77 protein-coding genes, 1 tRNA gene and 1 pseudogene are annotated in these 97,485 nt (G+C 60.6%); 26 read left to right on the forward strand and 53 right to left on the reverse strand.

Going from position 1 to position 97,485, the window contains the following annotated elements; translation table 11 throughout:
* Nucleotides 1-230: 230 nt before the first annotated feature.
* The 10 genes from DWZ22_RS08250 to DWZ22_RS08295 all read right to left on the reverse strand — a co-directional run bounded on the left by DWZ22_RS08250 (nt 231) and on the right by DWZ22_RS08295 (nt 11,813).
* The gene (locus DWZ22_RS08250) at nt 231-698 is read right to left on the reverse strand and encodes a YfcE family phosphodiesterase (protein WP_118405883.1); all 468 of its coding nucleotides are present in this window, start codon (nt 696-698) and stop codon (nt 231-233) included.
* A 94-nt stretch (nt 699-792) separates the two neighbouring features.
* Nucleotides 793-1,509 (reverse strand): LytTR family DNA-binding domain-containing protein, encoded by a 717-nt coding sequence (locus DWZ22_RS08255; RefSeq protein WP_006235156.1) that lies wholly within the window; start codon nt 1,507-1,509, stop codon nt 793-795.
* 72 nt (nt 1,510-1,581) lie between these two features.
* On the reverse strand, nt 1,582-2,925 hold the full coding sequence (locus DWZ22_RS08260; protein WP_117735423.1) for a histidine kinase: 1,344 nt from the start codon (nt 2,923-2,925) through the stop codon (nt 1,582-1,584).
* A complete protein-coding gene (locus tag DWZ22_RS08265; protein WP_117743936.1) occupies nt 2,922-4,109 on the reverse strand; it encodes a glycosyltransferase in 1,188 nt (395 codons plus the stop codon). Before DWZ22_RS08265 ends, DWZ22_RS08260 begins: the two co-directional genes overlap by 4 nt.
* A 171-nt stretch (nt 4,110-4,280) precedes the next feature.
* Complete coding sequence (locus DWZ22_RS08270) at nt 4,281-5,540, reverse strand: MFS transporter (protein WP_117794034.1); 1,260 nt, start codon at nt 5,538-5,540, stop codon at nt 4,281-4,283.
* 101 nt (nt 5,541-5,641) lie between these two features.
* Nucleotides 5,642-6,586: a zinc dependent phospholipase C family protein gene (locus DWZ22_RS08275; protein ID WP_117877545.1), complete on the reverse strand. Its 945-nt coding sequence runs from the start codon at nt 6,584-6,586 to the stop codon at nt 5,642-5,644.
* A gap of 92 nt (nt 6,587-6,678) precedes the next feature.
* Nucleotides 6,679-7,413, reverse strand: a complete 735-nt coding sequence (locus DWZ22_RS08280) for a LytTR family DNA-binding domain-containing protein (protein WP_118405884.1) — start codon at nt 7,411-7,413, stop codon at nt 6,679-6,681.
* A gap of 36 nt (nt 7,414-7,449) precedes the next feature.
* Nucleotides 7,450-8,835: a sensor histidine kinase gene (locus tag DWZ22_RS08285; RefSeq protein WP_233546478.1), complete on the reverse strand. Its 1,386-nt coding sequence runs from the start codon at nt 8,833-8,835 to the stop codon at nt 7,450-7,452.
* Nucleotides 8,836-8,952: 117 nt separating this feature from the next.
* On the reverse strand, nt 8,953-10,230 hold the full coding sequence (locus tag DWZ22_RS08290; protein ID WP_118405886.1) for an amidohydrolase family protein: 1,278 nt from the start codon (nt 10,228-10,230) through the stop codon (nt 8,953-8,955).
* Between the two features lie 131 nt (nt 10,231-10,361).
* Nucleotides 10,362-11,813, reverse strand: coding sequence for an APC family permease (locus DWZ22_RS08295; protein ID WP_118405887.1), 1,452 nt, complete (start codon nt 11,811-11,813; stop codon nt 10,362-10,364).
* A gap of 355 nt (nt 11,814-12,168) precedes the next feature.
* On the opposite strand from DWZ22_RS08295, the gene DWZ22_RS10500 reads away from it, so the two are divergent.
* A complete protein-coding gene (locus DWZ22_RS10500; protein ID WP_233541718.1) occupies nt 12,169-13,170 on the forward strand; it encodes a C39 family peptidase in 1,002 nt (333 codons plus the stop codon).
* A gap of 349 nt (nt 13,171-13,519) precedes the next feature.
* On the opposite strand, the gene arcC is transcribed toward DWZ22_RS10500, so the two are convergent.
* On the reverse strand, nt 13,520-14,482 hold the full coding sequence (gene arcC / locus DWZ22_RS08305) for a carbamate kinase (protein ID WP_117735415.1): 963 nt from the start codon (nt 14,480-14,482) through the stop codon (nt 13,520-13,522).
* Between the two features lie 605 nt (nt 14,483-15,087).
* Here arcC and DWZ22_RS08310 point away from each other — a divergent pair.
* The gene (locus DWZ22_RS08310) at nt 15,088-15,504 is read left to right on the forward strand and encodes a DUF3830 family protein (protein ID WP_118405888.1); all 417 of its coding nucleotides are present in this window, start codon (nt 15,088-15,090) and stop codon (nt 15,502-15,504) included.
* 2 nt (nt 15,505-15,506) lie between these two features.
* On the forward strand, nt 15,507-16,031 hold the full coding sequence (locus DWZ22_RS08315; protein ID WP_118405889.1) for a hypothetical protein: 525 nt from the start codon (nt 15,507-15,509) through the stop codon (nt 16,029-16,031).
* Between the two features lie 573 nt (nt 16,032-16,604).
* Here the strand turns inward: DWZ22_RS08315 and nifJ are convergent.
* From nifJ to DWZ22_RS08345, 6 genes are all read right to left on the reverse strand, one after another.
* On the reverse strand, nt 16,605-20,144 hold the full coding sequence (nifJ, locus tag DWZ22_RS08320; RefSeq protein WP_118405890.1) for a pyruvate:ferredoxin (flavodoxin) oxidoreductase: 3,540 nt from the start codon (nt 20,142-20,144) through the stop codon (nt 16,605-16,607).
* A 464-nt stretch (nt 20,145-20,608) separates the two neighbouring features.
* A complete protein-coding gene (locus DWZ22_RS08325; protein WP_117648550.1) occupies nt 20,609-21,547 on the reverse strand; it encodes an FHA domain-containing protein in 939 nt (312 codons plus the stop codon).
* A gap of 3 nt (nt 21,548-21,550) precedes the next feature.
* A complete protein-coding gene (locus tag DWZ22_RS08330) occupies nt 21,551-23,395 on the reverse strand; it encodes a hypothetical protein (protein ID WP_118405891.1) in 1,845 nt (614 codons plus the stop codon).
* A complete protein-coding gene (locus DWZ22_RS08335; protein ID WP_118405892.1) occupies nt 23,392-24,303 on the reverse strand; it encodes a hypothetical protein in 912 nt (303 codons plus the stop codon). Before DWZ22_RS08335 ends, DWZ22_RS08330 begins: the two co-directional genes overlap by 4 nt.
* A gap of 245 nt (nt 24,304-24,548) precedes the next feature.
* Nucleotides 24,549-25,145 carry a recombination mediator RecR gene (gene recR / locus DWZ22_RS08340; protein WP_089573257.1) on the reverse strand — a complete coding sequence of 199 codons (597 nt, stop codon included), beginning with the start codon at nt 25,143-25,145 and terminating at the stop codon, nt 24,549-24,551.
* Between the two features lie 13 nt (nt 25,146-25,158).
* The gene (locus DWZ22_RS08345) at nt 25,159-25,479 is read right to left on the reverse strand and encodes a YbaB/EbfC family nucleoid-associated protein (RefSeq protein ID WP_006235174.1); all 321 of its coding nucleotides are present in this window, start codon (nt 25,477-25,479) and stop codon (nt 25,159-25,161) included.
* 341 nt (nt 25,480-25,820) lie between these two features.
* Here DWZ22_RS08345 and DWZ22_RS08350 point away from each other — a divergent pair, with 341 nt between their 5' ends.
* Complete coding sequence (locus DWZ22_RS08350) at nt 25,821-26,294, forward strand: hypothetical protein (RefSeq protein WP_118405893.1); 474 nt, start codon at nt 25,821-25,823, stop codon at nt 26,292-26,294.
* A gap of 21 nt (nt 26,295-26,315) precedes the next feature.
* On the opposite strand, the gene dnaX is transcribed toward DWZ22_RS08350, so the two are convergent.
* Nucleotides 26,316-28,820, reverse strand: coding sequence for a DNA polymerase III subunit gamma/tau (dnaX, locus tag DWZ22_RS08355; protein ID WP_158573317.1), 2,505 nt, complete (start codon nt 28,818-28,820; stop codon nt 26,316-26,318).
* 115 nt (nt 28,821-28,935) lie between these two features.
* Between dnaX and DWZ22_RS08360 the strand changes: the two genes are divergently transcribed.
* Nucleotides 28,936-29,661 carry a hypothetical protein gene (locus DWZ22_RS08360; RefSeq protein WP_118405895.1) on the forward strand — a complete coding sequence of 242 codons (726 nt, stop codon included), beginning with the start codon at nt 28,936-28,938 and terminating at the stop codon, nt 29,659-29,661.
* Nucleotides 29,662-29,766: 105 nt separating this feature from the next.
* On the opposite strand, the gene DWZ22_RS08365 is transcribed toward DWZ22_RS08360, so the two are convergent.
* The 6 genes from DWZ22_RS08365 to DWZ22_RS08385 all read right to left on the reverse strand — a co-directional run bounded on the left by DWZ22_RS08365 (nt 29,767) and on the right by DWZ22_RS08385 (nt 35,602).
* Nucleotides 29,767-30,426 carry a DUF5028 domain-containing protein gene (locus tag DWZ22_RS08365; RefSeq protein ID WP_118405896.1) on the reverse strand — a complete coding sequence of 220 codons (660 nt, stop codon included), beginning with the start codon at nt 30,424-30,426 and terminating at the stop codon, nt 29,767-29,769.
* A 5-nt stretch (nt 30,427-30,431) separates the two neighbouring features.
* A complete protein-coding gene (locus DWZ22_RS08370) occupies nt 30,432-31,076 on the reverse strand; it encodes an ATP-binding cassette domain-containing protein (protein WP_117793953.1) in 645 nt (214 codons plus the stop codon).
* Complete coding sequence (locus DWZ22_RS08375; protein ID WP_147352284.1) at nt 31,073-31,870, reverse strand: hypothetical protein; 798 nt, start codon at nt 31,868-31,870, stop codon at nt 31,073-31,075. Before DWZ22_RS08375 ends, DWZ22_RS08370 begins: the two co-directional genes overlap by 4 nt.
* A gap of 38 nt (nt 31,871-31,908) precedes the next feature.
* Nucleotides 31,909-32,790 carry a hypothetical protein gene (locus DWZ22_RS08380; RefSeq protein WP_118405898.1) on the reverse strand — a complete coding sequence of 294 codons (882 nt, stop codon included), beginning with the start codon at nt 32,788-32,790 and terminating at the stop codon, nt 31,909-31,911.
* A 54-nt stretch (nt 32,791-32,844) separates the two neighbouring features.
* Nucleotides 32,845-33,357, reverse strand: coding sequence for a hypothetical protein (locus DWZ22_RS10160; RefSeq protein ID WP_147347815.1), 513 nt, complete (start codon nt 33,355-33,357; stop codon nt 32,845-32,847).
* 109 nt (nt 33,358-33,466) lie between these two features.
* The gene (locus DWZ22_RS08385; RefSeq protein ID WP_158573318.1) at nt 33,467-35,602 is read right to left on the reverse strand and encodes a LuxR C-terminal-related transcriptional regulator; all 2,136 of its coding nucleotides are present in this window, start codon (nt 35,600-35,602) and stop codon (nt 33,467-33,469) included.
* Nucleotides 35,603-36,040: 438 nt separating this feature from the next.
* Between DWZ22_RS08385 and DWZ22_RS08390 the strand changes: the two genes are divergently transcribed.
* The 6 genes from DWZ22_RS08390 (at nt 36,041) to pknB (ending at nt 46,236) form a co-directional block, all read left to right on the forward strand.
* Nucleotides 36,041-37,894, forward strand: a complete 1,854-nt coding sequence (locus tag DWZ22_RS08390) for a serine/threonine-protein kinase (protein ID WP_118405900.1) — start codon at nt 36,041-36,043, stop codon at nt 37,892-37,894.
* Nucleotides 37,891-38,901: an FhaA domain-containing protein gene (locus tag DWZ22_RS08395; protein WP_070097545.1), complete on the forward strand. Its 1,011-nt coding sequence runs from the start codon at nt 37,891-37,893 to the stop codon at nt 38,899-38,901. Before DWZ22_RS08390 ends, DWZ22_RS08395 begins: the two co-directional genes overlap by 4 nt.
* A 6-nt stretch (nt 38,902-38,907) precedes the next feature.
* Nucleotides 38,908-39,324, forward strand: a complete 417-nt coding sequence (locus tag DWZ22_RS08400) for an FHA domain-containing protein (RefSeq protein ID WP_006235180.1) — start codon at nt 38,908-38,910, stop codon at nt 39,322-39,324.
* On the forward strand, nt 39,321-41,255 hold the full coding sequence (locus tag DWZ22_RS08405; RefSeq protein ID WP_118405901.1) for a Stp1/IreP family PP2C-type Ser/Thr phosphatase: 1,935 nt from the start codon (nt 39,321-39,323) through the stop codon (nt 41,253-41,255). The genes DWZ22_RS08400 and DWZ22_RS08405 overlap by 4 nt, the downstream gene beginning before the upstream one ends.
* Before the next feature lie 16 nt (nt 41,256-41,271).
* A complete protein-coding gene (locus DWZ22_RS08410; protein ID WP_118405902.1) occupies nt 41,272-44,142 on the forward strand; it encodes an FtsW/RodA/SpoVE family cell cycle protein in 2,871 nt (956 codons plus the stop codon).
* A 132-nt stretch (nt 44,143-44,274) separates the two neighbouring features.
* Nucleotides 44,275-46,236 (forward strand): Stk1 family PASTA domain-containing Ser/Thr kinase, encoded by a 1,962-nt coding sequence (gene pknB / locus DWZ22_RS08415; RefSeq protein ID WP_118273694.1) that lies wholly within the window; start codon nt 44,275-44,277, stop codon nt 46,234-46,236.
* Between the two features lie 652 nt (nt 46,237-46,888).
* Here the strand turns inward: pknB and DWZ22_RS08425 are convergent.
* From DWZ22_RS08425 to DWZ22_RS08470, 10 genes are all read right to left on the reverse strand, one after another.
* Nucleotides 46,889-47,806, reverse strand: coding sequence for a toll/interleukin-1 receptor domain-containing protein (locus tag DWZ22_RS08425; RefSeq protein WP_118273696.1), 918 nt, complete (start codon nt 47,804-47,806; stop codon nt 46,889-46,891).
* Nucleotides 47,807-47,830: 24 nt separating this feature from the next.
* Complete coding sequence (locus tag DWZ22_RS08430; protein WP_158570750.1) at nt 47,831-49,600, reverse strand: DUF262 domain-containing protein; 1,770 nt, start codon at nt 49,598-49,600, stop codon at nt 47,831-47,833.
* A complete protein-coding gene (locus DWZ22_RS08435) occupies nt 49,600-52,428 on the reverse strand; it encodes a DNA methyltransferase (RefSeq protein ID WP_118405903.1) in 2,829 nt (942 codons plus the stop codon). Before DWZ22_RS08435 ends, DWZ22_RS08430 begins: the two co-directional genes overlap by 1 nt.
* 362 nt (nt 52,429-52,790) lie before the next feature.
* Nucleotides 52,791-52,866, reverse strand: a tRNA-Arg gene (locus DWZ22_RS08440).
* A gap of 125 nt (nt 52,867-52,991) precedes the next feature.
* A complete protein-coding gene (locus DWZ22_RS08445; RefSeq protein ID WP_117735463.1) occupies nt 52,992-53,390 on the reverse strand; it encodes a DUF956 family protein in 399 nt (132 codons plus the stop codon).
* 120 nt (nt 53,391-53,510) lie between these two features.
* The gene (locus tag DWZ22_RS08450) at nt 53,511-54,431 is read right to left on the reverse strand and encodes a PTS system mannose/fructose/sorbose family transporter subunit IID (protein WP_117735396.1); all 921 of its coding nucleotides are present in this window, start codon (nt 54,429-54,431) and stop codon (nt 53,511-53,513) included.
* Between the two features lie 16 nt (nt 54,432-54,447).
* The gene (locus DWZ22_RS08455) at nt 54,448-55,266 is read right to left on the reverse strand and encodes a PTS mannose/fructose/sorbose transporter subunit IIC (protein WP_117735395.1); all 819 of its coding nucleotides are present in this window, start codon (nt 55,264-55,266) and stop codon (nt 54,448-54,450) included.
* An 18-nt stretch (nt 55,267-55,284) separates the two neighbouring features.
* The gene (locus tag DWZ22_RS08460) at nt 55,285-56,274 is read right to left on the reverse strand and encodes a PTS sugar transporter subunit IIB (RefSeq protein WP_118405904.1); all 990 of its coding nucleotides are present in this window, start codon (nt 56,272-56,274) and stop codon (nt 55,285-55,287) included.
* 373 nt (nt 56,275-56,647) lie between these two features.
* Nucleotides 56,648-57,067 (reverse strand): hydrogenase maturation nickel metallochaperone HypA, encoded by a 420-nt coding sequence (locus DWZ22_RS08465; protein WP_118405905.1) that lies wholly within the window; start codon nt 57,065-57,067, stop codon nt 56,648-56,650.
* 89 nt (nt 57,068-57,156) lie between these two features.
* Nucleotides 57,157-59,934 (reverse strand): FAD-dependent oxidoreductase, encoded by a 2,778-nt coding sequence (locus tag DWZ22_RS08470; RefSeq protein WP_199583481.1) that lies wholly within the window; start codon nt 59,932-59,934, stop codon nt 57,157-57,159.
* Between the two features lie 188 nt (nt 59,935-60,122).
* Here DWZ22_RS08470 and DWZ22_RS08475 point away from each other — a divergent pair, with 188 nt between their 5' ends.
* The 3 genes from DWZ22_RS08475 to DWZ22_RS08485 all read left to right on the forward strand — a co-directional run bounded on the left by DWZ22_RS08475 (nt 60,123) and on the right by DWZ22_RS08485 (nt 63,596).
* The gene (locus DWZ22_RS08475; RefSeq protein ID WP_117735392.1) at nt 60,123-60,785 is read left to right on the forward strand and encodes a TetR/AcrR family transcriptional regulator; all 663 of its coding nucleotides are present in this window, start codon (nt 60,123-60,125) and stop codon (nt 60,783-60,785) included.
* Nucleotides 60,786-60,848: 63 nt separating this feature from the next.
* The gene (locus tag DWZ22_RS08480; protein ID WP_118405906.1) at nt 60,849-61,856 is read left to right on the forward strand and encodes a DUF5692 family protein; all 1,008 of its coding nucleotides are present in this window, start codon (nt 60,849-60,851) and stop codon (nt 61,854-61,856) included.
* Between the two features lie 243 nt (nt 61,857-62,099).
* Nucleotides 62,100-63,596 carry a hypothetical protein gene (locus DWZ22_RS08485; protein WP_118405907.1) on the forward strand — a complete coding sequence of 499 codons (1,497 nt, stop codon included), beginning with the start codon at nt 62,100-62,102 and terminating at the stop codon, nt 63,594-63,596.
* A 73-nt stretch (nt 63,597-63,669) separates the two neighbouring features.
* Here DWZ22_RS08485 and DWZ22_RS08490 read toward each other — a convergent pair whose 3' ends face one another.
* The 3 genes from DWZ22_RS08490 to clpB form a co-directional block, all read right to left on the reverse strand.
* Nucleotides 63,670-65,022 (reverse strand): ATP-binding protein, encoded by a 1,353-nt coding sequence (locus DWZ22_RS08490; RefSeq protein WP_118405908.1) that lies wholly within the window; start codon nt 65,020-65,022, stop codon nt 63,670-63,672.
* Between the two features lie 158 nt (nt 65,023-65,180).
* The gene (locus DWZ22_RS08495) at nt 65,181-65,375 is read right to left on the reverse strand and encodes a hypothetical protein (RefSeq protein ID WP_233546479.1); all 195 of its coding nucleotides are present in this window, start codon (nt 65,373-65,375) and stop codon (nt 65,181-65,183) included.
* A 133-nt stretch (nt 65,376-65,508) separates the two neighbouring features.
* On the reverse strand, nt 65,509-68,136 hold the full coding sequence (clpB, locus tag DWZ22_RS08500; RefSeq protein WP_118405909.1) for an ATP-dependent chaperone ClpB: 2,628 nt from the start codon (nt 68,134-68,136) through the stop codon (nt 65,509-65,511).
* A gap of 468 nt (nt 68,137-68,604) precedes the next feature.
* On the opposite strand from clpB, the gene DWZ22_RS08505 reads away from it, so the two are divergent.
* The gene (locus DWZ22_RS08505) at nt 68,605-69,273 is read left to right on the forward strand and encodes a hypothetical protein (RefSeq protein WP_118405910.1); all 669 of its coding nucleotides are present in this window, start codon (nt 68,605-68,607) and stop codon (nt 69,271-69,273) included.
* A gap of 273 nt (nt 69,274-69,546) precedes the next feature.
* On the opposite strand, the gene DWZ22_RS08510 is transcribed toward DWZ22_RS08505, so the two are convergent.
* From DWZ22_RS08510 to dnaK, 5 genes are all read right to left on the reverse strand, one after another.
* Entirely contained in the window at nt 69,547-71,847 is a 2,301-nt protein-coding gene (locus DWZ22_RS08510) for a hydratase (protein ID WP_118405911.1), read from the reverse strand.
* 332 nt (nt 71,848-72,179) lie between these two features.
* Nucleotides 72,180-72,596, reverse strand: coding sequence for a heat shock protein transcriptional repressor HspR (locus DWZ22_RS08515; RefSeq protein ID WP_118405912.1), 417 nt, complete (start codon nt 72,594-72,596; stop codon nt 72,180-72,182).
* Between the two features lie 71 nt (nt 72,597-72,667).
* On the reverse strand, nt 72,668-73,633 hold the full coding sequence (locus DWZ22_RS08520; RefSeq protein ID WP_118273226.1) for a DnaJ C-terminal domain-containing protein: 966 nt from the start codon (nt 73,631-73,633) through the stop codon (nt 72,668-72,670).
* Nucleotides 73,634-73,740: 107 nt separating this feature from the next.
* The gene (locus DWZ22_RS08525) at nt 73,741-74,583 is read right to left on the reverse strand and encodes a nucleotide exchange factor GrpE (RefSeq protein ID WP_118405913.1); all 843 of its coding nucleotides are present in this window, start codon (nt 74,581-74,583) and stop codon (nt 73,741-73,743) included.
* 2 nt (nt 74,584-74,585) lie between these two features.
* On the reverse strand, nt 74,586-76,475 hold the full coding sequence (dnaK, locus tag DWZ22_RS08530; protein ID WP_117793941.1) for a molecular chaperone DnaK: 1,890 nt from the start codon (nt 76,473-76,475) through the stop codon (nt 74,586-74,588).
* Nucleotides 76,476-76,980: 505 nt separating this feature from the next.
* Here dnaK and DWZ22_RS08535 point away from each other — a divergent pair.
* Nucleotides 76,981-77,166 carry a DUF362 domain-containing protein gene (locus tag DWZ22_RS08535; protein WP_006235216.1) on the forward strand — a complete coding sequence of 62 codons (186 nt, stop codon included), beginning with the start codon at nt 76,981-76,983 and terminating at the stop codon, nt 77,164-77,166.
* A 242-nt stretch (nt 77,167-77,408) separates the two neighbouring features.
* Here the strand turns inward: DWZ22_RS08535 and DWZ22_RS08540 are convergent, their stop codons facing one another.
* The 5 genes from DWZ22_RS08540 to DWZ22_RS08560 form a co-directional block, all read right to left on the reverse strand.
* Nucleotides 77,409-77,954 carry a transcription repressor NadR gene (locus DWZ22_RS08540; protein ID WP_117763359.1) on the reverse strand — a complete coding sequence of 182 codons (546 nt, stop codon included), beginning with the start codon at nt 77,952-77,954 and terminating at the stop codon, nt 77,409-77,411.
* The gene (nadC, locus tag DWZ22_RS08545; RefSeq protein WP_117763358.1) at nt 77,954-78,814 is read right to left on the reverse strand and encodes a carboxylating nicotinate-nucleotide diphosphorylase; all 861 of its coding nucleotides are present in this window, start codon (nt 78,812-78,814) and stop codon (nt 77,954-77,956) included. The genes DWZ22_RS08540 and nadC overlap by 1 nt, the downstream gene beginning before the upstream one ends.
* Nucleotides 78,815-78,817: 3 nt before the next feature.
* On the reverse strand, nt 78,818-80,194 hold the full coding sequence (locus DWZ22_RS08550) for an L-aspartate oxidase (RefSeq protein ID WP_233546480.1): 1,377 nt from the start codon (nt 80,192-80,194) through the stop codon (nt 78,818-78,820).
* A gap of 57 nt (nt 80,195-80,251) precedes the next feature.
* Nucleotides 80,252-81,277: a quinolinate synthase NadA gene (nadA, locus tag DWZ22_RS08555; protein WP_118405914.1), complete on the reverse strand. Its 1,026-nt coding sequence runs from the start codon at nt 81,275-81,277 to the stop codon at nt 80,252-80,254.
* Nucleotides 81,278-81,435: 158 nt separating this feature from the next.
* Nucleotides 81,436-82,011 (reverse strand): hypothetical protein, encoded by a 576-nt coding sequence (locus DWZ22_RS08560; protein ID WP_118405915.1) that lies wholly within the window; start codon nt 82,009-82,011, stop codon nt 81,436-81,438.
* Nucleotides 82,012-82,147: 136 nt separating this feature from the next.
* On the opposite strand from DWZ22_RS08560, the gene trxA reads away from it, so the two are divergent.
* The 7 genes from trxA (at nt 82,148) to hypE (ending at nt 88,873) form a co-directional block, all read left to right on the forward strand.
* Complete coding sequence (gene trxA / locus DWZ22_RS08565) at nt 82,148-82,468, forward strand: thioredoxin (RefSeq protein ID WP_117735375.1); 321 nt, start codon at nt 82,148-82,150, stop codon at nt 82,466-82,468.
* A 231-nt stretch (nt 82,469-82,699) separates the two neighbouring features.
* The gene (locus DWZ22_RS08570; RefSeq protein WP_118098164.1) at nt 82,700-82,948 is read left to right on the forward strand and encodes a hypothetical protein; all 249 of its coding nucleotides are present in this window, start codon (nt 82,700-82,702) and stop codon (nt 82,946-82,948) included.
* Between the two features lies 1 nt (nt 82,949).
* On the forward strand, nt 82,950-83,462 hold the full coding sequence (nikR, locus tag DWZ22_RS08575) for a nickel-responsive transcriptional regulator NikR (protein ID WP_233539312.1): 513 nt from the start codon (nt 82,950-82,952) through the stop codon (nt 83,460-83,462).
* 103 nt (nt 83,463-83,565) lie between these two features.
* Nucleotides 83,566-86,250: a carbamoyltransferase HypF gene (hypF, locus tag DWZ22_RS08580; RefSeq protein ID WP_118405916.1), complete on the forward strand. Its 2,685-nt coding sequence runs from the start codon at nt 83,566-83,568 to the stop codon at nt 86,248-86,250.
* A 131-nt stretch (nt 86,251-86,381) separates the two neighbouring features.
* Nucleotides 86,382-86,642, forward strand: coding sequence for a HypC/HybG/HupF family hydrogenase formation chaperone (locus DWZ22_RS08585; protein WP_055250830.1), 261 nt, complete (start codon nt 86,382-86,384; stop codon nt 86,640-86,642).
* Nucleotides 86,642-87,757 carry a hydrogenase formation protein HypD gene (gene hypD / locus DWZ22_RS08590; protein ID WP_118238424.1) on the forward strand — a complete coding sequence of 372 codons (1,116 nt, stop codon included), beginning with the start codon at nt 86,642-86,644 and terminating at the stop codon, nt 87,755-87,757. Before DWZ22_RS08585 ends, hypD begins: the two co-directional genes overlap by 1 nt.
* 81 nt (nt 87,758-87,838) lie before the next feature.
* Nucleotides 87,839-88,873, forward strand: a complete 1,035-nt coding sequence (gene hypE / locus DWZ22_RS08595) for a hydrogenase expression/formation protein HypE (protein ID WP_118238423.1) — start codon at nt 87,839-87,841, stop codon at nt 88,871-88,873.
* Between the two features lie 235 nt (nt 88,874-89,108).
* Here hypE and DWZ22_RS08600 read toward each other — a convergent pair whose 3' ends face one another.
* The 6 genes from DWZ22_RS08600 to DWZ22_RS08625 form a co-directional block, all read right to left on the reverse strand.
* On the reverse strand, nt 89,109-89,549 hold the full coding sequence (locus DWZ22_RS08600; protein WP_118405917.1) for a hypothetical protein: 441 nt from the start codon (nt 89,547-89,549) through the stop codon (nt 89,109-89,111).
* A 109-nt stretch (nt 89,550-89,658) separates the two neighbouring features.
* Nucleotides 89,659-89,925 (reverse strand): HPr family phosphocarrier protein, encoded by a 267-nt coding sequence (locus DWZ22_RS08605; protein ID WP_118238422.1) that lies wholly within the window; start codon nt 89,923-89,925, stop codon nt 89,659-89,661.
* Nucleotides 89,926-89,934: 9 nt separating this feature from the next.
* Nucleotides 89,935-91,473: a glycoside hydrolase family 1 protein gene (locus tag DWZ22_RS08610; RefSeq protein ID WP_117803551.1), complete on the reverse strand. Its 1,539-nt coding sequence runs from the start codon at nt 91,471-91,473 to the stop codon at nt 89,935-89,937.
* Nucleotides 91,474-91,545: 72 nt separating this feature from the next.
* Entirely contained in the window at nt 91,546-91,872 is a 327-nt protein-coding gene (locus DWZ22_RS08615) for a PTS lactose/cellobiose transporter subunit IIA (RefSeq protein ID WP_199569964.1), read from the reverse strand.
* A gap of 96 nt (nt 91,873-91,968) precedes the next feature.
* The gene (locus DWZ22_RS08620) at nt 91,969-93,288 is read right to left on the reverse strand and encodes a PTS sugar transporter subunit IIC (protein WP_118238421.1); all 1,320 of its coding nucleotides are present in this window, start codon (nt 93,286-93,288) and stop codon (nt 91,969-91,971) included.
* Nucleotides 93,289-93,299: 11 nt separating this feature from the next.
* Nucleotides 93,300-93,629 carry a PTS sugar transporter subunit IIB gene (locus tag DWZ22_RS08625; protein ID WP_117803548.1) on the reverse strand — a complete coding sequence of 110 codons (330 nt, stop codon included), beginning with the start codon at nt 93,627-93,629 and terminating at the stop codon, nt 93,300-93,302.
* A 302-nt stretch (nt 93,630-93,931) separates the two neighbouring features.
* Between DWZ22_RS08625 and DWZ22_RS08630 the strand changes: the two genes are divergently transcribed.
* From DWZ22_RS08630 to DWZ22_RS08640, 3 genes and pseudogenes are all read left to right on the forward strand, one after another.
* Nucleotides 93,932-95,902: a PTS sugar transporter subunit IIA gene (locus tag DWZ22_RS08630; protein ID WP_118238420.1), complete on the forward strand. Its 1,971-nt coding sequence runs from the start codon at nt 93,932-93,934 to the stop codon at nt 95,900-95,902.
* A gap of 182 nt (nt 95,903-96,084) precedes the next feature.
* Nucleotides 96,085-96,753: an HAD family hydrolase gene (locus DWZ22_RS08635; RefSeq protein ID WP_233545239.1), complete on the forward strand. Its 669-nt coding sequence runs from the start codon at nt 96,085-96,087 to the stop codon at nt 96,751-96,753.
* 402 nt (nt 96,754-97,155) lie between these two features.
* Nucleotides 97,156-97,485 (forward strand): annotated as a pseudogene (locus DWZ22_RS08640) (IS110 family transposase); the annotation flags it as partial.

Genomic DNA, 97,485 nt, shown 5'->3' on the forward strand with positions numbered 1-97,485 from the left:
ATTAAGTGCTTTCCTTTGCGTGCGGAACTCGCGACAAACTTAACCCCCGCCCTCAGCCCCGGGGACCCTCCCTGCCGTCACATTATTCAACCAGTTTTGCGGGTGTGCGCCGCTGCGCGGCTAGCCCGCGTGCTCCTCGGCGGGGTTGGTCTGATGAATCTTGTTGAACTTTGACCTTTGGCTCATAAAAAAACGGGAGATGCGATCTGCATCCCCCGTTTTTGTTGCGGTTACTCTAGGTCAATAAACTTGGTGCTTATGATTTGGCCGTCGTTGACGAGCATTCTGGCAATAGTGGGACCTCGGGTACCTCTGGGGTAGCTGGCGCTGCCCGGGTTGAGGACCAAGCAACGGCCCACTTGGGCTTCTTTGGTTACGTGGGTGTGGCCGTTGATGGCTACGTCTACGGATCCCACCGGGAGGTCTTCGCGGTAGTGGGCTACAGCGAATTTGAGGCCTTCGTAGGTAAAGAGCGCCAGGCGATCCACATCGGGGCCGTAGTCGCGGTAATAATCGTTGTTGCCCAGTACGGCCCGCACAGGGGCGATGGTGCATAGATGCTCGTAGTCCATCTCCGACGTAAGGTCGCCGGCATGGATAATCAAATCCGCACCTTTAAGCTCGTCTAAGAGCGCGGGCGAAAGATAGCCGTGGGTGTCCGAGATGATGTCGATACGCTTGGCGCTTGCACTGTTCATGGGATCCCTTCCGCAAAAACGATTTGGCAGATACATACAAAAAGGCCCCCCGGCTCCGCAGACGATAGGTCCACAGGGCCGCGGGGCCAGTGTGCTAGAGACTCAGAGCCTTCTTGAGCGGCACGACGCGGCGGCGCGAAACCGGCACGCGTTCGTCGACGCCCGTAATGCCCAGCTGGATGGCGCCCGAGGGCACCGTCTCAACGTCGGTAACGCACGCCAAGTTGACGATATAGCGGCGGTGAACACGGAAGAAGCCAAAGTCGCAGAGCTTGGCCTCAAACTGCGCCAGCGAGGTCGTCGACAAAAAGCGATCATCGACGGTATAGATGCAGGAGTAATCGTCCTTGGCCATGATAAAGCGAATGTCGTCCACGGGAATGAGCACCTTGCGGCCGCCCTTTTCCACCGGGATACGCTCGATGGTCACCTTGCTGTCCGTAACCGGCTTAGCGCGTTGCATGACCTTCTCGATCGCGCGATCCAAGCGAGCTTCCTCGACCGGCTTCATCAGATAATCGACAGCATCCACGTCGAATGCCTCGACCGCATGGTCGCTATACGCAGTCACAAACACGATCGCCGGCGGATTTTTGAGCTTATGCAGCGCCTCGGCAAGTTGCAGGCCCGAGGCACCGGGCATCGAGATATCGAGAAACACGACATCCACGCGACTTTCCATAAGCATCTCGATGGCGGAGCGGACGCTCGACGCCTCCGTGATCGTGCCGATCTTGCCCGTTTGCTCGAGCAAGAAGCGAAGCTCCGAGCGAGCCGGCGCCTCATCATCCACAATCATCGCACGCAGCATAGGGATAAAACCTTTCGTCAACTAACTACGCCGGGCATCCGTCGCATGACGTTGAGCCCGTAGCCTTTTATTTTACTCTTGAATGTCAAAGATGCTCTCTGACAAATCAAGATGAAGAAGCACTTTGGTGCCCTTGCCCGGCGCCGATTCGACACGCGTATAGGAGTGTGGCCCATAAAAGCGATGGATGCGCTCCGAAATATTGTGCATGGCCACACCGGCGCCGCCGCCCTGGGGAGAGCTGGCGTCGGGACGGGCAGAGCGCTCGTCAAACAGTCTGGCGGCGGTACCCTCATCCATGCCCACGCCGTTATCAGCAACGGCAATCAAGATTGCATCCTCGCCGTCTTGGTGAACGGTCACGTCGATCCTCAGGGCGCCGTCATCGCCCATACCATGACGCACGGCGTTCTCGACAATCGGCTGAATCACGAACGCCGGCACCAGCGTATCTTCCACGTCCTCGGACACATCGAACGTTGCAAGCACGCGGTCCTCGCCAAAGCGGGCCTTCTCAAAGGTAAGGTAGCGCTTGGTCTGTGCGACCTCGCGCGAGACCGGAATAAGCGATCCCGAGTTGTCGAGCGTGGCGCGATAGAACGATGAGAACTCACGAAGCAGTTCGCGGGCCCGCAACGGGTCGGTGCGCGTAAACGATGCAATGGTGTTCAGCGTGTTGAACAGGAAGTGCGGGTTAATCTGTGCCTGCAGCGCACGCACCTCGGCGCGCGCCGTGAGTTCCTTTTGCACCTCGAGCTCGTGGATGGCGAGCTGCGTGGACAAGATCTCGGCAAAGCCCGAGGCAAGCGCGTACTGAGTACGGTCGACGGCGCGCGGGGTCTTGTAGTAGAACTTGAGCGTGCCGACGGTACGATCGCCCACCTTGATGGGAGCGATAATGCCGGCGGGGACTTGGTTGTGCGAGCCGTCCGAACCCACGACATCCACCATACGGTTGAACGACTGCACGATGCCATGTTCGATAACGTAGCGCGTTGCAAGCGTGTGGATGGGAGAATCTGGCAATAGTTTTTCCTCAAACTCGCCCGCGCAGGCAAGCACGTTTTCCTCGTCGGTGATGGCCACCGTCATGGCGCGCGTCTCGGGCAAAATGCGCTGGCACACCAAACGCGCCGACTCCTGCGTCAGACCGCCCTTAATGTCCTCGAGCATGGCCGAGGCCACCGAGAGCGTCTCTTCGGTGTACTGCGAGCGCACCGAATCGGGATTGAGCGTCAAAAAGATAAAGATGCACAGAAAGATGCACAGCAGCGCGCAGGCAATCACCGTGGCGATCGGCTCGATGCCGGTCACCAGGGCAAAAATAAAGTACATCAGCACGCAAATGGCGCAGGCAACGGCAATGATGCGAAAGATTGATAATGAACTATCGCGCTGGGCGCGGCGGTCGATCATTCGGCCCCCTCCAGGATACTGATCAGTTGTGCGTCACGCCAAAGCCCGTCCATGATCTTTGGCCAAAAGCTCTGGAAACGCAGGTAGCTTGCAGCGTTTTGGCGCGCATAGGCCTTTGCCTCGTCGATACCATGGCGCCAGATGCGCAGGTAGCCCTCATGCTCGCGGGTAAACACGCTGCGGACCATAGCGGTCTTGCGCACGCGGTCGTCGAGCTCGCGCGAAATCCACGGGCCCGGGTAGGGCATGAGCGATGCCGCCGTAACAGGAATGAGCTCCTTTTGATGCGCGGCGAACGTCAACTTGGCCCGTTCGTAGTACCAACGGTATACATCCTGCATAAAGCGCGGTGAGCGCTTTTCGGACTCTGGAGGCAGATGACGCACGGTCCACTCGTTATCGAACCACACGTCGTAGCCAAACATGCGCATGTTAAAGAGGTAATCCAAGTCCTCGCCGCGGGTGATAAACGGATCAAAGGCCACACGCGTAAAGGCGCGGGCGTGCAGGGCCATCAGGCCGCCGCACACGTAGTTGGAGCGCGAGATGCGGGTGCCCGAGAGCGCCTTTTTCATCCAACGGTTGAACTCGATGCGCTTGGTCCACCAACGATGGCAGATGCCCGCCTTGTCCGTGGGAGCCAGCGGCGATCCGTCGCGATCGTAGAAATAGCCGCTCTTGACCAAGATCGGCAGGCCCTGACGCGTCTGCTGACCCAGCGCGTAGGTCGCGCGCTTCATAAAGTCGGCATCGATGACAGTCTCATCGTCATCCAAAAAGATAACCGCGTCATGCCCCAGCACAGCGGCACAGGCCAGCCCCATGTTGCGGATGGCGCCGTAGCCTCGCAGACTCACGCACTCGCCCGAACCCTTGGGCGCGATCTGAGCAACCCGGTCTGCGATGCGCGAGGCCTGGGTGTTGGTGACAACGGTGACCTTGAGCGTGGGATGCGCGTCGACAATCTCGTGCACGCGCAGCGACACATCGGCTGTGGCAGAAACGGGACAGACCACCAAAAGGATGATGCGCGGGATGTCGCGCACCTGTTCAAGCGAGGCCAGGCAGCGGTCGAGTTCGGGATTGTCGGCGTTGAGTCGTGTCGAATGGTCATAGGTGCCAGGGGCGTTTGCGCGAGCGTCATCGCCCGCCCAATACGTTGGAATCACGACCGTGGCGTTCATGCCTTACCCTCCCTGCAACACAAAAACGGGACGCCGCCAAACACAGGCGACGCCCCGCGACCTAGCTGACTCCATCATACCCACTTGGGCTAATCATTGTTCGAAAGTCAGAATGTTTATTGCGGATAACCCCAAAAGAGTATCGCGGCGGACGCAATTACCGGCAAGTTCCTATGCGGCCTGCTCTGCCGTTTGAGACATGCGGGACAGACGGACCAGCAGCGCAAAGCCCACCACCAGCAGCACGCCGATAGACAGGACGCCCAGCGAGGGGTTGCCGGTCAGCGAGGTGACGACCGACACCAAGAAGGTGCCCATAACACTTGCATAGCGGCCAAAGATATCAAAGAAGCCGTAGTACTCGTTGGACTTTTCCTTGGGAATAATGCGGCCAAAGTAGCTGCGGCTGAGCGCCTGCACGCCGCCCTGGAACAGGCCGACCAAAATGGCAAGCACCCAAAACTCAAAGGCGGTCTTGAGGAAGAATGCGGCAAAGAGCACGATGCCCATATAGGCGGCGACTGCCACCAAGATCATGTTGAGCGTGCCCACGCGGCCGGCGAGCTTGCCGTAGATGATGGCGGACGGGAAAGCCACAAACTGCGTGACGAGCAGCGCCAGGACCAACTGGGTCGAATCGATGCCCAAGGCCGATCCGTAGCTGGTTGCCATGGAGATGACCGTGTGCACGCCATCGATATAGAAGAAGAACGCGATCATGTAGACCAGCACGGTCTTGTTGTGGGCGATCTCGCGCATGGTGTGTCCGACCTCGGAGAACACGCCGCCCACAATGTGGCCGATGGTGTCTTCGGGCTTGCGCTCGCGACCGTATTTTTGCTTATAGGTGCGGATGAGCGGCAAGGTAAAGATGAGCCACCAGGCGCCGGTGATAATAAACGACAGGCGCGTGGCCAACATGGTGGGGACGCCAAGGGCCGGACCGCCCATAATGAGCGCCAGGCAGATGATGAACGGCACGGTGGAACCGATGTAACCCCAAGCGAAGCCCGAACTCGACACGGCGTCCATGCGCTCATCGGTGGTGACATCGGGCAACATGGCGTCGTAGAACGTCATAGACGAGTTGAGACCGATGGTGCACAGCACATAGACGGTCAAAAACGCCATGGCGGACATCGGGATAGCCTGTGCAAAGCAAAGCACGAGACCCGTCAGGAAGAAGCCCAAGAAGAACTTGATCTTGTTGCCGGCGTAATCGGCAAGCGCGCCCAGAATGGGCATGAGCATGGCGATGACCAGTGAGGCGATCGTCTGCGCATTGCCCCAGGCGACCACCAGGTCGGCCGAGGAAGCGCCGGTATTGATGGCGTTAAAGTAAATGGGCACCACCGAGGTATTGAGCAGCACGAGGGCCGAGTTTCCCACATCGTACATGACCCAGTTACGCTCGAGCTTGGTGTATTTCATGGACAGGGACCCTTCGTATTCGCCCGATATGCAGTTAATTCATCGTACCCCAATTGTCCAGAAGCACCGGTAAGGATTCGGCAAAGGGGCACGCATGGGCCTTATTCCTCGCGGTCGAACTCCTCATCGACATTGAGCACGCGACCGCTGTAGTTGACGTGACTGGTCACGGCCTCCATGTCGCCGGTCTCGATAAAACGCGCGACCGTGCACTCGTAATCGACCAGCGCGCGATCAAAGACCTCGGGGAAACTCTCATTCGAGACCTTATCGGTAAAGGGATTCTTCCATGTCAGATGGCCCAGGTTACCGGTGCGCTCGGGCAGCTCCGTCGTCACGCGATGGGCAAGGCCGTCGAGCAGCGAGTAGTCGTGCACCAAGCCCTCAACCAACGAGATCGCGCGCGTCTTTACGGAGCCGGCCGGCTCAATCGCGCGGTAAAGTCGCTGCATATTGGCAACGGCGGCACCGTACTCCCCCGCCGGAATGTCAATGCCGTACACGCGTCCGGCAACATAGCTCATCAGCACGCCGGCAACGCGATTGATACGGTCGGTGGTAACGATCTCGCCCGCCGGCGGGTAATCGTCGACCGTAGCGCCATCGCGTTTAAGCTGCAGCATCAGTACATCCAGGTCGCTTTCGATCACGGCATGGACCTGACTGCTCGAATCCTCAAGCTCTGAATCGGACTCCACGATGCCAAACTGCTGCTCATAGACAAAGGGATGGGCGTTGCGGTCGAGCACGTAATGAGACAGCAGGCCCAGCGCAAAGGCGCGACCCAAGCTGGCGTCGCGCGGCAGCAGATGCGACACGCCGTCGCGCAGGCACGCGAACTGGCGAGACATGCGCGACCGATGCATGACCTGCGCCAGCAGCGTGCAGTCGGAAACACGCGGTGTCAGAATGTGAAAGAAAAACGGGTCGGGGCCTTGGTTGCCCAAGATAAAGGCAATGCGCTCTTCATCGGACGTTATGACGCCCTGCGGAAGACGGTCGATGCTTTCCTCGCCAAACAGATGATGGGTGATAAGCGCGGGCATAATGATCCTTTCGATTTCATTCGATGCCACCCATTATGCCCACCGCGCGCCCATACCAAACCTGCGATGGTAAACGACGGCACGCAAGCCTCTTACGCAAGCCCCAGGTGCGACTTGACCTCGGCGGCACGACGACGGGACACCGGCACCGTCGAGCTCACGCGGTCGAGCCTGAGCTCCATCAACCCCGTGGAGCCAATCTCAACATTGTGCACGTCTTCCAAATTGACCAGATAGCTGCGATGAACGCGAATAAAGCCCTCGGAGCCCAAGCGACGTTCGAGCGAAGAGATCGACTCATTGATCAGGTACGTTCCCTCGGCGCAGATGGCGTTGCAAAAATCGGCGCGCGCCTCAAAGTAGCAGACGTCTGCGGCGGGAATGAACACCTTTTTGCCCCCGCGGTCCACCGTCAGACGCAAAGGCTGGCACGGAGCGTGGATAACACGACGGGCACCCAAGGCTGCCTCAATCTTGTCGAGCGCCTTTGACAAGCGGGCATCCTCGACCGGCTTGACGACGTAATCGACGGCATCGAGGTTATAGGCATCGGCCGCATACTCGGCAAATGCCGTCACAAACACCACGACCGGCGGCGTTTTTAGGTTCTGCAGCGTCTCGGCAAGCTCAATTCCCGAGCGGCCGGGCATCGTGATATCCAAAAACAGCACGTCGGGCTTGTTCGACAGAATCGACTCCACGGCCTCGGTGACATTGCCTGCCTCGGCAATCTGGCCCACACGCGCATCCTTTTCCAGCAGATAGCGTAGCTCCGCCCTAATAGGAGGCTCGTCATCAACCACCAAGATGTTCCAGCCTTCGGACATATGCGCTCCCTCTTTTTCTCTCAATCCAACCGCGTGCTACACCGTCAGCGGCGCCGGCTCATGCGGTTCGCCGTTCAACTCAACGATGACCTGCGTTCCCACGCCCTCCTGGGACTTCACGCGCATGCCGGAATCTTCTCCGTAAAAGAAATGGATGCGCTGAAGCACGTTGAAGAGCGCCAAGCCGCAACCTCGCTTGACGGAGCCGTCGGCGGTAATGCTCTCGGGCCCCTCTCGGCGATGCTGCTCAAACAGATGCGCGCAGACTTCTTCGCTCATACCGATGCCGTCATCTTCGACGCTGATCTCCAAGCCGTCATCGGTCTCGAAAGCCCTAACATGGATAGAAAGCGGCTCGGTCTCGCGCTGCGCATGCTTGATGCAGTTTTCGAGCAACGGCTGCAAGATAAACGGTGGCACCATGCAATCGCGCACCTCAAAGTCGATATCGACCGAGACGCGCAGACGGCCGTCGCCATAACGAGCCTGCATAAGATTGATATAGCGAGTGCCCTGTTCCACCTCGTGCTCGAGCGTTGTAAGGGTATCGGAATCGGACAGTGTCTGACGGTAGTAATTGGAAAAGTCGATGAGCAGCGACCTGGCCTTGTCCGGCTCGGTACGCACGAGCGACACGATGGTGCTGATGGTGTTAAACAGAAAATGAGGATCGACCTGCGATTGCAAGGCGCGCAGCTCCACACGGGCCGTGAGCTCGTCCTGGCGCTCGAGCTCAAAGCTCGCGAGCTGCGTGGAAATGAGGTCGGCAAAGCCCGAGGCAAGCGCCGTCTGGCGCATATCGATGCTGCTCAGACGGGGATAATACAGCTCGAGCGTGCCCACGCAATGCCCACGCACGGTGAGCGGTGCGACAATACCAGCGCGCAGGCGCGGAAAGTAGCCACCCGCCTCGGTCGAGGCATCGCGCGAAAACACGCTTTGCTCACCGCTGTTGATCACGTTGAGCGTAGTCCGCAGCACCACCGGGGTGCCGGCAGGGCACTTTGCCGAGTCCTCGCCCCAGCTTGCCAACACCTGTTTGCCGTCGGTAAAGCAGATGGCAGAGGCGATGGTCTCGGACAGGATGATCTTAGAGGCGCCCAGGGCCGCTTCGGGCGTAAGGCCGCGCGACGTGTAGGCGAATATTTTTGATGCGATGGCGAGCGTACGGTCGGTTGCGCTCGACGTGAGGTCGTCGGGGACCACAAAGACATATGAAAAGAAGAAGCACAGCATGACCAAGCCGGCAATGACGACAACGCCCGGGACGGGGTTGGGATTATCGGTCAAATCCCAGATAAGCAACAGGATAAGCGCCGGAACGACAAAACCGAGCAAGATGGCCTGAACCACATGCTGGGCCGTACGAAAGACCTTGGTCGAGTTGTAGCTCTTGCCTAGAATCAGCCTGTTTAAGTCCACCGTCATCCCCTTTTATCTACCGCGCCCATAGCAATAAAGAGGGCCGCAAGCGACCCTCTCCATTGCATTATGCAATCAAAAACTGTGTTTTACATCCAGCCATCGATGAACGGTAGCTTAGGCGCTGTACTTGTTACCCTCGCCGAAGGTACCGGCCTCGACAATCCAGCCGTCCTTCATAATGACGTCCATGTTGTCGGTGTTGAGCACGTGGATGTCGGCGGCGACGTCACCGTTGACGACCAGCAGGTCGGCGCACTTGCCGGCCTCGATGGAACCGGTCTCGTCCTCGATGTGGCACATCTTGGCACCGTTGAGGGTGGCACAGGTGATGGTCTCGACCGGGGTGAAGCCGATCTTGTCGACGAACTCGTACATCTCCTCGATGGAGCAGGTGCCGTACGGGGTGACGAAGGAGAAGGAGTCGGAGCCGATCGTCATGACGACGCCGCGCTTCTTGGCCTCGCGCAGGCAGTCGTAGTTGCGCTGCAGTTCCTTCTCGACCAGGGTGCCCTCGTACTTGTCGTGCAGCTCGGGGACGTAGACGGGCGGATAGGTGGCGTACCAAGTGGGCAGGAAGGCGATCGTCGGGGTGAAGAAGGTGCCCTGCTCGGCCATGAGGTCCATGGTGCGCTCATCGATATCGAAGCCGTGGATCAGCTGCTCGCAGCCAAAGCGGACGGAATCGTAGGCAGCGGCGTGGTTGTTGTAGCAGTGGCTCCACACGGGGATGCCGACCATCTTGGCCTCTTCGACCACGGCCTGAATCTCCTCGGAGCAGTAGTGCTGGTCGCGGCCGGAGTCCCAGCGCCAGATGCCGCCACCGGTAGCCCAGATCTTGATGGCATCGGGGTTCTCGCGCAGGCGACGGCGGACGGCCTTACGCAGATCCCAAGGACCGTCGACCTGATCGCCCCAGGGGTGCGATTCCTTGTTGAGCTCCTGGCTGCAGTGGTGGGAGTCGCCGTGGCCGGCAACGCGGCAGAAGCCAAGGCCGGTTGCCAGAACGCGCGGGCCCTTGAAGACGCCCTTGTCGATGCAGTCACGGATCTGGATACCAAAGCGGCCGATCTCGCAGACGGTGGTGAGGCCGTGGGTGAGGCAGTCGTAGGCCTGCTTGACGGCGACGGCCTGCTTCTCGAGGAGCGGCTGCATGACCCAGTCGGTGTCATCGTCGGTCAGGTTGCCCGAGAAGTGCAGGTGGGTGTCGATCAGGCCGGGAAGGACGGTCTTGCCGGCGGCGTCGATAACCTCAACGCCCTCGGGAAGGTCCTGCATGACACCGGCGTACTCGATCTTGCCATTGTCGTCGACGAGAACGAGGGAGTTCTCGACCGGCTCGGCACCGGTACCGTCGATGAGCTTGCCGCCAACGATTGCATACTTAGTGGACATGGTTCCTCCTTATGGATCCATATAGTGGGCGAGGCCGCGTTGGGTTAAGGCCTCACAAAACTACCCAAGTGGTGCCGGGTTCGGTGCGCAGGAGAGAGGGCCCCGCACACCCGATCCGTCCCGGCTAGGCGTTATTTTTTGCGGGAATTGGTGAAGGCCATGAGGGCCAGGCCAACAGCCAGCCAGCCGATCACGATGCTCCACTCCACCATGTTGAGGGAGGCGGGAGAGAACGGGATCACGAGCAGGCCAATGATGGTGCCGCAGGCAACGATAGCGAGGCTGATGCCAAACTTGCCGCCGGGCACCTCGTAGGGACGAGGCAGGTCGGGCTCGGTGAAGCGCATGCGCAGGCAAGCGAGGGCGACCATGCCGCAGGAGAAGATGAAGGCGAGAGCCGACACGTTGGTCAGAGGGATGAGCATGTTCTTGCCCAGGAACGGACCGACGACGGTGATGACGCCCAGAACGACGCAGGCGAGCTTGGGAGCGCCGGACTTGGGATCGACCTCGGCGAACTTCTCGGGCAGCTGGCCCTTGCGGCCCATGGCGAGCATGATGCGGCTCGTGGCGCCGTAGAAGGAGTTCATCGGGCCCATGGGCCCAAGCGTGGCGATGACGAGCATGGCCAGGTACAGGAGCATGTTGATGCCCTTGAGGCAGGCAAGCGCGGGAACCGGGCTCTTAACAAACTCATGCCAGTCGAGGATGGTGCCGAACGAGTAGATGCAGACCATGTAGAAGCCGCCGGCGGCCAGCAGAGCCAAGGAGATGATCTTGCCGAACTTGTTCCAGTTGAGGCCCTCGGCTGCTTCCTCAGCCTGCTGAGGAATGGTGTCGAAGCCGGCGTAGAAGAACGGGGTCAGAACCAGGACCGAAACGATGCCTGCGAACAGGCTGGTGCCCTCGGTAGCGGGCTTGCCGCCGCCAGCACCGGTGACCTGGGAGAACACGGGCATGGCGTTGTCCGGCGAGCCGGTGAACAGCGAGACGCCCATGGCGAGCAGCATGCCGCAGAGCAGGGCCTTGGTCAGGAAGGCCTGCAGCTTGGCGGCCGAGCTGGCACCGCGGAAGTTGAGGAAGATGACGTAGGCTGCAAAGCCGAGCGCGATCAGCGTCGGGAACAGGTAAACGTCGGCGCCCAGGATGGTGTAGAGCTTGACGGCGCGCAGCCACTCAAGGCCGGGCAGGCTGCCGAACATCTCGGACACGAGGGTCGAGATGGCGATGGCCTCCCACGGGCACAGGATGCCGTTGCCCAGGGCCAGGAGCCAGCCGGTGATGTAGCTCATCGTACGGCCAAAGCTACGATCGACATACTCGACGATGCCGCCCGAAATGGGGATAGCAGCCGTGAGCTCACCGAAAACAGCTCCGACGGGCACGAGGAAGATTGCGCCCAAGAGGAATGCAATCATAGCGGGAACGGGACCGCCGCCCACGACCATCCAGTCGCCGACCTGCAGAACCCAACCGGTACCGATGATGGCACCGAAACCGATGGTAAAGAAGTTCCAGAGCGAAAGCGTTTTCTTCATGCCGCCGTTGTCCTCGACTGCAACTTCCGCGTTCTTGTCCGCCATTGTTCCCCTCCTTTCCTTTTTGACGCCCCCTGGCGTCACCCCTTGCGCGGCCTGTTCGACCGCGCGCTTTTATTTCGTGGCTTTAAGATACGGCCTCGGCGCCACGCTGCCGCTTATGGCTCGACCGAAGGCAGAACTGCAAAACGAGCGGCGCCGTTTTTGGGACGAACGGCGGGAGACGTCATTCGTCCTGGACGCTTTCATCTTGTCTGCTTTTGGATACCTGTTGCCGTGACGCTTGGCGCGCGGCGCGGCAACGTTCATACCATTTGTCAGGCTTTTGGCGCACATACCCATGTGTCGTGCATCTTTTTATGTAGGATAGACAAGTTACACACGAGGCAAGGTGATTCGAATGGTATACGGATACAATGACGGCGACCAACGGCCACAAAGCGTGCGCCTTGCCGGCCGCACCACGCCAACGCCCAGAAGCACCTCCGACAACGGCAACCAGCAGCGCCCCCAAGAGCAGCCCGGGGCTTCTTCTCGGCAACAAAGCCGTACCGTGCAGCAGTCAGACCGCGTGAGTACGAGCACACGCCAACGCCAGACCGACATATCGCAGCCGCGCCGCTACGATCGCCGTAAGACCGACTACTACGTTAAACGCTCCTTTTCGCGACCTCAACGCGATCGCGGCAATTCCGCCCCTCACCCCGCGTCGCATACCACAAGCCACGTGCTTCCGGCCCGCCGCCTACGCCTTGCGCTTTGCTCCATTGCCGCCTGCCTCGTCTTTGTGTTTTTGGGATCCTGTATCTCCCACGGATCAGCCGGTCTTGAGCCCACTGCCGAGGACAAGCTGCTTAAAGCTCCCGTCGCGCCCGGTTACTCCTTTGCGTTCTCGACCCCACGCTCGCAATGGCAGGCCGGTACCATGCCCCACATCTACCAAATTGACCCCGCATGGTCGGAGCTGTCCTATGCCGGTGGCACTATCCGCGAAAACGCTTGCGGTCCCACTTGCCTCACCATGGTCTATATCTTTAAGACCGGCCACACCGATAAGACGCCGGTCGATATATGCGCGCTGGCCGAAGCCGGCAACTACGCCCCCACTGGTGCCACCGAGTGGTCGTTTATGACAGGCGGTGCGTGGCAGCTGGGACTCAACGGAACACAGCTCTATAACGATCGTGAATCGATTACCCAAGCACTTCACTCGGGTGCGCCCGTTATCGCCGCAGTGCGCCCCGGTACGTTTACCAACGTAGGCCACTACATCGTGCTCTACGGCATCGACAATGCCAATCAGATTGGCGTCTACGACCCCAACTCGGCCAGCCGCAGCGCCCGTCGCTGGGGCGTCGTAGAAGTCCTCAACGAAGTCGAAGCCATGTGGGCCTACTACTAGTCATTGGGCACTCATTGGGGACAGACTTAAATGAGTGGGCGTTGGGGACAGTCTTACGCACTCATTGGGGACAGACTTAAATGAGTGGTCGTTGGGGACAGTCTTACGGACGCCGGCCGAGAGCAGACGAAAAGGGCCATCCCGAACTGCTTGTACTCATTTAAGTCTGTCCCCAATGACCAGCCCCAAGCTGCCGGCAGGAAAGGACCGTCCCCAAGTGCCGGGTTTGTCCCCAATGACTAGGTGAATAGCGAAAGCCCCGCAGTCGGAGCGGACTGCAGGGCTCATGAAGAGAGGTAGTTTGTGGGCGCTTTGCCTGGCGCCCACGAGAGAGGCAACAGAGTAGAGACTACTCGTGGATGCGGGTACCGGAGAGGCCGGCCATGGTCTCAGCGGCCTTGTCCAGGGCGCCGATAATGCAGGTGCGGCCCTTGCGGGAGCGGGCGAACTTGATGGCGGCGCGGACCTTGGGCTCCATGGAACCCTTGCCGAACTGGCCCTCGTCGGCCAGGCGCTCGGCCTCGTCGGCGGTGAGGTCCTCGAGCTCCTCCTGGTCGGGCTTGCCGAAGTTGATGGCGACATGCTCGACGGCGGTCAGCAGGAACAGGACGTCGGCGTCGCAGTCCTCGGCCAGCAGCTCGCCGCCCAGGTCCTTGTCGATGACGGCGGGAACGCCCTTGTAGCAGCCCTTGTTCTCGTAGTCGCGGACGACGGGGATGCCGCCGCCACCGCAGGCGATGACGATGAACTCGTTGTCGAGCAGGTTGAGGATGGAGTCAGCCTCGACGATCTTCTTGGGATCGGGGGAGGCGACGACGCGACGCCAGCCGCGGCCGGAATCCTCGACGAAGACCTTGGAGGGGTCCTCGGCCATGAACTCCTTGGCCTGCTCCTCGGTGTAGAACGGGCCGATCGGCTTGGTCGGGTTCTTGAACGCGGGATCGTCGGGATCGCACTCGATCTGGGTGACGACGGTGGCGGCGTGCCAACGCTTGTAGCGCTTGTGCATCTCGCGGCCGATGCCCTGCTGCAGGTGGTAGCCGATGTAGCCCTGGGACATGGCGCCGCACTCGGGCAGCGGCATCTCGGGGGTGCCGATGGCGTCGTGGGCAGCGGCGAAGGCGTTCTGGATCATGCCGACCTGCGGGCCGTTGCCGTGGGTGATGATGATCTCGTTGCCCTGCTCGATAAGACCGAGGAGAGCGTGGGCGGTGTTGCTCACGGCCTCGATCTGCTCGACGGGGTTGTTGCCGAGGGCGTTGCCGCCGAGGGCGACGACAATACGATCGGGCTTGCCAAGAGGCTTAGACATTGCTGGAATCCTTTCTGTAAAAGGCCTACAACCCATTAATAACCCGTGTCCGTGCGATACGCGAGTTTATTAAGGTTTATATTCTCTTTATCGCTCATTTTATTCATTTTGAAAATAGTGGAGCGGCGAACGGTCGTTTTTACCCGCTCAGCGTAAAGAAGCCCAGCTCAGGCATATCTAAGCCATTTACGTGCAACTTTATTTAAATAGAGCAGAGATTAGAGCAGATTATGCAAACTATATCTTTGCTAAACACAAAACGGACAGCGCAATATCTTACTCGCACTATACGCGATTCTATACATAAATGAGACGAGTATGCACCCCTGCAAAAACATGGGGCTTTTCATCCAACAGAAAGGATAGTCGATCGTGCTTCACCCTGCGGTAAGCGACTGTGAACAAGTTGCGCTGTGCCCAAGCGTCCAAAAAAAATCTAAACGGGGATATTGCTTCGGCTCCCAAGGCGTGATACTTTAGCCAAGTACAGCACGGGCTGGGGCGGCAGGCATCTGTCGTGAAGTTTGGGTTCGGCGACCCCGTGGCTGTCTTCTCCTTTATCCGCCAGCGAGCCCCTTGAGCGACGGATTGAGGAGGTCCTTACTATGACAAAAATGCTCAAGATTACGCTGAATGGTGAGACGTTTCTCGCCGACATGCTCTGGGACAAAGCGCCCGAAGCATGCAGATTGTTCGAAGCGTCCTGTCCGGTCGAGTCGTGCATCTTCTCGGCAAAGATTTGCGATACCGAGGTGACCTATCCCGTATCGGGCCCCATCGCCAACTACGAGCACATCGAGAATCCCGTCTTTAACGAGCCGGCGGGTGCGGTGAGCTGGTACGGCGGCTGGTCTTCGGTCTGTATCTTCTTTGATGTTTGCGAGCCTTTTGGCACCTGCAACATGTTTGCCCGCATCTGCGAGGCCGACCGCGAGCGCTTTGCCACCGCTTGTCGCAACATTTGGGACAATCAGGGCATGTGCATCAAAAACGAAATCGTCGAGATCGAAGCGGAGGCCTAAAGATGATGAATATCGACACCCTGCTTGTACTCGACCTTGCAGAGTACACCACTTCGCTAGAAGCCCTTGCCGACCAAATGATGCTTGAGGAGCCGCGCGATATCGACTATATGCGTCGCCGCAAGCTCGACACTGGCCGCGAGTTCGCAGTATGGAACTTTACCGTCGGCTACTGCATGAACGCTGCCGACGCCCTTTCGCTCCTGCGCGCCCAGGCAGCCGAGAACGTCAACGGCGACACCGCCGACTTGGCCACCCTCAACAACAGCGCCGCGCGCCTGTGCGACTGGTTCTCGGGTGCCTTCGACGTCACCGGCAAGATGGACGACACGACCGCCATCCTCGCCCGCAGCCGCGACCTCTACGCCCAGGTCGAGACCCATGAGCAGTTTGCCGCCCTCACCCGCGCCACCGAGCGCTATCTAGTCCAGCTGCAATTTTGGGTCGATCGCCAGATTCCCTGGCCGGCCATCAGCGACCTGGTCCACGGCTACCGTCTGCGCACCGAAACCGGCGAGACAAGGTAAACCGGACTAGCAGCACCAACCACACCCCATCACGGGGCCCAAAGTAGTAATCAAGAGGCTGGAGACGCAAGCAACAGCGTCCCCAGCCTTTTTGCATGGCACCGCGCCGGCTCGATGGCTTTGAGACCTAAGCGAATCTTCGCTATCTGCCAATTTCTGTATGATTTGGGTCATTTCTAACTGCCAATTTTGTACTTATAGGGGCAATCCTATCTACCAATTTTTGTCATTTAGGAGTTTTAATGCCACCCAGTAAGATCATTGATGGGCTTTTGAACTGGCAAAACAACTCCAATAAAGCGTTGCTTGTTATCAGCTCCCCCTCTATACCCAGAGAAGCGCGTGGTTTCGCGGCAATGCCGCGAAACAGCAACCGGGACAAAAGGCCCTGCCAACCACGCCCCCCGTTCAGCCCCACAATCCGAGGACGTAGTCGTAGCAGGATCTGAGGGCTGCCCTTCGCGGACATTCCGCAGGACGAAAGAACCCCCGCCGCACGAAGTGCGCAGCGGGGGTTCTTTCATGTCCGAGGACGTCCGCGAAGGTCAGCCCTCAGATCCTGCGGTGAGAGACCTAGGCCTCGTTGTACACCGTCTTGAGCTTCAGCAGGTGCTGGTAGCGATCCATGGCGGCCTGCTCGTTCTCCTTGAAGAGCTCCTCGGCGCGCTCGGGGAAGGAACGCGTCAGCGAAGCGTAACGGGCCTCGTTCATCAGGAACTCCTGATAACCGCCCGCGGGCTCCTTGGAATCGAGCGAGAACTTCTTGCCGGCAGCAGCCTCGGGGTTGAAGCGGAAGAGGTTCCAGTAACCGCACTCGACAGCCTTCTTCATCTCGGCCTGGCAGTTCTGCATGCCGCCCTTCTTGATGGAGTGCATCTCGCAGGGGCTGTAGCCGATGATGAGGGACGGGCCGTCGTAGGCCTCGGCCTCATGGATGGCCTTGAGGGTCTGAGCCGGGTTGGCGCCCATGGCAACCTGTGCCACGTAGACGTAGCCGTAGCTCATGGCAATCTCGGCCAGAGACTTCTTCTTGGTCACCTTACCGGCAGCGGCGAACTGAGCGACCTGGCCCAGGTTCGAGGCCTTGGAGGCCTGACCACCGGTGTTGGAGTAGACCTCGGTATCGAAGACGAAGACGTTGACATTGTGGCCGGAAGCCAGGACGTGGTCCAGGCCACCGAAGCCGATGTCGTAGGCCCAGCCGTCGCCGCCGAAGATCCAGAAGGACTTCTTGGTGAGGTAAGCCTTGTCGGCGAGGATCGCCTTGGAAGCGTCGCAGCCGCACTTCTCGAGCTCGGCAACGTAGGCAACGGCAGCGGTCTTGGAAGCCTCGGCGTCGTTGACGGAGTCGATCCAAGCCTGGCCGGCGGCCTTGAGCTCGTCGGACGGACCATCGGCAGCGATGATGTCCTGGGTGGCGGCGATCAGCTTGTTCTGGACGGCCTCGTAACCGACAGCCATGCCCAGACCGTGCTCGGCATTGTCCTCGAACAGGGAGTTGTTCCACGCCGGGCCGTGACCGTCCTTGTCCTTGCAGTAAGGAGCGGTGGCAGCGGGGTTGCCCCAAATGGAGGAGCAGCCGGTGGCGTTGGAGATGAACATGCGGTCGCCGGCGACCTGGGTCACCAGACGTGCATAGGCGGTCTCGGCGCAGCCGGCGCAGGAGCCGGAGAACTCCAGGTAAGGCTGCTTAAACTGGCTGCCCTTGACGTTGGCCGCGATGAGCTCCTTCTTCTCGGAGACGTTCTCGACCATGTAGTCCCAAACGGGCTGCTGGTCCATCTCCTGCTCGGTGGGAGCCATCTCGAGGGCGCCCTTGGGGCAGACCTTGACGCAGTTGGTGCAGCCCATGCAGTCGAGCGGGGACACGGCCATGGTGAACTTCATGCCCTTGGCCTTGGGGCCCATAGCGTCGAGCGTGCGGGTAGCCTCGGGCGCGGCGGCAGCCTCGTCCTCGGTCATCGCGAACGGACGGATGGTGGCATGCGGGCACACATAGGCGCACTGGTTGCACTGGATGCACTTGGTCTCGTCCCAGTGGGGAACGACCACGGCGACGCCGCGCTTCTCGTATGCGGAGGCGCCCAGCTCAAACTGGCCGTCGGCGCAATCGACAAAGGCGGAAACGGGCAGGCTGTCGCCATCCATGCGATCGATGGGCTCGAGCAGGTTCTTGACCTGCTGAGCGATGGCGGACTTGGTCTCCTCGGAGAGCTCGACGGGAGCGGCATCCTCGGCGGTAGCCCAGTCGGCCGGAACCTCGAACTTACGGAAGGCGGTAGCGCCAGCATCGATGGCCTTATGGTTGGCGTCGACGATGGCCTGGCCCTTCTTCATGTAGGACTTGGTAGCCGCGTCCTTCATGTACTGCAGGGCGTCCTCGGCGGGCAGGACCTTGGCCAGCGCGAAGAAGGCGGACTGGAGCACCGTGTTGGTGCGCTTGCCCATACCGACCTTGGCCGCCAGGTCGATAGCGTCGATCAGGTAGACGTTGACGTTGTTGTTCGCGATGTAGCGCTTGGCCACGGCGGGCATGTGCTCGGCGAACTCCTCGTCGCTCCACTGGCAGTTGACCAGGAAGGTGCCACCCGGCTTGACGTCGCGGACCATCTTGAAGCCCTTGACGATGTAGCTGGGGTTATGGCAGGCGACAAAGTCGGCCTTGGTCACGTAGTACGGCGAACGGATCGGGGAATCACCAAAGCGCAGGTGCGAGACGGTGACGCCGCCGGTCTTCTTGGAGTCGTACTGGAAGTAGGCCTGGACGTATTTGTCGGTGTGGTCGCCGATGATCTTGATCGAGTTCTTGTTGGCGCCGACGGTACCGTCGCCACCCAGACCCCAGAACTTGCACTCGATGGTGCCGGGGGCTGCGGTGTTGGGCGCATCCTCGGCCTCAGGCAGGCTCAGGTTGGTCGCGTCGTCGACAATGCCGATGGTGAACTCGCGCTTGGGCTCGTCCTTCTTGAGCTCCTCAAAGACAGCAAATGCGGACGCGGGAGGCGTGTCCTTGCTGCCCAGGCCGTAACGGCCGCCGACGACCTTGATGCCCGTCTTGCCAGCCTCGTAGAGAGCGGAGACGACGTCCTGGTAGAGCGGCTCGCCGATGGAACCCGGCTCCTTGGTGCGGTCCATGACGGCGATCTTCTGGACGGTCTCGGGGAGAACGTCGACGAAGTGCTTGATGGAGAACGGACGGAACAGGCGAACCTTGACCAGGCCAACCTTCTCGCCGTGAGCGTTGAGGTAGTCGATGACTTCCTCGAGCACGTCGCAGAAGGAGCCCATGCAGACGACGACGCGGTCAGCATCGGGAGCGCCGTAGTAGTTGAACAGGCCGTAATCGGTGCCGAGCTTCTCGTTGATCTTCTTCATGTAGCCCTCGACGACGGCAGGGAGCTCGTCGTAGACCTTGTTGCAGGCCTCGCGGTTCTGGAAGAAGATATCGCCGTTCTCGTGGCTGCCGCGGGTGTGCGGGTGCTCAGGGTTGAGCGCGTGGTCGCGGAAAGCCTGGACGGCGTCCATGTCGCACATCTCGGCCAGATCCTTGTAGTCCCACATGGCAACCTTCTGGATCTCGTGGCTGGTGCGGAAACCGTCAAAGAAGTTAAGGAACGGGGTCTTACCCTCGATGGCGGCAAGGTGAGCCACCGGCGAGAGGTCCATGACCTCCTGGACGTTGCCCTCGGCGAGCATGGCGAAACCGGTCTGACGACAGGCCATGACGTCGGAGTGATCGCCAAAAATGTTCAGGGCGTGGGAAGCGACGCAACGCGCGGAGACGTGGAAGACGCCCGGGAGCTGCTCGCCCGCGATCTTGTACATGTTCGGGATCATCAGGAGCAGACCCTGAGAAGCCGTGTAGGTGGTGGTCAGAGCACCGGCACCCAGCGAACCGTGAACGGTACCGGCTGCACCTGCCTCGGACTCCATCTCGACGACCTTGACCGGGGTGCCGAAGATGTTCTTGCGACCCTGGGCCGCCCACTGGTCGACATGGTCGGCCATCGGGCTGGACGGCGTAATGGGATAGATTCCCGCTACCTCGGTGTACGCATACGAAACATATGCGGCCGCCTCGTTGCCGTCCATAGACTTAAACTTACGCGCCATATACCCCTCTCCTCTCATATAGGTATACAGGCCCCGGCGATCGCCGGGATGTTGGCGTGATGGGATTTTCGCTGTTGCTTCCATCATCTGGCAGGCAGACTGAGCAGCAGGTACATGGCGTGGAGAGAAGGCATGCCGAGGCGAGGGGCAGCTGATGCACCCCACAGACTCGACCGCCCGTCTTGCACATGACCGAGCGCTGCAAAGGCCGCATGCCGGATGCTCCCGGGCACGCCCCGGCGATGGGAAGCGCCCGCAACGGAAATCCGCATGCGGGTTTATTGTACCCCGCCGCCAAGCTATATTTCGTCAAATATAGGTGGGCGGTAATAGGTGGGCGGTAAAGGTTTACCTTGGGTGACCGTCAAGGGCCAAAATGGCCCCTCCATCCCCGGGCGACTGGCTCTGGCGCGCCAAGGAGTGTCCCCAAGTGCCGGCAGAAAAGGAGCGTCCCTATCTGCCGGCTAGAGGGCACCGAAGAGGATGGCGTAGGTAGTGGATTCGCCGAGCTTGAGCTCGTCGCCGGGATTGAGTTGGGCGGAACGACCGGGCTCGACCTGAATGCAGACACGCGTGGCCCCGTTTACCACCACGGTTCCGTTGGTGGACGACAAGTCCTCGACGTGCCAGATATTTTGAGCATCGCACCAGATATGGGCATGGCGGGCCGAGACATCGTCGCCGACGTCGGTAATATCGCCCTCACCAGTGGCCAGCGCGCCAATCTCAACACCCTGCTCACTCGGCTGAATCCAGCGCGGGGCACTCACGACAAAACTGTTTTGTATGCGCAGCAAGCCCAAAGGGTGCGCCGGGGCGGGTTCACGTTCGCCCGCGGTCATCGACATGCCAAGCGAACGCGGCGTGGATGTGCCTCCGCCACAGGTCGCGTGCGCGTAGTCGATGGCATAGTTCACCGAGGACCGCACATCCGCCGAACAACCGACGGCGACAAACAGCACCAGCACGGCCTCGGCGCGCTCGGCGGGCATGAGTTCCGCCGCCTGGGACAGGCGATCGAGCGCGTTGCGATAGAGATTCGTGTCCTGGTGGCACTCTTCGAGCGCACGTACCATCGGTTCACCTGCAGGACCGCACACCATATTGATTACAGCCGTGGAGTCCATGGGATTGCGCTGGCGCAGGGCCAGTTGCGACATAATACGCGCAGCCGAGGTACCGTATTCGGCAAAGTAGCGCTGCTGAAGCGTGCCGACCGGCGCGCGAACGATAAAGCGGGAAACCCAAGAGCGATCGGCGGCTCGGCTCTGCGGGCTGCGGCCGTCGGCGAGCGGACGGGACGAAAGCACCAAGCCACACAGCTCGATATGGCTCAGATGCGCCGCGCGCTTAAAGATATCAAACATGGCGCCGCATGGGGTGAGCTCAACTTGAGATGCCATAACCTAGTCCTCCTTGGTCGTAGAAATAGAATCGGACGATACTTCGACAGGTCCGCCAAAAGTGCGGGCAGCTGCGGCGCCACCAGCAAGCGGAGTCGCCATCTGGGCTTTTGTGCGTCGCGGTGCCGAAACGGGAAGTTCAAAGGCAAAGCCCATCGCAAGCAAAAACCACGTAAGTGTATAGGTTGCAATCAGAGCGGCAACAAGGCCGCCCATCACGTCGCGTTGAGAAAAAACGCTACATGCAGCCACAGCCAATACCGGAACCTCGCAGGCAGAAAGCGCAAGCACACCCTGCAGGAACCCCGAGCGCCGATCGCGCGCAAGTGCCCCCGCGGCAACGCCGGCTATGCCTGGCAGCGCCAACGCCAGTGCGGCAATAATACCCGGTAGCGACCCAGACCACACGAGCGATCCCAAAGTCGCCGTCACGCGAGCGCCCGATGCCAGCAGCGCGGCCGAAACCACGACCACAGCCCAAACCACGCCGCAGACGACCGCCGCGCCGACCATCAGCGCGCGACGAACCGCGCGGCCGGACGCATCCATGGGGCACGGCGTGAGCGGCTCGCCACGGAGCGAACGACCGACATTTTGCGCATAGTGGTCACAAAACGCCGAGAGTGCCGCCTCGACCGCCGCCGGCTCGGGACGATCTTTTTGAGAGCTGGACAGACAGGCCATCACCACGTAGAACAGCTGGGCATCGACAAACGCCAGCGCATCGCGTAGCTCCTCGGAATCCGGCTCAAGCCCCAGTTGCTGGGCCTGCTCGGCCGCGGCGAGCGCCACATCGGGCTCACGACGAAGCAGCTGAGTCAAATCGCAACCGGGCGCATGGGCACCAATGGGATAGTCGGGCCGCGTGTCCATCTTGAGACGGTAGGGGCTGGCGATGTCGCGCGTCTTTTTGCGCGAACCCGAGGCGCCCGAAGTGCTCGGCGCGGCTCCGTATGGCGCGACGCCGGCAATAAGCTCGTAAACCGTGCTTGCCGCGGCATAGACGTCGATCGCCGGCGACATACGCAAAGCGCGCAGGTCGGGAATATCGTCGGTGAGCATCTCGGGCGGGGCATAGGCAACCGTCGCGCGACGCAGCGTGGCATAGCGCTCGGTAAAGGATGCCTTGCCGCCGGTACCAGCCACGGCCGACGCAGGCTCAAGCGCCAGCGATGAGCCAAAGTCGATCAGGCACAGGTCAAAGGTGCCCTCGGCAAGCTGCCGATCAAGCGGTAGACGCGCCGTACGCACCATAATATTAGCGGGCGAGATATCGCGATGGACAAAGCCCTCACCCACCAGGCTCATACGGCAGAGCAGATCGAACAGGTCGCGGCCCAAACGCGCCGCCACAAGCGGCGACAGGCGTCCGGCATCGTCCACGGCGAGTCGCGAACGCAAGCGGGCGAGCGTCTCGCCCTCGACCCATTCCATGACAATTGCAGGCACACCGTCGACCTCGCCCCAGCCATAGAGGCGGGGAAAGCCCTTAAGGCCCGAAAGGGCACGATGGCATTCGTATTCCTCGCGAAACGCCGCCTTGAACTTGGCGACCAGCGCCTCGTGAGTAGCATCGTCGTCAAACTCATCGCGCGTCGGCAAGATGAGCTGCTTGAGCGCCACGGCCTCGCCTTGGGCGTTGACGGCACGCGTCACGCGGCCGATACCGCCACGGCGCATGGTGGCATCGTCGGCAAACAGCATCGTAAAACGACGCAGATAGGCAGGCAGTTCGTCCTGACCGAGCGCAATGGCCGGCTCAAAACCGTCGACACGCGCCAAGCGCAGGCCGACCATGGGATCGCGACCGAGCGATTGTGGTGTGGTGGATGCAAGATCGGTCATCATAGGGCAAGCGCCGCCACGTTATTGTTGAAGTTACCGAGCGCGACGTCATCATCGCCGTAATGGCCGACCCATTGACATAGGTTGGTGTAACAGCCCCACAGATTGGCGTACTGCTGATACCACTTTGACCGGGGCGAGAATGTCTGACGACCGAACTCGGCTCGAATGACAAACATCTCCCCGACCAGGCTGTCGCACGGCCTGGGATCTCCCGTAGAGTTATAGGTCGAGACCACGTCATTGGCACGAGAAACATAGCCGTCGAGCATGTTGTACTTGGTCACAAGCCAACTGTGAATGCTCTCTTCCTCAGCAGCGGAAAGGCCACCGGAGTTTGCATCGTTGTCAGTGTTGCCGCCCGTCGAGCCGCCGTTTCCAGACCCTCCGGCAGAGGAACCCGATCCTGAGCCGCCGCCCGAACTCGACGAATCCGAGCCGGAGCCAGAAGTATCCGAGCTACCGGGCTTTCCGGACTGCTGGGCGTCCTGCTCCTTCTGCTGTTCGACCTTACTCACCGTTGCCGCCACGCTATTGTTGGACAACCGATCGATGATCTTGGTGTTGGTGTTGGTGAGCACGATGGTTTTGCCATTGGCAAGCGTGACTTCGTTGTCTGGGGCCTCGGCGCCGTTCGCGTCGTCGGTGCCAAACACAATATGCGCGACCACACTTGTCCAAGCATATCCAGTCGTGGTGCCCAGGTCACTTTTGACCTCATGCCCCACGCGCGGTTCGCGTGCGGCATGCGCCTGCATCATGGACGGCACGGTCATGCCATAGACAGAAACGCCAGCTATGACCAGCACCAGCGAGCAAGACAGCAGTGCGTACGCCCGCGGCGCCAAGCCCAGTCGGCGTCGCATGCGCACCGCGGCGCCGCGCTTTGTCTGAGTGCCACCGGGCCGCATGCGTTCTCCTCCAACAAAAACACGCCGCTCGGGAGCGGCGCATTCATTCGAATCCATATTTGAGTGTATCAGCGAACCCAAAAGGTTGCGAAACGAATGGGCAAATTAAGGATGCGAATGAAAGCATCCATGCGATAAGCGGATACAAAGCATCTTTGTTGCACAACAAACTTACAGTCGCACGGGGAAATTATGGCTACCCCGTGCGTCGCGAGGATAACATACGGCAGGAGCAGGCTCGCCACCTAAATCGTGCGACGGGCCTCAATGGCGCGCCCAAGCGTAAGCTCGTCGGCATACTCCAGGTCGCCGCCCACGGGAAGGCCGCTTGCCAGACGCGACACCTCGACGCCCAGCGGCTTGATAGTGCGGGCTAGGTAGCTCGCCGTGGTCTCGCCCTCAATATTGGGGTTGGTGGCGATGATGACCTCGTGGATGTCCTCGTGGCCCAAGCGTGCCAGCAGCTCACGAATGTGCAGCTGCTCGGGGCCAATCTTGTCCATGGGACTGATCACGCCGCCCAATACGTGGTAGAGACCATGGTAGCTGCCCGTGCGCTCAATCGCCTGGACATCGCGCGGCTCGCCCACCACGCAAATGCGAGTGGTATCGCGCATCGAATCCTGGCAGATGGAGCACTCGTCGGCCGTGGCGTAGTTAAAGCAGCGGCTGCAAAAATGAACCTCCTGCTTAACCTCCAGAATGGCCTCGGCCAAGCGGCGCGCCTCCTCGGCATCGGCCTCGAGCAGGTAATAGGCGATGCGCTGAGCCGACTTGGGGCCAATGCCCGGCAGGCGACCCAGCTCATCGAGCAATTTTTGCAGGCTATGGTTGGCACTCATATATATGCGCGTCTTAGAACGGCATGCCCGGGATGTTGAGACCGCCGGTGATGGCGCCCATCTGCTTGTTGGCGAGCTCGTTGACGCCGCGAACGGCCTCGTTGACGGCAGCCATGATCATATCCTGCAGCATATCGACGTCCTCGGGATCGAGGGCATCGGGATCGATGGTGAGGTTGACGAGCTCCATCTCGCCGTTAACGGTCACCTTGACCATGCCGCCACCGGCAGAGGCGTCGACGGTCTGGGACTTGAGGTTCTCCTGCGCGGCGGCAAGCTGCTCCTGCATCTTGCGAGCCTGCTTCATCATCTGCTGCATGTTCATACCGGCCATGATGGCTCCTTTACGTGCGGCCGCGCGACAAGCTGCAAGGGCAGCCGGAGCACGGCGGGACTTTCAAACTCAAAAATCGTACCACGACGCGGGGCAAGCAAGCGGGGCGGACACGCTACCTCAGTCGATATACATGTCCTGGAGTGCAAGCCGCACCCAAAGATTATGCAAAGTTGAATAATTCGCATCTGCATAATATTGAAAGCTAAATCTTGTAGAGCCGGAATCCGACATTTAATGCGTACCACTAAATGGCTAAATGCCGAGCCACTACTCGAGGCGGCACGCATGACGGCAGGGTATAATTTGATTGTCACAGCCAGCAATTTGGAGGTACCCCCATGAATGCCCCCGACGCGCTCCAAAACATCCGCTCAAAACACCCCGTTGCATATGTGGTTCTCTATCTCTTTGTCGGCTGGGCATTACTGGTTGTCATCACCCATGCTATAGCCTTTGGAGCAGAACTGCTGATAGCCAGCTCGGACCAGCCCGTCGTCAAATGGGAAGCGACCGATGAGTGCACCGACGGAACCCGAACCATTTACTACAACAGCCCGTCCCTCTACCAAGAGTTCAAGGTCAAGATAAAAGATTCCAAGATTGTTGATGCCGAGCCAGGCTCTTTTTTGACAATCGGAGCAGTTGCCAACGACATGCAAGTCGAGTACACAGACAGTCGTGCGACGTATCGTGTCGACCTCAGCACCCTAGGACGACCGTCGCGTACCTGCCTGCTCGAATGCGAGATGCGCGGCACCACGCTACACATGTCCGAAATACAGATGCGCCCGGGCAAGGGGTTCTCTTCTTGAGCAGTATACCCGCCCACACGGTTACTCCACCGGCTTGAAGATGGTGGACTGGCCGAAGACGCTGCGGATGAGGGCTTTGGCCTCGTCCTCGGTCTGCGGGATGCTCGGGGCTGCACCCTGATGGCCGAAGGGGCTGCCGGCGCCGGGGTTGGATTCCCAAGGAACTGCGGGGGCATCGCCGCTGGCGGTAGCAGACGTCGCGGCTGCGGGGGCCGCGGGAGCCTCAGGCGCAGTGGCGGACTTGGGCGCGGACGCCGCACCCGGCACGTCGAACGGGGGCAGATCGTCCCCGCCCGTGTCGGCGGCAAAACCGCCAACCATGGCGTCGTCGTAGGGTACCTGCTCGGATTCCCACGGCGCAGACGGCACGGACGGCTGAGCCTTGGGAGCGGACGCGCGCTCGGGAGCGCGGGGCGCAGGCTCGGTCGGGAGCTTACCCGTGGCAGGAGCGCCGGCGGGGTTGTCGGAGCGTAGCCAGGGGGCTTTGCCCAGGTCAGACGACTTGGGCGCGGGCGAGGCGGGCTTGGGCGCGGGTGTCGGAGCAGCCGGTTTGGCCGCGACGGGCTTAGGCGCCGACGGGGTCGGTGCCGCTACCGGTGCTGCTTTTGGCTGCGTCGCGCTGGCGCTCGAGGATGCAGGGGCCGCCGAGGACACGGGTTGCGGGTCCGCAGATGCCGCAGCCCGTGCAGATGGAGAATGCTCCTCATGTTGAGGAGCCGGCGTGCCACCCCCACCCAGGACATAGTCGACGGTACGATGACCGAAGACCGCGCAGACCGTCGGCAGGACCACCGACTGCGTATCGGCGCGACCGAGCATCTTGATGGCAAAGGTCGAGCCCGCAGGGAACGAAACGGTGAGTTTGGAGCCGTCGTCGGCCGTGGCGCGGGCGTTGAGCAAAAGCCCTGCGTAGGAAGCCTGACGCGCCTTGACACGCTCGACAACCTCGGCCCATTTGCGCTGGAGCTCTCCGGCATCCTCGACCGCGGGGGTCTCGGCGGTGCCGGCGGCAGCAACCTGGGCGGCATTGCTGGACTGGGGCTTAGGCGCCGGAGCGGTGGCAGGCGCGGGGGCCGCAACGGGCTGAGGCGTCGGAGCCGGCGCAGACTGAGGTGCAGGCGCTGCAGGCTTGGAAGCTGACACGGGCGCAGGCTGAGCCGCCGGAGCGGCAGCACCACGGTCCCAAGGCATACCGCCCTGGCGCGCGGACGTACCAGCGGGGGCAGCGGATGCCACCGGAGCGGCAGCACGGGCGCCCGAAATGAGCGTCGGCTGCTGGGCAGCAGCGGGTACGGATGCTGCAGGCGCGGCGGCCTGAGCAGCAGCCACGCTCGCCGGTACCGCCGCATTAGCAACCATGGCCTCCAGACGTGCCACGCGCTCGGCCAATGCCTCAATCGTTAAATCAGCCTCGGGACGTGCCAGACGCGTGCAGGCAATCTCGAGCACCAGACGCACGTCGCTCGCGCCCCTCATCTCCAGTGCGGCATCGTCGAGCACTGTCAGCACACGGGCCAGGCGGTCGGCCGGATGCTCGCCAAAGGCAGCGGCCTCGGCAGCAAGCGCCTCGGCCTGTTCGGCCCCGCCCTCAAACAGCTCGGCACGGGCGCCGGCAACGCATGCCACGTACACGTCGCGCACGTGCGCCACCAGGTCGCGCGTCAGCTCCAGCAGATCGTTGCCTTCCTCGACCTGCGCGCGAATAAGCCCATACAGATCGGCGACATCACGATCGGCAATGGCGCGCGCAAACTCGCCCAGAATCTGGTCCGAAACTTCGCCCAAAAGCGAGCGGGCATCGTCCGCATGCACGGTGCCGTTGCCGAAGACGCTCAGCTGTTCCAGCGTGGAGAGCGCGTCGCGCATGCCGCCCTTGGCGTGGCGCGCCACGATAGCCAGCGCCTCATCGTCGTAATCGAAGCCCTCCCGCTCGCACACGTATGCCAGGCGATGCTCAATATCCTCGTTGCCGATGCGATGGAAATCGAAACGCTGACAGCGCGAGAGGATGGTCTCCAGAATCTTTTGCGGGTCGGTAGTGCACAGCACAAAGATCACGTGTGCCGGCGGCTCCTCGAGCGTCTTGAGCAGCGCGTTAAACGCCGCCGTCGTGAGCATGTGGACCTCGTCGATGATATAGATCTTGTACTTGCCGCGCACCGGGGCAAAGTTGACGGAGTTGATGATCTCCTCGCGCACATTGTCCACGCCCGTGCGGCTTGCGGCATCGAGCTCGTAGACGTCCGGATGGTTGCCCTCGGCGATGAGCTCGCACTCCTCGCAGGTGCCGTCGGGCATGCAGCCGCTTGCGCCCTCGGCGCGCGCCGCCTCGGCGTTGCGGCACAGTAGCGCCTTGGCAAGGATACGCGCCATGGTGGTCTTACCCGTGCCGCGCGGTCCGCAGAACAGGTACGCGTGGGACAGGCGCCCCTCGGTGATGGCGTGCTCGAGCGTCGAGACGATATGCTGCTGGCCCACCACGGAGTCGAAGGTGAGCGGGCGATACTTTCGGTACAACGATTCCATGGGTGCTCCCCCGGGTATACTGAGTCTTGTTGCCGCGACGGCCATGCGGTCGCACGGCATACTTCATTCATAATAACCCGTACGGCGAGCCCGCCGCGATAGGAGTCCAAAGAGCATGACAGACGCAGAGAGCAACCTCGTTCCCTCCGAAGCAGCCGACCAGATCGAGGTCGCGCTCGAGGAGCAGGCAGCAGCCGATGACGGCATCCTGTACCTCAACGAGTACCAGTACGAAAACGACCTCGTCACCGACTTCGCCCGTCTGGTCGCCTCGCCCAGGCGTCGCGGCTCGCTGTATGTCGCCGCGGCAATTGCCGCGCTGCTGGGCGTTGGCATGCTGGTGGCCGGCGGCAACTGGATCAAGTTTGGCGTCGTCCTGATCGTGTTCGGCGCCTTTTTGGCCTGGTGGAGCAAAAACCTGCACCACACGCTCGCCCGCGACTTTATCGATGCCGTCGAGGCCGACGAGTCCATGGGCGGCCGCTATCGCCGCGTCGCCGCCAACGAAGACGGCCTGATGGTCTGGGGCAAGAGCGGCAAGTCGCAGTTCTTCCCGTTTGAGAAGCTCGACCACGTACTCGACGGCGAGCGCATCTTTGTGGCCATGTTCGCCGACCAGGGCGTGACGATCCCCAAGGACACCTTTGTTCGCGGCGATGCCGAGCAGTTTGGCCCCTTCCTGAAGGCGCGCATCAACAAAAAGCTCCGCATCGAGACCAAGAAGAAGAAAATGAAGGCCGAGAAGGCTGCCGCCGAGGCCAAGCAGGGCGACAAGACCGACAAGCCCCAGGGCGACAAGGGCAAGCAGCGCAAGCAGAAGAAGAGCAAGAAGAGGCGCTAGGCTGGCCGACACCGAAGGTGCCTCGTCCCGCGCCCGATTCCAGGTCGGGGCGCCTGAAATCGGGCGCGCGTACTGCCGATGGACCCGTTTTGCCTAACTCTCGAGCTATTTCACTTCAAACCTTAAGAGCCTTCGCTCCGGCAGATCGGTCATCTTCATCGTGTAAGTCCCGGGAAATGCTTTCTCAAAACGGACGGTTTCGTAATCTTCGAAATAGTCGTTGGTGTTTTGCATCATAAATGGGACGAGCAACTCGTTTTCTGCCCCAACCTCCACGGCAAACGCAGCAGAGCCGCCAAGGACCGGCATGGCTTGCGTTATCAGATCGGTATTGACTACAAAATCATAGTTTGGCGCAGACTCCGGAACCAGATGCCAAACATACGCTTTGATTCCACCGTCGATATTATCCCTATTTCTGACACGCATCTTTACGGCGATAACGCACGTGATGTCGGCATCCTTCAGTCTCGTTTTCGTATCCACGGTGCCATATTTTGAATAATCGTCATGTGCTCGTTTGAGATACTCGCGCGGCGTGAGTAGTTCTGCTCCATCTATGCAAAACGAATACCCATCAGTCACCACATCCTTCGATCCCAGAAACGCTCCATCCATCGAGAGCCATTCGCCCTCCGCGTAATATTTCTCAGGAATGACTGTCCGATTCCTGTTAACGACGCTCACCCTCATGCCCGCAAGGCCGGTAGCAGCACAGCAAAAAAGCGCGAGCGCCGATCTTCTCGTCCACAGGGTCTTCTTCATCGCGCTCACGACCTTTCCCGAACTTCCACAACGGCACCGTCGCGCATGCAGTAAACCCGATCGGCCAGCTCCTCGAGCACCTCTCCGTCATGGCTAGACAGAAGAACCTCGCGACCCGTTGATGCCGCCATCGCCACAACACGCTTGAGCATTTCCACGCCTGCTTCGTCGAGGGCATTCGTTGGTTCATCGAGAACAAGCAGCTTCGGCTTTTCCATAATCGCCGCAGCTATCCCCAGACGCTGCTTCATCCCAAGCGAGTATGCTCGGAACTTCTTTTTTTCGTCTGCATCGAGCCCCACGAGCCGCAGGGCGGAGCGAATGTCTTCGTGGGTGGCAACGCCCTTGATTTGAGCTATGAGTTCCAGATTGTCGTAGCCAGACAGATAACCTAAAAAGGAAGGAGCCTCTATCAACATCCCAAGACTCGGCGGAAACGAGATATCCGCCCCAAGTCTTTGACCATCGATAATGATCTCGCCCTCGGTAGGTCTAATCAATCCGCAGACCGCTCGCATAAGCATGGTCTTGCCCGAACCGTTTATCCCCTGAAGCCCGACCACAGTCCCAGGATCAACCTCGATAGACACGTTGCGCACGACATCGTTTTTGCCCATGCGCTTCGATACGTCCCTAACGATCACACTCATATCTTGTCCCTCTTTTCGATAAGGTCGGCCCTTCGAAACCACAGTCCACCCAACGATAGGCATAACGACATAATCACGATTGAAAACAAGCCACTCGAGCCCGTCGCAATTCCTTCTTTGACGATTCCATCCCAGCGCAACAGCATCAAGGCATTTCCCAGCAGCGCCCAATGCCGCGCATATGCCGAACAGATCAGGTAGCTCATTACAACCGCAAATGAAACTGACGGCCCAAGCACAAGCCCAACCGTTGCCTGCACAAACGCAAGCGCCTCAAAAGCAAGAAAGAGGCCTGCGAAAAACGGCAGTGCACCTGCTTCGCTCGCCTTGAGAAACCACGGCGCCAAATTAGCCAGCTGAAGCGACTCGCCATGGATGACCGCGCTGAACGAGGCGCTCACCATCAAGCTCCAAATCACAACAGAGCAAACCACCACGAGCAGCGAAAATGCCGTTATCGCCGCCACTGAGATAAAACGCGAGACCCACCAAAGGGTTCTCGCCTGGCATCGGACAAGCGTTTGCAAACCAAACCCGTGCAACGATTCGGCGGGATAATCGAGTGTTGCATAGAGAATAAGCAGAATGAGAAATAGCCATCCTAGCGGAGGCACAAACATGACCCCGGGCCTAGGCTCAAACGGAGCAGATCCGGCAAACACGAGCGCAAGATTGTCCGCAAACCCCAAGGTATCCGTCCTGACCCCATACACAGAAGACAAACCGTAGGCGTACACCAGGTTCGCAACGGTCACTGCCGCAATCGCAATAAAGGTAATGATGTTCTTCTTCAAAACGGTCCTCAGGTCCGCGGTGACCAGCCTAAACAGCATCAGACCACCTCGCGTCTTTTCCACGCCCCAGAAAAAGCCAACGAAGCAAGGGTCAATAATATGATTTCCGCAAAACCGGCTCGAATGTCTGGCCAGTTATTCAGCGATTCCGACCTGATGCTGTTGAGGATATTGCAGTTAAACCCCACACAAGCCATTACGCCGAAGATCCAGCCATTTGCAAAATGCCACGCAACCATTAGCAGATACGGGACAATTATCGCTTTGACTCTGCTACGAAACAAAATTGAGAAGCCAGCTACAGCCATGGATAAAGTCCCGAGCGTGACAGCATCGAACAGCGTGTATGCGAGCACATATGACAAAGGATGCGAATAAAATAGACCGGAGAAGTAGCTATGCAGGTAAAGTCCTACGTAAGTCGACTCATCGACCCGAGGAAGATACGCAGGAAAAAGCATCGAGACGATCAGGAAATTGACGAGCAGAGGAATGGCAGTCACTGTAAACGCGGAGAGGAAAGCAGACAGCATCTTTACGTTCACGTACGCCTTTCTGGAAACGCGCGTGCATATCTGCATGTCATAACCACTCAAACGCTCGGACAGGCATGACCACGACCCGGCCAACATGGCAAGCAACGGCAGCGCATAGAAAAACACCGACGCTAACAACGGCGCGTTCGCGCTCACAACAATCCAGTTACCGAAGCTGCTTTCACGTGTTTGACCGAGATAATTTTTGGCTTGCACGCCAACGCCGTAACCAAAAGAAAGAAGGTTGTGACGTTCTTTTTCCAAATTTGCCCACGGCTCCAGCGCGGCAGCTATTGCAACTGCGACCGCAAGCAAGAGAGCAAGGATAAAAGCTGGACGTCTAATCGTTTTCGACAGTTCGTATCTTGCGAGCTTTTGGTTCATACGTCCTCCTCCCCCTTCCGACCCAGAAAGCCGGAAGGGAGCCATTTCAAACAACTATGCGGGAAGCTTGTGGAAATGCCCGACGCAGTCGGGGCTCCATACACCAATAACAGTGCCGTAGCCAGACTCCGCCCATGCAGTCAGTCGCGCCGCAGATCGCCCGTTCTCACGGACGAGGTTATACATTTCCCACTGTCCCTTGTGATTCGAACGATACGTTCCCTGAGTACAATTCATGCTGCCGCTACCACTTGTGTTATACGCACCGTCTGTATATAACCGAAGCGGATTTCCCGTATAGCCCTGGATATCCAGATAGAGCGATGAGGAATCATCCTTTTGACGGTAGCCAGTTGCACTCGTCCCGGCACATTGAAAACTAAATGCCTTATCGGCATTGTTCGTACAGGTCGTAATTCCCGTATCGGCGTTTTGAGTAATGCTGGAAACCTGAGAGGTGTCAAACTCCTCTTGTGCAAACGATGCAGCGGGAACCCCTAGGGACAGACCCGCTGCAATCGCTAAGCCGACTCCGATTCGAGCAATAGCGCTCCTTGGCTTAATCATGGCCTTCTCCAATCAAAAGCGGTTAACAATGCGTCGACGCACGGCAACCTTTGCATGAATGGAGAAAGATGTCTGTAAACACTCGCTATTGAGTTGATAATCCAGGCGTTTACACGTTATCCACCTGCGATAACAATGAAATAAGCTCCGCTTTGTTCTTGATCTTCAACTGGCGATAAGATGCGGATCGCAACGCTTGCACCGTAGATGCAGCATAACCTACGTCCTCCGCAATGGTCTTTGTCGTTGCGCCCTCTGCCGTCATCAGCAAAATTTGCGACTGAACATCAGAAAGGGAGCGCGATGTAAGCAAAGCCAGCTGGCGCACGCGAGCCGTTTCGGTGAACCCATTCGCACGGTACTCCAAGACGGCCCTCTCGTTCTCAACCGAGTGGGCGAGCGCGATGTGCGTGACGAACATGGGCACAGACCAGCAGACGACCACCGTTGCCACGACGACATTGACAGCCGAACTATGCCCCAACAGCGACGCAAAGAACAGCGGCTCGAAAACCATCAGATCCTGCGCCATGTTGAGCAAGACGGCCCAGACAGGAGCCGTCGCCCCAAAGCAAAGCATCCATACCCCAAGCATTTTGCGCTGCGGACAGCTTCGCAGCACTACATATGTGAGCAGCATCCCCGCCAGCACCACGAACCCATGAATTCGCCCCCTACTGGCCGCATAGATTGAAGCAGCGACACCTATTGACACCAATGGCACGATAGCCCGAGCACGGGCATGCACCTTAAACGGACGCAGCCCAACAGCGAGCGAAGCTGTAGACGCCACGCCGCAAAACAGGACCGGCACAGCCATCAACGGAACGCGTATGCACCTCCATGCCGAGATATAGATAAAAGACCATTCCGCAGCAGACAGTATCGCCCACATGCACGGACCTCCGAGCTCAATCGCCTCACCTGCTCTATCCAGCGCAGCTTCACGATTCGGTTTTCCACCCGCGTAGCGTAGCGACAGAAGCAGTCCGAGACCCAATGCATAGCTTGAGAGAGAAAAAGCGACAGCCCACGAAGCACCGGATCCCCAATCGCTATCCGCCATTACCAACGGGCCAGCCGCAAGGAGGATAAAAAATAATGTGAGCAGGTATCGAAACAGCCGGTGCGTTCGAGCTGATGCCAACATATCGTCAGCATGCCGCTGCGGCAGCTCAGGCCCTACAGTATCACCCTCACCCGCAAACAACGCCACGAGCTCGCGTGAGCCCGCAACTGACGCCTTCCCGTATGCTCGATGAAGCGTTGTTCGCACCGTCGATGGCTTCGTATCCGTCTCCTTGGCAATTTCCGCCGGCGTTTTCCCTTTGAGCAGCAGTCGAACAAACTGCTCTTCTCTAGGCGACAGGGCAGGGGAAAACGCCTCTGCATCGAATGGGTCAGACGCGTGGGCGATATCCGATTTGTTGTCCCGTTTTCTCCTTAGTAACATGCATACGAAGGCAGCGGCGATAGCAGACCCCATCGCAAGCAATGCAATGATCGCGGCATCGCTTGCGAAGTATGCCGCCTCAACAGCCGGAACAAGGCCAATAGGGACTGCCACGAGCACAGAACGGGCAAACACGTCGCTCTGCCCCCGACCAAAAGCGCGGGAGCAGCGAAACAGCGGGGCCACAGCCAATGCGAGATAGACCAACGGAATTAAAAGCGCAAGGCCAATTGATGCGGCCGAAACAGAGGGTATCCCCCATGGCTCGGGGACAATTCTCCATGAAACTCGACAGCAAAACAGCAGGCAAGACAGGACGGCTATTGTTTCTGTAAAAATCGCGTTCTGCAGGCGACGATTCTCTCTTTCGTCGGTCGGCGTCGCCCCCTGCGTCAAAGGAGAGCCTGCCGTGTCCCAAATAACATATGAGAGGAGCAACGCCCCAGCAAAGCACGAGACGCACGAAACGCCATGCAACAGCCAGATCGGTGCAAACACGAATGGAATAGAATCTCCGCGAGCATAGAAGGCCAAGTCAACCCACTCGGGAACCGTTGCAATAACACCAAGGAAAACACCGATAGCACCGAGATGCCTCGGCCGTCTCATTCCCCCCTTGCATAGCGCAGCACCATGAACAAACGCCGCGAGGCATGCGCCCAGGATAACGAGCCAGGTCATTGCACCTGACGCCAGGCCGATTGAAGATGAAAACCGGTGATAAGGGGTGACCGCCATTACGACAAGCGCAATGGCGCAGGCAGATGTAGCAGAACGGCGGGAAAAAAGCATATGGCCTCCATAGCGTGTCATTATATCGCTCGAGCCGCTCGTTTATCTCTGTTCCCACACCAGCCAGCATCAACGATTCAGGCGAACTCCAATCCGAGCCAGATCACGGTCCAGCTTTTGTCCGCAGCCCCCGCTCCAAAATGGGATGCGGTTTCCTTTTGAGCGCCGGTTCGGAAAGTCCGTCCCGTTCCAGGCCATTATTCTGGGATGCAGCTTCCGCAAGCTGCCCCCTTTGGAAAGCGCATCCCATTATTTGGTTGAAAACCGGTCCCCCACTTTCCGAACGAGCCGAAACGACCCGAACCGATCGGGCCACCTCATCCCCGTTTCCTCGCCATCTGCCCGAGCGTGCTACACTAGCAGCATCTATGCCACCGCGAACGGCTTGGCCCCGCGCCCGCCGCTCGCAAACGAACTTTAAACGCACGAGGGTTGGCCATGCCGCTTTTCTCGCAACATACCGCCCGGTTCTCGCCGGACGTTCCTTTGGAGGGCACCAGCTCTCGCGAGCTGCTCAAGCGGTACCAGCCGCTCGAGACGCTTGCGACCGGCGGTTTTGGCTCCATCGAGATCTGCCGCGACACGCACCTGCGCCGCCGCGTCGCCATTAAGCGCATCCCCCTTATCAACGGTTCCGGCATGCCCGCCAGCGACATCATGGATGTCCTGCGCGAGGCGCACACTGCCGCTATGCTTCAACATCCCAATATCGTGCAGGTTATCGACTTTACGCACGACACCGCCTATGCCTACCTGGTTATGGAATATGTCGATGGCATGTCGCTAGCCGAGTTTTTGCATCGCGTGGACGGCCACTCACTTACCTTCGACGAGGCCGCGGCCATTGCCGATGCCCTGGGCCAGGCGCTCACCTTCGCCCATAGTAATGGCGTACTCCACCTGGACATTAAGCCCGCCAACGTGCTCATCGACCACTCGGGCAATGTAAAGCTCACCGACTTTGGCATGGCGCGGCTGTCGTCCGCCGGTGGCTTTGGCGGCTCGCGCGGCGGCACCATCGGCTACATGCCGCCCGAGCAGCTCGATATCGAGACCGGCACGGTCGACGAACGCGCTGATGTCTTTGCCCTTGCCTGCGTTATCTATGAGGGCTTGTGCGGCAGCGCTCCCTTTATGGCGGCCACGCCCGCCGACTCGCTCGACCGTATCATCGGCGGCGCCACCTATCCCAGCGAGCTGATACCACACTTCCCCCCGGGAGCCGAGGCCACGCTCATGAGCGCGCTCTCCCCCATGCCGCAGGACCGCCCCAGCAGCATCGAGGCATTTTGCGACCAGCTCCTTGCCGGTCTGGGCAGCGTACGCGAGGGCCGTCGCAGCTTGGAGCAAATGGTTGGCGAGCTTTCGGATGACGAGCAGGAGCTCGACGATATCGAGCCGTCGTACTACGAGGACGACGCCATCGAGGTCGACCCCGCACTCGGCTGGGCGGGCACGCGCTGGAACCATGCGCGCGACTACACCATGCGCGCTATCTCGGCGCTAGCGTGCGGCACCTTTAGCTTTTTGCTGATGCAAACGGCTGGGGTCGCGGCGCTTCCCGGCCTGGTCATTGCGGCTATCGCGATCGGAGCGGCGGCCGGCCTGGCCCCCCAGATTGGCTCGGCCATCTCGGCTGTGGGCTTTTTGGTGCTCATGGCAAACGCCACCATGCAGGCGCAGGGCATCCTGTCGATGTTGCCCGTCGCGGTGATCTTTGCCGCCGCCATGTCCGGTTGGTGGATCGCCTGGGGTCGCACCGAGGCTGCCGCGAGCGCCGCACTCACCTGTGCACTCGTGCTTGGCTGTCTGACCGGCAATACCTTCCTGGCAGCTGGGGTCACCGCCGGCGTCGCGTCATTTTGGCTCGGCCCGGCAAACGCCGCCGCGGCAACGGGCATGGGCGCACTTTTTGCCCGTCTGGCCACGGTCGCGCTTTCAGCCGGAGGCGTGCTGGGGCTCGGTAACGTTGCCGCGGCGCTGGGAGACCCACTCCTTTGGGCTGCCTTTGTGCTGGTAGCGGCAACTGCCGCGGCGTCATCTGCGCTGCTCAATGCCCATGCCAAGCGTGCCGATCAGGGCTCAAACCTTGCCGCAATCGCCGCCATCGCTGTCACCGGCATCGGCTGCGCAGCGGCGTCCTGTCTTGCACACCATATGGAAATTGCCAGCCTTGCAGCCGCGGTCGTCGCCAAGGCGGCGGTTGCGGGAACCCTATCCTCTATAATCGTTGGGATATGCCTATATTTGCTCGGATACCAAAGAACCTATACGGAGAGTGATCTTTCGTGAACTTCCTGAACATCTTCGAGGACCACGTGGCCGGCATCTTCGGTGCCACCCGTGCCCCGTTCTCCTTTAAGAAGCTTGCCAAGCAGGCCGCTCGCGACATGGAGGATCAAACTCTGGTGATCAATGGTGTCAACACGGCGCCGGCACTCTATACCATCCTGATCGCCGCCGACGACGACCCCATGCTCGCCCCGTTCTACCCCGAGCTTTCGCGCGAGGTCCGCGAGTTCGTGAAGGCGCAGGCCGAAAAGCGCCGTTATGTCTTTGTCGGCGAGCCCCTCGTGCGCTTTATGATCGATCCGCAGCTGCGTGCCGGCAAGTTCTCGGTCTTTGCCGAGAACGTCGATGCCCCCACGCTCGGCCGCCTGTACGAAGAAGAGCGCGCCTATCAAAACGGTCTGGGCCAAAACAACTCCGCCGCAAGCCGTGCCGCCAGCGCCCCGCGCGCCGGCCAGCAGCAGTTTGCTGCCCCGCAGCAGCAGCGCCCCGCCGCCATGCCCCAGCAGCAGCCGACGCCTCGCGCCGCCGCTCCCGACCCGCTTGCCGTAGCAGATCCCTTCGCGCCTAGCGTCCCCGACCCCGCCGCTCCTATCCCGGTGCCGCAGACCGTCTCGCGCGACGCGCTTGCCGGCATGGGCGGAGCCGCCGCGACCGGTGCCGCCGTGGGCCTAGGCGCCGCAGCCGGCATCGCCTCCAACATGGCGAGCACTCGCGCCCCGCAGCGCCCGCTCGCCCAGCTCGTCGACGTCGTGAGCGGCGAGAGCCATAGCATCACCTCCGCACAGGTGACTATCGGTCGCGAGCGCTCAGTTTCCGATATTGCCCTGCGCGACCCCAACGTGTCGCGCCGCCACGCCCAGCTCACCTTTACGGGCTCGGATTGGTCGATCGAGGACCTCAATTCCACCAACGGCACGCTCGTCAACAACCGCCGCATTACGCGCTGCCCGCTGCGCAACGGCGATCTGCTGACGTTTGGCCTGAGCACCTTTGAATTTAGGGGATAGTCGCTTATGAACATCGATATCGTCCTTTTTGCAGGCCGCATCGTCCTGGTCGCCCTGCTCTATATCTTCCTGTTCGCCGTCATGAAGACCGGCGTGGGACTTGTGCGCGGACAGCGCCGCGACTCGGCTATCTGGACGATCGATGTGGACAAGGGCCCGCGCGGCATCCGTGGCATCCACGTAGACATGCTCGGCCCCGTCATCGTCGGTCGCTCGCCATCTTCGGACATCTGCATCAACGAACCGTTCGTCTCGGCCTCGCATGCGCGCTTTTCGCTGCAGGGCCCGGCGCTCATCATCGAGGACCTCAACTCGCTTAACGGCACGCTCGTCAACGGCCGCCAGCTTGTGGAGCCTGCAACGCTGCGCGAGGGCGACGAAGTCCAGATTGGCGATGTGGTCATGAAGGTGAACCGTCGATGATCGACGAGGAGAACAAGTCCACAACTATGACCGAGGCACCGGCTGCCGCCACAGCTGCGCCGGCCCACGCCGCTCCGGCGGGCTCCGCACCCGTGGAACCCGAGGACACCGTGTTCTCCCTGCCTCTTTCGCATGTAACGCATGATATTTCGGATCTCGCCGATAACGAGGACGAAGATAATGCCGTAGCAGCGCCCATCGGCGCACATGCTGCGGATCAGCCCACAGCGCCCGAAGCAACCCCGACGCCAGCTCACTTTGCAGAGCCCGTCGCCGCGGCAATCAACGAGAGCGCTGCGGTGTTTGCGGCACCCGAGCCCGCCGCGCCGGCGTTTCCCATAGCCCCGGCATCCGAGGTTGCGCCCGCGTCTACGCCGGCGCCCAAGGCAGGGCCATCCCCCGAGGACGGCCCTGCACCCAAGACCCCGCAGTCTGCGCCCGCAAACGAGTCCGGTGCCGTGGCTGAGCCCGCCGCCCAGTCGCAAAGCACGCCCGCGCCGTCGCACTTTGCGACGCCCGAGCCTATAGACGTCAGCCCGCAAGACGACGAGTCGACCGCCCGCGTGTCCGAGGAGCCCGACTCCCCGGACACCGGCGATTCCGAATCAAACGCCGAGACCGACACCGTCTCTCCCGGTGACACAGCCGAGATCGACGTAGCCGCCGTTGAAGCCAAGCTCAAAGACCCCGGCTCGACCATGAGCTTTGAGCCCCTGACCGAGGAGCGCATCGAGACCGACTCGACCTATGATGCCGGCACCACCACGCAACTCATGTGGGGTGCCCGCTCCGACGTTGGCTGTGTGCGCCCGCACAATGAGGATTCCTACCTGGTGCAGTCGCCGCTCTTTTGCGTATGCGACGGCATGGGCGGTCACGCCGCCGGCGAGGTAGCCTCTTCTATCGCCGTCGAGACTATTGCCAAGACGGCCCCGCAGTCCGCCGACGCAGCACGCCTGGCCGCAGCCGTCGAGGCAGCCAACGCCGCCGTAATCGAGGCGGCCCTGAACGGCCTAGGCAAGCCCGGCATGGGCTGCACAGCCACTTGCGCCTATATCGAAAACGACACGCTCGCCATCGCCCACGTGGGTGACTCTCGCGCCTACTTGCTCCACGAGGGCACGCTCATCCGCGTGACCCGCGACCACTCCTACGTGGAGGAGCTCGTGGACGCCGGCGAGATCACGGCAGACGAGGCTCGCGTCCACCCCAACCGTTCGGTCATCACCCGTGCGCTGGGCTCAGACCCCGCCATGTATGCCGACCACTTCACTCTGCATATCGAGGAAGGCGACCGCCTGATCCTGTGCTCTGACGGCCTTTCGAGCATGATTCCCGATAGCGATATCGAGAACATCGCCACGCAGTCCTCAACCGCGCAAATCTGCGTCGACAACCTAGTGGACGCGGCGCTTGCCGCCGGCGGCCACGACAACGTGACCGTAGTAGTCGTTGACCTGGTTGACGATGGCGTTATGCGCGAGGCGCAACGCGTGCGTCGCCGCAACGTCACCATCGGCGTCGTCTTAGGTCTCGTCTTGGTGCTGGCGGCTGCCATCTGGGCCTACACGGGTGTCACCGGCTCGTACTACCTGGGTACCTACCAGGGCAATGTCGCCGTCTGGCGCGGCCTGCCCGGCAAGCCACTCGGACTCAAGCTCCACTGGCTCGAAAGCGAAACCAGTATCAAGCTGTCCGACCTGCCCGAAGACACGCAAAACCGCCTCAAGGCGGGCATTCCGCAAACAAGTGTCGACGATGCGCAGGACACGATATCCAAGTACCGCCACCAGATCGACGAGGAGCAGACCCGCCAGGTGATCGACGCGCAAACGATTCGCGACAACACCGACCAGGGATCGACCTCCGAATCAGATTCCGAGAAAACCGCCGAACAGTCCGCCGAGGCCGAAGCCTCCGATAAGAATTAGAAAGGGAGTGCCGCTTATGAGTCGCCGCAACACCGAACTGCTCTTGCTCATCGCCTCGGCGTTCCCCGTCATCCTGCTGTATGCGATGTACGTCCTCACCGCGGGCGCTGCCATCTCCTTTGAGACGCTCGCCGTACCGATCGGCCTCTTCGCCGCCTTCGCCGCAGCACATATCGCCGTGCGCATCTTGGCGCCTGGCGCCGACCCCGCCATCCTGCCCATCGTATTTATACTTTCGGGCATCGGCATCACGTTCGTGACACGCCTCGCCCCCGCTCTCGCCATCTCACAGCTCATCATCCTGTTTGTCTCGGTGGCGCTCATGGTGGGAACGCTTGCACTGGTCAAAAACCTCGACGTGGTCATGCGCTACAAGTACACCTTTGGCATTATCGGCATCATTCTGCTGATGCTGCCCATCTTTATCGGCACCACGATCTCGGGCTCCAAGCTGTGGATTCGCATCGCGGGCTTTACCATCCAGCCCGGCGAGTTCGCCAAGGTCTTTATCGTGCTGTTCCTGGCCGGCTACTTGGCCGAGAACCGCGAGCTGCTCTCCATCTCCAACCGCAAGATCCTGGGCTTTAAGATCCCTCGCCTGCGACTGCTGCTGCCGCTGTTTGCCGTGTGGGGTGTGTGCCTGCTCGTCGTCGTCTTCGAACGCGACCTGGGTTCGGCCGTGCTGTTCTACACCATCTTCTTGCTGATGCTCTACGTTGCCACGGGACGATTCTCGTATGTCGTTATCGGCCTCGCGCTCTTAGCCGTTGGAGCCGTGGGCGCCTACAAGTTCCTGTCTCACGTTCAGGTACGTTTCCAGGTTTGGGTCGATCCTTTTAAGGACGCCCAGGGCCAGGGCTACCAGATCGTCCAGTCGCTCTTCTCGCTTGCCGATGGCGGTCTGGTCGGTGTTGGCATCGGCAACGGCATGGCCAACAACATCCCCGTCGTCGAGTCCGACTTTATCTTCTCGGCTATCGGCGAGGAGATGGGCCTTTTGGGCGGCGGCGCCGTGCTCATCCTGTTTATGCTCTTTGCCGTGCGTGGCCTCACCACGGCTGCCCGCGCTAAATCCGACCTCGCAGCCTTTAGTGCCACGGGCCTTACGGCCGCCATCAGCTTCCAGGCCTTCTTGATCGTTGGCGGCGTAACCCGCCTGATCCCGCTGACCGGCGTCACCCTGCCTTTTATGAGCCAGGGCGGCTCCTCGCTGCTGGCGAGCTTTATCATCGTCGCGCTTCTGCTGCGCGCCGGTGACGAGGCAACCGGACGCGAGGCAGAGCTTACCGGCACCGGCACCATGGCCGCCATCACCGATGATCAGGTCGCATCTGCCGCCGCCCCGACGGGCACGCGCTTTGCCACCTCGTCTTCCTACGGCAGTGGCAGCCATTCCGTCGGCTCGCGCATGCGCCGCCGCCTGCTCGACACGCCTGAATCCGGTGTGCTCGGCCGCGTTGCGCTCGCCAACCGTCTAACCCGTGCGGTGCTAGCCTTTACGGCGCTGTTTGCCATCCTTATCGGCAACCTCACCTATGTCCAGGTCATCAAGGCCAAGGACTATCAGGATATGCCGACCAACAACCACACCATCGCCCGCTCCAAGTACATCCAGCGCGGCTCCATCATCACGTCCGACGGCGTGACGCTGGCCGAGTCGCTGCAGCAGGAGGACGGCACCTACGTACGCTCCTACCCCAACGGCAACCTGGCAGCGCACGTGGTTGGCTACGTGAGCCAGCAGTTTGGCACCACCGCCATCGAGAGTGTCATGAACGACACGCTCACCGGCTCCAAGGATTACTCCAGCTGGAACAACGCCATCGCGTCGCTCGCGGGCCAGACCCAGCCGGGCAACACCGCCAAGCTCACCATCGACTCGCGTATCCAGACAGCTGCCGAGCAGGCACTCAAGGGCTTTAAGGGCGCTGTAGTGGTCATCGACCCGCGTACCGGCGCGGTACTCGCATGTGCCAGCTCGCCCACCTACGACAACACCAACATCGACGCCCTGCTGCAGGCGGGCGGCGGCGAGGACGGCTCCATGTACAATCGCGCCATGGACGCGCTGTACACGCCGGGCTCCACGTTTAAGGTCGTTACGCTTTCCGCGGCACTCGAGACCGGTACCGCCAGCCTTACCAGCACCTACCAGGCGCCCGGCTCCATGGACATCGGCAACGCACCGGTCATCAACTATGCCAACGAGAGCTACGGCACCATCAGCCTGCAGCAGGCCTTTGCCGTGTCCTCCAACGTCGTCTTTGGCCAGGTGGCAAACGAAGTTGGTGCAAACACGCTCGTGCAGTTTACCAACGCCTTTGGCTACGGCCAAGAGCTCGGCCAGGACCTGACCTCCACGGCCTCCATCATGGCCGACCCGTCGCTCATGACCGAGTGGGAGACCGCCTGGGCCGGCGCCGGCCAGCCTGTCGGCATGGACCACACGCCCGGCCCGCAGACCACCGTCATGCAAAACGCCGTGATTGCCGCCGCCATCGCTAACAGTGGCGTGGTCATGGACCCGTACTTTGTAGCCCAGGTACTCGCCCCAGACGGAACCGTGGTTAAGACCACGCAGTCCCGCTCGCTGGGCCAGGCTGTCAGCTCTGCCACGGCCGACCAGGTCAAGCAGGCCATGCTCGCCGTCGTCCAGTCCGGTACCGGCACCGATGCCCAGGTCCCCGGCGTCAAGGTCGCCGGCAAGACCGGCTCGGCCGAGATCGGCGGCACCAACGTCAACTCGATGTTCGTCGGCTTTGCACCTTACGATTCACCCACGGTCGCCATCTCGGTGGCCTTGGAGGATTACGACAAACACGACGTCAAGGCGGCCAAGATTGCCGGCATCGTCCTGACCGCGGCGCTCGCCGCACAGGGAGCGTGATGCCCATGATCGAATCGGACACCCGAGGCGCGCCGCGGCCGAAGAGTTAGCGGCAACGCGCCACACGGTCCCAGCGGCCACATCGTAGGTACTACACACATCGTTGAGCGAATAGTTATGTTAGGAGCAGGAATGGAACAGAGGGTCCTCGGGGGAAGATACCTCCTCAAGGATAAGGTGGGGACAGGCGGTATGGCGACCGTCTACCGTGCACAGGACCAGGTCCTCGACCGCACGGTAGCCGTCAAGATCATGCTGCCACAGTATGCTGGCGACGCAACCTTCGCCGCACGCTTTAAGCAGGAGGCCCAGGCAGCAGCCGGTCTCTCCTCCCCCTATATCGTTGGCGTCTACGATTGGGGCAAGGACGGCGACACCTATTACATCGTCATGGAGTACCTGCGCGGTACCGACCTTAAGAGCGGAATCAAGAGCCACGGTGCCCTCGACCCCAAGAAGGTCGCCCAGATCGGATCGCAGATCAGCTCTGCACTCTCGGTCGCCCACAAGCACGAGATCATCCACCGCGACATCAAGCCGCAGAACATCATGGTGCTGCCCGACGGCAACATCAAGGTCATGGACTTTGGCATCGCGCGCGCCAAGAACAGCCACCTCACGCAAGACAACAACGTGCTGGGAACCGCCCATTACGTCAGCCCCGAGCAGACTCGCGGTCAGGACCTCGGCCCCACCTCGGATATTTACTCGCTGGGCGTCGTGATGTACGAGTGCGCCACCGGCCGCGTTCCCTTTGACGGTGACGACGCTATCTCGGTCGCACTCAAGCAGGTCAACGAGCTGCCTATTCCGCCGAGCCAGATCAACTCCGGTGTCGACGCCGACCTTGAGCGCATTATCCTTAAGTGCATGGAGAAGGACCCGGCAAACCGCTTCCAGACCGCCGACGAGCTGCGTCAGGTGCTCAACAGCTACCTGTCCGGTCGTGCCGTCAACATTTCAGAGCCCACGCGCATCATCGGTGCCCCCGGTGAGCTGGGCGCCACCAAGACTCGCGAGCTTTCCGATCAGACGCGCGCCATGGTGCGTCCCGTCTCGGGCGTGAGCGGCCAGAATACCGCCCGTAGCTCGGTTTCGGGCTCCACCGGCTCCTACGAGGTCGAAAAGCCCAAGTCCAACAAAAACAAGATCATCGCCGCCGTGGTGGCAGCTGTTGCCGTCATCGGCATCGTGGTGGCCTTTGCCACAGGACTCTTTGGCGACGAACAGGTCACCGTGCCCGACGTGCTGGGCAAGGACCAGCAGACTGCCGTCGAGCTGATCAAGGAGGAAGGCCTTGAGGTCGGCACCATCGACCAGAGCTATAACGACGATGTCGACGAGGGCAAGGTTGCCGAGCAGACCCCCAACGGAAACACCAAGAAGCCCAAAGGCACCAAGGTGAACCTGGTGATCTCCAAGGGCCCCAAGCCCTCCGAGAAGGTTGAGGTTCCCCAGCTTGTCGGTCTAACCAAGGACCAGGCAGAGGCGGCACTGGCAAGCGTTGGCCTAAAGGGCAACGCCACCGAGGAGGCCAACGAGGCCGATGAGGGCCAGGTCTTTGAGCAGGGCACCGAAGCCGGTAAGGAAGTCGAGAAGGGCACGACCATCTCGTACAAGGTCTCGAGCGGCCCGGATACCACGTCCGTCCCCGACCTGACCGACATGACCGAGGCCCAGGCGCGAAACGCCCTCGATATGGCAGGCTTTGGCGTCGACGTGAGCTACCAGGAGAACGACTCGGTTACCGAGGGCACCGTGATCAGCTGGAACCCTAGCGGCAAGCAGAAGCCCGGTGCCACGATTACCGTCGTCATTGCCAAGAAGTCCGGCAAGGCCAGCGTTCCGGGCAACCTGTACGGCAAGAGCATCTCTGCCGCCGTCACCGCGCTCAACAACGCCGGTTTCTATAACATTGGCTTCTGTGACCAGAACGGCAATCCCGTGAGCGGTAACGAGGATGCCACCGTTACGGGCGTCTCCCCCACCGGCAAGCAGTCAACCGACAGCACGATTACGCTGACGGTTGCACTTTCTGGCTCGGGCTCGGGTTCGGGCACGAGCACGGGCGACGATTCCGGTACGACCAACTAGTCGCCACCCAACCGCTCATTACGGCTCTCGCCGCAAACATATTCGCTCACAGGCGCCCGCTTGCTCCCCCAGCAAGCGGGCGCTTTGCGTTTCTCAGTAGGCATCTGGTGATTTGATTTGGAAAATGTAGACGGACCCGCAGCCGGACGGGTAGAATGTTTTTAGAAAACGACGCATCCCGCGTAAGTGTTAAGGAGCGCGGGCGGCCTAGTTTTCTAACGTGTTAAACGGCCGGGCTGCAACCCCGGCCGTTTTTATTTGCGCTTGCGGCGCAAACGCCGAGAACCGTCCGCACCGCGCGTGCGCCTACGGACCTTAAACCGAACCTCATACGAATCAAGAAACGCAATGATGAACGTGCCGACCGTCGCAAGGGCGGCGAGCGCGTTAAGGAATTTCAGCAATTGGGGACCTCCGATCAAGTCTTCGGCCGCCCGCGCACGGAATGCGTCGCACACACGATTCTAACCGATGCAGCCCTGATGATGCGGGCGACGGGAAGGGTGGCGCGAGCGGAGCTAGACGAAATGCGACCCATGGGAGCGTTACAGAGAGCCGCAACGAGAGCGATTCCGCGCGTCGCAGGGGCCGCCCATAAGCGGGACCCATCGGCCGCGAGGCCGATGGCTACGCCCTCGCGCAAGCGGCCGAGCTAGAAATCAATCGTCCCGGCGACGTTCTCAACGTTCTTCCTATAGGCTGCCCGGGAGGCATCTTCACGCGCTCGACGCTTTTGTTCCCTCTCAAGGTATTCGGCCTCAAGCCTGTTGGCTTCTTCCACGCACAGGATGAGGGTGTCGCGGTGGTAGTCCCTCACCTCTTCGATGGTGGTCCCGTTGAGGACTATTTCGTCACCGGCAACCGATGCGATATGTGGCCTATGCATGGTGGTAAATCTTGGCGGCAAGTCCCAGGACTTCAAGAAGAGCTCGCACCACAGAGAGCTGGGGCGTCTCGACAATCGGAACGGCACTTCGTACAGGGCACTCCCCCTCGTTCCGTCGTTCCTCGGTTCTCCCACCTCATCGACCACAATACCGACGATTCTGATGGGCTCAGAGCCCTCGCCCTCTTCTTCGCGTTTTTTCGAAGACGTCTGAGCGATGCGGCGCTTGGGCGCAACCGACGGCTTCTTCTTGACCCCATAAAGAGTCGCAAGCAAATCGTTATAGCCACGAGACTCGACCCCATCGCCCAAGTCGACCGCCAATTTCCCCTTGAGGAAGGTCGGGAGGCTTTCCTCAACGCCCCCTTCCTTTATTACCGGGATAAACTTCCTCTCATTATGCCCAGAGAACAGTTCTCCGCTGATGATATGGCCCTCGTATCCAACCCCGCCGATTCTCGCATCGGCCTTCTGCTTATATGCTGGGGTGCAGACGATAAGAACATAGTCCGACGACCTGACCGACTGCTCCATGAACTGCGGCAACCTGTCACCCAGCTCGAGATCATATTGGTCCAGGACTGCATCGATCCCGTCCGACAGAAGGCGGTCGGCCAGCGCCTTTACCCATTCGCGGTGTTCTTCGCTTTCCCATGCGTAGGATATGAAAACCTTAGTCAACATGACCCCCAAAGACTAGTCCGAAATCTACAGTCGCTCATATGCCCTCTTCACGAGCTCACCCATTAGCCTCCTGCGCTGACCGAGGAAGTCCTCGTAATCAAGCTCTTCGAATCCGAGGGGCAGGGCGTGTTCCTCGCAGTTGCGGCGGTATTCGTCCTCGCCCAGGGCTTCACGGTACCTCCTGACGTACTCATTCGGGGCATCATCCGAGATGTAGATGTTGTTCTGGTAGTCAACAAGGGTGAAGTTGCCTCGGTTGCTGCGCTGTGAAAGGTAGCCCTTGGCCTTCAGGTAGTTATCTGGGAACAGATGATGCTTGTCCAGAGCCTTTTTGGAACCTGATGAGCCGGTAAGCAGCAGTTGAGAAAGAGGGGCCGTGCTGAACAGCGCCTTGGCACCGAGCACGACCTGAGCCGCGACGAAGCCCCACCAGGTCGGGCCCGTCGCCTCGTTTGCGTCGAGGGAGCTGGGCAGCGTGATGGAGAAATAATCGTCCGTCATGATGGCAGCGAGTCTACGGTCGAAGTACGCCCGGAACTCATCGGCGGTCTCAAGGCGCGAGACGTCGTTAAGCTGCTGCTCGAACTCGGATTCGAAGGACCCCACATAGAGCCCCGTTATGGCTGCGGCGAAATACCAGCGCCGCACGAGCCCGCGCACAGCCAGTGGCTCCATGTCGAACTCATAGCGCCCGATAAGGTAGAACGCATAGCAGAACATGAGCGCGTTGCCCGACCCCACCTGGTCAGAGCAGACGTAGCCCGCCTCCGCCAGCGTGTTGATGAAGGCATGCCAGTTGTTCAAGTCGAGCACGAGATCGAGGGCGCGACCAAACGTGGCAAAGTTCTCGGCCCGCGTCTCGGGCGTCGTTTCCTTTGTCTTGAGATCTCGCCCGCGAAGAATCTGGTAGGCATAACGCAGGCGACCCCTCTTGAACCCCACGCCCACCGTGGCGCGAATGATATGCGTCGGCGAGACGGTCATGAGCGGGTTGTACGAGGTGCCCTTTGCGGGCGCATGGCTCATGGCGCAGAACTCCTCTATACGCTCCCTCATGGCAGGTTCGTAGACCGAAAGCAGGGTCATGATGAAGTCATCCTGCTTAAGCGCCTGCCCTTGCGAGTTCACACGCACGAAGATGTCCGATACGGTCTCCTCGTCAGCCGATTCGGAAATCTCCAGCGTCGGCAGAAGATAACGCTCAAGCCCGAGTAATGCGTTGAGCCCGCTCTCGACGGCATCCTCGCCGTCATCGTCGAGTTCGGGTTCTCCCTTTTTGGCATTCGCCTCGTTAAGGCGCTTGATGAACGCCCTGCGATAGGCGCTCAGCTTGTTGTCGTGGTTCGCCGCGAAGGCCTCGGATACGTCCGGCACATAGCGCGAATCCTTCTCGGTCGAGGCGTCGGCATTCTTGAATGAGCGTGCGATGGGGTCGTAGGCGACCTTCACCGTACGCTCCCTGAAGTTCTTGTCTCGCACGGACACGCCGTACAGCGAGCTCAGGAGAGCGGTGAGTCTCTGCTGTCCGTCGATGACAAGGGACTTGGGGACGGCATACACCTTTTGGTTCGAGCCTATGGCAGACTTCTTGCCCGCGTTGTCGCTCGGAGAGTCCCACAGCATCACATAGCCGATAGGGTATCCGCGGAGCATGGAATCAAGCAGGTCGCGGACCTTTTCGTTGCCCCACACGAAGGGTCGTTGCAGGTCGGGCAGACCGATCTTGCCCGTCTGAACGTCCTTCAGGATGTTACCAACCTCCAGCGATATGGGGTTATAGATGGAATTTGGCACTATAGTTCACCGACCTTCTTGGCGTACAGGTTGAAAAGATGGGCGACTATCTTCTCCTCATCCCCACCGAAGTCGACGCCATAGGCAGCTTCGACAGCAGCGTCGAGCGCCTTATGCGCAGACATCAGCTCGGGGAAGAACGTTTCGTTCTTGGGATCGTACATGTCCGCGAGCGTCGCACCTTCTTGGGCATCCCGGGCGTCGAGCACGGCTTGGGCGCAACGCTCAACTTCTTCGCGTTGGGATTCCGTGGGCTCGGGCCAGACGAAGTTGTTGTAGTCAATACCAGCCGAGTACTGATAATCATCTTTCAGTCTTCCGGTCACGACCCTAACCCATGCATTATGAAATTGGGACTGCAACACCCCATATTGATAGAGAGTTGCATTTGGGATAAGACGAACTTTATTGCTACAAAAGACCTCAGCATCGACGAACCCCATTGGGATGTATCGCCTTCGGCTTGATGAAACCTCTGGTATCAAGATTGAATCTGTATCCGACAGGATTTCAGTTCCAAAATGGGCAGGGCACTCTACAGCCTTAACGGTCTGACTTCTCTTGCTCTTGAGCCGATACCGGCGCACCGCTTCAACCCTTTCCCTGCATTTAGGCAGATTCTTTAGCTCATCCCAATTTGCGTTCCCAAGCCATAAACACCAACGGCTTTTGCCACGGATAAATTCTTGTGATCCAAGCCACTTGTGAAAGAATTTCTCTGCACCAGGTTCAATTTGCAAGAATTCGATTTTCTGCTCATCAGTGAAAAGGTAATTGCCGTCGTCTATAGGCTGGGAGCCTATTCCCATTTCTGGAACATCTGATAATGGCTTACTTCTGCTGTAGACAAAAACGTCCGGAGCGTCTTTAAGATAAGCATTGATTCGGGCCACGGAAATCTGCTCTTCGTCAGAATCGGGCGTTGCGTGATAGAAGAGCGTCTTGGCCCCAACCTCGCGCGAGAAGCCCACGATGACGCAGAACACGTGTGCCTTGTCTGCTGCCTCGTTGTCCCAGCGGAAGGTGTTGTGCGCGAAGTCGATGTGGATACCCAGGTCGTGCAGGGGTTTCCAGAGGTTGGCGACCTGCTCGCCCTGACATATCGAGTTGGTAGAAACCAGGGCGCAGCGCGTGCGCTTTCCCTGCGTGAACCTCGCAGCCTTCATGTACCAGGCCCCGCAGTAGTCGATGTTGCCTGCGTTCTTCGCACCATCGAAGACCTCAAGGAGCTCTGCCTTCTGCTCCTTGGACTGGTTACGGGCCCCAAGGAAGGGCGGATTGCCCACGAGGTACGTGAGGTCATCGGGAAACACCTCGGACCAATCGGTCTTGAGGGCGTTGCCCTCATGAAGGTTGCTGAGGCTCCTGAGCGGCAGGAAGTCGAAGTCATAGTCGACGTATATCTCCTGCGTCTTTCGGAGCATCTGCTCCTCGGTGATCCAAAGGGCGGTCTTAGCGACCGAGACGGCGAAGTCGTTTATCTCGATGCCGTACAGCTGGTCCAGGGACACGCGGACAGGGCTGTCCTGCGCAATGACGAGGGACGTCTGCCCCGCGTTGCCGGTCTCCTCGCTGAGCTCGTCCTCGATGATTCGGTTCTCGATGGTGCGCAGTTGCCGGTACGCCTCGGTAAGGAAGTTGCCCGAGCCGCACGCGGGGTCGCCGATGGTGATGGAGGCAACCTTGTCGTGCAGCCTCGCCAGGGCCTGCTTGCGTTTCGCCGCCGTCCTCTCGCCCTCGGCCTCGTGCAGCTCATCCCACAGCTCGTCGAGGAAGAGCGGCCTGAGGCAGCGCTCGATGTTCTCCACGCTCGTGTAGTGCATGCCCCCGGCATGGCGGGTCTCGGGGTTCAGCGTTCCCTCGAACACGCCGCCGAAGATTACGCCCGAGATCTCGCGCCAGTCGAAGTCCTGGGACGCGTCGGTGATGGCCTCGAGGATCTCCGGGGTCATCTGCGGGACGATGATGGAGGAGTCGGCGAACAGACCGCCGTTCACGTACGGGAAGGCCGCGAGGTCCTCGTCCATGTACTCGTCCCGCTTATCCAGGGGCGTGTCGATCGCCTCGAACAGGTCCACCAGCTTGCGGCGGAGCTTGGCAGGGTCACCCTCGCAGTACCTACCGAACGCCTGGTGCGATTGCAGGAGGTCGGCGTCCTCGGCGTAGAGCAAGAAGATGATTCGGGTGATGAGCACGTTGAGCGAGCGCTGCTCCTCCTGCGCGCGCTCGTCCTTCTCCTCGATGTGGTGGTACTGCTTGGCGAGGGCATCGTAGAGCCTGGAGACGTAGGCCCCGGCCTCGATGGAGAGCTGCTGCTCCTTGTGCAGGCGGCTCGTCTCGTTGGAGGTCAGGAAGGACAAGAGATACAGACTGTCCTGGAGCTCTTCGAGGGAAAACTCTTGCACGGTGTCCTCGGGCCTCTCGTTGTCGAGGTCGTAGAGACGGAAGGTCTCGAAGTTGCATGTCATCACCCAGCGGGGGCGCTCGGAGTACGGCAGGTGCCGCGCGTACCACATGGCCTGCTGGAGCGGCGTCTCCATGCCGCCGTTCCTGGGTTCGGGCTTATCGAGGTCGATGCCCCACGACTTCTGCTCGCAGAGAAAGTTGTGGTCAGAGACGAACACGTCGATGCGACGGCCTCTCACCTTCCGCTCGAAGTCAACGGAGCTGTCTATGGTGTTGGACGGGATGCCCAGGACGTTGATGAGCAGGTCGACCCAGAACTTTTGCGTGTCCTGCTGCTCGTTGTTGGAGCCCGCGGGGATGGCGGCAAGGCGCTTCTGCCACCGCTTGACGAACTCTTTTGCCTCTTTCTTGCTGGCAGGCATACCGGACCTCCTGCGTCGTTGTCACTTTCGGACAATTTTAAGGGGTAAAAGCCCTCTTCCAAGCGGAAGGGCGAGTTTTCGACGGTCCACGGTGTCGCAGGGTCCCAGGCGAAACCCGAAGACGCCGGGGGCTGTTGGAAACTCGCCCATCTCACAGCAACGTCATCCTAGGTTTTCAACGCTTTCCATGGCCGAAGGGCTTCTTATAAGCCCGTAGGCTGTGGGAAGGGTTGGAAACCGGACTTTGGGCATAGCCCTTCACAAAAAACTTTCTACCCAAATTCTACCCAACTGACGTTAACGATGCCCTTATATAAGAAAGCAGGTCAGACGATTTATACCGTCTGACCTGCATTTACTTCTGGTGCCCCCGGGCGGATTCGAACCGTCGACACCCGCTTTAGGAGAGCGGTGCTCTATCCCCTGAGCTACGGAGGCATGTTGTACTAGTGTAGCAGATTTGCGCCACTACCATGCAGCGCATAGCCGCTCTTCGAGATAGTCATCTGCGACGTTCTTTAATGACTAGTCGTTTAAGAACGTCGCAGACGACTACCCAGCGACTAGTTGCCTTTGTGGAAGAGGTTTTTGATGACGGAGGGGATGCTCTTGGCGCCTTTAGCGGTCACGTCGATAAAATCGGGCGAACGAACGAGCTTGTCCTCGTCAATGTACTTACGCACCGCGCGTAGCGTTTCCTTGTCATTGCGCGTCGAAAACGTAAAGTGGCCGTTCTCTTTGGTAAAGATCGCAAAACGCGTGATCTTCTTGGTGCCGCGCAAAACCTCGGCGGCGATATAGTCGATCTCGTCCCACGGGATCTGAATAAAGTCCTCGGGATTGCGCTCGTTATAGTACTCAAACGCCTTATTGCCCACCATTACGTTACCGTGACTGGTAAGACCCATCAGGCAGGTTGCCGGCGTTGCCAGATCGACCGTGCTGTTCTGAGATTGCGCCATGCGCGCCTCGCCCTCCAAATAAAACAATCGGACCGCATCCAGTGTACCCACCGGGTGCGGTCCGTTTCAATGGCTTAAAAGCCCTTGCCTAGCAACTCTCGGTCTTAAGCCGAAGCGTGCTTACATGAAGCCGCAGACGCGACCGATGATGCCGACGGCGAAGAGAGCCAGGATGATGATGATCGGGCTGACCTTCTTCTTGAGGAGCTTGCAGACAAAAAGGGTCAGGCACACGGCAGCAAGGCCGGGGATGAGCTGATCGAGGTTAGCCTGAAGCGTGGTGACCTTCACCTGATCAAGGGCGTTAGCACCGATGGAGTTATACATCGTCAGTGCTTCCTTGACACCCTCAGAACCGGAGGGCAGGTTAGCCCAGTCGATAAAGGCGCCAGCAGACTGCGTGACCTTGGAGACGACCGGGGTGAAGGAGATGGACACCCAGCGCTCGACCAGGGCGCCGATGATGAACATACCCAGGATGGAAGCACCCTCGGTGACCTTGCCCATCAGACCGCCGGAGAGATCCTTGGCGATGGAAGAGCCGACCTTGTAGCCAAACTCCTGCGTGTACCACAGGAAGGCGTAACGAATGATGTTCCACGCGAAGAAGAACAGCAGCGGACCGGCGATGCTGCCGGACAGGGCCAGGGAAGCGCCCAGAGCGCCCAGAATCGGGCGAAGGGTGAACCAGAAGGCGGGGTCGCCGACGCCGGCGAGCGGGCCCATCATACCGACCTTGACGCCCTGGATGGCGACGTCGTCGATCGGAGCACCGTTGGCGCGCTCCTCCTCGAGGGCGAGGGTAACGCCAATGACGGGGGCGGAAACATAGGGGTGAGTGTTATAGAACTCCAGATGGCGCTTAAGCGCGGCAATCTGGTCGTCCTTGCTGGTGTAGAGCTTCTTGATCGCAGGGATCATCGAGTAGCACCAGCCACCGTTCTGCATACGCTCGTAGTTCCACGAACCCTGAAGGAACTGATGACGGAAGCAAACCTTCTGACGATCGGACTTAGAAAGCTGAATCTTGTTCTCTGCCATATGTATCACTCCCTTCCTACTCGTAGTCATTCAGAATGTCGCCGAGCGGGTCGCCGGAGCCACCGCCCATGCCGCCACCCTGCTTGGCCAGGTCCTTAAGGCCAAGGTAGATGAGGGCGAGGGAGATGCCGATGAGGCCCAGGGCGATCAGCGTGAGCTGAGGGATGGCAGCCAGGACGAAGCCGAGGATGAAGAACGGCCAGGTCTCCTTGGTGGCCATCATGTTGATGACCATGGCGTAACCGACGGAAGCGACCATGCCGCCGCCGACAGCCATGCCGCCGGACAGCCAGTCGGGCATAGCGTTAAGCGCGTTGGTAACGGCCTCGGCCGGGATGATGCACAAAAGCACTGCCGGGATGGCGATACGAACACCCTGCATGAGGATGCCAGCGTACTGCCAACGCTCGATACCGGCGAAGTCGCCCTTCTCGGCGCAGGCGTCCATGCCGTGGACCATAGCGGTGGCCAGGGTACGGCAGATCATGGTCAGGAACAGGCCGGCGACGGACAGAGGCACGGCGACGGCGATGGCGGCGGTAACGGCCTTGCCGGAATCAGTAACACCGCCGTTGAGGGCAAGTGTCATGATGATGGCAGATGCGACAGAAGCCAGGGCGGCGTCAGGTGCGACGGCGGCGCCGACGTTAGCCCAACCAAGGGCCATCATCTGAAGCGAACCGCCCAGGAGGATGCCCTCCTGAAGGTGACCGGTTACGAGACCGATAAGCGTGCACGCAACGAGCGGCTGATGGAACTGGAACTGATCCAGAACGCCTTCCATACCGGCAAGCAGCGCGATAATCGCGATTAGAACAATAGTAAGCGCGGACATGTATCGGACCCTCCTTTACTATGCTTGAGCGGCCAGTTCGGCCTTAGCTTTCTTCAACATGGCCTCGAGATCCTCGGAGGAATCCGAAGGAACCTTGCGGACCTCGAACTTGACGCCCTTGGCCTTGAGAGCCTCGATGGTCTTGACATCGTCATCGCCCATAGCGACAGCGTTGGTGACGACGACCTTGCCCTTGGAGTGAGCCATAGAACCGATGTTGACTTCCTTGATATCGACGCCGGCCTCGATGGCCTTGAGCAGATCCTGCGGGTTCTCAAAGAGCAGCATGGCCTTGGTGTCACCAAAGCGCGTGTCCTTGACGACCTCGGCCATCTTCTTAATGGGCACAACGTTGGCATGGACTCCCGGAGGGGCAGCCTGCTCGATCATGGTCTTTCGGAGCTCGTCGTGAGCAACGCCGTCGGAAACCACGATGATGCGGTTGGGGTTGATCTGCTTGGTCCACGTGGTGGCCACCTGACCATGAAGCAGACGGGTGTCGATACGGACGTGGGCGATCTTGATGTGCCCGTCGCCGATGACCGTTCCCGGAGGGATGGCGCCTGCAGGAGCAGCAGCGGCCGCAGCCGGCTTCTTCTCCTCGGGCTCCAGAGACTCGGGCTTGACGCGCACGCCGGCCTTAGCCTCAGTCACGAGATGTTTTGCGATCGCATGTGCAGTGTTCTTTGCGTCAAAGCGCTGCGAATATGCCTCGATGAGCATAGGCAGGTTGACACCGGTGACGATAGCCCAGGAATCATGGCCCTCGATGAGCCCGCTGATCTGGTTGAACGGCGTGCCGCCCCACAGATCGACGAGGAAGAGCACCTGCTCCTGGTCCTCGAAGGAAGCGATTGCCTCCTCGACCTTGGCGCGGAAGTCGTCGGGGCCCATGCTCGGCTCGAGCGAGACCACGGCTACAGACGGCTGATCGCCAAAGACCATCGAGCCCGTCTGCTTGATTCCAGCCGCCAAGTCACCATGGCTAGCAAGAACAATACTTACCATCACATAACCTCCTTTTTGTCTACGTAATTCCTACACGACAAAAAAGAGTATAGCTGCAAATACAGCAGAATTATATGAAAAACTGTAAAAGCTAGCATTATTTGTTTAAACGTCTTGTTTTGTTACAAGCTGATTACATTCCAGTATTTTGACTGATTTGCTGCTGAGGATTGATAGCTGATCTATTTACATGACCGAATTGAGCACGCTGTTCATTATTGCCGGTTTTAAACAGACACAAATGTGCTCGGGTTGAGGCCATTTCGTTTAAACAGATGGTGCTTGACTAATGGTAAGAAATATGCTCTAGCAAAGTAGTCGTTGGGGACGTTCTTTAATGACTAGTCGTTTAAGAACGTCCCCAACGACTAAATTAGGCGATGTGGAGGGGGTTGGCGGCGTCGACGGCGTCGGAGAGGCCGTCGGGGGCAGCGTCTGTCGGGTCCTCGTCGGGGGTCTCGATCTGCTTGATCATGACCTCCTGGCCCTGCAGCAGATAGGTCTCGCCGCTACCGCAATGGGGGCAGGTCTTGCCGTGCTCGACCGTCGCGTAGTCGCAGCCGCACGCGTCGCAATGCGTCACGGCCTCGACGGGCTCCACGATAAGCTCCGCGCCCTGCGCGATGGGCTTTTTATCTGCCGCCCAACGCCAAGCGTCAAGCAGCAGATCGGGAACGACGCCCGAGACCTCGCCCAGGAGCAGCGTCACGCTCGAAACGCGACTCACACCATTGGCGCGCGCCACATTCTCGACATCGCGAATGATGTGATAAACGATTCCCAATTCGTGCAAGGTAGAAACCTTTCAACAACGGTTGATGCAATGTCAACTAAACGTCAGTGAGCGACGCTCCGCGCCGCTCACTAACTTGTTAGTTTCTTTTACTTCTTCCCAAATTTAATCTTGATCGCGCGTTTCAAAGCGTACTTGCCGAGGCTGGGGAGCTTTTGCTCGTACTTGACCATCGTGGAGCACTCGGGGCGGTCGCGATCCAGATGGATGGCATCGAACGCGCACTTGGTGGTGCACAGACCACAGCCGATGCACTTATTGGGGTCGACGATCGAGGCACCGCAGCCCAGGCAGCGAGCGGTCTCGGCGCGCACCTGCTCCTCGGTAAAGGTCTCGACGTACTCGCTAAAGGGCGCAGCCTTCTCGCGCTCGCGGTCGACACGTGCCACCTCGCGGCTCGCGTTGTCATAGCTCTCAATCACAACATCGTCGCGGTCGAGCGCGGTGTAGCGGCGCTGGTTGCGGCCGATGGTGAGCGTGGAGCCCGGCTGCACAAAGCGATGGATGGACACAGCGGCCTCGTGACCGGCAGCGATGGCGTCGATGGCAAAGCTGGGGCCGGTGTAGACGTCGCCGCCCACAAAGATGTCGGGCTCAGCGGTCTGGTACGTCTGCGGATCGGCAAGGGCACCCTGGCCGCGGCCAAGCTCCACCTTGGAGCCAGCCAGCAGGTCGCCCCACACAATGGACTGGCCAATCGACATGACGACGCGGTCGGCATCGACGCGGCGCAGGTCGTTCTCGTCGTACTCGGGCGCAAAACGGCCCTCGTCGTCAAAGACGCGCGTGCAGCGCTTGAAGGTGATGCCGCACACACGACCCGCATCGTCCAGGTGAACCTCCTTGGGACCCCAGCCGCAGCTGATGTGAGCACCATCCTCGATGGCTTCGCGACGCTCCTCCTCGCTGGCGGGCATCTGAGCCTCGCTCTCCAGGCAGAACATCTCAACATGCTCGGATCCCAGACGGCAGGCGTTGCGCGCGACATCGATGGCCACGTTGCCGCCGCCCACCACGATGGTGTGACCGGGCAGTGCGTCGATCTTGCCACTGTTGACCTCGCGCAAAAAGTCGACGGCCACCGTCACATCCTCGGCGTCCTCGCCCGGAATACCGGCTAGGCGGCCGCCCTGGCAGCCGATGGCCACATAAAAGGCCTTAAAGCCCTGCTCGCGCAGCTCGTCGAGCGTCACATCGCGACCGACCTCCACGCCATAGCGGAACTCGGCACCCATCAGGCGAATAACCTCGACCTCGGCCTCGATAACGTCCTTCTCCAGCTTAAAGCTGGGAATACCGTAGGTGAGCATGCCACCCGGGCGCTCGTTCTTCTCGAACACGACGGGCTTGTAGCCCTTCTCGGCCAGATAGAAGGCGCAGGACAGACCGGCCGGACCGGCACCGATGATGGCGATCTTCTGATCGAAGCCGCCGGCGCGCGTCGGCGTCACCACGGGCGGGACATAACGGGTCGCGGCATCCAAGTCGCGCTGGGCGATAAACTTCTTGACCTCGTCGATCGCCACGGCGGCATCCACGCGACCACGGGTGCAGGCGTCCTCGCAGCGGCGGTTGCACACGCGGCCACAGATTGCGGGCAGCGGGTTCTCGCGCTTGATGAGCGCCAGCGCCTCGTCATAGCGACCCTGCGCCGCAAGCTTCAGATAGCCCTGAACAGCGACATGCGCGGGGCAGGCCGTCTTGCAGGGCGCCGTGCCGGACTCATGCGTCTCGATGCGGTTGTCGTTGCGGTAGTTGGGCGACCACTTGGTGTGGTCCCACTTGGTGGCATCGGGCAGCTCCTGGCGCGGATACTCGGGCACCTGTCCGCCCGCCTTTTTGCTGCAGAGCTTCTGGCCGAGCTTGGCGGCCCCGGCCGGGCATACCTCAACGCAGCGACCGCAGGCCACGCACTTGTCTTTTTCGACCTTGGCGACATAGGCAGAGCGCGACAGGTTGGGCGTGTTGAACAGCTGCGAGGTGCGCAGGGCGTAGCACACGTTAACGTTGCAGTTGCAGATGGCGAAGATCTTGTTCTCGCCGTCGATATTGGTAATCTGGTGCACAAAGCCGTTGTCCTCGGCCTGGCGCAGGATGTCGTAGACCTCCTCGCGCGTCACATAGTGGCCGCGGTCGGTCTCGACCACGTAGTCGGCCATATCGCCCACGGCAATGCACCAGTCGCGTGGATCGTCGGCGCAGCCCTCGCCCATCACGCGACGGCTCGCGCGGCAGCTGCAGGTGCTCGCGGCATACTTGCCGTCGTATTTATCGAGCCAGTGCTCGATATGCTCAATCGGCACCGAGGTGCTCGAGGCGTCGATGGCCTTCTCGACGGGAATGACATGCATGCCGATGCCGGCGCCTCCGGGCGGCACCATCGGCGTAGCACGGGACAGCGGGCCCTTGGACGCCTGCTCAAAGAACTTGGCATAGACCGGATGCTCCTCGAGCTGGCTCACGCGCATGTTGAGGAACTCGGCAGAACCCGGTACCAGCATGGGCAACACCCATTGCTTGGCGCGCTCGGGGTTTTCCCAGTTGTACTCGAGCAGACCCGTGTAGCTCATGTCGTCGAGCATCTTCTCGATATCGGCTTCGGGCATGCCGGTGAGCTTGACCATCTCGGGCAGCGTATAGGGACGGCGCATCTTCATCTTGCAGAGCACTTCGGCCTGCTCGTCGGTTGCGGCCTCGGCAAACGACCAGTACTCGTAGCCCAGCAGCTCGTCGCGGTGCAACAGGCGGTTGGTGCAGTGCTCGCACAGTTTGACGATAGCCTCGCGCGGATGCTCCGGCAGCGGCGGCACAAACTCCGCTCCGATATCGGGCTCGGTATAGCTAATCCCCGGTCCGTTGAGAATCATAGTCGTCCCTTCTCTTGCCACAGCCCGGCGAGACCGCGGCGCCCCTCTTTGTACGGGCTCGACATGCCCCCATGCCGTTCACCCGCTATTGTTGACATTGTGTCAAAAACAGTATTGACGAACCGTCAACAATATTCAAGACTGTTAGGCGAGCGGTCGGGCCCAAACGGATGAAAGGCGGCAAACGTATGAGCGATAACACGGCAAACATCTCTGTCGCTGATGCCGTTCTCGCGTCCGACAGCACGGCAAAGCGCCTGACGGGTGACGAGCGCCGACGCGAGATTCTCGCCGCCGTGAGCGCCGTGAGCGCTGAGCTGGGCGTGTCCCATCTTTCGGTATCGGCCGTGACCAAGCGGGCTGGCTGCACGCGCTCACTGTTCTACCACTACTTTGCCGATATGGACGCCGCCGTCACCGCCGTTATGGACGAGGCGATCGACGGCTTTATCGCCGAGCTCGAACAGTGGAACGCCAGCCGCACGGTTGGCGACATCGAAGGCGCACTCGACACCGTCGCTCCGCTCTTTAAACGCCTGGTCGTGAGCGGCCACGAGTTGCCGAGCACCCTGACCTCCAGCAGCGGCGCGCTCTACGGCGGCTTTCTGCACAACGTGGTCCAGCGCGTGGCGCAATACATCTGCGACACCACCGTGGTGGATTTTGTCGCCCATCATGAGCTCCGCATTGACCATGTCTACGAGACGTTCTACACCCTCATCATGGGGTTGTTGATGTATATCCGCACGCACCCCGATGTGCCCGACGAGACGGTCAAGGAAATCATCGCCTCGACACTCCATATCGAGGGCTATACCGCCAAGTATCCGGAGCGCAAGCCCCAGAACTGACGACATTTGGCCAAACTGCCCGCGATCAGAAGAGGGGCCGCGGGCGTGTGAAAGGAGAGCAGCATGCTGTTCGATGTTTGGGGTAGCAATACCCTTATCCACTGGGCCGGCTGGGCCATGGTCTTTATTGGCCTCATCGTGCTCAACGAGGTCGGCCGCCGCACCAAGCTCGGCGCGGCCATCATCTTTGGCGTGGCTCCGCTGGCCATGACCATCTACTGCGTCGCCATCGCCATCGGCGTTTCGCAGGGTGCCGAGTGGGCGCTCGCCAACCCCACCCATGTGTACCAGAACAGCTGGTTCCACTACGCCAAGGTGTACGCAGCGCTCGCCGGCTGCTGGGGCTTCATTGCCATTAAGTACCAGTGGGGCAAGATCGGCAAGGCGCACTGGTTCCGCGCATGGCCGTTTGTGATCGTCGCCATCAACATCATGATCGCCGTCGTGTCCGACTTTGAGAGCGCCTATCACTTCTTTGTCCTGGGCGAGTCCACCTGGGTCACCTCCGAAGGTGCCACGCAGCTGGCCGGCTGGAACAACGTGTTCAACGGCATCGCCGGCATCATCAACATCTTCTGCATGACCGGCTGGTGGAGCGTCTACGCCTCCGAGGACCAGACCGACATGCTGTGGCCCGACATGACCTGGGTCTACATCATCGCCTACGATATCTGGAACTTCTGCTACACCTACAACTGCCTGCCCACCCACTCCTGGTTCTGCGGCTTTGCGCTGCTGCTGGCGCCCACCGTCGCCGCCTTTATCTGGAACAAGGGTGGCTGGATTCAGAACCGCGCCTTTACGCTGGCCATTTGGTGCATGTTTGCCCAGGTGTTCCCCTACTTCCAGGAGGAGTCCATCTTTGTGACCCACTCCACGCTCGACGCAGGCGCCGCCACCGCGGTCTCGGTCGTCGCGCTGATCGCCAACATCGCCGCGATCATCTACATCGCCTACCGCGCCAAGAAGCTCGGCCGCAATCCCTACAAGCAGGATGTCTTTGAGGGCACCAGCGACTGGGAGAAGGCTACCGCCCGCCGCGCCAAGGTCGATTACGCGCACGCCGAGTAACGTGCCTGACGCAAACGCCGCTTGAATGTGAAGTCGCCTGGCCGACTCCGCGCAATGCAACGTATTGCATGCCCCCGGAAAGCGAATCGTCCGCTTTCCGGGGGCTTTTTGCTGCCGCGCGTGCATTCACGCACATATTCACAATGTATCGCGCAGATAAAATCATATTTCCGACCGCACGCCAGCTCTATCTGGCTCCAATTTTGGGTACATTGTTGTCCCGATATTGAGCTTGGGGGATATATGAAAGATGAGACGAGGGGCCAAGAGGACGCGGCCCAAGATGCAGAAGCTTGCGCTGAGGCCTTGGAGAGCTTAGACCGGATTTCACTCGATGAGATTGCGTTTGACGATTCGGACGTTGACGTGCAGGATGAGCCGGAAGCCGAGGCGCAGTCCGATGATCAGGATGCAGACGACGTTGAGCCTGCCGAAGATGAGGCAGATCACGAAGACACCGAAAGCGAGGCCGGCAACCAGCCCGAATCCGACACGGGCGAGGAAACCGTCTTGCTCAACAGCTTGCCAGCCGAGGATTCGCTGACCCGTGAGCTTCCTGGCCTAGATTCCGCACCAGCCGTGGACGAGACCATCGCCATGGGCGATATTCCCCTGCCGTCCGTTCCCTCGGCACGCGAAGCCGAGGTTCGTCATCGTAAGATGTCGCCCAAGCGCCGCAACCTAATGGTTGCCGGCGTTGTGGCCGTCGCGCTCGTCGCCGGCGGTGCAGGCTATGCTGCCTGGAACGGATATCAGCAAGAGCAGGCTGCCGCTGTCGCCGCCAATTCCCACACGATGATGTCAGTGCAGATTGGCGTGCATGCCGCTGGCCTCGACTGTTCCACTGGCTCCAAGATTCCCGTACAGGTGAGTGGGCAGGATTCTGACGCCTCCTCCGTGAGCGAAACGCTCTATGTTGACGAGCACGGCCGCGGCATCAAACTGCTGCCCGGCGATTACACGCTCTCCATCGCTGCCTCCCCCATCGCGGCCGACGGCACCATCTATACCGTCCCGACCACCAAGACGCAGGTCACCGTTAAGAGCGATGGACAGGATTTAAGTGCCCAGGCTACCTTTAAGCTCAAGGTGCCTTCGGCCGACACGGTAACCGACGACCAGATCGATGCCGCCGCCAAATATGCCGAGGAGGGCGGCTGTAGCTCTGCCGCGGCCGCCAAGATACTTCAGCAGGCGGCAACCGCTCGCCGTGATGCCGCCGCCAACGCCGTGAGCGCAAGCGAGGCGCAGGCAGCCCGCGACGCCGATGCTCGGCATAAGGCAACGAACCTGTATCAGCTCGATATTCCCGTTGAGTGGTACGGCAAAGTCGCAACTTGGCAAAACGGCAGCACGCTGTGCATCTATCTTGCCGGCGACAGCAATACGCCGATTGTGACGCTCGTCGCGGTGCGCGACGGCGAGAGCTTTACGCCCGATGAGGGCGATACGGTTTTGGGCACGGCAAACCTTGGTAACGGCTACACGGTCTACGCCAGCGGCCCCGTCTATCCGTATGTGGTGCCCCAGACCATCAACGGGCGGACGCAGAATCCCGTGTCGACCTACCCCATGGACACGGCCATTGAGCTTGTCGAGCTCACGACCGGCAACCGCTACACCTACAGCCAGATTAAGAACGTGCTGGTCGGCAAAGACGGCAAGGCCGACGCTGCCACCAAGCTCGAGTGCGACTACCTCGCCCAGATTCTGCTGCCGAGCATCAAGGCCCAGGACTAGCCGGGCGCATCATGGTGCTCCCCAACCGTGATGAAGGGGCCAGGAGGTCCTGGCCCCACAGATCCGTAGATGATTAGGCAAGGAGCCACTTCCATGCGGGAACAACGTGTACCACACCGTGCTCGCATGGAATATCGGCCTGCTCATCCATGGTAACGATTGCCGACTCACCAAGATCGAACTGGGCCATCGAGGCATCAAGCGCGGCAATTTCGCGCTCGCGCGTTTTCTCACTTGCCATCTCCACACTAACCTGGATCAGGCTATAAGCCCGCATGAGAAGTGCGTCCCCAGCCACAAAGTCCACCTCATGGCTTTTGCTCTTCTCTTTGATCAGCAGGCGGCAGACCGATCCGATCCTCACCGCGGGAGTCCTTCTTCTTAGCGCGTTGAACACTGCGGTCTCGAGCCTCTGGCCCTGGTCCAATGCCGATGCGGGAGAGAATGCTCCAAACATCGCGGGATCGACAGCGTAGACCTTAGACGCAGACCGCATGTTATTTGCCAGTGAACGCGTGAACTCCGGCACGGAGAACAGCAGGTAGGCATCCTCATAATACTCAAGTAAGTCGCTGAGCGAATTACGACTGACGGGTATCTGCCTGCTCTTGAACTCGTTGTACACTTTGTTCACCGACAGCTCTCGTCCCGAAGATGCCATACACCGCGTTAGGAACAGCGATGCCAGGCGAGGGTTCTTGACGTCGTAACGCTCAATGACGTCCATAGCGACCGTTCGCGAAGCATATTCCTGTAGCAGCTGAATCGCGTCTGTGGGCGTCTGCTCAAGCGTCGCGATGAATCCCCCTCGTTCAAGATATCCGATCAGATGGTGTCGAAGCAGCGCTGCATCGCTTGGGGAAAAGGTCGCATCTGGCTCGAAAACGCTCCCCGTCTTATATCGAACGTATTCCGAAAAGCTCAACGGAAAAAGCTCTCGTATAAGAGAACGACCCCTGAACTCGCTCTTAAGTTCTGAGGACAGCATCTTAGAAGAAGATCCCGTCACATAGACGGTCGCTTTCTCCGTATCGACTACACGCCGCAAAAACGCACCCCATTCGGGAATTTCCTGGATCTCATCAAAGAAAATGTAAGCGCCCTCGGTTCGAGCAGCAGGATGCAGCGCATAGAACGTGTCGAGCACGTCCGCCAGCAGCGATGGCTCATACGGGCGCAAGCGCTCGTCCTCAAAATTAAAGTAAAGCATCCGGTCAAGCTCGACGCCCCGGCCCCGAAGCCGCAGCATCTCCTGATACAGGCGATACGTCTTTCCACAACGGCGGGCCCCCACAACCACATTTACGATGTTGTCGCGCTTTGGCTCCTGTGGGTTTCCCAGATCAAGGTCTCGCTCAAAGACCTGTGGAACCCCCTGCTGTTCAAAGTCCTTTATTTTCTGGGCGATCAAGTCGTTGAATGCCATGATTCTCCAATCTTGCTCTCTAGCTAATCAAAATTATACTGATTCTTGATTAGTAAAAGAGCAAGATTACGTGCAACTTGATTAATAGAAAATCAAGTTTTACTGTTGCCGAGCATCAAGGTCCAAGACTAGCAGCCCGCGACACCCAAATTAGCTACTTAACGCCAGGGGTCAGCTTCGAAGAGAGGTTCGCGCTCGGGGCGGCGATCGCTGTAGGGATCGTAGCCGTCGTCGTCCTCGTTCTCGGCACGGATGTAGGGGTCGCGCGGCTTGGGTACCGGCTTAGGCGCAGGCTTGGGTGTGGCGGGTGCGGCATCGGTCGCCGGCGCGCTTGTCTTATTCTTGTCTATCATCTGCATATCTCCTCGCCATGTACTCATGCTCAACATCATCGATTGTCGCACGAAAAAGGGCGGCGGACCCATTGGATCCGCCGCCCTTGGCGTTTAGAGACGGCTGGTAGATTTTAAGGCATGTCCCGAAAATCTACTCGGCGTCGGGGACCTCGTATGTGGCCGTCGGCGTGTTGTCGCACACGACGGTAAAGCCGCCGTCCTTGTCGACATCGACCGTCACCTGATCGCCCTCGCGCACCGTGCCGTCGATGATGGCGGCGGCGATGGCGTCCACGACCTCGCGCTGGACCAGGCGCTTGAGCGGACGGGCACCGAACACGGGGTCCAGGCCGCCCACGGCGAGCATCTGCTTGGCCGCCGGGGTGATGGCAAGCGTCATGCGCTCGTTGGCCAGGCGTGCGCGGACGTCGGCAAGCTGGATGTCGACGATCTTCTCGATCTGCGCCATGCCGAGCGGATGGAACACCACGATATCGTCGATACGGTTGAGGAACTCGGGGCGGAAGGTCTGAGCCATGGCCGCGTCAACCTGATGGCGCATCTCCTCCTCGTCCTTACCCGAAAGCTCGACGATGGCCTTGGAACCCACGTTGCTCGTCATGATGATAATCGTGTTCTTGAAGGACACCTGGCGGCCCTGGCCATCGGTCAGACGGCCATCGTCGAGCACCTGCAGCAGCACATTGAACACGTCCGGGTGAGCCTTCTCCATCTCGTCGAGCAAGATCACGGAGTATGGACGACGGCGCACGGCCTCGGTGAGCTGGCCGCCCTCGTCGTAACCCACGTATCCCGGGGGCGCACCGATCAGACGCTGGACGCTGAACTTCTCCATATACTCGGACATGTCGATGCGCACGAGCGCGCGCTCGTCATCGAACAGGCACTCGGCCAGCGCCTTGGCGAGCTCGGTCTTGCCCACGCCGGTGGGGCCCAGGAAGAAGAAGCTGCCGATGGGCTTGTCCGGATCGGAGAGGCCCGCACGGCTACGGCGCACAGCTGCGGCGACGGCGGAGACAGCCTCGTCCTGGCCAATGACGCGCTTATGCAGCTCGCCCTCCAGGCCTTTCAGCTTGTCGAGTTCGCCCTGCATCATCTTGGAGACGGGCACGCCGGTCCAGGCGCTCACGACCTCGGCGATCTCGTCGGAGGTCACCTGCTCGTTGAGGCCCTCGCCGTTCTGCTCCTTTTGCGCCTCGAGCGCGGCCTCGGAATCCTGAATCTGCTGCTGCAGACCCGGAATCACGGAGTAGCGCAGCTCGGACGCGCGGCCCAGATCGCCGTTGCGCGTCGCGCGTTCCTCTTCGATCTTGGCCTCATCGAGCTGGCCTTTGAGCTCCTGAACATGATCGATGGCGTTCTTTTGGTTGAGCCATCCGGCCTTTTGCACGTTGAGCTTTTCCTGGACCTCGGCAATCTCCTGGCGCAGGGCGTCCAGACGCTCCTTGGAGGCATCGTCGGTCTCCTTCATGAGCGCCTGCTCCTCGATCTGCAGCTGGGTGAGCTGGCGCGTGGTGGCGTCAATCTCGACCGGCATGCTGTCGAGCTCCATGCGCAGGCGGCTTGCGGCCTCATCGACCAGGTCGATGGCCTTGTCGGGCAGGAAACGATCGGCGATGTAGCGATCGGAGAGGTCGGCGGCGGCCACGAGCGCGCTATCGGTGATGTGCACGCCGTGGAAAATCTCGTACTTCTCCTTCAGACCACGCAGAATCGAAATGGTGTCCTCGACGGTAGGCTCGCTCACCATTACGGTCTGGAAACGACGGGCGAGCGCCGCGTCCTTCTCGATGTACTTACGGTACTCGTCGAGCGTGGTCGCGCCGATCGCGTGCAGGTCGCCGCGGGCGAGCGCCGGCTTGAGGATGTTACCGGCGTCCATGGAGCCCTCGGTAGCGCCCGCGCCCACGATGGTGTGGAGCTCATCGATGAACAGGATGACCTTACCCTCGGACTTCTGCACCTCCTTGAGCACGGCCTTCAAGCGGTCCTCGAACTCGCCGCGGTACTTGGCGCCGGCGACCAGCGCGCTCATGTCGAGCTCGATGAGGTCGCGGTCGCGCAGGGTGCTCGGCACGTCGCCGGCCACGATACGCTGGGCGATGCCCTCGACGATGGCCGTCTTGCCGACGCCCGGCTCGCCGATGAGCACGGGATTGTTCTTGGTGCGGCGGGACAGAACCTGGATGGTACGGCGAATCTCGTCGGTACGACCGATGACCGGGTCGAGCTTGCCGGCACGGGCGAGGTCGCAGATGTTGCGGCCGTACTGCTCCAGCGCTTCAAACTGGGTCTTGTCCTCGGCAGACGTCACGCGGTCATCGCCGCGCAGCTCCTCGTAGACCTGCTCGATACGCTCCTTGGTAACGCCGGCGTCGCGCAGCACGCGACCCGCCTCGCCCTTGTCCTCGGCAAGCGCCATCAGCAGATGCTCGGTCACCACAAAGCTGTCGCCCATCTTGGTGGCCTTCTTCTCGGCCTTTTCGATCACGCGGACGAGCTCGTTGGACAGGCCCATCTGCTGGCCTTCGCCCGAAACCTTGGGCGCGCGGTCGATGGCGTCCTGGGTGGAGCGCGCAAGCTGGGCCGGGTCGGCACCGATGCGCTCGATGATCACGGAGATATTGCGCTCACCGGCACCGAGCAGGGCAGACAGCAGGTGAATCGGCTCCACCGCGCCGGCCTGCGCGTCGGCGGCCGTGCTCATGGCGGTCTGTAACGCCTCGCGCGACGTCATTGCTAGCTTATCGATTCTCATGGAATCACCTCTCTTGGGGCGGCCGCCCTACGGGGCGGCTTCACGTTGTTCGAGAAGTATTGTTGCCAGCTTTACGCGATCTTATACACAAATCTAAGTCTCTGTATATAAGATTTTCTGAGTGATTAATGGATAGGGTACTGAGATGTCAGCCCGCCGCTGCCCAGGCGCACTACCGTCTCGATCTGTAACATCTAGCAGCCATTTTTAATCCTAGATGTTACAGATCGAGACGAAATGACCAGCGGCAACAGTTTGTCTCAATCTGTAACATCTACTCGGCAAATTAGGGTCTAACTGTTACAGATCGAGACAAACCGAGAACCACCGCAAAGGGGACAGGCGCCTTTGTGGTGGTTCTCAGTTTCGACGGCCAGCTGTCACACGTTATGAGATTAAAATTGAATCGTTAGCTGAGATTATTCATTTGTCATCGAGCTTGTCTGCTCTTTGTCTCGAGGAGCGCATATGAAGCCGTCTCATCCCACCGGTCGCAACGTCATCGCCATTCTCGCCGTACCCATCGTGATGCTCTTCCTTATCGTCATCACGCCCTTTTCCCTTGGTATCACCTCGCCCTTCGATTTATGCGGAATGGTCGACGCTGGCTCGCGTGCCACCTCGCTCTCCTTTATCTGTCGCGGCGTGTTTTACCAAGATGGAATTCCCACCGGAATTTGGCGGTCACAGTTACCGCTGCTCGGAACGATTGATGGATGCTTCCCCCATTTCAGCCTTGAACCTCAGCCGATAAACTATTTGATCGACGACCAGCCGCTTTCCTCCGTCACCCTCGTCTACGACTACATGCCAAACACCGACGAGCGCCACATGAACCAAGTCCTTGACAAGCTACTTGGGCAGTGCGGGCTCACCGAGGAGGCCGGTCGAACCATCGATAGCGACCAGCAATTAAAGCGAACAGAACTCCGCCGTGTCGGAAAAATCAAAGGGCGAAGTGGGGCCGCCTACTGGCAGGCCTGGGCAATACGCGACAAGAGCGAATTCGGACACAGCACCTATATGATCACCGTCTACACCAGAGACGGAATCAAGGACAATGTTGACGATTTCGCGTCATCCAAACTCGGCATCCCCAAAACAACCAAGACTCCCGGCTTGGATGAAATCCTGTAGGGACGCCCATTAACATGCCGCTCAACGATCACAACAACATCGAGCTAGTCCCCACCACCACAAAGGTGCCTGTCCCCTTTGTGGTGGTTTTCGACAAAAAGAAGCCGCCCCAATAAAAAGAGGCGGCATCAAGCAAGTCTATTTATTAGCGTCCCTCAAGACCCAACGAGAGCGCGGAAATGTAGCCCGGGGCTTTTCCTTTCCCGAACGCGACCCTCGCGATACGCGTGAGCGGGCGCGAAAGGGTAAGCCCCGGGCGGACAATTAAGTGCGTTATTCGGCAGCGGCCTTGAACTTGTTGTAGTTGATCAGGCAGCCGGCCTTGACGATGGCACGCTCCTCTGCCGTCATATCGGCAATGTAGAGCTCAATCTGCTCGACCGCACCGTCGGCACGCACCACGTAGGCGGCGATGTCCTTTAGGTCGCCATCGAGCGCGGCGCGGATACCCGGCACAAAGACGTAGTCGCCCACCTCAAAGTTGGGCTCGGCCTCCATCTGGAAGGGCACCATGCCCCAGTTCATCACGTTGGAGCGATAGCGCTTGGTGGCGTACTCGTGGACGATGTTGGCCAGACCGCCGATCACGCGCTGGCAGCTCGCGGCCTGCTCGCGGGCGCTGCCGTCGCCGGGCTTCTTGGCGTAAATCATGGAACCGAACTCGGTCGCCTTGGCATCGGCCGCGACACCCGCGCCGGCCAGCGCCTCAAACACACCGGCAAGCTCGACATCGAGCACCGACAGGTCACCCGCGGACTCGCCGGCAACGCGACGCTTCTCCACAGCGTCAACCTCCTTGGAGCGGCCCACGTAGGCAGGGTCGCGGCGGCTGAGCGTAAACTCGGCCAGGCCCAGCGGGTTGGAGCGGAAGGAGCTCGTCTCGCCCGAGGGAATGAGCTCGTCGGTCGTGGTGACCGGGTCCATGATCTTGGAGCACACCTTGAGCAGGATGTCGTCGCCGAGCGGCTCCATCGCAGGCCACGGCTTGATATTGGGGCCTTCGACCAGCTCGTCGGCAGGCTCCGCCTTGCCAAAGCCCCAGTACACGCGCTTCTTGTAGGGAGCGTCGTCGAAGGTGTACTCGCAGGCCTCGTCCCAAGTCTCCTCGGGCAGATCGGTCGCCGGCGTCAGGACGCCGCCGTTGGCAGCCGTCGCCGCAATGGAGCGGGCGTCCATCAGGGCCACGGCACTCAGCTGGCCATTGCCCGGCTTGGAACCCTCGCGGTTGGGGAAGTTGCGCGTGGTGTGGCGGATCGAAAGGCCGTTGTTGGCAGGCGTGTCGCCGGCACCAAAGCACGGGCCGCAGAACGCCGTGCGCACAATCGCGCCAGCCTCCATAAGGTCGTAGATATAGCCGCGGCGTGTAAGCTCGAGCGCCACGGGCTGGCTCGTGGGATAGACCGACAGCGAGAACTCGCCGCAGCCGGTGTTGGCGCCCTTGAGCACGCGGGCAGCCTGGACCACGGAGTCGTAGTTGCCGCCCGAGCAGCCGGCGATAACGCCCTGCTGCACGTGCAGCTTGCCGTCGACGATCTTGTCGAGCAGGCTAAAGTGCGTCTTGCCCTCGCCGATCTTAGCGGCCTCGAGCTCCACCTCGTGAAGGATGTCCCCGAGGTTCTCGTTGAGCTCGTCAATCTCAAAGCCGTTGGAAGGATGGAACGGCAGGGCGATCATGGGCTTGATGCTCGACAGGTCGACCTCGACGCAACCGTCGTAGTAGGCGACATCGGCGGGCTTGAGCTCGCGGTAGTCGTCGCCGCGGCCGTGCATGGTTAAAAACGCGTGCGTGTCCTCGTCGGTTGCCCAGATGCTCGACAGGCAGGTGGTCTCGGTGGTCATGACGTCGACGCCGTTGCGATAGTCAGTCGTCATGCTCGCGATGCCGGGGCCCACGAACTCCATGACCTTGTTCTTGACGTAGCCCTTGGCAAAGACGGCGCGGATGATGGCGAGCGCCACGTCGTGCGGGCCGACGCCGGGGCGCGGGGCGCCCGTGAGGTAGATGGCGACGACGCCGGGATAGGCGACGTCATAGGTGTCGCGCAGCAGCTGCTTGGCCAGCTCGCCGCCGCCCTCGCCCACGGCCATGGTGCCCAGGGCGCCGTAGCGGGTGTGCGAGTCCGAACCCAGAATCATCTTGCCACAACCGGCGAAGTTCTCGCGCATAAAGGAGTGGATGACCGCGATGTGCGGCGGGACGAAGATGCCGCCGTACTTCTTGGCCGCAGAGAGGCCAAAGACGTGATCGTCCTCGTTGATGGTGCCGCCCACAGCGCACAGCGAGTTATGGCAGTTGGTAAGCACGTAGGGCAGCGGGAACTGCTCCATGCCCGAGGCACGCGCAGTCTGGATGATGCCGACGAAGGTGATGTCGTGGCTCGCCATGGCGTCGAAGCGAATCTTGAGCGCCTCGGGGTCGCCGGACGTATTGTGTGCCTGAAGGATCGAATACGCGATGGTGCCACGCTTGGCATCCTTGGGCGTCTGCGTAATACCGCGCTCAGCAGCCTCGGCCGCAGGCACAACCTCGCTGCCACGGCGCAGGTAGATGCCGTCCTCGTACAGCTTGACCATACTGTCTCCCACTCTGCCCAAAAGATTTGGGCGCATAGCATACATTCGTTCAATATCGTGCCATAGAACGGTTGCGAGTGGGCTACGAATCTGCGCGTTCACTTTATCTCAGTAAAGCATAGGGCGAGCAGGGGACGGGAAGGCGGGTTTGGCGCAAGGAGTGTCCCCAAATGCCGGCAGAAAAGGAACGTCCCCAAGTGCCGAAATGGCGAGAGTGGATAATCTCCCACTTTGAGCCTGCACATAGGCCCAAAACGGGAGATTATCCACTCTCATTCTGTGGGCACTCATTTAAGTACGTCCCCAATGAGTGCCCGGCGGCGCCGGCGGAACTACAGGTCGCCGCCCGTGCCCAGTAACTTGCGCATGACTTGCTCGGGGTTGACCGAGCCATCGCGCGGGGCCAGTGCGGTGATCTTCTTCTGCATCTTGTACTCGTGCAGCTCGTCCTCGAGCTGGCGCACGCGGGCGCGGAGCTTCTCGTTTTCGCGCTCGCGCTCCTCGGCACGCTCCTTCATATCGAGAATGCGCACCACGCCGGCAAGGTTGATGCCCTCATCGGTCAGCTGGTTGATGAGCTCCAGGCGCTCGATATCGGCACGCGAATACAGGCGCGTGTTGCCGCCCGAGCGCTGGGGGTTCACCAGGCCCTTGGACTCGTAGACGCGCAGAGTCTGCGGGTGCATGCCGGTCAGCTCAGCCGCCACGCTGATCATGTACAGCGGTTTGTTCCTATTGTCATCGGCCATGCTACCTGACCCCTTTCCGTTTCGCACGTCTACATCATAAGCCCGCGGACGCGGGCGGGCACACAGGCGCCCTAGTACGTCGCCTTGTAACGGTTGACCTTCTCGCGATAGTCGCGCGTGTCGGCCTCGCGCAGTTTGGTCATCGCGTCGCGCTCGTCATCGGATAGGTTCGTGGGAACCTGCACCCTGATCTCGACGAGCAGCGCACCCGTGCGGCCACGGTGCTTAACGTCGGGCGCGCCCATTTCCTTAAAGCGGAACTTCTTGCCCGTCTGGGTACCCGCGGGCACCTTCAGACGAACCGTCGCGCCACCGGGCGTGGGCACGTCCACCGTGCAGCCGAGTGCCGCCTCGTAGACCGAAATCGGCACCTCCATGGTCACATCGGCGCCCTTGCGCTTAAACAGCGGGTGCTCCTCCACGTGCGTGGTCACGACCAGGTCGCCGCGCTCGCCACCGGCGACGCCGTACTCGCCGCGACGCTTGTAGCGCAGCTTGCCGCCATCCACGGCGCCCGCGGGAACCGAGACCGTAATGGTCTGCTGCTCGCCCGTCGAGGGAATGCGGTAGGTGACCTTGTGCGTCACGCCGCGAAACGCGTCCTCGGCCGTTACGTCGACAGTCAGCGACAGGTCGCCGCCCTTGCGCGCGCGACTGCGGCCCGCGCCGGCACCGGCATTACCCGCAGCCCCAGCAAAGCCAGAGCCCCAATCGCTGCCCCAGGCGCCGTTGCCGCTAAAGATGCTGTCGAAGATATCGCCCCAGCCGCTCGCACCGGCGCCGGCACCGTAGCCGCCGCCGTACGCGCCGCCCGCGCCCGGCATGCCGCCGAACATGAGCATCTGGTCGTACTCTTTGCGCTTTTTCTCGTCCGAAAGCGTCTCGTAGGCCTCGCTGATCTCCTTGAACTTGGCCTCGTCACCGCCGGCATCGGGGTGATATTTTTGCGCGAGCTTGCGAAACGCGCTCTTGATCTCTTTGTCGGAGGCGCTCTTGGATACGCCCAGGATGTCATAGAAGGTTTTGCCTGCAGCCATCGTAGCTCCTCTCCTGTTTCATCCACCGTCCAGCGGGCGGCGGCTCATGCTTTCATATGGCACTAGGCCAGAAAGGGCCCCGGGTGTTGCCCCGGGGCCCTTCTCAATTACTCCTCGGTGCTCTCGGCCGTGTCGGCCGCAGCATCCTCGGGCGCCGCTTCGGGCTCCGGTGCGGGGCGCTTCTCGCCACCGTAGGTCACCGTCACCATCGCGGAACGCAGGATGCGGTCCGCCATGCGGTAGCCCTTCTGGTACACGTCGTTGACGGTCTCGTCGTACTGCGACGCGTCCTCGACGCGACCCACGGCCTGGTGCTCGAGCGGATCGAACGCCTCGCCCTTGGGGTCGATGGGCTCAACGCCCTCGTGCGCAAACACATCGAGCAGCTTGGCATGCACCGCATCGACGCCGTCGACGAACTGCTTAAAGTCGTCGGCAAGCTCCTGGCTGCGGGCATGGTCGATCGCGCGCTCGATATCGTCGACCACCGGCAGCAGCGCGGTTACGAGCTTTTCGGTCGCGCGCTCGCGCTCGGCGATGCGCTCGTTGGCGGTGCGACGACGGAAGTTCTCCCAGTCGGCCTGCAGACGGGCGGTGCGCTCGGTGGCGTCCTTTGCCTTGTCCTCGGCGGCCTTCTGAGCCTCTGCCGCAGCATCGAGCTCATGACGAACGTCGGCAAGCTCCTTCTGGGCCTGCTCGAACTTGAGCTTAAAGTCGTTGTCGGCGGCTTCCTCACCGGCGCGGATAGCGGCTTCCACCATCTCGTCCTCGGTCATCGTCGCCTCCTTGTTGGAATCCTCTACCTGGTTCTCGGCAGCCTCGGCGGCCGGGGCCTCGTTGGCCTCGGTATCGTCTACGGCCTCTACGGGAATCTTCACGTCCTTCTCCTCAGAGTCAACGGGGGCGGCGCTGGCGGCAGCCGCCTCCGTGCGAGCTTTACGGGCGGACATGATTACTTGTCCTCGTCGTCTACAACCTCGTAGTCGGCGTCGACCACATCGTCGTCGGTCTGGGCGCCGGCGGCACCGTCGGTCTGCTGCTGAGCGTCGGCGTAGACAACCTGAGCCAGCTCGTAGGCCACGGACTGCAGGGACTCGCCAGCGGCCTTGATGGCCTCGACGTCAGAGCCCTCGAGCGCCTTCTTGGCGTCGGCGATAGCGGCCTCGGCCTTGGACTTCACATCGGCGGAAACCTTGTCGCCCAGCTCGTTGAGGGTCTGCTCGGTGGAGTAGCACAGGCTGTCGGTCTGGTTGCGGACCTCGACCTCTTCCTTCTGCTTCTTGTCCTCCTCGGCATGAGCCTCGGCGTCCTTGACCATACGATCGACTTCGTCGTCGGAAAGCGCGGTAGAGCCGGAGATGGTGATCTGCTGCTCCTTGCCGGTGCCCTTGTCCTTAGCGGAGACCTTGACGATGCCGTTGGCGTCGATGTCGAAGGTGACCTCGATCTGCGGCACGCCGCGACGGGCAGCCGGGATACCGGTCAGCTGGAACTTACCAAGCGACTTGTTGTCGCGGGCAAGCTCGCGCTCGCCCTGGAGCACGTTGATCTCGACGCTGGTCTGGTTGTCGGCAGCGGTGGAGTAGACCTCGGTCTTGGATGTCGGGATCGTGGTGTTGCGGTCGATCATCTTGGTCATGATGCCGCCCATGGTCTCGACACCCAGCGACAGCGGGGTAACGTCGAGCAGCAGGATGCCCTCGACGTCGCCGGTGAGCACGCCACCCTGGACGGCAGCGCCGTCGGCAACGACCTCGTCGGGGTTCACGGACATGTTGGGCTGCTTGCCGGTCATGGTCTTGACGAGCTCCTGGACGGCGGGCATACGGGTGGAGCCGCCGACGAGGATGACCTCGGTCAGATCGGAGAGCTTGAGCTTAGCGTCGCGCAGGGCGTTGGTGACAGGCTGCTTGCAGCGCTCGAGCAGGTCGCGGGTGATCTTCTCGAACTCGGCGCGGGTCAGCGTGTAGTTGAGGTGCAGCGGACCGGACTGGTTCATGGTGATGAACGGCAGGTTGATGGTGGACTGCTGGGCGGCGGAGAGCTCCTTCTTGGCGTTCTCGGCGGCCTCCTTCAGACGCTGCAGGGCCATGGGGTCCTGACGCAGGTCGACACCGTTCTCCTGCTGGAACTTGTCGGCCATCCAGTCGATGACGCGCTGATCCCAGTCGTCGCCGCCCAGGTGGTTGTCGCCCGAGGTGGACAGAACCTCAAACACGCCGTCGGCGAGGTCGAGGATGGAGACGTCGAAGGTGCCGCCGCCCAGGTCGAAGACCAGAATGCGCTGGTCGGAACCCTGCTTGTCCAGGCCATAGGCCAGAGCAGCAGCGGTCGGCTCGTTAACGATACGCTTGACGTTGAGGCCGGCGATCTTACCGGCGTCCTTGGTGGCCTGACGCTGGGCGTCGTTGAAGTAGGCCGGGACGGTGATGACGGCGTCGGTGACGGTCTCGCCCAGATACTTCTCGGCGTCGGCCTTCATCTTTGCGAGCACCATGGCGCTCACCTGCTCGGCGGTGTAATCCTTGCCCTCGATGTCGACGACGGCACGGCCGCCCTGACCCTCCTTAACCTCATACGGCACGGTCTTGAGCTCGGAGGTGCACTCGGAGTACTTACGGCCCATGAAGCGCTTGATGGAGAACACGGTGTTCTTGGGGTTGGTGACAGCCTGGTTCTTAGCGGCCTTACCCACGACGCGGTCGCCGTCGGCACGGAAGCCCACGACGGACGGGGTAGTGCGGTCGCCCTCGGCGTTCACGATAATGGTCGGAGAACCGCCCTCGAGGACGGCCATAGCGGAGTTAGTAGTACCAAGGTCGATACCAAGAATCTTGCCCATTAGAAATTCCCTCTCTCTTGTGCGTTTGCGCCGCCTCGGCGGTCTGTCGCGCGGTGCTTCGGCTTGTCTTTCAGGATGTAGTGTATCCCCTTATGGGCCGGAATATACAAAATCTAAGTCAATTCATATAAGATTTCTTATTGCTCAGAGTTTAGGTTCGCAAAATTGCAGGCAGAAGCGCTATTTGAGTTCTCGGCAAATCTATTGAGATCTATGTAGAGATGGCTGAGGTTTGGGTCCCGGAGCTCCGCATGTCATTTCTAGCCCGTCCACAAATGGCAGGATACTTGCTCAATCGCTCAATATTTTGAGTCACCTTTAGCTAACATTTGCGCAGCTCGGCGACCCCACCTGCGTGTTTTTTAGTAAGCCGCGGCATACTCGGCGAACGGTATGAAGATGCCGGCCAGAGGGTATTGCAAACGGTCGCTCCCGTGGTATGTTTTTGCCCGAATCAAACCGACGCGCATCGCCTGTAGCGTCGGTCAACAGAGAGGAAACTACCATGGCTCATCCCGTAATTGATGCCGACGAGTGCATCGCTTGTGGCGTTTGCGTCGACTCCTGCCCCGCTGGCGTTCTGGAGCTCCAGGACGTCGCTACCGTCGCTGACGAGGACTCCTGCGTCGCCTGCGGCGCTTGCCAGGACGCTTGCCCCGCTGGCGCGATCACCGAGATCGTCGAGGAGTAACAACTCCCCCACTTGCACACTCAAAAGTACACCGTGCACAATAAGGAGGCCTCCGCATCGCCGCGGAGGCCTCCTTATTTTGTTTGTGCGGATAACTAATTTGGCACCGCCGCAGGTTGAGCATAAGTCAGCGAAAACGCCCCTAAGCGAGCAAGGTGACGTGAAAGAGGAGGGAAGCGTACTTTGGTACGCGACCGACGATTGAACGTCAGATTGCCGCTTAGGGGCGTTTGCAGCGTCGGCTACGATAGGTCGCCCTCGTAGGGCATAAGGTCTGCGAGGTAGCCTTTCTCCTTGAGCATAGTCTCGATCTCGTCGAGGGTCCGCTCGTCTTCCGCCGCGATGCGATGGAAGTGGTAGCCGCTCGTCACCGTCAGCAGCGGGAAACTCTTGCCGCTGGCAATACCCTCCAGATAGCGCTCGATATCGCGACGGTTGCGAATGTCCAGGTCGGCCGTGATCTTGCCATACACGCGGTGGTTGACAATCACGTTGAGCACGGCGCCGCCCGCGTCGACGATGCTCGTGAGCTCGTCACCCGCCTGCTCCACGCCATGGTGCACCTTGACCAGGCGCGTGGGCACCGCTGGGCTGCTCGGAGCCTCCTGCAGTACGTAGCCGCGATTGGTGGCAACGATGTCGTGCCCATCGGCACGCAGCAGGGCGATGTCCTGCACGACAACCTGGCGGCTCACACCCACCTCGCGCGCAAGCGCACCGCCCGATACGGGGCCTTTGGCTCCCTCGAGCACGCCCATGATGGCACGGCGACGCTCGCGGGCGTTCATTATTTACCGTCCAGCAGACGCAGGTGCTTAAGCGAGAGGTCGAGGATCGGCGCGGAGTGCGTCAGCGCTCCCGAGCTAATAAAGTCAACACCCAGGTCGGCCAGGGCGCGAATGTTGTCGGCGTCCACGTTGCCCGAGCACTCGGTCTTGGCGCGGCCGGCGATAAGCTCAATCGCGGCAGCCATGTCATCGTGGGTCATGTTGTCGAACATGATGATATCGGCACCGGCCTCCACGGCCTCGCGCACCATGTCCAGGTTCTCGCACTCGATCTCGACCGTCGTGGTAAACGATGCATGGGCGCGCGCCATCTCGATCGCACGCGTCACGCCGCCGGCGGCGTCGATGTGGTTGTCCTTGAGCATGACGGCCGTCGACAGGTTGTAGCGGTGGTTGCTGCCGCCGCCGATCTCGACCGCCGCCTTCTCAAACACGCGCATGCCCGGCGTGGTCTTGCGTGTGTCGACAAGCACGGTCTTGGTGCCCTCGAGCGCCGCGGCCATGCTGTGCGTGTAGGTAGCGATACCGCTCATGCGCTGCAGGTAGTTGAGTGCCACGCGTTCGCCCGAAAGCAGCACGCGCGCATCGCCGCGCACCTGGCCCACATGGTCGCCGGCGTGCACCTCGTCACCGTCGGCAACATCAAACAGCACCGAGCTCTGCGAATCCAGCAGCTCAAAGGTGCGGGCAAACACATCCAAGCCGGCGATGATGCCGTCGGCCTTGGCGATAAGCTCAACGGTAGCGGGACGCGCTGTGGGGCACACGCTCGCCGTGCTCACGTCCTCAAACGTAATGTCCTCGCGCAGAGCCTGCAGAATCAGATCATCGACGACGAGCTTCATGGTAATGGGATTCATGGTCTACTCCTCCACGGCCTGCGTGCCGGCGGCACGGGCCAAATCATCGATTGCCAGGGTGTCGGCGCTCAGAGCGCGATGGCGGCCATCGAGCGCGGGTTCGCCCGCCTGCTCCACGGCCAGCGACTTGCCGGTGCGCATGTACCACGCAGCGCGGCGACCCCAGACCAGCGCCTCGAGCAGGCTGTTGGAAGCCAGGCGATTCTTGCCGTGAACGCCGTTGCAGGCTGTCTCGCCCGCGGCATAGAGCTCGGGCATCGAGGTGCGGCCGTCCTTATCGACCCACACGCCGCCCATAAAGTAGTGCTGCGTGGGCGTGACGGGAATGGGCTCGTCCAAGATGTCGCGGCCGTCCTCCAGACAACGCGCGCGGATGTTGGCAAAGTGCCCGGTCACCACGTCGCGCTCGACGGGGGCAAAGCTCAGCCACTCGTGCTCGGTACCGTCGAGCTTCATCTGCTCGCGAATAGCGGCGGCGACCACATCGCGCGGCTGCAACTCGTCGGTAAAGCGCTCGCCGGAGGCGTTGAGCAAAATCGCGCCCTCGCCACGGCAGCTCTCGCTGATCAGGAAGGTGCGACCCGGCTGCGGCGAGAACAGCCCCGTGGGGTGGATCTGCACGTAGTCCAGGTGCTCCATCTTAATGCCATGCTCCTGAGCAATATAGCAGGCATCGCCGGTGAGCTGCGGGTAGTTGGTCGAGTGGTCGTATACGCCGCCGATGCCGCCCGTCGCCCACAGCGTGTGGCGGGCATGGATCTTAAACGGCTCGCCGGCATGCACGCCCTCGGTGGCATTTACCAGCTCGTCGGCGGGGCGGACCGAATCGCCCTCGTCCACGGCAACAGCGACGACACCAGTGCACACTGTGGCCCCATCGCGTTCGGCCGTCAGGATGTCAGTCATGGCCACGTGCTCAAAAATCTGCACGTTGTCCAGCTTGCGGACGGCCTGGAGCAGCTTGGTCGTGATCTCCTTGCCCGTAATGTCGGCATGGAAGGCGATGCGCGGGCGGCTGTGCGCGCCCTCGCGGGTAAAGTCGAGGCCGCCGTCGGCCTTGCGCTCAAAATCCACGCCCATGGCCAGCAGGTCGTTGATGACCGAGCGGCTCGAGCGGATCATGATGTCTACGCTCTCGCGGCGGTTCTCGTAGTGGCCGGCGTGCATGGTGTCCTCAAAGAAGGCATCGTAGTCCGAGCCCTCGGGCAGCACACAGATGCCGCCCTGAGCGAGCATCGAATCGCACTCGTCGACCGCGCCCTTGGAGAGCATGATCACGCGCGCACTCGTCGGCAGATTGAGGGCCGCGTACAGGCCTGCCACGCCGCAGCCGGCAATGACGACATCGCACTCCATGTCGGGGTATTGTTTGGTTTCCACAGGAATCCTCTCCCTTGTTAATGTGACATAAGGGACCGTCCCTCATGCCGCATTGTTCTAGCGCGCTGCGTACTCGAGCATGCGGTCGAGCGTGAGCTTGGCCTGTTCGGCGGCCTCGTCCGACACGCCGATCTGCACCTCGCCCTCGCCCGTCTCCAGGCAGCGCACGAGCTTTTCGAGCGTGATGAGATCCATGTTGACGCAGGTGGGCTGCACCGCGGGGAAGTAGAACTTCTTGCCGGTGCCCTGGCAGCGGCGCTCGAGCTCGTAGAGCACGCCGCGGACCGTCACGATGATGAACTCGCTCGCGTCCGACTCCTCGGCGTACTTGATGATGCCGGCGGTGGAGCCAATGTAGTCGGCCTCGGCAAGGACATCGGCCTTGCACTCGGGGTGCGCCAGCACGAGCGCGTCGGGATGCGCCTCTTGCGCATCGACGATCTGATCGACGGTGATGATATGGTGGCGCGGGCAGTAGCCGTTGTTGAGGATGACGTGCTTTTGCGGCACCTGCTCGGCTACAAAGCGGCCCAGGTTTTGATCGGGGATAAACAGGACGTGCTGCTGCGGCAGCTCGGACACGATCTTGACGGCGTTGGAGCTAGTGACGCACACGTCGCTCCAGCTCTTGATCTCGACCGTCGAGTTGACGTAGCAGACCACGGCCAGGTCGTCGCCATACTCGGCGCGGGCGGCGTCGACCGTCTCGCGCTTGACCATGTGAGCCATGGGGCAGTCCGCGCCTGGCTCGGGCAGCAGCACGGTCTTAGTGGGATTGAGCAGCTTGGCGCTCTCGCCCATAAACTCCACGCCGCACAGCACGATGGCCTGCTGCGGCAGGCTCTTGGCGAGCTTTGCCAGGTAGAAGCTGTCGCCGACGTAATCGGCTACGGCCTGCACCTCGGGCGCCACGTAATAGTGTGCCAAGATCACCGCGTCGCGTTGGGTTTTTAGTTGCCGAATGGCCTCGACGAGCTCTGCGGGCACCAATGCCGCGCGCTCCGTTGCCGTCGTTGCCGATGCTAGGCCGGCCGCGATATCGCGTGCAAGCTCCGATGCATCCATGTTCGCGCTCTGTGCCATCAAGGCCCCTCTCTTTTGGCGAATCTTGGGGCTTTAGTATGACACCTAGGTTTACAGCTGACAAGACAGCTGTAAACCTAGGTGTAAAGTTGAAATTAAAATTCAATGATGGACGTACCCGTGTCGCCCGTAATCGGGACTATGGGCCAACTAGACCGTTACAGCGGCGCGGCCGCCGGAGTCAGCTGCTTGATGTAGGCCCACATGCGCTGCTTAGCGGCCTTGTCGGTGAGTGCCGCCTCAAAGCCGTCGAGCGCGAGCACGCGGCGGCCCTGCACATGGGCGACCAGGCCGGGCTTGAGCATGGCGGTATCGAAGTCATCGATCGCCACGAGCATATCGGCGTAGGTCTCGCGCATGGCATCAGCCGCGTTGTTGTCGAGCAGTAGCACCGCCTCGGGGTCCAAGGCCTCAAGCGCCTCGCGGAACAGCTCGCACGGCAGAGTCTCGCCCACCGCGACCGCTCCGTCACCCGCGCCGGCGACGCTTGCCAGCACGCAAAAATCCTCGGGCGCGTAGCCGATGGCCCCAAGCGCCTTGCGCAACGCCGCGCCATCCGGGCCGGCGGCAAGCTCGCCACCCAAACGTTCGGCATCGTCCAAATCGCCTTTGACCAGTACGATCGGCGAGCACGCGTTGCCCGCGATACGCACGCCACGGATCGCAAGCGATGTGAGCTCCTGCTCAGCCGCCTGGGCGATGGCTTCTTTTTTCTGGCTTTGTGACGTGGACATGCGCTCTCCAATCGTTTGCGTGCCAACCATTATATAAAAGAGCCGCCTGCGAGTGGTTGCTTTGCGGGCGGCTGGGTATAAGCACGGTCGTACTGAGTTTTACGCGGCTGAGCCGCGTCACATTATGGAGGTCACCATGGCTGACATTAAGCAGATTACCCCCGAGAATTTCGATTCCGTCGTTAACGACAGCCTGCCCGTGCTGGTCGATTTTTGGGCACCGTGGTGCGGTCCCTGCCGCTCACTCTCGCCCATCGTTGACGAGGTTGCCGACGAGCTGGCGGGTAAGCTTGCCGTTGCCAAATGCAACGTCGACGACAACCAGGACCTGGCCATGAAGTATGGCGTCATGAGCATCCCCACGCTGATTGTGTTTAAGAACGGCGAGGAGATTGACCGCTCGGTCGGCGCGCTGCCCAAGGCGAGGCTGCAGGCGCTGCTGGAGAAGCACCTGTAATACGCTTGTTACATGTTGCCGTCTGTCTGCCGTCCATGAGCGCTTTTGCACCGCTCGCCGGAGATCCGGGTGCTGCGCCCGCGACCACGGATAGTATGGTAGTCACAAACAGCCCCCAGTGAACGGGTGCGGGTCGCATAGGCTCGTACCCGTTTTCTTATGCAGCTGCGCGCAGAGCGGGCGTAGTAAAATCTGAACCACTGAACTGCCCCATACAAAAGGAGATTTCCCATGCATGATGTTGGAATGAACATGAGCCAGCTTGCCATGAGCGTCAAGCAGGTCGACGACACCATCGAGCTCGCTCATGAGTGGAGCCATCAGTTGCTGCATGCGACCGAGAATTTTGACATGGAGCGCATCGGCACCAAGCTCGAGGCCGCCATGGCCGCGCTGCACGAGGCGCACGACGCACTCGAGGGCTACGAAGAGGCCATCGAGGCCGACCACAACTCCGTCGGCTCCGTGAAGCTGGTGTAAGGTGGCCGAACACGAGCACGGCTGCGGGTACGAGCACGTGCATCCGCACGGGGCGGACGGTGACGCGGGCTGCCACTGTAGTGGCTCCGGCTCCGAGCTGGTCCGCTTTTCGGTTACCGCACCCGACGACCTGCTGCGCCGTTTTGACGAGCAAATCGCACGCCGCGGCGACGTGGCCAACCGCTCCGAGGCGGTGCGCGACCTGATTCGCGCATCGATCGCCAAGGAGCAGATGCGCACGCCCAATGAGCATGTTATCGGGTCGCTCACCATGATCTACGACCATCACACCGGCGATCTGACGCGCCGTCTGGACGAGGTGCAGCACGACTACACCGACGAGATCGTATCGACCATGCACGTGCATCTGGATCACCACAACTGCTTGGAGATTCTGGCGCTTAAGGGTCGCGGCGAGCGCGTCTACGAGCTGGCCGACCGTCTGCTGGGCCTGCGCGGCGTTAAGCACGGCGAGCTCACGTGTGCCGCAACCAGGCAGAGCCTGGGGCTGTAGCGCACCTACCAAAAAGTGACAGGTTTGTTTTGGCAGATTTAGAAGTTTTACCTACCAAAATAAACCTGTCCCTTTTTGGTAGGTTTTGATGAGGGAAGGTCGCATGCGGCATGTGCATATTCATGTGACGGGCATTGTGCAGGGCGTTGGCATGCGGCCGTTTGTGTATCGCGAGGCCATGGCGCATGGCATTTGCGGATGGGTGCTCAATGCGGGCGACGGCGTGCATATCGAGGCGCACGCTCCGGTCGATGCGCTCGATGCTTTTGTTGCCGCGCTTTCTGAGCATGCGCCTGCGGCGGCTCGCGTGGAGCGTGTCTATATTGCGGATTTGGAGCCTGGCGACTGGAGCGCTGCCGATGAGCAGGGCTTTCGCATTGTGGCATCGCAAGATCAAACCGCTCACACCACGCTCATTTCGCCCGATATCGCCACCTGTGACGATTGCCTGCGTGAGCTGTTCGACCCCGCCGACCGGCGCTTTCACTATCCTTTTATCAACTGCACCAACTGCGGGCCGCGCTTTACCATCATCCGCTCGCTGCCCTATGACCGAGCGGCCACGTCGATGGATCACTTTCCTATGTGCCCCACCTGCGCCGCAGAGTATGCTGACCCGCTCGACCGGCGCTTTCATGCGCAGCCCGATGCCTGCTTTGAGTGCGGACCGCACATTACGTGGCGTGAGGCGGATCGCGGCGTGGTGCCAGCGGCCGTCGACGCAACGCCGGCTATCGGCTCCACGCGCGAGGCCAGCGATGCGATCATCGACCGCTGCACCGAGCTGCTGGCCGGCGGCGGCATCGTCGCCATCAAGGGCCTGGGCGGATTCCACTTGGCATGCGACGCCGCCAACGAACAAGCGGTGCGCGAACTGCGCCGTCGCAAGCGTCGCAGCAACAAGCCGCTTGCCGTCATGGTGCGCGGTCTTGCCGACGCCGAGTGTCTGTGTCATATCGATAGTGTTGAGCGCGACCTGCTGGCTGGCAGTGTTCGTCCCATTGTGCTGTTGCACCGCCGTGCAGCCGGCAACGACTCCCATGGCTCGCCCGACGCCATCGAGCTCGCGTCATCTGTCGCGCACGACTTGCCCGAGCTTGGCGTTATGCTCCCCTACACCCCGCTTCAGCATTTGCTGCTCGCCGCAACCGCGTCGCGCGGCATGCGCGCACTTGTCATGACCAGCGGAAACCTGAGCGAAGAGCCCATCGAGACCGACGACGATCTTGCCTGGGAACACCTCGTTGCCGCCGGCATCGCCGACGCGTTGCTCGGCAACGACCGCGCAATCCTCTCGCGCTACGACGACTCCGTGGTGCGCGTGGTCGACGGCGCCATTATGCCCATTCGCCGCGCTCGCGGATATGCACCCCAGCCGCTGCCGTTGCCGGCGCTCGACGGCGCTCCGTCCTGCGTGCTCGCCTGCGGGCCACAACAAAAGGCTACGATTGCGCTTACACGTGAAGGGACGAACGGCGAGGCTACCTGTTTTGTATCGCAGCATATCGGCGATGTTGAAAACGGCAAGACCTTCGATGCCTGGAACGCCGCGCGCACGCGCTTGGAAGATCTCTTTGACTTGGCGCCCGCCGCCTTGGTCTGCGATTTACACCCCAGCTATCTATCGAGCCAGTGGGCGCGCGAGCAGGCACGAAAATGCAATCAGTCGCTCGTCGAGGTGCAGCACCATCATGCGCATATCGCAAGCGTAATGGTCGAGGCTATCGCCGCGGCCCAGCTTACAACCGACGCGCGTGTCCTTGGCATCGCCTTTGACGGCACCGGCGCCGGCACCGATGGGACCATTTGGGGCGGCGAGTTTCTTGTCGCCGACCTTGCTGACTTTGAGCGCGCAGCGCATCTGCGCACTTGGGCCCTACCCGGTGGCGTAGCGTCCGTACGCGACGCTCGACGCAACGCCTTTGCCCTGCTCAGCGAACTTTGCCTACTCGAGCACCCAGGCACCGCTCGGCTTTTGGACAGCCTCGACGAGCAAACGCGCAGCGTGACAGCCACCATGATCGAGCGCGGTATCAACAGCCCGCGTACCAGCAGCATGGGGCGTCTCTTTGATGCCGCGGCAGCGATTCTGGGCATCTGCGACAAGGCAACCTACGAGGGCGAACCCGCCATAGAACTCGAATCCGCCGCCTGGCGCGCGCTTGACGGCGAAATCAGCCGTTTCGCTGGCAATCAGGCGGGCGTATCGGCATCCGTCTCAACGTCGCTGGACAGTTTGTTCAGATACGTATTAACTAATAACCCCCTATCTGGCATTTTTGCCTCAGATTTTGCCAAAAAAGGCTCTCCGGACACCCTATTTGCGACAAGCGCACCCGGCACAGGCCCCAAATCGACCCATTTTGAGTCCTCACAGACGACTTTTGCCACCCAGAGCCGCTCTAAAAAATACGTATCTGAACTAACTGTCCAGGCTGCCTCGGACAGCCCTTTCGTTCTGGACCCCAAGCCACTTTTTGAGGCACTTTTGAGCAGAATCGAGACCGGAGAATCCGCCGACCGGCTCGCGCTCGGGTTCCATATCGCCATCGCGCGCTCTTCGGCACGAATCGCACGCGAAATCTGCGCGCGCGAGGGCATCGATACCGTCGCGCTCTCGGGCGGCGTGTTCATGAACCGACTTTTGCTTCAGCTCCTTACCCACGAACTCAAAGACGTCGGTCTTGCCGTTTTGGTCCCCCACGCTGTACCCGTCAACGACGGCTGCATCGCCTACGGTCAGGCCGCCATCGCGCGCGCTCGCCTCGCGCAGACGGCGTTGCGATAGGCTGTTTTGCCAGCCTGCGCGCCGCCGTCTCACAGGTGTAACGCGTTTGCTCGTGACTCCCGCGAGCGCTACCATCATCTGATGGGTAATTAAGCGCCTATCCAGCGCAAAACGTATAAAAGGGGAACATTATGTGCCTTGCCGTTCCCGGTAAAGTGGTCAAACGCGACGACGACCTTAAGGCGACCGTCGACATGATGGGCATCGAGCGCCCCGTTTCGCTGCGCCTCGTGCCGACGGCACAGGTAGGCGACTACATTCTCGTGCACGCCGGCTTTGGCATCCAGATTGTCGACGAGCAGGAAGCCCAAGAGACACTCGAGCTCGTTAATACCATGACCGAGCTGGCCGAAGAGGACCAGCTCGCCACCAACCCGGCCGAGGCATACTAGTGGCGGCGGCGCAGCCGGTTCGCTCCGGTATCGACTTTTCGGCATTTCGCGACCCCAAGCTGGCTCGCGAGCTCATCGATCGTATTCATGAGCTTGTCGGCGACCGCAGCATCAACCTTATGGAAGTCTGCGGTACGCATACCGTGAGCATTGGCCGCTATGGCTTTCGCTCCATTATGCCGACGGGACTCAAACTGCTAAGCGGCCCGGGGTGCCCCGTTTGCGTCACCGCCAACCGCGACATCGATCACGCAATCGCGCTTTCCAACATGGACGGTGCCATCATCACCACCTTTGGCGACATGATGCGCGTGCCCGGATCGTCCACCTCGCTTGCCGCGCAAAAGGCGGCGGGGCGCGACATCCGCATCGTCTACTCTCCGCTCGACGCACTCGACATTGCCGAGCAAAATCCCGAACGCCCGGTCATCTTTATGGGTGTCGGCTTTGAGACCACAACGCCCACCATTGCCGCCGCTATCCTGGAGGCCGACGCGCGCGGGCTCCAGAACTTCTCGGTCTACTGTGCTCACAAGACCACGCCGCCGGCTCTGCGTGCGATCTCCAACGACCCCGAGACGACCATCGACGGCTTTATCCTGCCTGGTCACGTCGCTACCATCACAGGCCTGGCACCCTTTGGGTTTTTGGTCGATGAGTTCGAGACCCCCGGCGTAGTCACCGGGTTTGAGCCGGTCGATATCTTGCAGGGCATCTGCATGCTGGTCCAGATGATTGTCGAGCACAGGCCCGCAATCGACAACGCCTACCGCCGTGGCGTCAATGCAGACGGCAATCCCGTGGCGCGCCAGCTGGTCGAGCAGGTATTTGAACCGTGCGACACCACGTGGCGCGGGCTGGGACCGATTGCCAACTCGGGTCTTTCCATCCGACCAGAATTCGCGCGTTTTGATGCCGGCGCCCGCTTTGACGTGCCCATTGAACCGGCGGTCGAGCCACGCGGATGCCGCTGCGGCGACGTGCTGCGCGGTGCCATCACGCCGAGCGACTGCCCGTTGTTTGGCCGCACCTGCACGCCCGAACACCCCGTCGGCCCCTGCATGGTGAGCTCCGAAGGCAGCTGCGCGGCGTACTTTAGATACCGCGACTATTAGGTTCCGCCGTTCTAACGAACGGCGGACCGGTCGACGCTGCGCCTCACCCATATAATTCCACCCACGATTGGAGTTTTCGATATGTCCCGTACTGCCACCGATAGCACTGTCCTGCTGGGCCACGGCTCCGGCGGCCAGATGATGAAGCGCATTATCGATGAGGTCTTTCTGGATGCCTTTGGGTCGCCCGAGCTGCTTGCGGGCAACGATGCTGGTGTCGCCGCGCTGCCCGCAAGCGGGCGAATCGCCATGTCGACCGACAGCTTTGTGGTAACGCCGCAGTTCTTCCCCGGCGGCAATATCGGCCGCCTCGCCGTATGCGGAACCGTCAACGACGTCGCGACCTCGGGCGCTAACGTGCGCTACCTCTCGTGCGGCTTTATCCTCGAAGAGGGCTATCCCATGGACAAGCTGCGCCAGATTGTGCAGACCATGGCCGAAACAGCACGCGAGGCGGGCGTGTCCATAATCACCGGCGACACCAAGGTGGTCGAGCGTGGAGGTGCCGACGGCGTCTACATCAATACCGCCGGCGTGGGCGAGGTGCCCGCAGGCGTGACGCTCAGCGGTGCCAACTGCCGGCCCGGCGACGCCATCCTGGTATCGGGTACGCTAGGCGACCACGGCATCGCCATCATGAGCCAGCGCGAGGGCCTGGCGTTTTCGAGCACCATCGAAAGCGACGCCGCACCGCTCAATCATCTGATTGCCGACGTGCTCGCCGCCGCCCCCGACACCCGCTGCTTCCGCGACCCCACGCGCGGCGGTCTGGCATCCACGCTCAACGAGTTTGCCCAGGCCAGCGGCGTTGCCATGGAGATCGACGAGGATGCTGTGCCCGTGCGCCCCGACGTGCAGGCGGCATGTGCGATGCTCGGCTACGATGTGCTGCAGGTAGCAAACGAGGGCAAGATGGTTGCCGTGGTGCCGGCCGAGCAGGCCGATGCCGCACTGACGGCCATGCGCGCCGCGCGCTACGGCGAAAACGCCGCGATTATCGGTCGCGTGCTGCCGCTTGCCGAGGGCGCCCGTCCCGCCGTGCGCGTGCGCACCGGCTGGGGCTCGACCCGTATCCTCGACATGCTCGTAGGAGAGCAGCTGCCGAGGATTTGCTAGCGGGCGAGCGCCGGCCGGCGCGGCTTCGCTCCGCCACCAGGCCGTCGTCCCGCCCTGCCCGATCCGCTGCCACCCCAAGATTGAGCGAGCCAAATGTTCACCCTGGAAATGAGCGGGGCACACGTGCGGCAGAGAGCATGTAAATCGACGAATGCATTTCCCCCAAATATCAAATAGCCCCGCGACCGGGCTGAAATCGGTCGCGGGGCTTTGCATTTTCAAGCTTTGCTGTTGTCTACGCTCTGAACTTTGGATACGTCAGCAGCATGAGCGCGACGCTCACGCCCAGCTGCATGAGAATCTGGCGCACGTCGCCGGCACCTCCTAACGCCGCGGCGCGAACCAGATTGGCGACGCCGAGTGGCATGCCGCCGCCAAACCAGAGCGAAAGACCTAGCAGCACCTTGTCACCCATATCAGGCTCAAAGGGCACCGAGGCCACCACCGCCCGATACGCTCGCACCTCAAGGAAGATCAACGCCACGATGAGCAGCAAGGTAACGAGCATCGACGCGATCGATGCAGAGGACGCCGCAGAGCCCGTAAGCTCGCCCACAGTCGCATCCATAAGTAGAACGCCCACCGCATAAATCAGTGACATGGCCCCCAGGGTCGTAAGCGCCGAACGCGCCCCAACGCGCCCCGCGCCCCTAGCGCCAACGTTTCTTGCCGTCATCGTTAACCTCCCTAAGCAAAGGGCCCGCCGGCGCGCACCGGCGGGCCAATCTTTCTGGAGCCAGCCCACCTTGGGTGGCCCAAAGCGCATCGGCGCGGCTTTTGCCCGCCTACTCCCCGCAGCCACTCTCGACAAGCGCCACGAGGGCATCGACGGCGGCCGCCTCGTCGGCGCCGTCGGCCGCAATCACAATCTCGCAACCGCAGATCATCCCCAGGCTCATGACCATCAAGATAGACTTGGCGTCCTTGGCGTCTCCGCCCACCTTGCCAACGGTGATCGAGCTCTCGTACTTGCTTGCCTCCTGCACAAACAGCGACGCAGGACGCGCGTGGATACCGCTCGGATTCTTGACGACCGTCGTCTTGGAAACCATCTCTGCTCCTTACTCCACCACGATGTTGTCGGTTGCGGTATCGGCACCATTGCTAGCGATAAGTTTCTTATAGTAGAAGAAGCTCTTCTTCTTACCGCGTTTGCCGGTGCCGTTGCCGTGGTCGTCCTGGTCGACCGAGATCTGGCCGTAGCGCTTGGTCATCTCGGAGGTGCCGGAGCTGATCAGGTCGATAGGGCCCCACCAGGCGTAACCAAAGACGTCGACACCGTCGAGAATCGCCTGGTGCATCTGCTCGACGTGCTCCTTCATATACTCGATGTGCGCGTCGTCGTCGCAGAAGCCGTTCTCATCGCGGTTCTCGGTCATGCCGTTACCATTCTCGGCGATGAAGATCGGTAGGTGGTAGCGATCGTAGATGTGGTTGAGCGTGATGCGGAATCCCACGGGATCGATCGGCCAGCCCCACTCGGTCATCTCGAGGTATTGGTTCTTGATCTCAGTAACCAGCTTGCCGCTCGGCTCGGGGGAAATTTTGCCCTTGTAGCGCATGATGTAGGTCATGTAGTAGCTGATGGAGATGTAGTCAACCACGCCGGCCTTGAGGGTTTCGAGGTCGCCGTCCTCCATCTTGATATCGACGCCGTAGTCGCGTAAGAAACGCTTCACGTAGTAGGGGTACTCGCCCTTGGCCTGGATATCGGTGAAGAACCAGTTGAAGTGGTCCTCAAAAAGCACCTGGAGCTGATCCTCGGGCTTGGAGGTCTCAGCGTAGTTCTCAAGACGGCAGAGCATGTTGCCGATGTGAGCCTCGGGGTCAATCTCGCGCAGTTTGATAACCGCCTTGGCGGAAGCCACGAGCTGGTTGTGAGCGACCTGGAACTTCTCGGGCCAACGGCCGGCATAGGGGTTGGAGCCGTCTTCTTTCTCGTCCCAAATCACGCCGCAGCAGGTGCAGGGGTTGGCGTAGACGTGGTTGATTTCGTTGAAGGTCATCCAATACTTGACCTTGCCCTTGTAGCGGCGGAAAAGCGTCTCAGCATAGTGCTCAAAGGCGTCGACCACGTGACGGCTCGCAAAGCCGTTGTACTCCTCGGCCAGGTGAAGCGGCATATCAAAGTGGTTGAGGGTGACCATGGGCTCGATCCCGTGCTTATGGCACTCGTCAAAGACTTTATCGTAGAAGGCCAGACCCTCCTCGTTGGGCAGGGCGTCGTCGCCGTTGGGGAAGATACGGCTCCAGGAAATGCTCATGCGAAAGACGCCGAAGCCCATCTCGCCCAAAAGCGCAATGTCCTCCTTGTAGGTGTGGTAGAAGTCGATGCCGCGTCGTTTGGGAAAATCATAGGCCATCTCGTCTGCCTTGCGAGCTGCGAGTGACTGTCGCGTAACGGAGTTGAGCGGGCCGCCCTCGACGATGCCCTCGCGGGCGCAGGTCTCGCGGTCGAGCAGAATCACATAGTCGGAGACCGCAGGGCCGCGACCGCCCTCGTCCCATGCGCCCTCGATCTGGTTGGCAGCGGTAGCGCCGCCCCATAGAAAACCCTCGGGAAAAGTCTCACCAAAGTCATAGGTAGAAAGGTCGATCATGGTATGTCCTCATCTCTCTTGGTTGGGTTGGGGATGCGAGCCGCAGGGCGCGACCCGCAATCGGGAGACGCGTTAGCGGGCGGTCAGCGCGCGCACTACGGGCATCATCTTCTTGGCCATGTGCAGCTCGGCGCTGATGGTCATAAGCGTATCCTGGGCGTGCACGAACAGCAGGGAGTACTCGACCTCCTCGCCGCCCGCCTGGCGCTGGATCATCTCGGTCTGCGCTTTGTGCGCCTCAAGGATCTTGGCATCAGCCTCGGCAAGATGCGCGTCTGCCGCATCGAAATCGAACTCCGCCAGGGCATCCATCGCCTTGTCGATGCAGGCGCGGCCGTCGCCAGCGTTGATGATGACGTTCATCGCGACCGCAGGAACGTTGATTGTCTCATCAGCCATCATGGCCTCCTATTCTTGGGTACCGGCCGCCTCCACGGCCGGTACTGAAACATCTGGTAGCAACTAGGCGACGAACTCTGAGTCGCCCGTAGAGGTTTACTCGACAGCAGCTGCGGCAGCGGCCTTGGCGGCTTCCTTGGCAGCCTTCTTGGCCGCTTTCTTTGCAGCCTTCTCGGCAGCCTGCTCTTCCTCGATCTTGCACTGGTAGTTATCGGCAGCCTTAAAGAACGGGAACCACAGAATCGCGGCGATCAGCAGGTTGACGCAGACAAGTGCGATATTGCGCACGTCTCCGCCCGACATAAAGAACGCCGAGACCGCATTGGGCAGGAAGTTCATATCGAAATTCTCGACGTGCAGGCTCGCCCAGCCCATGCTCATCCAGAGGTAGGCGTTGGCAGACAGCAGGATAGACTGCAGCACCATGGGGATGAACATAAAGGGGTTGGCGACGATCGTGGAGAAGACCAGCGGCTCGTTAATGTTGAACAGCGACGGGATAATCGTTGCACGGCCGAGCGTCTTGTTCTTCTTGGACTTGGCAAAGAGCATGTAGAAGGCCAACGGAAGCGTTGCGCCCTCGCCGCCGATCATGATGTAGCGAGTAATGCCGTACGCGTTAATGTTAGTGGGAGCGAGGCCTGCGGCATAGGCGGCCATGTTCTCGGCAAGAGCAGACTTTTGGATGGACTGCTGGATCGGCGAGAACACCCAGCCGGAGATGCCAAAGAAGTAGAAGGTGTCCATGACAAGCGGGATGGCGATGGTGCCGGGCAGCGTCTGGGCAAAGCCGGTAACGGGCGAAAGGATGATCGCGACCGCGCTAAAAACGTCGACCTGGAGCATGTTGGTAAAGAGCCAAGCCACAAAAAGCGACAGCAGCACCGCAATGATGTTATCGAACCAGTTCTTGACGAAGTCGGGCACGAGGCTGTCCTCGGAAAAGAACGTCATGCGCGCCATGCGCTTGTAGATAAAGCCAACGACAAATCCCACGACCATCGCGGTGAACATGCCACCCGCGCCAAACTTGGCCATCTGGAAGACATAGCCCTGATCGGTGATGGTGGGGTTCATGCACAGCATAAAAGCGCCTATACCGGTAAAACCGGCAATCATGCTGCGGTCTTTGCGATCTTCCTTGACCGCAACGTTATGCGGGATGATAAACGCCATGAACATGCCCACGAGGCCAAACGAGAACGTAGTGAGCGGCGACAGGTCGGGCAGGGCCGGGACAAAGCGACGGATAATGTTCCACAGGCTCGGGATGGCCGAGACCATGGAGAAGGGGACGATGTAGAGAACTGCGTCGGAGATAACGCCAAACCAGTAGGTTGAGGTAAGCTTGTTCATCACGGGGACGACATGCTCGGTGATCCACGCCTGGATCGCTTCCATGAACTTTTGCAGCATGTTGTCCCCTCCTAGTCTTCGTCAAGCAGGTCGTAGGCATCCTCGAGGATGCTCTCGCCGTCGAGCGCCGCGTAATAGTCGGGGTCGATGGCCATGACCTTCACGCCGTGAGATGCCACTTGAGACTGGATCTCGGGCACCTCGGAGGCGAAGTGCGGACCGAGCAGGAGGACGTCGATCTTGTCGGCGTAGTCCATAATCTCAGACTTACTGACTGCCTTGATGGTGCAGTCAAGACCCTTGGACTTTGCGACCTTGCGCATGCCTGCCGCCATAAAGCCGGTCGAGGCACCGATGCCGCAAGCGAGGAGAATGCGAACGGTGCCGTTCTCATCTGCCATGGGGTACTCCTTTCCCAATAAGCGGGCTCGAGGCAGCTCCGATGCCGCTGCGATCCCCGCTGTGTTCTTGGGCGCCCGTGTCGACCCGGCCGCCCTTGACCGTGACTGCACTATACGCGGCGGAGGGCTCTTGCCGCCAACCGACTTTTTGCCGCATAGCGGCAAGGCAGCAGATTTTCCGCCCGCACGGCAAGCCGGGCGATTTTCCGCTTGGGCGGCAAATTAGAAAAGACACCCTTTCTTAACCTGAGATACCATGGGGCGGTACACCCTGTCTGCCGTTCATCTCTTGGAGGAAAGCCATGGCGAGCGCCAAGCAGAACCGCATCAACCGCATGATCGACGTGCTCGAAAACAGCAGCTCATGGGTGTCTTCCTCGATGCTTGCCGGCCTTTTGGGCGCGAGTGAGCGAAGCATCCGCAACTATGTTGCAGAGGTCAACGAGACCGGTACGCGACATATCGAATCGTCTAAAGAGGGCTATCGCCTTGCCACGGCGGCGCCGGCTGCCGCCAGCGCTTCCGCTAGTCCTTGCGAAGGTGTCAATACCCTCCCCGCGAACGCGGACTCCAGGCGCGACTTTACTATCTCCCGCCTTGTCAACGCATGCGATGGACTCTCCGTCTTTGATATCGCCGATGAGCTCTTTATCAGCGAGAGCACGTTTCAGAGCTCCGTGATGCCGCAGGTGCGCGCGCTCGTTCGGCAGTTCGACCTCAATGTCGAGACACACGACTACCGCATGAAACTCACGGGGCGAGAGGCCGACAAGCGCAAGCTTCTCGGCCACATAGCCACCCACAACTCCTATGGCTATTTCACCTCAACCAAAACGCTCGAAAACATGTTTCCCGACTTTGACGTGCAGGCAACCCTCTCGAGCTTGGTCGCGATCTGCCAGCGCTCGGATCTATTTATCAACGGCTACGCGCTCTCCAACCTGCTCGTGCACCTGTTAGTGATCATCATCAGGCTCACCTCGAACAACGAGCTCAGCGAGGTGGACGGCCCCATCGACGCAGACGGCCTAGTGACACAACTCGGGCAGCGCGAACAGATCGTACGCTGCGCCCAGCGCATTGCCGCCTACTTTGAGAAGGAGTTTGGTTGTGCCATCCCACGCGACGATTTTCAGCAGATTCTGCTGCTTTTGGCGCTTTCCGTCGAGCGTTGCGATTTTGACGAGCTCAGCCGCGAGAAGCTCTCAAGCATCATTGACCGCGAATTTGTAGACATGGTTCTGGGGATCCTCGACGAGTGCGGAAAGCGCTACGACCTGCCACGCTTTATCGACGAGCCCATGCGCCTACAACTCGTCCTGCATATGTTTAACGCCTACCAGCGCGCCGTCTACCGCGTAAGCTACCCCAACCCGCTCGCCGCGCAGATCAAAAGCGAGTACGCACCGGTCTACGACATGGCGGTCTATATCGCCCACCGCTTCTCCACCGCCATGGATATTGAGGTGGGCGAAAACGAAATCGCGTTTATCGCCTTTCATATCGGCGCTTACTTTGAGAAGTTCTCCGCACCCGACGGCGCCGTCACCTGCACAGTGATTATCGAGGAGTACCACGACTTTGCACGAAGGCTCGTCGACGACCTCAAGACCGAGTTTGGCGATGACATAAGCGTTGTCGCCGTGATGAGCTGCGATAGTTACCTGGCCAATCCGCCCGAAAGCGATGCGGTAATCACCACAATCGACGTGCCGGTTTGTGGAGGCACCACCAAAGTCTTGATCGGACCCATCCTCACTAAGCAAAACGTGCGAAAGATCCGCGACCGGCTTTGCGCCATCCAGGAGCGGCGGCGGCGCCTCTATGCCCAGGGCCTTTTGGGGCGTCTGCTGCAGCCGGGGCTGTTTATACGCAACATAGACGTAGTCGACGCCACAAGCTGCATCGACCAAATGGGGAAGCTTTTGGCTGTTCAGGGGCTCGCAACGCCTGAGTTTATCGCTGACGTGCATCTGCGTGAGAGCGTCTCGTCGACGGCGTTTACTGACAGCCTCGCCATACCCCACGCGATCTCGGTATATCCCAAGCGCTCGTTTATCGCTGTGGCCCACAATGACACCCCGATTCCCTGGGGACGCCACGACGTGCGGTTTGTGCTGCTCATAGGCATCGCACAGGAAGATATGGGGCTCTTTAGAGATGTGCTCGACCTGATTATCGAAGTGTTCTCCTCGGTAGAGACCACGATGAGGCTCATGCAGACCGACACGTTCGAAGAGTTTCTGGCTGCGTTTACGCACGATATCGGATAAAGGGCTCAACCCGCATCCTCGACATGATCGTGGGAGAGCAGCTGCCGAGGATCTGCTAGCGGGCGAGCGCTGGCTGGTGCGACGTGGCTCACTATCCCTGAAGATGTTTTGATTCCAAACGTGCCCGACGCGCAAGCCCAGTATTATGGGGTGCGTTTTGGAACCCAATGACGGGAGCTTTCATGGCAGCAGCTTTTTCCCATGTGATCTTTGACCTGGACGGCACCATCCTCAACACGATCGAGGACCTGGCGGCCGCCGGCAACCACACCTGCGAGATGCACGGCTGGCCCACGTTTGCCGTGGACGAGTACCGCTACAAGGTGGGAAACGGCATGCTTAAGCTGGTTGAGCGCTTTATGCCCGCCGAATACGCGGGCGACGGCCGTATGTTTGAGCAGACGCTTGCCGAGTTTAGGGCCTATTACGGCGAGCACAAGGAGGACCATACCTCACCCTACGCCGGCACGATTGAGATGCTCGACCGTCTGCGCGCAGCGGGCGTTCAGCTTGCCGTGCTCACCAACAAGGATCATATTTCGGCAGCCCCGCTTATCGAGAAATACTTTGGCCGCGATCGCTTTGCGTTGGTACAGGGCCGCGTGGACGCATTTCCGCCCAAGCCCGAGGCACCCGTCACGTTGCATGTGATGAAAGAGCTGGGCGCCGATCCGGCAACCACGCTCTATGTGGGCGATTCGAATGTCGATGTTCTGACCGGCCACAACGCCGGCCTTAAGAGCGCGGGCGTCAGCTGGGGCTTCCGCGGCCGCGCAGAGCTTGAGGCCGCCGGCGCCGACTACGTGGTGGACACCCAGGACGAGCTCGCGGCGCTGATTCTGGGCGAGTAACGAGCGACACTGCTTAACGCAGCTGCGACAATTCTTCCGTGCGGAAAGCGCATCCCGTTTTGAAGCTCCGGAATGGGATGCGCTTTCCGTTTGAGGCGCATCAGGGAAACCGCATCCCGTTTCAGAGCAATATTCCGGGTCGCACTTTCCGCAACCCACCCCATCCGGAAACCGCGACCCGCTATTCGGCCAAAAACCGGGCCGCATTTTCCCGACCACCCGATGCAACGTCAATGCACCAACCGCGCCCAAGGAGTGTCCCCAACTGCCGGCAGAGACGATATGAGCAGGACATAAAAACATTGAGAGCCCCTGCTGCATGAAAGACCGCGGATTAGGCCGACAATGGTGAGTGTCTAATTCAGCCGCGGCGGCCACGCCGCATTCATGGAAGGGGCTCCCATGCTCGATACTACCACCTTCGTCGGCCTCGACGTCCACGCCCGCTCGATAAAGGCCGTCTCCCTCGACGTCATGACCGGGGAGGTGCGCGCCGCGACCTTCGGCTACGACGCCGGCGCCGTCGCGGAGTGGGTCCGCTCCGTGGACCCCAGGGCCAGGTGCGTGTACGAGTCCGGGGTCACGGGCTTCGACCTGCAGAAGAGGCTCTCCGGCCTGGGGGTCGACTGCGTGGTCGGCGCCGTCTCGAAGATGATCAAGCCCAGCGCGGACAGGCGCAGGAAGAACGACCGCAACGACGCCGAGTTCCTCGCCCGCATGCTGTCGGTCGGC

It is taken from the genome of Collinsella sp. AF31-11 (assembly GCF_003475605.1).
GTDB lineage: Bacteria > Actinomycetota > Coriobacteriia > Coriobacteriales > Coriobacteriaceae > Collinsella.

What these genes read in the sequence shown, in the direction of transcription:
- DWZ22_RS08250 (WP_118405883.1), bottom strand. Translation starts at nt 698, where the DNA reads ATGAACAGTGCAAGCGCCAAGCGTATCGACATCATCTCGGACACCCAC.
- DWZ22_RS08255 (WP_006235156.1), bottom strand. Translation starts at nt 1,509, where the DNA reads ATGCTGCGTGCGATGATTGTGGATGATGAGGCGCCGGCTCGCTCGGAG.
- DWZ22_RS08260 (WP_117735423.1), bottom strand. Translation starts at nt 2,925, where the DNA reads ATGATCGACCGCCGCGCCCAGCGCGATAGTTCATTATCAATCTTTCGC.
- DWZ22_RS08265 (WP_117743936.1), bottom strand. Translation starts at nt 4,109, where the DNA reads ATGAACGCCACGGTCGTGATTCCAACGTATTGGGCGGGCGATGACGCT.
- DWZ22_RS08270 (WP_117794034.1), bottom strand. Translation starts at nt 5,540, where the DNA reads ATGAAATACACCAAGCTCGAGCGTAACTGGGTCATGTACGATGTGGGA.
- DWZ22_RS08275 (WP_117877545.1), bottom strand. Translation starts at nt 6,586, where the DNA reads ATGCCCGCGCTTATCACCCATCATCTGTTTGGCGAGGAAAGCATCGAC.
- DWZ22_RS08280 (WP_118405884.1), bottom strand. Translation starts at nt 7,413, where the DNA reads ATGTCCGAAGGCTGGAACATCTTGGTGGTTGATGACGAGCCTCCTATT.
- DWZ22_RS08290 (WP_118405886.1), bottom strand. Translation starts at nt 10,230, where the DNA reads ATGTCCACTAAGTATGCAATCGTTGGCGGCAAGCTCATCGACGGTACC.
- DWZ22_RS08295 (WP_118405887.1), bottom strand. Translation starts at nt 11,813, where the DNA reads ATGGCGGACAAGAACGCGGAAGTTGCAGTCGAGGACAACGGCGGCATG.
- DWZ22_RS10500 (WP_233541718.1), top strand. Translation starts at nt 12,169, where the DNA reads ATGGTATACGGATACAATGACGGCGACCAACGGCCACAAAGCGTGCGC.
- arcC (WP_117735415.1), bottom strand. Translation starts at nt 14,482, where the DNA reads ATGTCTAAGCCTCTTGGCAAGCCCGATCGTATTGTCGTCGCCCTCGGC.
- DWZ22_RS08310 (WP_118405888.1), top strand. Translation starts at nt 15,088, where the DNA reads ATGACAAAAATGCTCAAGATTACGCTGAATGGTGAGACGTTTCTCGCC.
- DWZ22_RS08315 (WP_118405889.1), top strand. Translation starts at nt 15,507, where the DNA reads ATGATGAATATCGACACCCTGCTTGTACTCGACCTTGCAGAGTACACC.
- nifJ (WP_118405890.1), bottom strand. Translation starts at nt 20,144, where the DNA reads ATGGCGCGTAAGTTTAAGTCTATGGACGGCAACGAGGCGGCCGCATAT.
- DWZ22_RS08325 (WP_117648550.1), bottom strand. Translation starts at nt 21,547, where the DNA reads ATGGCATCTCAAGTTGAGCTCACCCCATGCGGCGCCATGTTTGATATC.
- DWZ22_RS08330 (WP_118405891.1), bottom strand. Translation starts at nt 23,395, where the DNA reads ATGATGACCGATCTTGCATCCACCACACCACAATCGCTCGGTCGCGAT.
- DWZ22_RS08335 (WP_118405892.1), bottom strand. Translation starts at nt 24,303, where the DNA reads ATGCGGCCCGGTGGCACTCAGACAAAGCGCGGCGCCGCGGTGCGCATG.
- recR (WP_089573257.1), bottom strand. Translation starts at nt 25,145, where the DNA reads ATGAGTGCCAACCATAGCCTGCAAAAATTGCTCGATGAGCTGGGTCGC.
- DWZ22_RS08345 (WP_006235174.1), bottom strand. Translation starts at nt 25,479, where the DNA reads ATGGCCGGTATGAACATGCAGCAGATGATGAAGCAGGCTCGCAAGATG.
- DWZ22_RS08350 (WP_118405893.1), top strand. Translation starts at nt 25,821, where the DNA reads ATGAATGCCCCCGACGCGCTCCAAAACATCCGCTCAAAACACCCCGTT.
- dnaX (WP_158573317.1), bottom strand. Translation starts at nt 28,820, where the DNA reads ATGGAATCGTTGTACCGAAAGTATCGCCCGCTCACCTTCGACTCCGTG.
- DWZ22_RS08360 (WP_118405895.1), top strand. Translation starts at nt 28,936, where the DNA reads ATGACAGACGCAGAGAGCAACCTCGTTCCCTCCGAAGCAGCCGACCAG.
- DWZ22_RS08365 (WP_118405896.1), bottom strand. Translation starts at nt 30,426, where the DNA reads ATGAAGAAGACCCTGTGGACGAGAAGATCGGCGCTCGCGCTTTTTTGC.
- DWZ22_RS08370 (WP_117793953.1), bottom strand. Translation starts at nt 31,076, where the DNA reads ATGAGTGTGATCGTTAGGGACGTATCGAAGCGCATGGGCAAAAACGAT.
- DWZ22_RS08380 (WP_118405898.1), bottom strand. Translation starts at nt 32,790, where the DNA reads ATGAACCAAAAGCTCGCAAGATACGAACTGTCGAAAACGATTAGACGT.
- DWZ22_RS10160 (WP_147347815.1), bottom strand. Translation starts at nt 33,357, where the DNA reads ATGATTAAGCCAAGGAGCGCTATTGCTCGAATCGGAGTCGGCTTAGCG.
- DWZ22_RS08385 (WP_158573318.1), bottom strand. Translation starts at nt 35,602, where the DNA reads ATGCTTTTTTCCCGCCGTTCTGCTACATCTGCCTGCGCCATTGCGCTT.
- DWZ22_RS08390 (WP_118405900.1), top strand. Translation starts at nt 36,041, where the DNA reads ATGCCGCTTTTCTCGCAACATACCGCCCGGTTCTCGCCGGACGTTCCT.
- DWZ22_RS08400 (WP_006235180.1), top strand. Translation starts at nt 38,908, where the DNA reads ATGAACATCGATATCGTCCTTTTTGCAGGCCGCATCGTCCTGGTCGCC.
- DWZ22_RS08405 (WP_118405901.1), top strand. Translation starts at nt 39,321, where the DNA reads ATGATCGACGAGGAGAACAAGTCCACAACTATGACCGAGGCACCGGCT.
- DWZ22_RS08410 (WP_118405902.1), top strand. Translation starts at nt 41,272, where the DNA reads ATGAGTCGCCGCAACACCGAACTGCTCTTGCTCATCGCCTCGGCGTTC.
- pknB (WP_118273694.1), top strand. Translation starts at nt 44,275, where the DNA reads ATGGAACAGAGGGTCCTCGGGGGAAGATACCTCCTCAAGGATAAGGTG.
- DWZ22_RS08425 (WP_118273696.1), bottom strand. Translation starts at nt 47,806, where the DNA reads ATGTTGACTAAGGTTTTCATATCCTACGCATGGGAAAGCGAAGAACAC.
- DWZ22_RS08435 (WP_118405903.1), bottom strand. Translation starts at nt 52,428, where the DNA reads ATGCCTGCCAGCAAGAAAGAGGCAAAAGAGTTCGTCAAGCGGTGGCAG.
- DWZ22_RS08445 (WP_117735463.1), bottom strand. Translation starts at nt 53,390, where the DNA reads ATGGCGCAATCTCAGAACAGCACGGTCGATCTGGCAACGCCGGCAACC.
- DWZ22_RS08450 (WP_117735396.1), bottom strand. Translation starts at nt 54,431, where the DNA reads ATGGCAGAGAACAAGATTCAGCTTTCTAAGTCCGATCGTCAGAAGGTT.
- DWZ22_RS08455 (WP_117735395.1), bottom strand. Translation starts at nt 55,266, where the DNA reads ATGTCCGCGCTTACTATTGTTCTAATCGCGATTATCGCGCTGCTTGCC.
- DWZ22_RS08460 (WP_118405904.1), bottom strand. Translation starts at nt 56,274, where the DNA reads ATGGTAAGTATTGTTCTTGCTAGCCATGGTGACTTGGCGGCTGGAATC.
- DWZ22_RS08470 (WP_199583481.1), bottom strand. Translation starts at nt 59,934, where the DNA reads ATGATTCTCAACGGACCGGGGATTAGCTATACCGAGCCCGATATCGGA.
- DWZ22_RS08475 (WP_117735392.1), top strand. Translation starts at nt 60,123, where the DNA reads ATGAGCGATAACACGGCAAACATCTCTGTCGCTGATGCCGTTCTCGCG.
- DWZ22_RS08480 (WP_118405906.1), top strand. Translation starts at nt 60,849, where the DNA reads ATGCTGTTCGATGTTTGGGGTAGCAATACCCTTATCCACTGGGCCGGC.
- DWZ22_RS08485 (WP_118405907.1), top strand. Translation starts at nt 62,100, where the DNA reads ATGAAAGATGAGACGAGGGGCCAAGAGGACGCGGCCCAAGATGCAGAA.
- DWZ22_RS08490 (WP_118405908.1), bottom strand. Translation starts at nt 65,022, where the DNA reads ATGGCATTCAACGACTTGATCGCCCAGAAAATAAAGGACTTTGAACAG.
- DWZ22_RS08495 (WP_233546479.1), bottom strand. Translation starts at nt 65,375, where the DNA reads ATGATAGACAAGAATAAGACAAGCGCGCCGGCGACCGATGCCGCACCC.
- clpB (WP_118405909.1), bottom strand. Translation starts at nt 68,136, where the DNA reads ATGAGAATCGATAAGCTAGCAATGACGTCGCGCGAGGCGTTACAGACC.
- DWZ22_RS08505 (WP_118405910.1), top strand. Translation starts at nt 68,605, where the DNA reads ATGAAGCCGTCTCATCCCACCGGTCGCAACGTCATCGCCATTCTCGCC.
- DWZ22_RS08510 (WP_118405911.1), bottom strand. Translation starts at nt 71,847, where the DNA reads ATGGTCAAGCTGTACGAGGACGGCATCTACCTGCGCCGTGGCAGCGAG.
- DWZ22_RS08515 (WP_118405912.1), bottom strand. Translation starts at nt 72,596, where the DNA reads ATGGCCGATGACAATAGGAACAAACCGCTGTACATGATCAGCGTGGCG.
- DWZ22_RS08520 (WP_118273226.1), bottom strand. Translation starts at nt 73,633, where the DNA reads ATGGCTGCAGGCAAAACCTTCTATGACATCCTGGGCGTATCCAAGAGC.
- DWZ22_RS08525 (WP_118405913.1), bottom strand. Translation starts at nt 74,583, where the DNA reads ATGTCCGCCCGTAAAGCTCGCACGGAGGCGGCTGCCGCCAGCGCCGCC.
- dnaK (WP_117793941.1), bottom strand. Translation starts at nt 76,475, where the DNA reads ATGGGCAAGATTCTTGGTATCGACCTTGGTACTACTAACTCCGCTATG.
- DWZ22_RS08535 (WP_006235216.1), top strand. Translation starts at nt 76,981, where the DNA reads ATGGCTCATCCCGTAATTGATGCCGACGAGTGCATCGCTTGTGGCGTT.
- DWZ22_RS08540 (WP_117763359.1), bottom strand. Translation starts at nt 77,954, where the DNA reads ATGAACGCCCGCGAGCGTCGCCGTGCCATCATGGGCGTGCTCGAGGGA.
- nadC (WP_117763358.1), bottom strand. Translation starts at nt 78,814, where the DNA reads ATGAATCCCATTACCATGAAGCTCGTCGTCGATGATCTGATTCTGCAG.
- nadA (WP_118405914.1), bottom strand. Translation starts at nt 81,277, where the DNA reads ATGGCACAGAGCGCGAACATGGATGCATCGGAGCTTGCACGCGATATC.
- DWZ22_RS08560 (WP_118405915.1), bottom strand. Translation starts at nt 82,011, where the DNA reads ATGTCCACGTCACAAAGCCAGAAAAAAGAAGCCATCGCCCAGGCGGCT.
- trxA (WP_117735375.1), top strand. Translation starts at nt 82,148, where the DNA reads ATGGCTGACATTAAGCAGATTACCCCCGAGAATTTCGATTCCGTCGTT.
- DWZ22_RS08570 (WP_118098164.1), top strand. Translation starts at nt 82,700, where the DNA reads ATGCATGATGTTGGAATGAACATGAGCCAGCTTGCCATGAGCGTCAAG.
- hypF (WP_118405916.1), top strand. Translation starts at nt 83,566, where the DNA reads ATGCGGCATGTGCATATTCATGTGACGGGCATTGTGCAGGGCGTTGGC.
- DWZ22_RS08585 (WP_055250830.1), top strand. Translation starts at nt 86,382, where the DNA reads ATGTGCCTTGCCGTTCCCGGTAAAGTGGTCAAACGCGACGACGACCTT.
- hypE (WP_118238423.1), top strand. Translation starts at nt 87,839, where the DNA reads ATGTCCCGTACTGCCACCGATAGCACTGTCCTGCTGGGCCACGGCTCC.
- DWZ22_RS08600 (WP_118405917.1), bottom strand. Translation starts at nt 89,549, where the DNA reads ATGACGGCAAGAAACGTTGGCGCTAGGGGCGCGGGGCGCGTTGGGGCG.
- DWZ22_RS08605 (WP_118238422.1), bottom strand. Translation starts at nt 89,925, where the DNA reads ATGGTTTCCAAGACGACGGTCGTCAAGAATCCGAGCGGTATCCACGCG.
- DWZ22_RS08610 (WP_117803551.1), bottom strand. Translation starts at nt 91,473, where the DNA reads ATGATCGACCTTTCTACCTATGACTTTGGTGAGACTTTTCCCGAGGGT.
- DWZ22_RS08615 (WP_199569964.1), bottom strand. Translation starts at nt 91,872, where the DNA reads ATGGCTGATGAGACAATCAACGTTCCTGCGGTCGCGATGAACGTCATC.
- DWZ22_RS08620 (WP_118238421.1), bottom strand. Translation starts at nt 93,288, where the DNA reads ATGCTGCAAAAGTTCATGGAAGCGATCCAGGCGTGGATCACCGAGCAT.
- DWZ22_RS08625 (WP_117803548.1), bottom strand. Translation starts at nt 93,629, where the DNA reads ATGGCAGATGAGAACGGCACCGTTCGCATTCTCCTCGCTTGCGGCATC.
- DWZ22_RS08630 (WP_118238420.1), top strand. Translation starts at nt 93,932, where the DNA reads ATGGCGAGCGCCAAGCAGAACCGCATCAACCGCATGATCGACGTGCTC.
- DWZ22_RS08635 (WP_233545239.1), top strand. Translation starts at nt 96,085, where the DNA reads ATGGCAGCAGCTTTTTCCCATGTGATCTTTGACCTGGACGGCACCATC.